Genomic DNA, 115343 nt, shown 5'->3' on the forward strand with positions numbered 1-115343 from the left:
ACGCATTTGGACGCCGGCATGGACACTTTTCAGCGGTGGCTGCGCATTTTTGCTACTTGCCGCATTCTATTTTGTGGTGGATGTAAAAGAAAACAAATCCTGGTTCTTCCCGCTGATCGTGATCGGGACCAATTCCATTGCGGCCTACATCATCGCCGACGGCTTTGGCAGCTTCATCCGTGGATCGTTTAAAATACATTTGGGGCAGCATTACGACACCGTTTTCGGGGATGGTTACGCATCGCTGATCAGTGGTGCGCTGATCCTCCTGGTCGAATGGCTGATCCTGCGGTGGATGTACAAAAAGAAGATTTTTATCAAGATATGACTTGTGCCCCTATCTTTGGGCATATTCTCAACTATTCTCACATGCTGAAACTGCAAGCTGTACATCATATCGCAATCATTTGCTCCGACTACCCGAAGTCGAAACAATTTTATACAGAGATTCTTGGATTTAATATTGACAGGGAAGTTTTCCGGGATGCGCGGGATTCGTACAAGCTCGACCTTTCGCTGAATGGTCAATACATCATCGAATTATTCTCGTTTCCGTCCCCGCCCGCACGCGTATCGCGCCCGGAAGCTTGCGGGCTCAGGCATATTGCATTCCAGGTAGATAATGTAGAAGAAGCGATCGCCGATTTAAATGCAAAGGACATTTATCCCGAACCGGTTCGGATCGACGAATTTACAGGCAAAAAGTTCACCTTCTTCGCAGATCCCGACGACCTGCCGATTGAATTATATGAGATTTAAGAAAAAAGTTGAAGGTCAGGCTGCCGCCGTAAGACCGTAGCTGCGGTGGGTACCCGATTCGAGCTTACAAAGCATTTCGTAAAACTCCGACGTACGCGTAAGGTGCTCATCCATGAGGCGTTGCGCCTCGGGTTCCCGATCGAGATAATGGCGAAGCGATTTGTAAAGTTGTAGCGTGGCCGCTTCAATTTTTTTGAGGCACGAAGCGACTTCTTCCTTGCCATTCGCATTTTCAAGCAATTGCAAGGAAGCATGCGAAGCGATCTGATTTTGATCTGCCAGCTCCTTGTCGTTGAGAAAACATTTGAAATAATCGTATACAGCACGGATTTCCTTCTGAAATAGGACTGCGCTTACATGTCCCTGGCTGAGCACACGCCTGAACGGTCCCATACCATCTTTTTTCAATGCTTCCAGATACAGAACTTCCCGTTTCTTCTGCTCATTCCATAACGCCCTGATCATCAGAATGAACTCATTTCCTTTGCTCTCCTCCATATGCCGTAAAAGTTAAAGCGTTGTAGAAAAACTTCTCAAAAAATTGTACCCGAATTGGGGTCAAAGCCTCCTTTTAATGGTATTTAAACACTAATTCTTTTTTAAATCACAGAAATGATTTATTAAACTTTTTTCAAAATATCAGGCACAATTTCGAACGCATTTTGTGGGCAAATTTCGCCATAGCTGTGTGCGGCGAGATGGGGAAATGGGGACTGACCAAACCACATACCTGCGGGCATTTTTTTGTCCTGACAAGAAAGCGGCTAACTTTGCTGGCTTTACAATATTTGAGCGCTATCGCGGTTTTTTACTTAGCATCAGCGAAAGCCTAATACAAATTCTGAATATGTCCAAAATACAGTTCCATATTGGCCTCATTACGATTTCACTTGTCAGCGCGTGTAAAACCGCGGCCCCGCCCAAGCAAACGGTAGCCGAAACACAGCCGCTGCTCGAAATTGGAAAGGAGCAATTTTCAATCGATGATTATCAGGATTCCTACAATAAAAACAAGTTTGCATCCGATTCGACCAAAGCGCTAAGCCCTGAAGAATACCTCCCACTTTATACCGACCTGAAAATCAAGGTACTTCAAGCCAAATCAGAGGGAAAAGATACCACGCTGGATTACCGTGAAGAAATTGCTTCTTACCGCGATCAGCTGGCGAAAAACCATTTGGTAGATAAAGATTTAGTAGAAAAACTGACCAACGAGGCCTATAATCGTCTGAAACAGGAAGTTAGAGCATCGCATATCCTGGTTGGCGTCTCGGAAGACGCCTCGCCTGCAGACACGCTCGAAGCTTACCGGGCAGCGATTGCCCTCCGTGGGCGCCTTGAAGAAGGTACTGATTTTGCCGATATGGCCGCACGTTTCTCGAAAGATCCGGCTGCAAAGACTACAAAGGGCGATTTGGGTTACTTTACTGCATTCCAGACGCTCTATCCCATCGAAACAGCTGCTTACGCACTGCCTGTGGGCAAAGTATCGCAGCCCGTCAGAACAAAAGCGGGCTACCACCTCATCAAAGTCAACGACCGCCGCACCAACAGGGGCATGGTCCGCGTGGCGCATATCATGGTGAAAGTGGATACCGCCGGTACGCCGGCTCAGAAGGAATCGGCCAGGGCGCGAATCGAAGCGGCTTATACGCAATTACAGAACGGCACGGAGTGGAATATGGTGGTTGAAAAATATTCCGACGACCGCGAATCGAGAAAGAATGGGGGATTGCTGCCGATGTTCGGTACAGGCCAGATGGTGCCTGAGATCGAGGAAGCAGCATTTGCGTTGACCCGTCCTCAATCCTATTCCCAGCCGATACTGACCATGTACGGATGGCACATTATCCGCCTGGTCGAAAAACGTCCGATCGAAACGCTGGCGAATATGGCCCCGTCGCTCCGCAAAAAGGTAGTGACCGATTCACGCGGCAAAGTCATCGAGCAAGCTAACGCAAAGCGGCTACGGGCAAAATATGCCGTGCAGGAAGCCGCCGACCAATGGCAGCAAGTAGCCGCACTGGCGGATAGCACACTCCGGACAGGGAAATGGGACTACCAACGGGCCGTTTCAGCTGATTGGTCGACAATTACGCTGTTCCGGATCGAGCAGCAGCCTTACGACGCTTTGTCATTTCTGAATTACGTCAAACGCAAACAGCAGCCCCGCCCGAAAGACGCGTCGCCAGCCGTTGTTTTCAACCGTTTTTACAGCGATTACGTCACCGAGTCGCTGGTGGAATATGAAAAAGAGCATTTAGAAGAGACCAATCCGGAGTTCCGCGGCCTGATGAACGAAATCCGCGAAGGCGTACTCCTTTCACAGATTATGGAGGAGCAGGTTTGGCAGCGTTCACTTTCCGACTCCACCGGGCAGCGTGCCTTTTACGAGCGAAACAAGGAGCGTTACAACTACCCCGAGCGTGCATTCGCCACCGTCGTAGCGGCAAAAGACACGCAAACTTTGAACAGCGTAAAAAAAACGCTGGCAAGCAGCCCCTATAAATTGGAAAGAAAATCGAAGGAGTTGCTGTTCCAGGTAAATTCCGCAGAAATAGGCAACCAGCAGCTGGAAGCGCTGAATGACCTTTATATTATCATGGAAAAAAACGCAGATTATGTCGTTGAAATAGCCGGGTACCGCTCCGCCGACGAGCCGGAAATCATCTCGTCAACCCGCGCCCGCAATGTTGTGAAATATTTAAATGCACGAAACATCCCAATTCTGCGTATCATAGAAAAAGACTACGGTTCTTTCAGGCAATCGGCCGAGCCGGAGCGCAACCGCAGGGTAGCCTTCCAGTTTTACAGCCAGTCGAAAAGCGATGTGGAAAAGGTTTATAATACCGATGCTCCCGGGACAGTCACGATCCGCGAAGGCTATTTCCCGAAAACCGATGCGTTGTTCGCCGGTTTTAAATGGCAGGCTGGCGAGCAGACGGCGAATGGCAACGGAAGTTTCCTATGGGCGAATGTGGCGAGAATAGACCCGCCCCGCCCGAAAACTTTCCCGGAAGCGCGGGGAACGGTGATTAACGATTACCAGAAAGAGCTGGAAAAGCAGTGGCTCGCCAGGTTACAGGGAAAATTCCCGGTCAAAGTCAATGCACAGGAATTAGAAAAAATTAAGCGTTAGCCGTATTTTAGCATTTGTAAATCGAATCTGTTTCATTTTTAGGAGTTTAATTCAATAAAACCCGCAATAATCCAAATCAGCATACAAGGAAAATATGAAAGTAAATAAATGGATCGGGGCTCATTTGATAGCCGCTTTCATGCTCTTGATCAGCGTGATAAGCTACGGACAAGGTCAGCAGGGAGTGAGCCTGGACAAAATCATCGCGAGGGTCGATAATCACTACATCCTGAATTCGGAGCTGGAAGACATGTACAACCAGTATAAGGCCGAGGGAAGGACGGCGCCTGAAAAATGCCAGTTGCTTGAATCCCTGATCATCAACAAAATGCTGCTCGCGAAAGCGGAAATCGACTCCGTGTCCGTGGAGGACAAGGAAGTCGACGGAGAGCTGAATGGGAAGATGAACTACATGATCCAGCGCTTCGGTTCGGAAAAGAACATTGTTGAAGCCTATGGAAAAAGCATTGAAAACCTGAAAAACGAGCTTCGTCAGCAGGTTAAGGAGCAAAAAATCGTTGAGAAAATGCAGCGCACGATCTCGGGGAATGTAAAGATTACACCGGCGGAGGTCCGTAAATTCTTTAATGGCATCCCCAAAGACAGCTTACCTTACATTCCTTCGGAAGTGGAGGTTGGCCATATCGTCAAAAAAGGAACGGTTACGCGCGAGCAAAAAGAAAAACTGAGGCAGCAATTGCTGGAACTTAAAGCGCGGGCTGAAAAAGGGGAAGATTTCGCCATGCTGGCGCAGATTTATTCGGAGGATTTGGGTTCGGCCAAAATTGGCGGTGACCTGGGTTTTGCGAAACGCGGTGCGATGGTACCCGAGTTCGAAGGTGCTGCACTGGCACTGAAACCCGGGGAAATGTCTGGGATCGTAGAATCGCAATTCGGCTTTCACCTTATTAAACTTATCGAAACAAGAGGTGCGGAATACCACGCCAGGCACATCCTCCTTCGCCCCGATTACAATAAGGGCACAGACATGACCCAGGCAACGCGCGCGCTCGACAGTCTCCGTACGCTTATTAAGAGTGATACATTGAAATTTGCCAAAGCAGCCCTGAATAACTCCGACGACAAAGAAACGGCCGAATCCGGAGGCCTTATCCAGGACAGAAGCACAGGACAGTCGAAACTGACACTCGACGCCTCCATGGACCCGGCGTTATATTTTGCGATCGATACCATGAAAGTAGGCGATTTGAGTATGCCCGTTTCGTACCGTCTGGAAGACGGCAGCAGCGCAATGCGTATCCTTTGGTACAAGAGCAAATCGGAACCGCATACCGCTAACCTCCGCGACGACTACGAGAAATTGTCCCAAATCGTACTAAGCAACAAACGGAACAATGCGCTGGAAGAGTGGTTCAAAAAAGCGCAGGGCGACGTTTATATCAGCATCGAACCCGAATACAGAAATTGTAAAGTACTTGGGCTGACCGCCAACGCCGACGATTTATAGCGGTAAAACTGCGGTAATCATTGCTTTTAACGAGTAGGAATCTAACCAAACATAACGTGAAGTATTCATCGGACGTAGAAGCTGCCGAAGCTATGAAAGTAGCTTATGATAAAATCCGGAGTGAGATCGGGAAAGTGATTATCGGACAAGATGAAGTTGTTAAAAGACTGCTCACCGCCATTTTCTGCCAGGGACACTGCTTGCTGGTAGGGGTTCCGGGGCTCGCGAAAACACTTCTGATCCAAACCATTGCTTCTTCTCTCGACCTGAATTTCAACCGGATCCAGTTCACGCCCGATTTGATGCCTTCCGATATTCTTGGCTCGGAAACGCTCGATCAGAACCGCAATTTCAAATTCATCAAAGGCCCGATTTTCGCTAATATCATCCTTGCCGATGAAATCAACCGGACACCGCCCAAGACGCAATCGGCGTTGCTGGAAGCGATGCAGGAGTATTCGGTGACCATTGCCGGTGCGAAACACCCGCTCGACAGGCCTTTTTTCGTGCTCGCCACCCAAAACCCGATCGAACAGGAAGGCACTTATCCCCTGCCGGAAGCACAACTCGACCGTTTCATGTTCATGATCCAGCTCGATTATCCTTCGTACGCAGAGGAGGTCAATATTGTAAAGAGTACCACCACGGATGTTCGCTACGAGGTCACAAAAGTGATCAGCTCCGAAGAGATCACGGATTTCCAGCACCTCGTGCGACGCGTGCCCGTAACCGACCATGTGATCGAATATGCGGTAAAACTGGTGCATAAAACCCGCCCGAACGGCAGTCTCGCAATTAAGGATACCAACGACTACCTCGAATGGGGTGCTGGTCCGCGGGCTTCTCAGGCATTAATCCTCTCTGCAAAATGCAATGCATTGCTTTCGGGGAAATATTCGCCGGATATCGAAGACGTGAAAGCAGTTGCCTCGCCGGTTTTACGCCACCGCATCATCCGCAACTTCAAGGCCGAGGCCGAAGGTATTTCGGTGGACGACATTATCGGGAGACTGCTTTAAAGCATCTTTCCGGTCAGTAAGAATTTACGATTTTAATATGATGGGTTTGTGTCGTTCGCGGATGGCACAAACTTTTGTTTTATAGGCAAATCAATTATTCACATCATCATCATGGCGACGATTCTAGGCAAAAACTTCATAGGCTACGCTTTATCGGCTGAAAGCGAAAGGCAATTCAAGGCTTATGTCCCGGCAACAGACAGTTACCTTCCTGAAACTTTCCAATGCGCGACCGTTGAGGAAGTAAATAAAACAATGGAACTTGCTGAAAAAGCATTCGACAACTATTCACAAGTGCCGCCAGCGGAACGCGCCGCATTCCTCATCGCCATTACCGAAGAAATACTCGGATTAGGCGACCAGCTGCTCGAACGAGCCAGCCAGGAAACGGGCCTACCCATTACCCGGCTGCAAGGCGAACGCGCCCGCACCGTCAACCAGCTGACGCAATTTGCGGAACTTTTGCGGGAAGGTTCGTGGGTGGAAGCTTCCATCGACACCGCCCTACCCGACCGCTCGCCGGTTCCAAAACCGGATATCCGCAAAATGCTGGTCCCGATCGGGCCGGTGATCGTATTTGGTTCAAGCAATTTCCCATTTGCCTATTCGGTGGCCGGGGTGGATCCCGGGCCTGCATTAGCCGCCGGTAACCCGGTCATCGTAAAGGCCCACCCCGCACACCCGGGCGTGAGCGATCTGACCGCACAGGCGATCGTACGCGCGGCCCAACGCACAGGCATGCCCGACGGCACGTTTTCCATGCTTTATGACGATGGATTCGAAGTCGGCACCGCATTAGTGAAGCATCCGGCCAGCAAGGCTGTCGGGTTTACCGGCTCATACCGGGGCGGGATGGCACTGTACCGGCTTGCGCAGGAGCGTGAAGAGCCTATCCCGGTATTTGCCGAAATGGGCAGCGTAAACCCGATCGTGGTTTTGCCCGAATATCTGAAAAACAATGCCGTTCAACTCGGTAAAACGCTGGCCAGCTCAGTGAGCCTCGGCGCCGGACAGTTCTGCACAAATCCGGGGTTGGTATTTACTGCAAAAACAGAAGGACTGGAAGCATTTCAGGATTCCTATAAAAACGAAATCCTGCGCACGCCTTCGGCCACCATGCTGACGGCGGGGATTTGTAAAACCTATTCCAAATTGCGCGGAGAAGCGTTGGAGCAACCGGAAGTTTCGGCATTGGCTATTTCGGAAATCCATTCGGAAGCCCAAAACCAGGCAGAGGCGTCCATCGCGTTGGTTTCGGGTAAAAACTTCATTGCCAATCCAAAATTGCATGAAGAAGTTTTCGGGCCGTTCTCGCTGCTGATTGTCTGTGATAATACCGATGAATTATACGACGCTGTGGCGCATTTAAAAGGCCAGCTCACAGCCACATTGATCGCGGAAGAAGCGGAAGTAGCACAATACCCAAAAATCGTGCGGCAATTGGCCAAAATATCCGGCCGTTTTATCATGAACGGCGTGCCTACCGGCGTCGAAGTTTGCCCGTCCATTCACCACGGCGGGCCGTTCCCGGCTACGGCGGATTCCAAATTCACATCGGTGGGAAGACATTCAATTCTGCGGTTCGTACGGCCGCAATCCTTTCAGAACTGGCCGGATTCGCTCCTACCCGACGAATTGAAGAACAGCAACCCGCTGGGTATATTCAGACTGGTCGACAACGTCCAGACCAGGGAAGCTATTCACTAAACAGTGATTCGGGATAACCTACTTCCACAAGAAACAAACCTTCCGCCGGGGCCTGGGCTCCGGCGTTTTTTCTGTTACGCGAAAGGATTACCTGTTCAAAATCATCGACCGTGATTTTATGACGACCTACTTCCAGCATCGTTCCGACCAAAGCTCGTACCATTCCGCGCAAAAAGCGATTCGCCTTGACATGGAACACGAGCATGTTACCCGATTCCACCCAGCGCGACTCGGTGATCGTACAGCGGAAGTTATTTACGTTCGTGTGAATCTTACTGAAACTTTCAAAATCGTTATGGATCAGCAGCAACGCCGCCGCTTCATTCATACGGGCTACATCCAGGTTTCGCCGCATTTGAGTGGCCAAATCGAACAGGAAGGGATTTTTTTGATAGGTAATGCGGTATTCATATTTTCGGTGAGTGGCCACAAACCTTGAATGCACCTCATCACCTACCCGGATAATCCGTTGAATCGCTACATCTTTGGGAACCAGGGCATTCAGTTTATAAACCAGCAGTTCGGCATCCGCAATTGCTTCCGGCAAATCAAAATGGGCAAATTGTTGTTCTGCATGAACACCCGCGTCGGTGCGGCTGCTACCCGTGAGCTCGACGGGCATTCTCAGGATTTTAGCAAGGGCTTCTTCCAGCACCTGCTGGACGCCCAAGGCATTGTTCTGCTTTTGCCAGCCGTTATAGGCCGTACCGCGATAATTGAATTCTAGGAAATAGCGCATTTTGCAAAATTAAGCCAAACCTCGGGATTTACGATTTCGCACAGCCGATTGCGGAATTTGCGGGAAGAAGGTTAACTTTGAAAATTGGAAAATTTCATTTTAGTATGATTACGGAAGAGAAAAAAGAAGAGAAAAGCCTGAATTTTATCGAGGAGATTATTGACGCTGACCTGCAATCAGGAAAATATACCCAGATTATTACACGCTTTCCACCCGAACCTAATGGCTACCTGCACATTGGGCATGCTACAAGCATTTGCCTGAATTTCGGGCTAACCAAGCGGTTTCCGGGTTACACCAATCTGCGATTTGACGATACCAATCCGGTGACGGAAGACACCGAATACGTTGAAAATATAAAGAATGACATCCGCTGGCTGGGTTACGAATGGGAAAACGAGAACTATGCTTCCGACTATTTCGATACCCTCTACGGTTACGCGGTCACGCTGATCAACGAAGGACTGGCTTATGTGGACGACTCTAGTTCGGAGGAAATTGCGGCACTAAAAGGAACGCCTACCGAGCCGGGTAAGGACAGCCCTTACCGCAACCGCACCGTTGAGGAAAATCTTGCACTTTTCGAACAAATGAAAAGCGGAGCATTTCCAGATGGCAGCCGTACCTTACGTGCGAAAATCGACATGGCGCACATCAATATGCTCATGCGCGATCCGATCTTGTACCGCATTAAACATGCGCATCACCACCGCACCGGCAATAAGTGGTGCATTTACCCGATGTACGACTTCGCGCACGGGCAAAGCGACGCCATCGAAACTGTTTCACATTCGATTTGTACGCTGGAATTCGCACCGCACCGTGAACTGTACGACTGGCTGATCGCGAAATTGGGTATTTACCCATCGCATCAATACGAATTCGCACGCCGGAACCTCAACTATACTGTTACCAGCAAGCGTAAATTGCTCCAACTGGTTCAAGAAAATCACGTTAGCGGCTGGGACGACCCACGCATGCCGACGATCAGCGGGATGCGCAGAAGAGGTTACACGGCATTCAGCATCCGTGATTTCTGCGACCGCATCGGCATTGCCAAACGGGAGAATATGGTAGATGTAGGTCTGCTTGAATTCTGCGTTCGTGAGGACCTCAATAAAAAAGCATTACGCCGAATGGTCGTGCTCGATCCGCTGAAAGTGGTCATTACCAACTTCCCGGATGGCGTTACGGAAATGTGCCACAGTGAAAACAACCCTGAAGATATTTCGACCGGGAACCGCGATATTCCTTTCTCCCGTGAGATTTTTATTGAAAAAGAAGATTTCATGGAGGTACCTTCGAAGAAGTACTTCCGCCTCGCTCCCGGTAAAATGGTCCGTCTGAAAGGCGCATACATTATCCAATGCGATGATATAGTGAAAGATGCAAACGGCGAAATCACCGAAGTGCACTGTACTTACATTGAAAACAGCAAAAGCGGGCAGGACACGACGGGCATTAATGTGAAAGGGACATTGCACTGGGTTTCCGCACAACACGCTGTGGAAATCGAAGTGCGGCTTTATGACCGCCTCTTCTCTGTCGAGGACCCATCGTCCGAAGAAGGTGATTTCAAAGACTACCTCAATGCGGATTCATTGCACGTCATAACCGGCTATGCAGAACCTGCATTGCTGGAAGCGCAAGAAGGCGAATCGTTCCAGTTCCTGAGAAAAGGCTATTTTGCCAAAGACCCGGATAGTACCGGGGAAAAGCTGGTCTTCAACCGGACATCGACTCTCCGGGATAACTGGACAAAAACAGCCAATTAATCAATTGCAGCATTCTGCATTTCCACCTGCCAAAAAAGATTTTCCTAGTACCAATCTTCAAAAATTTGATCTTTTTGCCGTCGACTAAGTCGACGGCAATTGATTGGCTTTGGAGCAAAAAATCTATTTAATTAGATTGCTTACAAATAAACTTGCTTGGCAAAAAGTTTGAATCTATCTTTGTGTAACAATTTCCACGATTCAAATTCCTTGCCGTCAGTGAATACCCAGAATGAATTGTTCAGTACCGCCAAAGGTTACAGCGTACAGTGTGATTTAACTTCCCGTATTGTCCTTCACTTTGGCGAAATCAAAGCTCCTTTTAAGATCCTCGATTTCCTGAATTTCCGCCGGTTTATCAACAGCATCGATATCCACAGCAAAATCTTCGATCTGTCGGATGAGTCTGACTATGAATTCGTTGAGGCTCCTCAACTCAATATCGGCCACAAGATGACGCTCTGTGAAGTAATCCAGCTGCGTGAACTTGTCAACGGAACGCACTTCGCGATTGAGCTCAATTCTATGCTACACCAGGTCCTCTATACAGAACAAGAATTAGTCTAAATTACTCATTCAGACTATATTAGACCGTTTCCAAATTTCTAAAACGATTTGGAATCATGAACTTTCGCATGATATTTGCACTTGTTAATACACGAATAAACAAGCAAAATCATGAAAGACTTACTAAGAGCACGTACTTCCCTCAAAGAGGAGATAGAAATACTTTTGAACAACCAGGTGAAGATGGAAGCAGAAGCTTCTGCCAAATATCTCGCTATGGCTTCATGGTGTGACCGCAACGGTTTCAAAAACAGCGCTAAGTACTTCCTTCATCAGTCCGACGAAGAACGCGGCCACATGCTGAAAATCTTCAATTACCTGATGACAGTGGGCGGCACGGCGATTTCTCCTGAGGTCTCAGGCGTAAAACAGGAATATCCTACGTTCAAAAGCGTATTTGAAACAGCGCTTCAAAGCGAGATCGCGGTAACGCAGTCGATCAACCGCATTGTTACTGCAGCGCGCAGAGAAGAAGATTACGCGACTGAAAACTTCCTGCAATGGTTCGTGAGCGAGCAAATCGAAGAAGAAGACAATGCACGCCGTGCGATCGAGCTTTTCGATGTAATTGGCGAAGATGGAACAGGTTTGTACGTGATCGACAAAGCGATCGGCAAAATCGGTTCTGAAGAATAATACAAGGCCTTACCTTAAAAAAAGCTGCCCGAAAGAGCGGCTTTTTTTGTTTTTAAACCCTGGTGAAATACCTCCGTTCCCACACCTTGTACCAGTTTTTGTTGGCAGGATACTTGCGGTGCGCCGCAAAACGGTTCACCATGACGGCCACAAAAAGCAGGATCAGCACGCCACTGAGTACGGGGCTTATTACATACATATAGCCAAGGGCTTTGATCTTTTCGGAGCCAATGTTGGCGATCAGCGCGGTAGCACCGCCCGGAGGATGCAATGTTTTGGTTACCTGCATCAGCACAATGGATACCGAAACTGCAAAAGCGGACGACAGCCAGACCTGGTCGGGCAGAAACTTATGGACCGTCACGCCTACGAGCGCGCATACGACGTGCCCGCCTATGAGGTTACGCGGCTGTGCCAGCGGGCTGTTCACGATGCCGTAAATGAGTACCGAGGAGGCGCCGAAGGAACCAATAAGGAATAGTGAGTCGGAATCCGTGAATTGTTTGTCGTTGAGCAGGCCAATGAGGCCGATACCGAGGAATGAACCGAGAAAAGTCCAGAAATGGTCTTTGAAATCAATCAGTGTCTCTTTGTAGACGACGTAACGGACCAATCTTGCGTTACGCTTAATCCTTTTTCTCAAAATATGGAAACTTTTGGTGGAAGTTGCATTGAAAATAGAACTATAACGGGATAGCGATGGTTCGTAAGTCAGGGGAACAATCCAAATTTTCTGTGGTTCCCCTATCCTAATCCCTTCCAAATATACAAAAAACAGCCCAGCCCGAACGGATAAGCGCCCCGGGGCAGGCAATAAATTTTGGTACGCCTTTTGTTGGGTTGCGAAATTTAAAATAGTAGTATTGCAATAGCACACCGTGATTTCATTCCATGAATTACCTCGACGAGTTCAAAAAGTTTATTTCCAGCCATTACCTGTCGACTGGTGTGCGTCTAACCCTAGGGACGATCATCCCTAGCCTCATTTTTCATCATTATGGCATATTAAGCGATTGGATCGCGTTCCCGCTCGGTACGCTGCTGATCGGCGGCACAGATAATCCGGGGCCTTATCACCGGCGGCGCAATGCATTGCTTGTCGCCATTGCCACTTGCTTTCTCGTCGCCTGCATAACCGGTTATCTGCGGCATTTTCATTTTATTATTTTTCTTGAAATCATCGTATTCGGAATGTTTTTCTCGCTGGTTGGCGTATATGGTAACCGCGTGAACAGCATCGGCCTCATTTCATTGCTCGTTTTTGTATTTAACATTGATGACCATCTCAGCGGAGACATGGTTTTCCGTACCGCGGCGATATTCTCTGCCGGCGGGATCTGGTATTTCATATTATTTATGGTTTTGCAAAAACTCCTGCCCTACAAACTCATCCAGCAGCTTTTGGGAGAGAACTTTGTGGAATTGGGCAAACTGCTTTCGATCAAAGCCGACTATTACTTTGCCAAACCCGATTACGACGAGCTTTTCAACCGGATGGTACACCAGCAGGTGATTCTCCGCGAAAACCATGAAAACCTGCGCGAAATCCTTTTTAAAACGCGGGAAATCGTCACCGAATCGACTACGAAAAGCCGGATATTAATGCTGATGTTCCTCGACAGCATCGACCTTTTCGAACGAATACTGAATTCACAGCAGAACTACGCCAACTTGCACCGTGCTTTCGACCACACGAAGGTGCTGCGGCTATTCGGCACTTACATTACCTGGCTGGCCGCCGAAATACAGCAGATTGGCCTGGCCGTGCAAAGCGGCTACGCCTCGCACCCACGCCATGACCTCGACGAGGCGTTCAACAAATGTCAGCGCGCGTTCGAACGCATGCGGGAACATAAGATGAACCACGATAATATGGAGGACTTCATCATGCTCCGACAGATCCTCAACAGCTTGCAGGACGTCACCGAGCGCGTTAAGAAGCTTCACAGAGCGACCAAATACGAAGCCGACGTCAGCAAGGATTACAAACTGACCGTGGAAGCGGAAGATTTCACTCCCAAACAGGACTATCATCCGCGCATCCTGCTCGACAACCTTTCCTTAAAATCGAGCCACTTCCGGCATGCGGTACGGGTAACGCTCGGGTTGCTGGCGGGATACATTGCCTCGCTGTTTTTCGCCGTCGGGCATGGTTACTGGATATTGCTGACGATCGCCGTGATCCTGAAACCGGCATTCAGTATTACCAAGCAACGGAATATTCACAGGATTGGCGGGACAATCCTGGGTGTGACCGTCGGGTTTCTCTTCTTATATCTCATTGATGAAAGCACGCCTTTGTTCATCCTGATGATGGTCTCGATGATCCTGGCATACAGCTTTCTGAAAATCAACTATTTCGTGGCGTCCACCAGTATCACGCTGTATGTGATCCTCTCGTTCCATTTCCTTAATCCCCAGCATGTTACAGCCGTTTTGCAGGACCGGGTGGTGGATACGGTGATCGGTTCGCTGATCGCTTACATCATTTCTTCCTACGTTTTGCCGGTGTGGGAGCATTCGCAAATCAAACAATATATGAAAGAGGCGCTGGATGCAAACCGGAAGTATTTTGATATTGTCGCCGCTAAATTCACCGGAAAACAGCTGGATATCAACGAATTGAAGCTATTGAGAAAAAATGCGATCATCGCGATGGCTAACCTTTCGGATAACTTTCAAAAGATGCTTTCCGAGCCGAAGCGCCAGCAGATGAATATGGAGGAATACCATCAATTCGTCGCGACGAGTCACATGCTTACCTCCTATATTGCCTCGCTCTCGACGTACGCGCAGACTTTGGAATACGTGGAATTTTCAGTTGAATTTGAAATGATGATTCGGCAGATCGACCGGCAATTGCAGGCGGCCACGGACATTATTGATGGAAAAACCGGCAACAGCCTGGAAATCGTTCGGGAGTCGCTGCCGCAAAACCAGCGACTCGTCGAATTGCTCGCCGATCGCAAGAAACAGATCAAAGAGCTGGGCATTGAAAAGGCTGATCAATCTCCGGTACGCAAAATGCTGTCGGATCTGAAAACCATCAATGGACTGTTTGAATTGATCAGCACCATTTCAATCGACGAAATCAAAATCCTTCAAAAAATTAAAACCGCCAAAGCAGCTTAGCATGTCTTCATTATCAGGAACAGAAAGAAAAAATATCACTCCCGGGCTCGCCGTCTCGATCGTGCTGAAAAAGGACCAGCGCAGTGGAAAACTGACTGAGGGTATTGTAAAAGACATTTTGACGAAGGCCCCTGTGCACACGCATGGCATTAAAGTTCGGCTGGAATCCGGCGATATCGGCCGCGTGAAGGTTATCGAAGCCGAAGATTAGCCCTGGCTTTTTCCAGTATTTCGTGAATGGTTTCGAGCGGCAGGTCTTCGGCCGGGTTTATGAGCAGGATTTTCATGCGCGAACGTTTTTCGGCGAGCAACAACGGATGTTCCAGCAGGTAGCCATCCACAATGCCGAGGTACGGCGTGCCTGTTTTTTTCTCCTCCCACAAATAGCAAAGCCGTTTCGGGCCGAGTTTGTAAAAAGGCATCTTATATTGCCAATCTTCCCGTATTTGTGGATCAAAAGAAAGTACCAGATGCCGTAATGCCAGCAGGCAGCTCCGGGCCGGCTCGGGCTTTTCCATGAAATAACGATCGATCTCGCGCAATGCCCCGTCGGGTTTAAGTGATTCCTTATCTTTGCCCTCAATTTATCCGATTTATGTCAAATCCCCGCATTAACCTGATTATCGGGATCATCAGCATCAGTATTTTCCCCGTGCTTGTTAAATGGGCACCGGTATCGGGCATTACTTCCGCATTTTACCGCATGCTCCTGGGATTGCTATTTTTGTTCCCTTATGTGTTGTTTCGTAGGAAATTCACATTCCCCACCGGCGCACTTTGGCTTCCTATTGTGCTTTGCGGCATCATTTTCGCGACCGATATTGCCGTATGGAACCTCTCCATACATTACTCGAATGCAACACAAGCCACCCTGCTGACAAACCTATCACCTGTATGGGTGGGCGTAGGAACCTTTTTGTTTTTGCCTGACAAACCCGGCCCCCGTTTCTGGCTTGGCACGTTGGTCGCGCTTACCGGGATGGTGATTCTGATAGGTCTGGACACATTTACGTCCATGCGGCTCGACCTCGGTTTCGGACTGGCAATGCTTTCCGGTATTCTTTACGCCTCCTACATGCTGATCAGTAAGACGGTTTTAGACAAGATCGATATTGTCAGTTTTATGACGGTCAGCATGGCGGTATCAAGCATTTACCTGTTTGCAATATGCCTCATTTTCGACCAGCCTATCTGGCATTTCGAACCGGTGATCTGGGGTGTTTTTGTGATTCAGGGATTGGTCTGCCAGCTGGTTGGTTGGTTGACGATCAGTTCGGCGGTGAAACAAATGGATGCTAAAAGCGTTTCACTCAGCCTTTTGAGCCAGGCGGTTGTAACGGGGCTTTTCGCATGGATGTTTATTGGAGAAAAAATAACTGCTCAAATGATCGGCGGAGGTGTCGTTATCCTGATCGGCATTGCCATTACTTACACGGGCCGAAAAAAAGCGTCGGCCACTACAAGCTAGCTTTCTGCCGCAAAAGGCAGATAAATAATGAACGTCGATCCAATTCCCGGCCTTCCGACAGCGTCGATCAGCCCTTTATGGTTCTCCACGATTTTTTTGCAGATCGCCAGCCCGATCCCGGTGCCTTCATAAGAAGAGCGGTTGTGCAGCCTTTGGAATACCTGAAAAATACGGTCCTTAAATTGCGGGTCGAACCCTATTCCATTGTCGGTAAATGAAATATATTGATAATGCCGGGCCGCATTGGCGCCGGCAAGCGGTATGGCCGCACCGTGCACTTCTCCCGAACGGATTTCGATGACCGGCGCTCTGTCCGGGCCTGTAAATTTCAGGGCATTGGCGATGAGATTCATAAAAAGCTGCTCGAATTGGTAGACAATAACGTCCCGAACAGGCAGTAAATCGCTTGTAATGATAGCATTTTCCGCCTGAATCGTATCGCTCAGTTGTTCTTTTACATTTTGCAGTACCTGGTTCAGATCGGTACTTTCGAAGTGCTTTTCGGCAACATTGGCCCGCGAAAAAGCCAGTAAGTCCACGATCAGCTGTTGCATGCGCGTAGACGACGCCTGCATACGGTTGAAATAATCCTTCCCCCGTTCCGAGAGATTGGCATTCTCCGTTTCGAGAATGCGCGTAGCGAACGTCTGGATCTTCCTTAACGGCTCCTGCAAATCATGGCTGGCCACATACGCGAATTGTGCAAGCTCCATATTCGTACGGATCAGCTCATTATTAGCGACTATCAATTGCTGCGTCCTTTCCTGCACTTTCGTTTCCAGCTGATCGATAAACAGCCGGTTGTCGTGAATATCAAGGCTCGTCCCTACCCACATTTCGATCGCGCCATTCGCGTTGTACTGCGGAATGGCCCGGCATTGGTACCACCGGTATTCACCATCGAAGCGTTTCAAACGGTGTTCAAACATGAAGTCGGTGCCTTCCTTAATTGCCTCGTTCCAGAGAAGCTGGCTTTCTTCCTGGTCGTCGGGGTGCACGAGTTGCAGCCAGCCGCTCCGTTCTATCTCTTCGCCCGTATGCCCGGAGTAGTTGGTCATCGACCGGTTGAAATAATTGAGGTTACCATTCGCATCGGCCGTCCACACAAACTGCGGCAGGGAATCGGCCAGCGTCCGGAATTTATCTTCAATGGTTTTCAGCGCGAGTTCCGACTCCTTACGGTCGGTAATGTCCATCATTGTCCCGAGCATCCGCTGCGGCACGTGCGCTTCGTCGAAAAGCACCTTTCCTTGCGTCCGAATCCAGTGTACCGATTGGTCGCGGTGGATAATCCGCGCTTCGTAAACATAAACACCTGTTTGGAGCGCGGCCTGAAATGCCCTTTCCACAATGGCCTGGCGGTCCTCGGGATGTACCTGATCCCGCATTTCGCGATGGCTCAGCACTGCGGTTTCATCATAACCGAAAATCACTGCCAGCCTACCCGAATGAATGATTTGTCCTGTTTTTATATTCAAATCCCAGGTTGCCAGGCGTGTTCCTTCCGTTGCTAACGAAAGCCGGTCGGCCGCCTCGGCAAACTGCTGTCGTAATGTAACCTTGTCCGTAACATCGCTCGCTGACACCATAATGCCGGAAACACTGCCGTCTACCTCGAAAATAGGCGCATATTGAAAGTCGAGATAATGCCTTTTCAAACCGCCAGGGCCGTCGACGTAGGTAACAGCCTCATTTCCGCGGTGGATCCTGGCAGTTTGGTAAACTTCATTCAAAAGTCCGATGAACTTCTGCTCTTCCAGTTCGGGAAAAATGTCGATAAGCCTTCTTCCGACCACCTCGTCGAGGCTGCGCCGCCAGATATTGAGCATGCTTTCATTTGCGATGCTGATCACCAGTTCCGGACCTTTGAGAATGGCCTTTGCAAACTGCGATTGCGTGACAAGGTTTCGAAAATGGTTCTCGCTCCGTTGGAGTGCCTGTTTGGACAAAACCTGCTGAGTGACCTCGGTAGCCACCACAATAATGCCCGATGCATTGCCGGGATTATCGTCAAAAAGCGGTTGATAAACGAAGTTGAAATAGCAAATCTGAGGCCGCCCGAATCGCCGCAGCGTTACTTCGAACTCGTTGCCATGATAGGCAATGCCCGTATGGAAAACGTTGAGAAGTATCGGTTCGACATGTTCCCGCACCTCGGGAAGGCTTGCAAAAAGCGATTTCCCCACGAGTTGTTCCTCGGTGCGATCGACAATGTGCAGGTAGGCATCATTGGCCATCTCCACCACAAAATCTTCTCCGCGCAGGATGATCATCCCCACGGGCGCCTGTTTTACGGTATTTCTGAATTTACTTTCACCATCGGGCGCCGAGCCGTCGGGCGCCGAACCGTCGGGTGCCAAGTTGTTGGCAGCCGTGCGTGCGGGCGCTGGATTCACCTCATTGGAGTGAATGGCACCATTTTCAGAAGTCTGCTGATAGGATTGCTTCGACTTGTCCACCTGTTTTCAAGAAGATACTTTCAAAAATAAGCGGGCAAGTCGTGAGAAGTCAATATTGATAATGAAAGTTTTCCCGGGCTGGCGTCCAGCTATGCTTGGTCCAGTCAATATCAAGGATTTGCTTGATAGCCTGCTTCAATTTGGGAAACGACCCCGGTTTACGGATGAAAAAGTTGGCACCTTTTTCATGCACTTTTCTAACCATTTCCTCCTGGCCGGTCGTGGAGAAAATCACGATCGGAATATGCTCCCAAGCCTTGGTTTTTCGGATATAGTCCAGGCATTCGAAACCATTTTTCCGGGGCATATTCAAATCCAGGAAAATAACGTCCGGCGGAGGTGGCACTGTTTTTTCCATCAGGTCAATCAACTCGACGCCGTCGCTCGCTGTCAAGAGCTCCGCCGAAGTGCTTACTTCCCTGAGCGCGTCCTCAAACAACAGGCAATCATCCTCATCGTCGTCGGCCAGGAAAATAGATTTATTTGGTTTTGTGCTCATAGCCCGAATTTTAGTAGTCATGAAATAACATAAAGGTTGGTCAATACTTTCAACCTGTTCGAGGTACGGTAGCAATCAATCCCTTGGTAGGAGTATACAAGTTAGGCAATAAAAGCCGTAAACTAAATTTAATTCACATTAAAATTCACCCTCCAAGCTCTCCTTCGGTTTCTTTTTGGCCTGATGCAGACGATAGTTCAAAGTAAGGTTAATCTGCCTTAAACGCCCCTGAGAGCTGTTACGGGCGTAAAAATTAGCTCCTTCGGTGATCGACCTGAACTTCCTTGAATTGAATACGTCTACTACCGTGAGCGTCAGCGTGCCATTTCCCTTCAGAATGTCCCTTGTTGCGGCCAGATCGAGCGTCGACAGTGCTTTTCTGCGGCCTTGCGGGGTCTGCTGAGGCGCTTCATAATTGCCTCTCAGCTGCACATCGGTATTTTTCCAAAGGGTAAACCGCGACATCGCACGCACAAACCAGCTGTAAGTATCGCTCTGGAACTCTTCATCCACTCCGGTCCCATCCGTGATCGCGCGGAAGAAGTTGGCGCTGCCGTCGAGCTTCCACCAGGGATACGGGTTGAACGAGCCGGCAAATTCGGCTCCGTAGGCATCCTCCGTTCCAAGGTTTTCCGGCCGGGTGTAAGAGCTGCCGTCGTCCTGTACCGAACGAATGCTGATGATCTTGCCGTTGGTGTGGCGATAGTAAATGGAAGAAGTCAGCGAGCCTTTGTTCAGGTATTTGATGTGCCCGAGCTCAAATGCATTGGTAAACTCCGGGTTCAGATCGGGGTTACCGCTCCAATAATTGCGGTTATCGCTGTAAGTAGCAAACGGGGTCAGGTCGTTATACTGCGGCCTGCGGACGCGGCGGCTGTAACTCAGCTGGAATGCATTCTGTTTGGCAAAATCATAGGTAATATGCACGCTCGGGAAGAGGTTGGCGTACTTGCGGGCATTTACTTCATTAGTAGTCCTCAATGTAGTGGTAACACCCGTCCATTCAGCGCGAACGCCGCCCTGATAGGAAAACCTGCCGGTTTTGTTGCCGATCATTCCGTACAAGGCATTGATGTTTTCCTCGTAAAGAAAATCGTTGGTAAGCCCGGGCAAGGTCGTCCAGCCGCCGTCGCTGGTTTGCTGGGTCACGGTGTAATCGTTGGTCATATCCCGCGAGCTGCTCCGCCCGCCGGCCTCAATCTTACCGTCTTTCCCGAACGGATGCACGTAATCGGCCTGGAAAAGCAGCTGTTTCTCCGTTTCATAGTTTACGGCACGCTGCAACAGCGGCGGGATGCCCGACGGGCTGCCGTCCGGTTTGTAAACATTCTCGTGGTAATACTGGTCCGAATCTTCCCAGTTATCGAGGTAGCGCACATCGGCGGTAAACTCCTGCCCCTTTCGGTTGAATGTTTTTTTGTAGGTCAATGCATATTCCGAGTTCGGCTCCGTTTCGGTTTCATCCTGGGTCCGGCGGGTGTAGCTCGTCATGTTGTTGAGGTTCGACAGATAGTCGCGGTAATTCAGTGTCGAAAACCGCTTGCCTTTGCTCGTGCGCCAGGTATACGCGCCCGTGAGGACGTTTTTGGCATTGAAATAATAATCGATACCGCCCCTCGCGCTGTTGGCCATCCCTTTCAGGTTACTTTTCATATCGCGCTCCATGATGAAGGTCGAATCGTTGCGGTACAGCTCCTGGTACACAAAATTCCTACCCGGCGTATTCCGGTACGACATCGTATAGTTGATGAAGAAATTGAGGTTTTTCTTCCGGTAGTTCACATTCGCTGCGCCGCCGAAATTGGTAGGATGACCGGTAATAATGTCGAAAGAGCCGTTAATACCCTCTTTTCGCTCCTTTTTTAACACAATATTGATTACGCCGCCCATCCCCTCGGCCTCATACCGCGCCGATGGATTGGTGATGATCTCCACCCGCTCAATCATGCTGCCCTGCAACTGCGCCAGTCCGCTGGCGCCTTTGATACTGACCAACCCGGAAGGCTTACCGTCGATGAGAATGCGTACATTGCCGCTACCTCTCAAACTGACATTCCCCTCCACATCTACGGCGACCGAAGGCACATTGGTAAGAATATCAACCGCGCTGCCGCCCGCATTCGCGAGATCTTTGCCGACATTAAATATCTTTTTATCCAACGACAATTCCATCGAGCTTTTCTCCGCCTGGACAGTCACCTCGTCGAGCGTTTTGGCCGAAGCCGCCACTTTTATAGAGCCTAAATCCAGCGGTGAATTGGCAGCACTCACTTTTATGTTAGTAGTGTAATTTGGTTTATAACCTATGAATTCGGACAGTGCATAATAGGTACCGGCCGAGATGTCCACAATGAAACCGCCCGTCTCGTCTGTGATCGCTCCCGAGACAAACGAGCTGTCGACCGTTTTGAAAAGCCGGATGCTCGCATAACCCAGCGGCGCGTTGCTCGCACCGTCGACAATCTTGCCTGTAACCTTCAATTTCCCACTATTCTGTGCCTGGACCGGCACCATTGCCAACATCCCGAGAACCCATACCAACCCCACAAAACCACGCGACTTCCCCTGACGAAAGCCCTTCTTCAAACTGCTTCTGATAGCCATTATGCTGTTGTAATATTTTCTCAAATCCTTTAAAAGTTGCTACCCATACAAACCCTTTTACCCCGCTATTTTACTCTACCATAATGATATATTAATCTGTCATCATACAAGGTTAAAATGAACTTTCCGGCGGCAGAAGGTCCAGGGCTCCGGCGGTTTTTTGTACCTTTGCAGTCTTTTTGCATATCCACACAAGCCATGAAAAGCGAAGCATCACAAACTTTAAGATTAGCATTTCCCATTATCATCGGAGAACTGGCCCAAATGGCCCTCCACCTCATCGACAGCGCGATGGTCGGTGCGATCAGTTACAAACAACTGGCCGCCGCCGCATTGGTTATCAATGCGATGAACATCCCGTTCGTGATCGGGATCGGCATGACCATCTCGGTTTCCCAAATGGTATCCCTGGCCAACGGCCGCCGCGACGCGCAGCAGGTTTCACATTACCTGTTCAACGGATTCTGCCTTTGCACACTTACGGCGCTGGCTATTTCCATTACATTGCTTTTTGGTAAAGATTATCTGCGTAACCTCGGCCAGGATCCCGAGGTAGTGGAGCTGGCTATCCCGTTCATGTGGCTTATGGGTCTTTCCATTATCCCCATGCTGCTTTTCATGACCTTGAAGCAATTCGCCGACGGGCTGGAACATACACGCACAGCGATGATCTTCTCATTGGCCGGTATGCCTGTCAATATTTTGCTCAACTGGCTGCTCATTTACGGCAACTGGGGCTTCCCGCGCCTGGAACTCGAAGGTGCCGGCTGGGCGACACTCATTACCCGCAGCATGATGTTCCTTGCACTGCTTTTTGTGATTTTAAGACACAAAACTTTTGAAAAATACATCGCCGTAGGTCGCAACCAATGGTATTTCAGATGGCAAACCTGGCGCGAACTGTTGCATATCGGTGTCCCCAGCAGCTTGCAGATCGGTATGGAAGCGGGTGCATTTGCGGTATCGGGCATTATCATCGGAACCCTGGGCGCGGTGGCGCAGGCGGCGCACCAGATCGCGTTGAGCAGCGCGTCCTTCACCTTCATGGTATCGATGGGCCTCGCGCAGGCGGGTTCCATACGCGTGAGCAACGCGCTCGGGCGCAGCGACTGGGCGAAGATTTTTGTGATCGGCAAAAGTACATTGGTCACCGCATTGATCTACGGCACGATCTGCGCGATCACATTCGGTCTTTTGCGTAACCACTTACCTATCGCATTCAACGACAACACCGAAGTGGTCTCATTGGCCGCTTTGCTGCTCCTTTTCGCCGCCGTCTTCCAGATTTCGGATAGTACGCAGGCGATCGGCGCGGGGTTGTTAAGGGGTATTAAAGATGTAAAAACGCCTACGATCCTGATCGGCATCGCCTATTGGGTAATCGGTATCCCGGTGGGGTACACGCTCGCATTCCATTTCGGAATGGGAGCGTCGGGCATGTGGCTGGGATTAATCCTGGGATTAACGATGGCTTCGATCTTCCTGATGACGCGTTTCTTCAAAATGACAAGAAGAAATCAGGTTTAGATAAAACTTCGTCAAAATCCGACTTGTTGATAAGGATATAATTGCGAAACTTCGTCATTATCCAAGTGCGCGTTTTTTATAATCAATTCTTATCCACAAAAATCTGATTCAATGGATTTCAATTCCACGTTAAGGAGCATCTTTGTTGAAGAAAAAGACATTCCTGCGGAGTTCAGCCTGCCATCCCTGATCCACCAGCGCGAGTACCTTTGCAATGGCGAAATGAAGACCTGGGACGGGCCGTTCCATGAAGTTTTCTCGCCGATTGCCGTGCAAACAGCCAACGGCCTCGAACGCAAGCTCATCGGAAGCTACCCCTTATGCACGGCTACCGAGGCATCGGAAGCGCTGGATGCAGCCGTAGCTGCCTACAACAGCGGCCGCGGCGAATGGCCTACGATGGGTGTTGCCGAGCGCATCCACTGCGTCGAGCAATTCACAGGCCGGATGATCGAGAAAAAGGACATTATCGTTAAGCTCATCATGTGGGAAATCGGTAAATCATTTGCCGACTCCGTTAAAGAATTCGATCGTACCGTTGAATACATTTACGCCACCATCGACTCACTCAAAAACCTCGATCGCGATTCGTCCGGTTTCGACATTGTCGACGGCATTGCAGCGCAGGTAAGACGCTCTCCGCTGGGCGTGGTATTGTGCATGGGACCGTTCAACTATCCCCTCAACGAAACTTTCACGACCCTGATCCCCGCACTGATCATGGGCAACACATTGCTTTTCAAACCGCCGAAATTCGGTACGCTGCTGCATTACCCGTTGCAGGAAGCCTTCCGCGACTGTTTCCCGAAAGGCGTCGTGAACGTGATTTACGGCCGCGGTAATGCCATCGTTCCTGGATTGATGCAATCGGGCAAAATCAATGTGTTGACGCTCATCGGTTCCAGCAAAGTGGCTAATGAATTGAAAAAATCCCACCCCAAAGTGAACCGTCTGCGTGCGGTACTCGGTCTGGATGCTAAGAATGCGGCCATCGTTACGCCTGAGGCTGATCTCGACCTTGCTGTCAAAGAGATCATCACCGGATCATTGTCGTTTAATGGTCAGCGTTGTACGGCTTTGAAAATCATCTGGGTACACCGCACCGTGGCCGATGCATTCCTGGAAAAATTTAGCGCGGCTGTTGCCGAACTGAAATTTGGAATGCCGTGGGAGAAAGGCGTAGCGCTTACCCCGCTGCCTGAAACCAATAAAATCGAATACCTCAACGACTGCATCGCCGACGCGGAAGCGCACGGTGCGAAGGTGGTCAACGAAAACGGGGGCAAATCGGAAGGCTCGTTCTTCTACCCGGCCGTCGTCTACCCGGTCAACAGCAAAATGAAGCTGTACCATGAAGAGCAGTTCGGGCCAATCGTGCCGGTCGTACCGTTCGACGATCTCGAAGAAACCATCGAATTCCTCATCGACTCGACCCATGGCCAGCAGGTCAGCATTTTCAGTAATAATGCCGAAGAAGTCGCCTCGCTGATAGACCCGTTGGTAAACCAGGTAAGCCGTGTGAACATTAATACCCAATGCCAGCGTGGCCCGGACGTATTCCCTTTCACCGGCCGCAAGGACAGCGCCGAAGGCACCCTTTCCGTCCCCGACGCCATCCGCGCCTTCTCAATCCGCTCCCTGGTAGCCTTCAAAATGAACGCCGCCAACAAGCAGCTGATCAACGAGATCGTGCATGAGGACACCTCGAATTTTTTGAGTACGAAGTTTATATTCTAAGTTTTTGCATTCGTTTTAATGCATTTCGCCCATTCGGTATTCCGGATGGGCGTTTTTTGTGCCGGAGGATCACCGGTGTTTAAATTTGGAATAGACAATTTGTAGAAGTGTGCTTTGGGTTGTATTTAAGCACGCTAATTGCATGAACAAAGACATTTACCAATTCCGCTGCTCTTTGTCTTTCCAGGGATATGTTGATCGAAAATCAGTTCTGTAATAGTATGCGGCTGATTTACCCGCAATATCACAAATTCGCCTCCGCCAGCACCCTTTCAATCTCCCCTTTCGGCGTAACGCCGCTTTTCTTCCAAACTACCTGGTTGCCGCGATAAAGAATCAGCGTCGGCAATGCAGTCACGCCCAGCTCTTTGGTAAGCGCTTTATTTTCGTAAGCTTCGATATTGATTACTTTCACCGAGCTGGCTTGCTCGTGTTTGATAGAATCCACAATGGGTGCCAGCCGCTTGCACGAGCCGCAATAGCGTGAGCCGAAATCAACCAGCACAAGTTTGTCGGATTTCAAAGAAGCCTGGTAGTCGCCCAGCGAAAGGCCCGGGCCGACGGTGGACACCACGGGTTTACCCAAACCGATCCATTTGCTCAATCCACCCGGCAGTTCGGTGACGTCCTTGAAACCATTGTCGCGCAGGTCTTTGGCAAGTTTGCCGCTGCGACCATTGGCGATGGAATAGATGAAAGTCGGCTTGCTTTTGTCGAGCCTGGCGATGGCTTTAGAGAAGTCGGCTTCGTTGGCGACGCTAAAACTGGTTGCGCCTTCTAGATGGTTCTGCGCATACTCTTCCGGTAAGCGTGCATCCAAAATCTGAGCATTCTTGCCCGCTTTGGCCAGCCGGGCTTCAAATTCCTCGAAAGAAACGAGGTCACGTTTTGCGGTGTTCTGGGCATTTGGTCCGGTTTGTGCAACCAGGGCGGTATGTGCGGCAAGCAACCATACCAATGCGAAAAAACGTTTAAAAGTTTTCATTGAAACTGGGTTTAAAGTGATTACTGCTTTCGGTGGTTGGCCTCGGCTATCGACTTTTTATTTTGCGTTCTTGTAGTTTTGGAGCAGCACCTTCGCTGCACGAATGTCATAATCGAACATTTCCGGTTTCTGTCCTGCAATCCGCTCCGCATCAGGAACGGCCGGTGCAGCATCTTTGCCCGTCAGATCGAGGATATTCAGGGCTTGCAGGCGGGCATACGGATTGTCGCTTTTCAAGGCATCCGTCAGCGCGACGACGGCCCCGGGCTTGTCGTCGCCTGTCACATACAATGCTTCGGCGGCAGCAATTCGCACGGCGACTTCCGGGTCCTTCAATGCTTTTTGCAATGCATCCTTACCCGACGCGGCTTTTAGTACCGTGAGGCCCGTGGCCGCCCAGTAGCGCACCGACGGGTCTCCGTCTCCCAGCGCTTTGATCAACGCCTGCATGTGGCCGGGATTTCGGGAGGAAGCAATGTCTGCGGTAGCGGCAATTTTCTCGAAATTATACTTGCCACCTCTGGCATAATCATACAAAGGTGTCATTTTGGCAATTTCATAAATGATCGCTTCGGGGATAAAACCGACATCTTTATAGCTTCTAATCCATTGGTTGTTCGCCTTACGCAACCGTTCCAGTTCCTTCCTGTATTTCGGGTCCCCGGCCAGATTATGAATGTTGTGCGGATCGGCATCGACGTCGAAAAGCTCTTCTGCTGGCTTCTGCTCCCAGAATTTGGATTGCACCGCATTCAGTTTCCCCGCTTTGTAAAGATCTTCCCAGGATTTCACCGATGGTGCCCGCCAGAGGTATTCGAGGTACTGGCCATAGATTTTATTTGGCAGATAATTCCGGATGTATCGAAACTTCTTGTCCCGTACCGAACGCGACATATCGATCCGTTCATCCATTCTTCCCCTGAATCCGAACGCATATTGCGGCTCCGGCTTCTGTTGTTTGCCCAAAAACGCGCCTCCCTGCATATAATCAGGCACTTTAATATCGACCAGACTCAAAACAGTAGGCGCGAAATCCAGGAAAGTCACCAACCTATCCGACACACTACCCTGTTTTTGATTTGCCAGATGCGCATACTTTGGCGGCAAATGCACGATCAGCGACACATGCAGGCCCGATTCATACATAAACCGCTTGCTTCGCGCTAGCACGCCGCCGTTGTCGGCATAGTAAAATACAATAGTGTTGTCAGCAAGTCCTTCGTCTTTCAACTCCTGCAACAGTTTTCCGAACTGCCGGTCCATTTCTTCCAGCTTGTCGTAATACTGCGCCCAATCGTGTTTCAGCTCGGGCGTCGCAGGATGGTAAGGCGGCAACGGCACTTTCTCCGGATCGTGTTTTAATGCGGGCACTGGCTCGTGCAGTGAGCTTTCATGCGATACATTCAGATTAAATACTGCGAAAAAAGGCTGCCCCGGCTTGCGGTTTTTATAAGTCGCTTTGTTACTCGATTCGTCCCAGGCGTCGAGCTGGTCCGTCGTATTGTAATCCTTTTTAGCATTATTGGTCGTGTAGTACCCGGCCTCACGCAGGTATTTTGGGAAAAACTTCACGAAAGCGGGTGATGGGTACGTGCTGCGCATATGCTCGGTGCCGAGGGAGGGCGGGTACATGCCTGTAATGAGCGTATTACGCGAGGGCGCGCACACGGGAGCGGTCGAGAAGGCATTTTTGTACCGGATACTCCCGGTGGCGAACTGGTCCAGGTTGGGCGTCGTCGCGAACTTGTCGCCATAGCTGCCGAGCAGAATGGTGTTGTCCTCGCTTACGATCCAGAGGATGTTCGGGCGGTCCTGTGCGATGACCGGATGTAATGCGATAGTCCATATCGCCCAAAGGATTTTGCGGGTCAGTTGTATCATTACCGTGATAATTACTTCATTACTATTTCGCGCCTAAAACCGCCTGCTGTGTCGGTGCGAGATCAATAGTGACCTTGTTGATTTTGCCTGTGAATGCAAAAGGCACTTTGTAAGTATCGCCTACCGGCGTCAGGTCGTCGAAGCCGACATTCACGCCCTCGTGCAGGTATAATGCATCCGAAGTTCTGGTGAGCGTTCCTTCCCCTACCTTCGCATTATTAACATACAAACTCACCACACCGCCTCCGTTCTGGTCATATTGCACGCTGGCTTTCAGTTCGACTTTCCCGTCCGGCAAAGTAGCACTGGAAGAGCTCACTACATATTTGTTGCCATCGCCGACGGCATACACAAATTGCAGTTTCTGGTTTTGGATAAAAAAGCTCAAACCACCGGCCGCACCGCCTCTCGACAATAACACACCTTCCGTTTCAACACCCGACAATACCGCATCGGCGACAATCGAGAATGAGCGTTTCAACGCAAACGGGCTGGCCACGTCAATGATCGTCGATTGACCGGGGTAAAGAACAACTTTATCCACATTGTTGTAGGCAGTAGGCAATGTAAACGGCTCGGTGCCATCCTTCAACGGGTACACATTGTATTTCAAAGCCTCGCTATCAAACAATGCTTTCAGCTCCTTCAACTTGGCCGGATTGGCAGTAGCGAGGTCATTGGTTTCGTTGAAATCGTCGGTCAGGTTATAGAGCTCCCATTTGTCTTTCTCAAAATCCTGTCCCTTCACGTGCAGGGAACCCGCTTTCCAGCCATCCTTATAAATCGAGCGGGAGCCGCGGATTTCGTAGTATTGAACCGTGTGACGGCTTTTAGCACCCGCGTCGTTAAGGCTGTAAGCAAGGCTCGTCCCTTCGATGGCGTCCTGTTTAATGCCGTTCAGCACCACCGGTGCCTTGATATTCAACAGTTCCAAAGTAGTAGGCAAAATGTCCGAAACGTGGCCATATTGGTTACGGATGCCGCCTTTTTCCTTGATTCCTTTTGGATAAAAGACAATCAACGGGTTATGCGTACCGCCTTCCGAATTTGCATCCTGCTTCCAATGGCGAAACGGTACGTTGGTAGCCGCAGCCCAGCCAAGTGGGTAATTCACTTTCGAAAACTCGGTGCCGATCAGGTCGATCTGCTCGATGTTCTTTTTCAAACGCTCCTCCTCCGAAACGCCGGCGCCGAAATTGTTTACAGTTCCAACAAAGGTACCTTCCTTGCTGGCCCCGTTGTCTCCTACCGACACGATTACGACCGTATTATCCAGCTCTCCCGACTCGCGGATATGATTGATAACCCTTCCGATTTCATAGTCGGTGTATTCCAAAAAGCCCGCGTAGGTTTCCATAAACCTTGCGTACAGCTTTTTCTCCTCGGCGCCCAGCGAGTTCCAGTCTTTCACACCCGGGTTACGCGGCGGCACTTTCGCCGTCTTCGGAACAACACCCAACCTGATCTGATTGGCCAGAACCTGCTCCCGGTAAGCGTCCCATCCCGCATCGAATTTCCCTTTATACTTATCCGACCATTTTTTAGCTACCTGATGCGGCGCATGCCCTGCACCGGTTGCTACATACAAGAAAAACGGTTTATCCGGATTACCCGATTTCTGGCTTGCCAAATAGCTGATAGCCCTGTCGGCGATCAGTTCGTTGAAATGCTTACCATCCTGGCGGTCCGGTTCGCGGTGCGTGCCTTCCCAAAGCTCGGGATGCCATTGATCGATGCTGCCTCTCGATGGAAAACCATAGAATTGCTCAAATCCGCGACCAGTAGGCCAGCGGTTGAATGGTCCTGCGGGCGTGAGATCGGCCAGCGGCGTGATATGCCATTTGCCCAACGCAAACGTGTTGTAGCCGTTATCTTTCAGGATTTCGGCAATGGTGCCTTTCTCAAAAGGAATGAGCGCGTCGTAACCGGGTGTACCAATAGCGGTTTCCGGAAAAAGTCCCATATGCGCCGAATGCTGATTACGGCCTGTAAGCAATGCTGCACGCGTAGGCGCGCAGATGGCCGTGGTGTGGAAATTGGTGTACCGCAACCCATTGTTGGCGAGGCTGTCGAGCGTAGGAGTGTTGATCAGCCCGCCAAAAGTACTGATCGCTCCGTAACCGATGTCGTCCAGCAGGATCCAGACGACGTTCGGCGAGCCTTTCGCTGCCTTTTTCTTCTCCGGCCACGATTGCTGCGTCTCAGCCACCGTTTTCCCGATCTTGCCCTGGTAAGCGGGTGTCGGCGCATACTGTGCGTTCACACCGCTGGCAGCGAGCACAGCCAATGCACCCAGCGATAATTTATTCCACGGACGATATATTTTTCCCATGATAAACTGTTTTTGAATGTGTCTTAATCAATATCAAATTCCTATTTGATCGTATTCCAATCCACTACACCCACTTTCGCTGCCCATTCGAGGTATTCTTTTTCCAATTCCTTTACTTTCGCCGGATAACGGTTGGCGAGGTTATGATTTTCGCTGCGATCGGTTTTGAGATCGTACAACTCCCACGGCTGCCCGATCTCGGCGACGAGCTTCCAGTCCGACTTTCGCACGGCACGGCTGCCTTCGTGTTCCCAGAAAAGGGTTTTGGATTGTGTAGCCTGCGGGTTTTGAAATAATGGTGATAATGAACTGCCGGCCAGCGGCGTAAGCTTTTCATTTGCAAATGTTTCAGGATAGCGAACGCCCGCCAAGTCGAGCATTGTCGGCATGATGTCGGTAATGTGGCCAACCTGCGTGCTTAATGTGTTTGCCCTTATTTTTCCGGGAAACCAGGCGATGAATGGCGAGGCAATGCCGCCTTCATGGGTATTCTTTTTGAAAAGCTTAAAGGGCGTATTGCTCGCATTACCCCAGGGCGGGTCGTAGCTGTCTATAGAATGTGCTGAGCCGGGTTCTCCTGTTTTTTGCGTAACATAATCCCATTCGCGGACGGTATCACCGCTTCCGCCGTTGTCCGAAACGAATATAACGAGCGTGTTCCGGTCGCGGCCGATGGCTTTCACTTTGTCGAGTACCTGCCCGATGCATTGGTCCATCCGGTCGATCATCGCGGCGTAAATGGCCATACGGGCATCCCATTTGTCCTTTTCCGCCTCTGGTAATGCATTCCATTCAGGTGCCTTTTCGTAGCGCGGCGAGAGTTTCCATTCTTTTTGAATAATACCCAAAGAAACCAGCTTCCGGTATCGCGCTTCGCGCAATGCGTCCCAGCCTTGCAGGTACTTACCTTTGTAACGGGCAATGTCTTCCGGCAACGCCTGGATTGGCCAATGCGGAGCGTTGTAGGCCAGGTATAAAAAGAAAGGATTTGGCTGGCCCTTAATGCGATCGATCGACTGGACCGCAAAATCGGTAATGGCTTGTGTGAGATAGCGTGAAGTATCGTACCGCTGTATTTCGCGGCCATTCAATTGAAAGGTTACTTTCCGACCGTCGTTGTAAAGTGCCTCGGAGTTGAAGTAACCGCTTCCATTGTTTTGCAGGGTAAACGACTGGTCGAAACCACGGTTCACAGCCCAGGCCGACGGTACCAGCCCCACGTGCCATTTACCTGAGGCAATGGTGTTATATCCCGCGGTTTTGAGCAACTGGGCAATGGTAACGCTGTTTTTACTCAAATAACCCTGATACGCGGGCGTGCCCTTGTCCTGCACCATGTCGCCCACGCCTGCCTCGTGCGGGTAAAGGCCCGTGAGTAAGGCCGCGCGCGAGGGGCAGCAGCGGCCGCTGTTGTAGAATTGGGTAATGCGCAGGCCTTCCTGTGCCAGCCTGTCGAGATGCGGAGTGTGTATTTCGGAGCCAAAGCTCCCAAGATCCGAAAAACCCATATCGTCGGCCAGTATCAGCACGATATTGGGCTTTTCGGACGCTTTTTGCGCAAGCGCAAGCGCCGGCGCAAAAACCGCCAGCGCCCCTGCAATGCCTATCCAAAAGGAAGCTTTTTTATTCATTCAATTTTCAATACCAACAGATTACAAATTCGGTGTTATTGCCAAAGCGGGTTTTGTTTCAGCAATGAATTGTTGTCGATCTCCGATTGCGGGATCGGGAAATAGACGTGCTTCGGAGCCGCATTGGTTTTGCCCACTTTCTGCTGATTGGCCACGAAAGTGCTGTTATATGCCGCGTCGCGCTGACGGATCAGGTCAAACCAGCGCTGGTACTCGTAGGTGAGTTCCAAACGGCGATCGAGGTATACGGAGTCGCGGAACTGGTCTTTGCTCAGGCCCGCAGTCAAATCAGGCAATCCTGCGCGTTTACGGACTTTGTTCAGTGATTTGTATGCCTTTTGTGTCGGGCCGTTCGCCTCGTTTTCTGCCTCTGCGTGGATCAAAAGCAACTCTGCATAGCGGATAATGGGTACATTGGCAGCCGACTGGTTGGTAACCGCCGTCGACGCGGGATCGGCCCATTTGTTCCAGAATGGCGTCGAATCGTTCGGTACCGCGGTATTCGCGATCGGCAATGCATATTTACGGCCGTTGGAAGGGCTGGTGAAGCTTCTAACGAACGTCACATCACGACGTTTATCGCCCGGTTTGAACAATTTGTAAATACTGAAAAACTTGTCTGTCCCCTGCGTGTAATAGCGCACCATGTGCGCGTAGTTGCCATTCAGACCCGGCACACCCGACAGAATCGCCCGGGGCCATTCGTTGTTGCCCTGCGCCAACGAGTTTGATTTGAACTGCGCCGAGAAAATATGCTCCTTGTTGTTCTTGAATGCAGGCAGAAAAACCTCGGCATAGTTAGCGACCAGATCGTAACCGTAATTACCGGTGCCACCATCCGCAGCCGATAATGCTTCTTCCGCCTTGTTCACCGCCGACTGGTATTTCGCACTCACTTTCAGCGGCAAAGAGGCTTGTGTGAGGTACACTTTCGCCAGCAGCGCCTTGGCCGCTCCCGCTGTCGCGCGCCCCACATTGGGCGACGCATACGTGGCAGGGAGCACCGCTGCGGCTTCGGTGAGGTCTTTCTCGATCTGCGCGTAAACGTCTGCCGAAGGAGATTTGGCAATGGCATAGTCAGCCGCATTGACATACTTCTGATATTCGAGGATCAGCGGAATGTCACCATAGAGGCGCACGAGGTTGAAATAATACAATGCACGCAGGAACTTGGTTTCTCCGAGCAAGCGGGTCTTCAATGCCTCGTCAAACTGGATAGCAGGTATTTTTTCCAACACCACATTCGCTTTTTTGATCGCCGCATAATGCTGTTGCCAGAGCTCATAAATACGCAGGTTGGTCGACGAATGCGCCAGTACCGACAACGAGCGCACGTCGGGGTTGGTAGCGCCTGGTCCCGGGTCCTCGTCATCACCAGCCATGTTCATACCAGTGTTGAAAAGTGTATTATAAGGTGTCTGGATCGACGATCCGCCTGAATTCAGGAAGAAATACACCGCATTGACCGCGTTAACCGCATCAGCCTGCGTTTTGTAATACTGGTCTTCCGACAAAAATGCTTCGGGTTCCTCTTTCAGGAATTCCTCGCACGAGAGCGAAGCAAATGCCGTGAAACCCAACAGAATATATTTAAATGCTTTCATTTCAATCGATTTTGGAATGGTGGTTATCAGAATGTGAGGGACAGACCCACCTGGTAAGATTTGTTATTCGGATACACGCCCTGGTCAACACCCTTGTTGATCAGCGACTGGCCGTTCAGGCTGACCTCGGGATCGAAGCCGGTGTATTTCGTCCAGGTTTTTGGGTTTTGCGCCGATACGTACAGACGGAGGTTCTCAATGCGCAGTTTCGAAAGCAGCTCTTTCGGGAATGTGTAGCCGAATGAGAGGTTTTTCAGACGATAGTAAGTCGCATCTTCGATAAAACGGTCCGAAATCGTGATCGCGGGATCCTGGTAGGCCGCTTTCACGTCGGTATTGGTGTTGGTTGGCGTCCAGCGGTTGAGCAACACATCCGAGCCATTCACATAGCCGGTACCCAATTCGAGGTTAGCGCGGTTGGCATTGTACAATTTACCGCCGAGCGAAGCCTGGAAGAAAATGGTCAGGTCAAAACCTTTGTAATTGAATGTGTTGGTGATACCGCCTGTCAACGCGGGCTGGTTTTTAATCACCACGCGGTCGCCCGCCTGTGTGATCACGCCATCACCGTTGATATCCTTATACTTCTGCCCGCCCGGACTTTTGTTTTGCTGCGGGGTCAATGGCGCGTCGCCTTCCTGGATAATGCCGTCGGTTTTGTATACGATGAACGAGCCGAGCGGATAACCTACTTTGGCAATAGACGGGTTGGAAATCACCGGAATGATCTGGTCCACACCGTCGCCGAGGCTTAGGATTTTGTTCGTGTTTTTGGAAACAATAAAGATGGTGTTCCATTTGAATGCACCTTCTGTGTTTCTTGAATTGATATACAACTCAATACCCTGGTTGGAAACGGCACCGATGTTCTGGTAAACTACGGAAGCTTGGCCGTTATAAAAATCCGACAGACCGGAAGTACCGGGTACAGTGCGGGTCAGGAGCAAGTCAGTGGTTTTCTTGTAGTAGTAATCAGCGATAATGTTAATGCGGTTTTTGAACAAACCGAGATCCACCCCAAAATCTGTCTGGAATGTTTTTTCCCAGCCAAGATTCGGGTTAGGAACGGTATTCGGTGCGAAACCGGAAACGGTCGTGTTCGAGAAGTTGTAGCGGAAATAGGCCAGCTGCGACAGCGATTGGTACGCAGGAATGTTCTGATTACCAGTTTGCCCGGCGCTTAATCTGAGTTTCAAAAGGCTGATCTTTTTGAAACGCTGGAAGAATTTCTCTTCATTCACATTCCAGCCGATAGCTGCCGACGGGAAATAACCCCATTTGTTGCCGCTACCGAATTTGGAGGAACCATCCGCACGCAATGTGAGTGTGAACAGGTAACGCTCGTCGAAAATATAGTTGACACGGCCGAGGTACGAAGCCAGCGACCATTTGTTGGCCAGTGAGCGCGGCGCTATGCTGGTGATACCAGTCGCGAGGTTGTTATACTCAAATGCATCCGTTGCGAAACCCGCGGCTTCGGCAATAGCACCTTTGGTTTGGGAAACCTGCGCGGTAAAACCTGCCACTGCATTGATTTTGTTCTTTTCGTTAAACTCCTTGTCGTAGCTAATCGTGTTCTCGTTCAGCCAGTTGGCCGTAAAAACGGAACCTACGATAGCGTCCCCGCTCAATGCCTGCCCCTCCGAAGTCGTACTTGGCAGATAGCGGTTCTGCTTGTTACCCACCACGTCGGCTCCGATGAGCACTTTGGCTTTCAAGCCATCCGCAATGGTGTATTCCCCCGAGACATTTCCAAGGAAACGGTTGGTAATGGTTTCGTTCAGCTGGTTGTACAATGAGTTGATCGGGTTTTGCAATGCCGACTCAAACGGACTGTTCACCACAAAAGTGCCATTGTCCTGATAAATAGGCAACGAAGGCGGCGTTTGCAGGAGGTTTCCTACAATGGCACTCGGTGCTACATTAGCTTTGGTATTACTCGCATTCAGACTGGTAAAAATGCGGAGTCGGTCGCTGTATTGATGATCCAGGTTAATGCGGGCCGAGAAGCGGCGGAAGTCGGTATTTTGCAGGATACCATTCTGTTTGAAATAGTTACCTGAGATCGCAAGCTTGGTTTTATCTGATCCCGAAAGAATGGAAAGGTTGTGGCTCTGGATGGAAGCGCTGCGGAATGCGGCGTCCTGCCAGTCGGTACCCACGCCGGTAGTATCCAGCGAATAGCCCGAAATCGTGGGAATCGAAGCCGTTTTACCGGAATTGGCTGCCGCATCTTTCCGCAGTTGCCACCATTGCGCTGCATTCAGCAAAGGTATAGTCCGGAGCACTTTCTGCGACCCGTAGTAGGCGTCATAGTTAATGGATGACTTGTTTTTCGAACCGCTTTTGGTGGTGATAATGACTACCCCATTCGCGCCGCGTGAGCCGTAAATCGCTGTTGCCGAAGCATCCTTCAAAACGTCGATATTCTCGATATCAGCCGTGTTAATGGAAGAAAGCGGATTGATTTTCGAACCATCGGTTACACCCGCGTCGGTAAGGCCGTAGTCGTTATTGACAGGGAAACCATCGATTACATACAATGGGTCGCTACCCGCGGTAATGGAGTTGTTCCCGCGAATCTGCACGCTTACGCCCCCACCCGGCTGCCCGGATGTCTGCGTTACCACTGCGCCTGCGACGGAACCTTGTAAAAGGCGCTCCACAGACGCTACGGGCTGGCTTTTGATCTCGATAGGCACCGAAGCGACGGAACCCGTAATGTCTTTCCGTTTCTGCTCGCCGTAACCAACCACGACCACCTCGTCGAGCAGGTTAGCGGTTTTCAAAACGATTTCTACGGCTTCGGAAGGTTGTTCGTAAATCTCGATTTCCTGCTGCTGGAAACCTGTAATGCTGATTTGCAATGTAAAAGGGAACTCTTTGGCCGGCGGAATGCTGAACTTCCCGTCGATATCCGTCAAAGCGTATTTGGTGGAACCTTTCTCGACTACCGTCGCGCCGGGCAATCCCTGCCCCGATTCGTCTTTTACCACGCCCGTAATGGCGTCCTGTGCCACAGCACGGTAAAAACCTGTGAATACCAAGCCCGTCAGCAAGAACAGGCGGAATAGATGTTTGATCATTATTTGTGGTAAATAAAATGGATAATCTAGGCACAAGAGGGCTTACCTTCATGCATATACGTAACAGCAAGCAGACGGTGCTTGGCCATACGGATGCGCGGGAAGTTTCTGATCTGCATACGCCTAATATGCCGATCAGCAGGGTTACTGAATATTCAGGATATCGTCAGGGGGTCAACAACAGGAACAGCACAGAACTGTGAAACGAGGACAATTAGAAACCACCATGCTCTCGGGCATCCCCGAAAATTGGATTAGAAGTACATCTTTCGCTTTCATAGGTACGATACGAATTTTGGACAAATGCTTTTTGCCGGACTGGTGGTTAATCAGGCAAAGTCATTTTATATAGTCTATAAATATGATAGACAAAGTAAACTTATTGAAAATTAAAACGCAAGGGTTTTGAAAGAGAAACTTTCAGGGCGGCAGTATTTAATGCCAGATTATCAGATTATTACAATCCCAACATCGACATATCCAACTTTTTGGACTATTTCAATACTGCGCAAGGGTTGTCGGGATATAAACATGGAAGACGGAGCCTACACCGGGCTTACCTTCGGCCAGAATGTAGCCATGGTGGTTCTGTGCTATTTTCTTGCAAATAGCGAGACCAATGCCGGTACCTTCATATTCATTTTTGCCATGAAGCCTTTGAAAAAGGTCGAATATGCGGTTTTCATAACGCTGGTCGAACCCTATCCCGTTGTCGATAACGCTGAGCCGGCAAAAAGGCCCCTGCCCATTCTCATCTTGAACGATTTCGTGTGTTACACGCACAACGGGCCTCCTGTCGGGACTGCTGTATTTAATGCCGTTGCCGATGAGGTTCTGCAATAGCTGGTGAAACTGAACGGGAATCACCGGCAAAACCGGCAGTTGTTCTACCTCCACCGTTGCGTCTTTCTCTGTAATGAGCTCTTCCAGATCGCTTCTTACTTCATCCACAATGCTGGTAATATCAACCTCCACGAATTTGAAATTAACCCCGCTCGTCCCCGAATAGCTCAGCAACGCCTCTATCAACTTTTGCATCCGTACAGACGCGGCGATAATGCGTGCGAAATAGTCCTTAGTACTTTCGGAAAAATGCTGTGCTTCCTTTTCCATGATCCTGCTGCTGAACGCACGGATCTTCCGGAGCGGCTCCTGCAAATCGTGCGAGGCTACGTAGCTGAACGAAGCCAGTTCTTCGTTGTTCCGGCGCAGCTCCATGTTCTTTTTATGCAGGGCATCGCTGAGTTCACCATCTTTGGTCACGTCCTGCAATGCCCCGATCATCAAGTGATTCTCCCCCTCCTGGATGAAATTTCCGCTGAGCCTGAAATGTCGAACGTCGCCATTTCTGGCAATAACCCGGTAGGTGTTCTGAACGATCACCTTCGTTTCATAAGCCCGGATACCGTCGCGGATCGCCTGGTGCCGGTCATCCGGATGAAGAAATGACAGAAACTGCTCAAAAGACGGGTTGAATTCCTGGGGTTGGTAGCCGATCAGCCTGTAAAGATTATCGGAGCATTCGAGCTCGTTCGTCGTCACATTCCACGCATAGCTGCCTATATTGGCATTTTCCTCGGAATGTTTGAAAATCGAATTCTGTATTTTGAGCTGCCGGTTCAGGTCTTTGAGTTTCAGATCGGATTTGAGCTCTTCGGAGATATTCCTGGTCGTAACCGTCACGCTGTCTTCCAGCTTTTCGATGGAGGCGTCGAACCAATAGATATCCCCATTCCGTCTGACATCGACCTGATAGTTGTCCGGGCATCCCGTTGTCACACATTTTACTAACTTTTCAAACACACCATTCCTGAAAATACCCGGATACACCTCGCGGCAGGTTTTTCCGGCAATGCCCGTCCCATGTGTGGTACGGCCGCCCGATGCGTCCTCATTAGAATACACAATACGGAAGTCCATAATTTTTCCCGCCGGGTTTCGTATGGGTTTGTAGGACGCGATGCTGTTCCCGGCCGTGTTAAGGATCGATTGCAGAAATTGCTCCGAATGTTTCAACTGCCGTGTCCGCTCCTCTACCTGCGTCTCCAACTGTTCGGAAAACATAATCTGGTCGTGAATATCCATGCAGCCTCCCACATAACCGATGAAAGTACCGGTTGTCGTGTAACGCGGTACGCCTTTGTCGGAGATCCATCGGTATTGGCCGTCGTGCCTGCGCAAGCGGTAATCCATGCTGAACTCCTTGCGTGCGTCGAAATGTGAAACATAAATGGCAAGGCATCTGTCGAAGTCATCAGGATGGACCCCTTCGGCCCAGCCGTTACCGACCTCCTGCTCCATGCTGCGGCCTGTAAAATCGAGCCAGCCTTTATTGAAGAAATAGCAGAGCTTGTCGGGGCCGGAAAGCCAGATCAGCACGGGGGCCGTATCGGCAATGGCGCGGAAACGCCCTTCCATCTCCTCTATGTATGCGAGTGTGTCGCCCCCGCCGGTGTGCCCCAGCCGGGCCTTGTCCAATTCCGCTTCAAGTTCTTCAATGCGCTGTCGCAACGCATCCGTTTCTGCGTTCATATAAAGGTTTTCGCCATTTCAATACCCACCAATTTACGCGGGAGACGGCAAAATACCAACACATCCAGCACCACCGCTAAAAAAGTTTTCGGAATAATCGATTTCTGAAAAGAGTTGGCAAAATTGTTTTATCGTTTTTGAGATTCGGAAATTGTTTTAATTTTATACGAATTAATTCTATACTTCCAACATGCAATCCAAGTTCTCCGCCAAATCGCTCGATATGGTCATCGCCGGTATCAATGCCGGGCTATGGGACTGGGAATTCAAAACGGACAAACAAGTTTGGTCGGACCGCTTTTTCGAGCTTTTGGGATACGAGCCAGACGAAATACCTGCTGGATATAAACCATTTACCGAAATACTGGTTCATCCCGACGACAAACAGATTGTAGCTGACGCCATCCGCGAGCAGTTTGAAAACAATGTCCCCTACCTTGTTCATGTAAGGCTCAAAACCAAAAACAATGGCTACCGTTACTTCGAATGCCGCGGAAATGTGCGATTTGAGAACGGCAAGCCCGAACGAATGGTAGGCTCTGTGAGCGACATTCATGACGATATCATGCAACAAGAGCAGCCGGGCAGACTAGACGGCGTTTTACAAGACCTTACACAACGAAAAATTGTCGAAGAAAAGCTCAGTGTGATATTCCAGTATTCCACCGACGCCCATTTACTGCTGGATGAAACCGGCATTGTGGACTGCAACGAGGCGGCCGTAAAAATGCTGTTATGCAAGAATAAAAGTGAGTTGCTCTCCATCCACCCGGCCCGCTTTTCACCGGAATTCCAGCCCGACGGTCGGCGTTCGTCGGAAAAATCGGTGGAAATGGACCGGCTCGCCTATGAAAACGGCTACAACCGCTTCGAATGGATCCATCGGCGAATGGATGGCGAAGAGTTCCCTGTGGAAGTCACGCTCAATCCGGTGATGATCAGCAACAAGAAGGTGCTGCTTGTGGTGTGGCATGATATTACCCATCGGAAACGGGCCGAAGAACTGATCCGCCGCAACGAGGCCATGCTCGCCGAATCGCAGCAGCTCACGCACAGCGGGAGTTGGGAAGCCGACCTGGTGACTGGCCAGAACTATTGGTCCGACGAAGCATTCCGCATTTTTGGCCTCGAACCCGGCTGCCCCGGGCCGCAGACCGAGCTCTTTTCGAGCATGATCCACCCCGAAGACCTGCCGCTGTACAAAGCGCACATCCGCGACGCGATTAACCACCTTGAACCCGCCAGTTTCGACCTCCGTATCGTGCTCCCCGACGGTCGGGTGAAATTCATTCATGCCATTGGAAAACCATTTACCGACGCCAGCGGCAGGGTAACCAAACTCTACGGGGCGATCATGGACATCGACGAGCAGAAGAAAACGGAACAGGAACTTATCAAGGCCAAGGAGCAGGCCGAAATGGCGGGCATTGCCAAGACGCAGTTCCTTTCCACGATGAGTCACGAGATACGGACACCTATGAACGCAGTGATCGGGTTCACCCATTTGCTGCTGCAACAGGACCCGAAGCCGGAACAGATGGAGTATCTCAATATCCTTAAATTTTCTGCCGAAAACCTGTTGGCGCTGATCAACGACATCCTTGATTTCAGCAAGATTGAAGCCGGAAAGATCGAATTTGAGGAAGTGGACTTCAACGTCCTCTCCCTGCTTGAAAACATTCGCTCCGGTGTCCTGCAAAAAGCCAATGAAAAGGGCATTATGCTGAAACTGAACGTGGGAAGCGACGTCAATATCACGGTTGTTGGCGATCCCACCCGGCTGGGCCAGATCCTGACCAACCTCGTCAGCAATGCCGTAAAATTCACTGAAAGCGGCAAAGTGACCATTTCGGCTTCTGTTTCAAAGCAGTTGGACGAACACATCACGATCGATTTCCGGGTAGAGGATACCGGTATTGGTATCCCGCCTGACAAACTCGAAAATATCTTCGATAGCTTTACCCAGGCCACTTCAGATACCACCCGCAAATACGGGGGTTCGGGCCTCGGCCTGACGATCACGAAACGGCTGCTCGAACTGCAACAAAGCAAAATTCAGGTCGAGAGCGAACCCGGCAAAGGGTCGGCCTTCTATTTCAGCCTGTCGTTTCCCGTCAGCAAAAAGCACCTCGCCGAACAAGGCAACGGCACACCTGCCAACCAGTTCAACCTGAGAGGGATGAAGCTGCTGATCGTGGAAGACAACAATATCAATGTCCTGCTGATGAAGAACTTTATGAAACAGTGGGAGATAGAATACGACCTTGCCGAAAACGGTCTGGTAGCGCTCGAGAAAGTGCAGGCCCATGATTATGACCTCGTGCTCATGGACCTCCAGATGCCCGAAATGGACGGCTACGAAGCCACGCGGCACATCCGCCAGCTACCCGGGAAGAAGTATCAGCATCTGCCCATTATCGCGCTTACCGCTTCGGCTATGATGGATATTAAGGATATTGCATTTACAGTGGGCATGAACGATTATATCAGTAAGCCGTTTTCGCCGGCGGAGTTATACGCGAAGATTGCCTCCTACCGGAAGAAGTGAGATTTCCGGATACAGAATCCGCTACCCCGGCTTTCGCCTCAGCCGGCAGTTTTACAATTATCTTCCGCTTCCCCGCGCCCCCCTGCCGCGAAGTGTGCTTTCGCGGGAAGTTTTTCTGCATGCTTCCTTCACCGAACAGCAAGGAATCACAGAGCCGTAAAACCAAACAAATCAACAGTAATACAATAGCCCAGACGGGTGATTTCACACGTTGTGTCATAAAAGCGGGTTTGGGGTTGATAGACTAAGCAAGACTCGTCCCCAAATTTTAGACGCCGGCCCTGACACGCGGAAATATATTTAGCCGGCGGCTGGAAACGATTACTTACCGATTTCGACACCTACTGCCGCCTTGGGATTTGCGGCTCCGGGAAAACCGGAATTTCACCGCAGGCTATTTATCCGAATGCCGATAATTCATTGTAGTCCACATTCTATTTGAAACCCAGCGATATTCCGGCCGGATTAACAAAGTCGAACCCAAAACATTTACACACATGGAAAACTTGTCCGCTCGCGCATCGGGACAAATTGAAGCCGTCCCGATTACCTCGAACTCAAAAATCAGGAAAGCATTTTCCCGTAAACCCCGTCACATATTAGTCACTCTGCTGTCGGTCAGCCTGCTGCTTATCTCCCAGTTCACTAAGGCACAGGCGCCGCAGCAGTTTAGTTTTCAAGGGGTGGCGCGGGATGCTACGGGGAAGATTGTAAAAGACACTCCGGTGAGTGTGAGAATAAAAATTCACAAAGACAGTCCAATCGGAGCCGTGGTATTTTCGGAAACACAAATTGTCACGACAAACTCATCTGGAATATTCGATCTAGTGATTGGGGGGTTGGCAGGAGGCTTGGGAAATGTTAACTGGGCATCCGATAACTGTTTTATTCAAACGGAGATAGATGTGGCGGGAGGAGCCAATTTTATCAATTTAGGAACAACTCAATTGAAGAGTGTTCCTTATGCTCTCGTATCCAGGCAATGGGTTAATAATGCGCCAATTATTCAAACAGGTACTCTAGACTCAGGGCCTATATTGCCCAATCCTAGCGTAGGGGCAAACTTGATATGGTACCCTAAAAAGGCAGCTTTTCGAGTTGGGGCACTTAATATTTCGTCGTTTTGGGAGGATGTAAATGTCGGAAAATACTCGTTCTCCGCCGGCTTCAACACAACTGCCTCTGCTGAAAGTACAATTTCAATTGGCAATTACACAAGTGCCTCTAAATTAGGCGCTATTGCGTTAGGTGTGCAATCGTTTTCCACTGGAAATTTTTCAATGTCAATTGGATTAAATAACTCCTCTAGCGGGGAAGGTTCCACAGCAATTGGCGTGGGGTCAACAGCCAAGTCAAATGGATCCATTTCTATCGGTTCATACAATAGCGATTCGGACTTGGAGGGTGCTACATCTTCGTCGGATCGTGTTTTTCAACTCGGTAATGGAGCCTCAAACGTAGCCAGATCTAATGCCATTACCGTCCTCAGAAACGGCAACATTGGCATTGGCAATAACGTACTAAATCCAGCCTTTGTATTAGATGTCGGTGCAAGAGCCAGAATCCGACACAACTCGGGCGGCTTTACAGCTGGAATATATTTCGATGATTCGCAAAATAGTGCCCAAGGATTTGTGGGCATGGTCAATGATGATGAGGTGGGATTATTTGTCGGTAGTGCCTGGCGACTAGTTGTTAATAAAAGTGGCACCGTTTATGCTCAAAAGTTCCAACAGTTTTCAGATAGAAGATTAAAAACCAATATCAAGCCGGTACAAAATAGCATGGCAAACTTACGGGCAATACGGGGCTATAATTATCACTGGAAGAATCCCAAAGACGACCAAGGCTTACAAACCGGCGTCATTGCCCAGGAGCTTGAAGAAAAATTTCCTGAATTAGTTACCACCAACAAAGACGGTTATAAATCCGTCAACTACATCGGCCTAATCCCCCACCTCATCGAAGCCGTCAAAGAACTCGATAAAAGAACAGACGAAATTACTCGATTGAAGAAAGAACTGGCGGAGGTGAGGGAGATCAACAAAAGGATGACAACACTGGAAGCCGAGTTGAAAAGTCTTTTGACGGGGAACACATCAGCCATCGGTAAATCGCACGCAAAATGAAAAAACTGCTTCTAACCATCGTAACTGGAACGCTGTCATGTCCTTTATTCGCCCAAAGCATTTCCCCAGGCGCCCTTTACGCCGCCAGTGGCTCCGGGTCGGCCAATGGCGTGAGCGTCAACTGGATATTGGGCAGCCTCAACTCGTTTTCAGATTTATCCGTTCTGCCGGTAAGGCTCATCAGTTTCGAGGGACGGCTGAACGCTGCCGGCCTTGCCGAGCTGCATTGGAAAACGGCCGGTGAAACGAACAACCTGGGTTTTGAAATACAGAAGTCACTGGACGGCAAGAGCTGGGAATTACTTGGCTGGGTGGATGGTGCCGTTGATTCCAAAACGGAGAAAAGCTACCAGTTCGTCGATCAGGAATTTGTGACGACAAGCTACTATCGTCTTCGCCAGATAGACACCGATGATTCCTACACTTACAGCAAAATCGTCTGCGTCATTCCAGATAAAGAAAGTCTCGACCGGTTTTACGTTTATCCTAATCCGTCACACGAGAACAAAGTGCGGGTACAAATGCCCGAGCGGACAACCCGGCTTCTGTTGTTCGACCAGCTCGGGACCAGGCTTGGCCAATTCGACACTCCGGGCACAGAACATACGATCATATTACCGCATACCGGCTCATATCTATTACAAATCGATACACCAGTCGGCAGCAAAACGACAAAGCTGGTTTTTTACTGAGGGTTAACTGGGGTTTATTCAGAGGCCGCCATTTTGGAGGTCTCTGTTTTGTTTTCCATAAAAAATTTCATCCAAGCCGGTAGTTCATCGCATTCGTTCCAGAATCCGCACGCGGCGATTTTTGTGGAATTATGTCAACTATTAACCTGCCTTTACAATGCTAAAAAGATTTCCGCTGTTTTTCCTCCTCTGCCTCGGTTTAAGCTTAAATCCTGCCCGCGCGCAAGCTCCTTACAAATTCAGTTTTCAAGGGCTGGCCGTGGACGACAACCTCCAACCCGTACAAAACTCATCCGTTACCGTCCGGATCAGCATTATCCAGACCCAGGTGCTGGGTCCTGAAGTTTTTCAGGAAATACATTCAACGCAGACCGATTTCAACGGATTTTTCACGGTTATCGTCGGCTCCGCCGGTGGAGATCTTTCCAAGATTGCATGGCCGTACGACATTTTCTTTTTAAAGGCGGAGATCGATGACGAAAATGACGGCAAGTTTCACTTCATCGGAATGAGCCAGTTGCTCAGCATTCCCTACTCGCTTTATGCCAATGAATCCGGAAAACTCCGGGAAAATTTTCCTATTCTGCAAAAAGATCAAGGACAACTAAGCGCAGACCTGCCAATCGTTGGAAATGGCGCACGACTGATCTGGCACCCTAAAAAAGCAGCATTTCGGGCAGGTTTGACCAACGGCACCTGGGAAGACAGCAACATAGGCCAGGGTTCGGTCGCTGTTGGGTGGGATGCGGAGGCTAGTGGATTTGGCGCAGCGTCGGTGGGGAATTACTCGGTTTCTTCCGGCCATCAAGCATTCACGATTGGTAACCATGCAAATGCGGTACAAGCCAATTCGTTTAGTATCGGAAACTTTTGTTACGCCTATAACCCTAATTCGTTCGCAATAGGCAATTCAGCGGCCGCGATGGGTGATTACAGCATTTCATTGGGCTACCATACTGTTGCCAAAGCGCCGCACAGCGTAGCCATCGGGCTTTTTAACAACTCATTCGAACAACCAAACGGCGGACCAGGCGACCGACTTTTCCAAATAGGCAATGGGGTTGACCTCAACAATCGAACCAATGCCATGACAGTTTTACGAAATGGAAATATTGGTCTTGGCGCGAAAGCCGTTGCGCCCGAATTTGTACTCGACGTTGCATCGAGAATGCGAATACGGAATGACGGCAACACCGCCGGTCTCTATCTGAACAACTCCCAAAATAAGCCGGAAGGCTTCATGGGAATGAAGACTGACAAACAAGTGGGATTTTATCTAAATGGTGCATGGCAATTCTGGGTTGATGACATGGGTAAAACATGGACGCCATTGGGACAGCTCGGCTTTGCCTCCTCCGACAAGCGTTTAAAGCAGCACATCACTCCCCTCGAAGGCAGCCTCAACGCCATCAGTCAGATGCGCGGTTACCATTACCACTGGATCGACGCAGGAAGAGGGAAGGAATTACAGACGGGCGTAATTGCTCAGGAAGTGGAAGCGCATTTCCCCGAGCTTGTTCAAGAAAATGAAGAAGGTTTCAAAACTGTCAATTACACCGGCCTCATCCCGCATCTGATCGAGTCCGTCCGGGATTTGAAAAATCAGATAGCGGAAATAACAGCATTGAAAAAGGAACTGCGCGAATTAAAAACGTTGATCGGGAGAAGTACAACGGGAAACACCACCGCAGGGAACGACGCCAAAGCAAAGTAACATTTTTTATGAGGGTTAAGGGTGATTCAAACAGAGGCCGCCGAATCGGCAGTCTCTGTTTTTTGTTCATGCAATGCCTCAATTGCATATTTCGGTTAGTTGCTGCCGTAACACCCGCTTCGTAAGTGAAGTGTAAGTAACAGCCGCGGTAACGCTGATCAACGACCACATGCCATAGTCTCTTACCATTCCGCCCGCGTCTTTCAGCCCGGCGAAGTAAGCCGCGATCCCGCAGGCAGCGCCTGCTATTCCGCCCAGCAGAAAGGACAGAATACATTTCCAGGCCCACTGCCGGGGTTTAGGCAGTAACGGGGCTATCACACGGGCATTAATAATACCGATCGCTACGTACATAAAAATGATATCGAAGGGAATGTACAATGTGTAATAACCAAGCCAGAAAGCGGCAGGCACAAACAACAGAAAGTAACTCAATCCTCTAAACGTGCCGAGGGAAAAACGTGATTGAAGCGCCCGATTTTGTAATACAACCAGTATTACCATAAAAGTTACGACAGAGACATTATGCATAATCAGTTGCGGCATGGTCAGCGCCTTGTCGTGCGTACCGGTAAAATAGTGCGCCAGGAACGGATGCAAAATGGCCAGTCCGAGGACGTTGGCACAAATGTGATTGAGGGTCCATGTTTTCAATAGCAAGGAGGTGTCATGGTCGCGAAGCGCCTGGCCGTCCACGGGAAGAGTCATTTCATTTTTCATTTTAAATGGCTGAATAGTTAATTGTAAACATCGCAGGAACTCCCATGCGATGGCACAAAGGTATCCCGCCTGTCTTCGGCAAATGCTTGACGATCGTCAAGAAAACACGGAGCTAGCCAGCCGTTTTCGTATACGGCTCAAACTTTCGGCACTGACGCCCAACATGTTTGCCAGGTACTTCAACGGAACACGTCTCGTCATATCTGGTTCATGTTCCAGCAAATGCAGGTACCGATCCTCCGGCCGGTCCCAGGTAAGTCTCGCTGCACGCTCGGCCGCTTGCTGCAAGGCCCGCTCGCCAACCATCCTCGAAAAACGCTCAAAAGCCGGGCATTCGACCAATAAAAGATCCCGGTCTGATTTGGAAAGAACAAACACAACAGAATCTTCCAGTGCCACAGAATTGTTCGTTGTAGGAGTCCCATGATAGAAACTGTCGAAATCTGTAAAGAACTGGTTTTCAAAGTTGACGTTACAAGTCTTCTCTACACCGTCGCGCCAGGTGAAATGGCGGATGGCACCTTTGCTCACGAAACCGATGAAGTCATACTGCCTTCCTTCCCTGATCAGAAATTGCTTCCGTTTCAATCTGACCGGTTTTAAATAGCGTTCAACAATAGCCAGCTCGCCGGCAGACATCCCGGCCATTTCACGGCAAAGATTTAGCAGAGGTTCTGTCATAGGAAAGTTCGGATATTTATAAAAGAGCTATTGACCTATCCATCAACACAATAACTTTAACACAAAAATACCCTAACCCGGTGGTAGCAGAATACCGTTCACTAACTGCGGGCTATCAAGAATGCAGTACTTCCGGCATATCTTTTCTGAAATCCTCCCCATAAATACGGTTGTACTCCCGGGCGAAGTTCTCAAAGGTAGTTTTCGCCAGCGAATGCTTGCCCAGGTGAGCTAATGCTTTGCATTTCAAGATCATCGCCTCTTCATTCACCGGATCGAAATAAAAAACATAATTGGCCAGTTTCACGAGGAATTCGGGATCGTCGGCGATCTTCACAGATGCGGCGTAACGCAGGTAAGCATCGACGATCTCATTCGAGATTTCCGATTTGAAGCTATCCAGCCACTCATATTCTACATTCGAGAGGAAATTGCCTCGCTTGGTAATGCTGGCAAGTTCAATAATGCTATGCTTGGTAAGCAGCTTCCGGTTTCCGAGCAGGGTGAGGTAATGCATGTAATCGACTTCGATTTTCCCGAAATCGATTTTGATCTTCCAGTAACCGGTCTCCTTAGATACCTGGCAATATTTCATCTTGTCGAGGATCGCTTTCAGCTTTGCGATATTTACCGACCGGTTGTTCCGCGCACTTTCCGAAGGTTTGTCGAACCACAAAAGCTCTTTCAACTTCTCCGAACTGATCCCATCCCAGCGGATTGAATAAAGTAATATGACCAGGAACAACTCCTTCACCAACGGGCTGAAATGTTTAGTGATCTCATTCCCGTCCTCATCATACAGCTGCAAATTCCCGAACAGTAGAATACAACTCTGGTAAGGCGCTGCCTTTTCAACGATTTCGTCGTCCACCAATGCCTGGTGCGCAGCGGGCGTATACTCCGATTCCGGTACCGGCCCTACCACCGGCGCCTTCGTCGCTTTTTGCTTGCCCAATTGCCCCGGCATGTAATGGTACAGCCAGTACACCAGCAATGCCGCAGCGAACAACCCGGCGATTATCCACAAACTACGCCCAGCAGAACTTTCCGTTGAAGCCGTTTGCGGCGCAACGGTTTCGAGCGGCGGAGCATAAAGCGAATAAATGGCGACCTTCGTCTGCAAATTGGCATCGCGGTAGAGCGTTACCGCCACGAAGCGGCCGTTTGCTTTATCATAAAATAGGTCGGCAAAAGACTCGATATCGATGAATTGGTACGGCACTTTCGAACCGACGAGCTTGAATTCCGGACGGGTAAGCGACCCTTTGATCAATTGCAGCTCGGAACTGAACTGATGTTTAGGGAATATCAATGCGTAGTAGGAGCTGTCTTTTTCATTGATAATCATTGAGTTACCAAAAACAAAATCCTCCTTCGGTACTTTCAGCTCGTAGATTTTCCTGAACTTCCGTTGGGCACGGTCGAAATACAACAAGTCGTACCAGTTACGCGGGCTGAGCATTTGCTGGCCTGTGGAACTGCCATACCCGCCCATTACATACGCGCCGCCGGATGTAGCCCCCAGCGCGGCAAGGTACCGGGGTGTAAAGACGGAGTCTTTCAGCGCGATCTGCTGCCATGTTCCCGACGGCAGGTGGTAGCGCTGCACTTCCTTTTTATAAGCCAGATGCCCGTAGCCGCCCAGCATGTAAATAGAAGAATCGGCCGGAGAAAGGAATTTGTTCGCCTGCAGGTAATAGGTCTTGGCCTGGGCGGCGATATCGCTTTTATCCCAGCTGCGGGTGAGTGTGTCAAATGCCGTGACCTGCTTTTCGTTTAGAAAGATATTATACAAACGGTTCCTGCCGGGATCAAAAAGCACCTGATTATCAACATACACCGGTTGCTTTCCGCTTTGGTAGGGCATGGTTACCAGCCGGTTACCAGCCAGACTGAACCGCACAAGGGAATCCTGCCCTATTACAAACACATTGCTGCTTTTCTCGTCAAACCCCACTCTGACGTAGCCTTTCAGCGTCACGGTTTGTAAAAGTTTCCATTCATAATGCAGCTTTTTGATCCAGATTGGGTTGGTCGCCAACGCTGCTTTTCGCCCGATTTCCTCGGTTGCCTTCGAACCGTCCGTTTCATTCAATGGCCAATTGTAGGCAATGCGGCCTTCCGAACGCAATTCCACGTGCCGGATCTTCATGGGCGGCAAGTCCGTCGTACGGAATTCCTTGTACTGGTTTGCGCCGAAAAGGATCTTGTAGCATCCTTTCGTTATATATTTTACAGGTTGTGAGAAATTGCGGTTACCGTACACGACGGTGATCTGTTGTTTTTGCTTCTGAAAACGGAGCGTAATGCGGTTCCATTTGGCGAAAAGATCGTCGCCCTGGAAATCGAAAGCAATGGGAGAGAACTGTTCGCCGATGATGAGCTTGAAATGGTCGTGTTTGACGGAGCTGTTGTCGTAAATCAGGTCGATATTCTGCTGGTCGTCGCCGATAACGCGGACGATATAGCCGAAATAGGTCTTCTTATTCCTGAGAAAAGACAGTTCAAATGAGAGTTCGAAATCGCCGTCCAGGCAAATCGGGCCATCCGGGCTCAGGTCGAGGCCCGTCCGTTTATCCTGCACCGCTTCAAAGCTCTCGAAACCAAGCCCGTACGACTGGCCCCGCACCTCGGAAAGGACGCATGACAACGCAATTGACCAAATACAAAAAAGAATAAACCTGAATTTCATAAGAGCGGGTTGAAAAGAAAACCGCGAAAAGTTTTCTCCTGGCAATGCATTTAAGGGTTCTGTTAATCGATTGTTAAGCTTTTCTTAATGAGCCCGTGTTTAATTCGCTTTTCACTTGCCCAAAGCAACACTTGCACGATATCAATTTAAAGTTAAACAATAACCAGGGTTTTTAATAACCCGCCCAACACCCGCCTGCTTTTTCAGGAAAGCCCGGAACAAACTGTTATCTATACTTTGTAAAACAAAAATCAATCAGAATATAAGCGCCGAAACCGTAATTAAAATTTGATTAAGCATGATCCTAACTTTTAAAAAACTCACAACCTCCTCGTTCATACTTGCCTTTTGCTTGCATTCACTGACCAGTCCGGCGCAAAAAAATCCCGAAAAAGACAACCTGCAATATGTCGACCTTCGCGTTGGAAACGTAGGACAGCTTCTCGAACCAACCCGGCCGACGGTGCAGCTGCCCAACCAGATGATGCGGATGTTTCCGGTCCGCCAGGACTACCTCGACGACCAGATTTCCAGTTTCCCGGCCATTATCGTATCGCACCGGCTTGGTCAGGCATTTGCCCTACGCCCTAGCATCCTGCCGGTTAGCGCGGCCTCGTGGAAGCACAAAATGGCCTACGACCACGACCTGGAAGTGCTCCGGCCCCATTATTATTCAACTTATCTGATTGACGATGAAGTAAAAGTAGAATTTGTCCCCGGTAAAAAAGCAGGGATTTACCGTTTTGAATTTCCTAAAAACGGCCACAAAAGTATCCTTTTCGACCAATACAACAACGGAGAGGCAAGCTGGAAGTTTGACGGCGGAAAAGAAATCATCGCCCGTGAAATTTATCACGATGACATTCCCGTTTACCTCTACGGAACGTTCAGCCAGACAGGTAAAACCGGTTTGCTGAATGGTGAAAATAAAGTATCAAAAGCCTACATTACATTTCCCGACAATACCTCCACCATTGAATTCCGCTATGCTATTTCGTTTGTGAGCGCAGCACAAGCGAAGAAAAATTTTGAAAACGAAGTAAAAAATACAGGGTTTGAAGACCTGAAAAAGGCTGGTGAAAAAATCTGGTCGGAAACAATCGGACAAATCCGCGTGGAAGGTGGTACCGAAGCGCAAAAACGCAGCTTTTATTCATCGCTCTATCGCACTTATGAGCGGATGGTGAATATTTCAGAAGACAATCAATATTACAGCGGTTATGATAAAAAGATTCACACCAGCAACCGGCCATTTTATGTAGATGACTGGACCTGGGACACTTACCTGGCGCACCACCCACTGCGCGTGATCCTAAACCCGGCGCAGGAAGAGGATATGCTGCAATCGTTTGTGAATATGTATGAGCAAAGCGGCTGGCTGCCCACTTTCCCCGTGCTTTTCGGCGATCACGCATGCATGAATGGCTTCCACTCGTCCATCACATTGCTCGACGGTTACCGCAAAGGCCTTAAAAACTTTGACATTGCCAAGGCGTACGAAGCCATGAAAAAGAACGCCGAGCAAGCCACCATGCTTCCATGGCGGAATGGACCGAAATGCGAGCTCGACGACATTTACCATTCCAAGGGCTTCTTTCCGGCACTGAAACCAGGGGAGAAAGAGACGGTCAAACTCGTGGATGGCTTTGAGAAGCGTCAGGCAGTAGCGGTTACCCTCGGCGGCGCCTATGACGACTGGGCGGTGGGCCAACTTGCCAAAGACCTGGGCAAAAACGCTGATTTTGAAAAATTCAATGCCCGGGCCAGGAATTACAAAAATCTTTGGAACGACGAAAAGCAGATGTTCATCCCCAAAGACAGCCACGGCAAATGGATTGCCATCGATCCGAAATTTGATGGCGGAATGGGAGGCCGCGATTTTTATGACGAAAACAACGGCTGGACTTACAAATGGCAGGTGCAGCACGACGTGAACGGCCTTGTGAGCCTGATGGGCGGCAAAAAGAATTTCGAAACCAGCCTCGATCAGCTTTACCGTGAGGGACTGGGCCGCAGCAAATACGAGTTCTGGGGCAAATTCCCGGATGCGACGGGGTTGGTAGGACAATATTCGATGGGGAACGAGCCAAGCTTTCACATTCCATACCTTTATAACTTCACCGATTCTCCCTGGAAAACGCAGAAACGCGTGCGCTTCCTGCTCGACGTCTGGTTCAAAGACAATATATTCGGGATACCGGGCGACGAAGACGGCGGCGGTATGACGGCATTTGTGGTCTTCTCATCCATGGGCTTTTACCCGATCACGCCAGGCCTTCCGCTTTACACCATCGGCAGCCCTGTTTTCGAAAAAGTGACGATCGACCTGCCCGGCGGCAGGGAGTTCAAAGTAATTGCAAAAAATTGCTCGGTGGTTAACAAATACATCCAAAACGCCAAAATGAACGGCAAAGAGCTAAACACTCCCACATTCACGCACGAAGAGCTGATAAATGGCGGAACGCTGGAACTGGAAATGGGCCCGCTGCCGAATAAGAGTTGGGGGCGTGAATGATGAGTTTTGAATGACTGGATGATTGAATGAGGAATATTCGGTCATTCAATCATTCAAAATTCCCCTATACCCCGCCGGTGTCGTTCCGGTCCAGCGCTTGAATGCCCGGGAGAACGCGCTTAGCTCGTTGTATCCCAGCATGTAGGAAATTTCCTTGGCGTAATACCCTCCGGTTTGGAGATAGTGGAGTGCGAGCGATTTGCGTACATCGTCGGCTAATTCCTGATATGTAACTTGCTCGTCCTTCAACTTTCGTTGCAGGCTGCGCGGGCTAACGTTGAAATTGGCTGCCATTTCTTCGAGCGGAACTATGCCTAGATAAGCGTTTTTCCACAAATATTGCTGCACTTTATCCTGCCACGAATTGCTCGCTGATTTGGCGGGCGATCCGGCATTTATCTTTTGGAGGAGGCTTTCCTGTAATGCGTAGTTCGCAGTGAGGATGGGCATGTCCCAATATTTTCGATCGAAAGTAATCGCGTAGCTGTTCTCCGAATGGGTCGGCGTGCAACGCAGGATGCGTTCGAGCTCCCGGGCAGTCTGCTCAGCAAAAGGCATTGCTACGCGCTGGGGTCGTATATGTGCGAGAATGAGGCCGTCGAGCTCGTGAACGGTAAAAACAAAGAAAAAATTGATCATTTGCCCGAATGCAAAAGGCGACGCAGCACGATGTTGGTCGTCGGGAATGAAACGAAGTGTGAATGTGTCGATGTCGCGCTCCACAACCACGCTAAACAAATCGGTGATCAGCGGCGTGAGGGCAACCGCCTGCTCTACGCCCTGACCAACTGTTGTGCTGCTCTTGACAATATCTCCGACTATTCCTAATGCCGCCAATTGAAGCGACTCGCCCAAATGCAGCCCAAATAGCGGGTCGCTGCTCAGATGACAGGCATTCAGCCAGAGATCATTGAACTGCTTACGGCTTATTTCGACCGGCCCGCCGGAAGTAAGCATTTCCAGGTCGATCCCCGAAATACGGCAAAGCTTTTCTAACGGAAGGTCGCGCTGGGCGGCATATGCCATAAAAGCCAGAATAAATTGTCGCTGCTGATCGTTCATGGCCTAAATTTAACGATTAAAAAAATATCCCTCCAACAGGCGCCGGAGGGATATCGATGATACTCAACGTTAATTAATGCACAAATTTAACAGGTATACAAGAGTGCGTTTATAGAGTTAAAACGTTTCAAGCGTAGATACATTTCTACAAGTCGAGGCTTCAAGAAATTTCTAGATTTGCGTATTACCCACGAATCCAATACCTCTTGACCGACAGTTTATGAAGATATTGATCGTCGAAGATCACCCGCTTATCCGGATGGGCCTGAAACTCCTGATTTCTGAATCCGAATCCAAGGCCACAGTGACCCAATGTGATACATTTCCAGAAGGTCTGATCTTGCTAGATCAGGAAAAGTTTGACCTTTTGATCCTGGATATTGATATTCCTGGCGGCGAGAACATCAAAATGATGAATATGATCCGGAGTAAACAGCCAGATATCATCATCCTTATCCACTCCGGGTACGATGAACAAGTATATGCATTACCCTATATCAAGGCAGGTGCAAACGGCTTTCTTTCCAAACAGGCGTCGCAAGACGAGTTCAAAACTGCCTTGAAAGCGGTTATGAGCAAAGGTAAATACGTAAGCTACCAGGTGCAGCAAATCCTGCTCAATACCATCAAGGACAACAATTTTGGCAAAGTAATGAATCCTATTACCAGTCTTTCCCCCAATGAAATGCGGGTTATGCAACTGCTGACCGAAGGCAAATGGACGAAAGAGATTGCCGCCATCATGAATGTGAAGGAAAACACCGTGAGTACCTACAAGCGCCGGATTTTCAACAAGCTGGATGTCGTGGATTCGATCGAACTTTCCAAAAAGGTTTCGCTGCTTAAACAGTTCTAGCCGGGTTGAATTGCAGGGTAAAGCATGTTTGCTCCGCATCACTGCTAACATGCAACCTGACGTCAATCAGCTCCGCCACCTCCTTGACGATCAACAACCCGAGACCTGTTTTTCGCCCAAATGGCCTTACAACATCATCGGTTTCCTCGCGGTCGGGCGTGTTGATGATTTCGATGACATGAAGCGGAATCGCCGCTCCTGAATTGGAAATATGCATGACTACGCCGGAGCCTGTGTTTTCGGTCGCAGTGACGCTGATAATGCCGCCATGCGTAAACTTTACAGCGTTATCAAGCAGGTTATGGACCATGATCGCCAGCATCTGGGTGTCGGAAGGCACTGTCAGGTTAGCGGGCACTTCGTTCCGGAAAATGTTGCCTTTTTGTTCGCTGGCAGTTTTAAACAGCTCATATTTGCTTTCAACGAGCTGGCTCAAAGCTACATTCTCGAACTGAATGCTGTTTCCGTACACATGCACTTTGATATAATCCAGCAGCCCGCGCAACAGATCGCTCATTCGCCGCGTTGAATTGGAAATCACCTGCCCTATTTCTGAAACCACCGCCAGTTCACCTTTATCGATCATCGCCGGGATCGAACCGGATGTGAGCATGATGTAGTTCAGCGGCGACTGTATATCGTGCGTCATCGAGGCAAGCAACCGCGACAGCATATGCAACTGCCGGCTCATCTCGTTCTTCGATTCCTCCACGTCGTGCAATGCGAGGTTAAGGCTTTCCGTACGTTTTGCGACAATCTCTTCCAGCCGTGCTTTCTCCCGGGATATATTGCGCAGGCGGAAGCTGTTGTACAGGTAAAAACCTCCCGCAACGGAGAGAATGAGCAATATTTTTGCCCACCAGGTCTGATACCAAAGCGGCGGCACGATCACACAAATCTTTCTTATCGTCTGGTTTCCCCTACCAAAACCATTCACTTTACGCACCAGGAGCGTATGTATGCCGTGGCCCAGGTTGGAGAATACAATGCTGAAATCATTACTCTGGATCGGTATCCAGTCCGAAGCCTGTATCTGCTCACCGGCATCCGCCAGTGCATAGGAAAGGTTCAGGTTGTAGGCATCGCCGTAATAAGGTGTCGAAAAGAAGAACCTTGCCTGCACGGGATTTGCCGGCAACACCAGCGTATCGCCCAACGCATTTATCCATTGTCTGTTCACCAAAATCCTGTCCAGCATAATGCTGGCGGACGGCACTTTTTTGATCACCTCCCCCGGCCGGAACCAGATTAGCCCATTGAGCGAAGGCAGCGAAATAGTACCATCTTTCAGCGTGGAGGCGCAGGGCTGGCATCCGCCATTGAATTCATTCGTCAGAAAGCCCTCTTCCTTGGCGTGATACAGGTAAAATATATCAAACGGAGCCTGCGTATAGTCAATAAGGTCTTTGACCGCGATCTGGAAAAGTCCTTTGTCGGTTGGAATCCAAAAATATCCATGTCCATCGTCAACAATGCAATGCGGACTTCCGAGATAACGGTTCCGGTCGAGCGGGAAGCGAATCAGTTTGTTCTTTTCGTAAAGCAGCAATCCTTCCCCGTTGGCAGTCATCCAGATTCGCCCGGCCTTGTCTACATACAAACTTTTAATGTAAATCCCGTCCGTGCTCTTGATGAGGTGAGCTTCTCCTGAATGCCGGTCGAATACATAGAGCCCGGTGGTGGTCGCCACCAGCATCTGCTCACCGAATGTATGCAGGTAGGTTCCCTTGATCGCATCCCTTATCAGCTTCGGCTGCGGGTCTTTTTCTGAAAGGTCCAGCCCGAAAATCCCCCGGGTGCCTGTGGCAATCCAGACTTTTCCGTCCTGGTCCGGATAAATGTGCTTGATTTCCGTATGAAGGTTCCATTTACGCAGCATGCGGTTGGCCTGCACATCCACCTGGTACAGCAGATCTCCCGTTTTCATCCACAGCAGCCCACCCTTATCATAAAACAAGCTTCGTTTATCACCGGTGTTTAACGCTTGCAAAATCGGTACCTTTTCTGTCACGATCACACCGGTAACCGGGTCTTTCCTGAAAACAACTCCCATCGGCGTCAGTATGCCCCGGTCTCCCTTCGGCACCGTGGCATAATAAACGTTTGCGACATCGGCTTCCGGGGACGTCAATGCCTCGAATGTCTGCCTCGTCAATACAAACAAACCCTTGGACGGGCTTCCAAGAAAGATCGTTTCCGTCGCCGGATCGCGGTATATCGACTGTATCACATGCTCGTCGAGATCGTACCCGTCGATCACCAGCCGGGTCGTCAACCCGCGCTTCCTGTCCTCCGTTACCATGTACAATTTCTTGTGATGGTAAAAAAAGAGCTGATCGGAAGTAATATTCCAGTAAACCTTCATGCCTTCAAACCGGTTGTCGTAACGGTTATCGCGTAAGAGGTCGCCATACACGCTCACCGGACGTACGCCCTCGGCAGTAATACCGAGCACGGCACCGGTTTCATTGCTGTAATACAGCTTGTCGCCGAGCATAAAATAATTCCACCACTGCAACAACTTATCCGGTGCGAAAGCTGTGTGCGCCAACTTGCGGTTTCCGTGGTACAACTGCACTGAGACACTGTCTATCACGTAAAATCTCCCTTCACCGTAACTGTCGGGAATAATATAGTGTACCGGGCCTGCCACTTCTTTCAGGTACGTAGGAATGCCTACCGAAATAAGCGTTTGGGGATTCCCGTCATCGAAATGCGGGAGTGTCATGATCTTGCTTTTATAGTAAAGCGAGTCGACTTTCGCACCGCCATTCTCGATCTTTACAAACTGGTTATAATCCGCTGCCGCATAGATCTCCTGTCCGGGCTTCTGCTGCCCCGGCCGGCCGGCGCCCGTCTGGTTCATCGACGGCGACAGCATATAAAAACGGTTGCTTGTTGTGCCGACGAACGATTTATCAAAAATATTGAACCGGAGACCGTCGAAGCGCGCCAGACCGTTTTCGGTTGCGATCCAGACAAAACCCTCGGCATCCGCAGCGAGACCCCTGACGCTATTTTGCGGCATACCATTATCATCCGTAAAGTGCTTTACGGTATATCCTTTCTGGGAAAAGGTCTTTTCCAAAAAGGAGAGCATGCAAATTAATGTCAGAGCAACTACTAGCCTATTCACAGAAAACAAAAAAAGGAGCCTTTCTTCATAGTCCGGCACATCGGCGCAATTCCACTCCCGAACTATTTCGTATATCTTAAACAAATATAGAAGCCTAAACGGTGTTATCAAACGTAACCGAAGAACTACTACACATGTAACTTAAATAAATTAAACAGTTACGGTCAGTGCTCTAAATAATTCTATTTTTAAATACAATTATTTGATTAACAGATGATTACGTGTAGCTTTTCTTGAATACCAATAGAAATCTTTCTATGCAATATTTGTTCCAGCGCTACAAAAATAAAGGGACCGGCAACCTAAATTTATCGCCCGGGAACGGCTATCGGTTCCCGTTTGGGAAACATATTCTGACCCGCTTCGTTAATGAAACACATACTACTCGTTGAAAATCACTCCGTCGTAAGATTGGCAACCCTTTTCATTATACGCGATGTGCTGCCGGTGCTCACATCATGGGAAGCCGACAACTTTCCGGATGCCCTGCAGGTCGTGTCAGCTCAAAAACTTGATCTCATTCTCCTCGACATCAATATACCCGACGGCGAAGGTTTTCAGATGATCGGAAAATTCCGGCGGCTGCAACCAGATGTACCAATTATGGTGTTTTCCGCGATCGATGAGGAAATATATGCGCTGCATTATCTCAAAGCGGGAGCTAACGGTTTTCTTTCTAAAAGTTCATCCACTCAAGAAATCCGCACCGCCATTGCTGCCGTTCTCATCAACGGTCGCTATATGAGCGAAATCGTGCAACATGCCCTCCTCAGCAGCAATATACCGGGAGCGCGCCAGGGCAATCCGCTCACTGCGCTTTCACAACGGGAGCTGGAAGTGATGGACCTGCTCCTGCAAGGTAAATGGACGAAAGAGATAGCCACGTTTCTAAATATCACAGGCAGTTCGGTAAGTACCTACAAAGCAAGAATCTTCGAAAAACTCGGAGTTACCACCGTAATAGAGCTCTACCAGCGGGTTGCTGCGCTGAGGGAGTGAGGCGGTGGCGTTTCCGCCGTCAGCGGCCCGCAGTCAACTCCTCCCGTATCCTTCGCGCCACAATCTTGTCTTCGCCAGGCTGTAACATCCAGGCTGTTACCCGGATAAGATTCGCCCCTTTAAGAGTTTCTTCCATAGCGGGATCAATCGAATCGGAGCCTGCCTGGTAATAATATAGCGGCAATCCGGAAAACCCTGCCTCTATCGACGGACTACCAAACCGCAGCTTGTCGCGCAGCTCGCGCCCGGTCAGTTTTACGATACTTTCGTCCCAGCTGATCGTCAGAGTCGGTGTGATATTTCCCAATTCTGGGATTGTGACTTTGGTCGTTATGCCGGGCAGATCTTTGACGGCACCTTCAATACGTGCGATCTGTGCCTCCCAGTCCTTCCATTCGCGGTCGTGGTCGCCGGAAACAAACTTTTCGAGCGCCACATACATGCCCAGTATTTCTTCCTTGTTGACCTTATGCCCCCGTGCGACCGTATATCCACGCGGAGGCGCATTCAGGCGTGCGGCAGCCACAATGTCCTTCCGGCCCATGAGTATTCCCGCGCTTTGCGGCCCGCGCATCGCCTTCCCGCCCGATATGAAAACGAGGTCGAAGCCCATGTCGTTGAATTTCCAGAGATTGGATACAGGCGGTACATCGGCAGCAATGTCGATTGACGTCGGTATATTGTATTTTTTCCCTATTGCCACCCATTCCTCGTGCTTGATCTGCCCTGCATTGGCCGTAATATTCAGGAAGTGAAGCAATGCCGTTCTTTCACTGATTGCCCTCTCTACATCCGCGAGGGTCTCTACTTCTACCACAGTACAACCCGTATTGAGAAAAGCGTGGTTATAACGCTCGTTATGCGATTTCTGGCAAATCACCTCCGACTTCATACCTGTTCCTGCCAAATGCGGTAATTGCTCTACCTTACGCACATCCAGGCCAGTGAGCACGCCCGCCAGGCCGAGCGTCATCGCTGAAAAAGCTCCACAGGTCACCATCGCCGCCTCCGAATGCACAAGTTTCGCGATCTTCTCCCCTACCTTGTCCTGCACCTCATCGATCATACAAAAATGCCGGGACGTGTTTTCAATGGTTTCCACAACTTCGTCGTGCATAATGCACCCCGACATGTAGGTAAGTGTTCCGGCTGCATTGATGAACGAGCGAATGCCCAGCTCGGCAATTATATCCCGCTTTTTCTTCCGGGAAATCTGCCCACCCGTCACTTTGGCCACGGATAGTGAACTGATTAATGGCAATGTGGAGAGGCTTTGAATAACTTTTCTGCGTTTCATAGGTTTAGGATTTTGTAGAAACGCAAGATACGAATGAGTGAATCATTCAATCATTACCTTCCGACAACGCATCGAGCATTTCCTAAATTATCTGCGCTCTGCGGGCCAGCTTTTCTACCCGTGGTCATGCACAGTCGGATGTTTTTATTTGTTGTACGGCAGAGGTTGGAACTCGGAGATATATCCTATAAACCTGATAAATATTATTTTACAGCGATTCCGAGAAAAGGAAAGATATAGTTGTAGAAATCCTGGGGGATGAAAGGTTTGATAAAATACCCGGAGAAGCCGCTCGCCATGGCCCGCTCTTTCTCGTTTTCGAAGGCGGAGGCCGTAAGCGCGATGATAGGTACTTTCGGGTCAAGTTCGCGGATGAGCGCCGTGCTTTCAAAACCATCCATAACCGGCATGCGGAGGTCCATCAGCACAAGGTCGTAACGGTGCCGACTGAACATTTCGTAGGCTTCCAGGCCATTCGAAGCCGTGTCGTGGAGAATATTCCTGCGTTTCAGAAGCTGCGTGGCCAGCACCAGGTTGGTTTTATTATCGTCGGCCACGAGCACCCTTACATCCGGCATCTCCCTTGCAACCGTGGCTAGTACCGGCTGGTGCGGCACCAGGGGTTGTTCCGAATAGGGCAGCGACAACCGGAACGAGAACCTCGCTCCCATCCCTTCCTCACTTTCCAGGTGTATTTCGCTGTTGAACAGGCGCATCAGCTCCCTCGAAATAGCCAGCCCGAGCCCCGTACCGCTCACGCCGTCAGAATGCGTCCTGGCCCTTACCTGTGTAAAAATCTCAAAGATACCACCCTGCTCCGACTTCGGGATGCCTATTCCGGTGTCGGTTACGGCAAAATCGAGCGTTATGGCCTCGGGGGTTCGGGCTGCTTCTCTGACATCGAGCGTGACAGAACCCTTTGCAGTGAATTTGATAGCATTGTGGACCAGGTTGGTCAGTACCTGACTCAGCCGCATGCGATCAGCGACAAGTTGCGCCGGCAGCCCGGGATCAATCGAAAATGCAAGTGCAATCCCTTTCTCGTTGGCCTTTGGATCAAAGGTTTTTTTGAGTATATCAAAGAATTCGAACGGGGCGAACGCTTGTGGATCGAGCACCACGTGGTTGGAGTTGATCTTGTTGAAATCCAGCACGTCGTTGACGACCGCCATAAGATGATCGGCAGAAAATTTCAGAGTTTTCAGCAGATCGTTGGGCTTTTCGGCGTGCTCTTCTTCCTGCATCATTAAATGTACCATCCCTACGATCCCATTCAGCGGTGTCCGGATCTCGTGGCTCATCATTGAAAGAAAATCAGTTTTGGCACGGGTAGCCTGTTCGGCAATGGTTTTTTGCCGTTCCAAAGCATCGTTTTGCTGCTGCAGCGTGTAGCGGAAATAGAACTCGCGTTTATCTTTATTGTAGTTCAGTTTTATTACAAAAGGGAACACAAAATGCGCGACCATCACAAAAACCCCGCCTTGTTCGAAAAATACCGACAAGGATGTCTGGCTAAAAAAATAGATCGATGCCGGGTATAGCGTCATGCTCAGCCCTGAAACTAGCAGTGCATAACGCAAAGGCCAGCGCACGACCAGCCCGGCGAATATGATCGCGAGCGTGAGGTTGAGGCAAGATTGTACGTAGGAAAGGTGAGGTCTCGACAGCAGGAATGCATAAATACAGATCAGCGTCAAAAATGTATAAAAGCTCATTTGCTGCCCCGAGATTACCTTCCTGTAATTCAGGAGCATATAGCCCAGAATTACAAAACCCGATAGCACGTGTGCCGGCAACAGCGTGTAAAAAAACGGGTCGCCCGAGAGGAAAAAAGCGATCGACGACAACGGATTGCAAACCAGGAACGTAATGCAGAACAGCCAGTTTTGCACCCGGGTCTTTATTTCCGCCTCCTCTTGCCAAAGCTGCTCAAAAGATCCGGAATAGTAAATATCTTTCAAATAGGAGCTTTTTAGAACGTTAATTCGAAACTGTCCCTAAAAATAGTAAAGACAGTGCATTTTGGTACAAGATCCAGATTTAATTACTGTTGTGGGTGAGAGGTTTATTCCGGTATCACGTTGTCGAAAAATTCACGCAGTTGTTCCGACCCGATGATCCGGCGGCAGGTTTCAACAGTGAGCGGTTTTTGCTGATAGTCGATAACCTGTCCGAAAGTGAGTGCACGGGCTTTCTCGCTCTCTTCGGTGGCTGAACTTACCATGACAATGAGGACTTTGGGCAGATAAGGTTTATCGCGGATCGCTCCCAAAAACTCCCAGCCGTTCATGATGGGCATATTAATATCCAGCAGTACCAGAAATGTGGTTTCCATTGCCTGGTTGGTGTCCAGGTAATCCAATGCTTCCTTCCCGTTGTAGCAAAGCACGGTATCGCACAATACCCCGCTTCTTTTGAGAAAAGTATCGTGGAGAAACAACATGATCTTGTCGTCGTCTACCAAAAGGATTTTAAGCCCGTCATTCGTCATCATTCTGAACTTTATCTGCTCCCGATTTTAAAAACAGTGCCAGACTGCCTCATGGCAGTCGGAGTGAATCCAATCGAATGCATTTTTGCCGATAAAATCCGGGCATGGGTGCCGAGGATGGGATAAGTCAGACAAAATATTCGATTTTAAATTGAAGCTGCTGGTGATCAGCGGGCCGTCATCCTTCCGTATGTTCACCAAACCGTTGAGAATTTCACCATTGAGGAAGTTCTTCCATACCAAATTAAGGGCGTTTTTCTTTGCTCAATCGATTCCGGCTTCCACGGAAAAAGGTGCATTGTTCTGCTCGATATTATAAATCTTTTTTTCGTTGGCATAATAATTATCCGCGTTGTTCCCAAACAAACAAGAAGTTTATGCGCGGATACATATTTTTATTGCTAATGCCCCTGCTCTTCACCCTGACAGGTTGCGAGAACGACGACAATACCAATCCGGCTGTGATCGGCGAGCTTGATAAGCAGTTCATTCTAGCCGCTGCCGACGATGCCCTGTTCCAGGTGAATGCAGGGCAGGTAGCCGCTTCGGGTACGACCCAGAAGGATATTCAGGATTATGGTGAAGAAATGACGACCGACAACACGCAGACCGGGCGGGAGTTGCAGAAAATCGCCGGTACAAAAGGAGTGCAGCTCCCCACCACCCTTTCGGACGAGCGGCAACAGCAACTCGACAGCCTTGCTATGCAAACCGGAACGGGCCTCGACACGCTTTATCTTAACCAGATGGTGGCACTACAGGAGCGGGCAGTAAATATGTTAGAGATTGAAGGCACCTCCGGCAATGACCTTGAACTAAAACAATGGGCGTCTGATCGCCTGCCGACAGCGCGCCGGCTTGAAGAACGTGCCAAGGCCCTGCGTGATTCGTTGTATTAGTGGTCGGCCTAAAACCAAAACCCAAGCTGCACCGAAATCCGGGGCTTTTCCTCGTTTTTCTCCTTAGGTATAAATGCGCCGACAGCGATGGTCAAAGCGTCGACCGGGGCAAGCCAGATGCCGCCGCCGTAATTGTAATGCCATTTTTCGGACGATTGCCCGTCGAGCCACACGCGGCCATAGTCGAACCCTCCGAAAATACCGTAGGTAAGCGGCAAGGTCGGATTGTAGCTGCTGCCAAGGCGCAGACGCAGGTCGGTATCATGCCAAAGGGAGCTTTTACCGTAGAAGCGCTCGGTGCGGTAGCCTCTCAGTCCCAGTTTACCACCTATATTCGGCATTTGGAAAAACTGGAACCCGCTTCCGAAATTGACCCCGGTGCCTACTTGCGTTGCCAGGATGAGGTTCTCTTTCTGGTCGAGCGCGGTGTACCACGCAAATTGCGCACGAAGACCGGTGAAGTTCCGGTCGCTTTTCAGGTCGGTCGTCCAGTTCACCGCCGCGTTGAAACGAATGCCTGTATGCGGTGAAAACAGATTGTCGACGCTGCTGAAATTGAAAGTAAACTTAGCCCCGCTATAATATTTTGTTCTGAAAATGTCGTCCGGTAAACCGTTCTCTGTGCTGGTAATATACCTGTTTCCGGTTGCCTGAATGTCGTTCACTTCAAACACCGGTCCTAATGTAACGAAGCCATTATGACCTGCGAAACGTTTTTTAAGCGCCGGATAAACGTAGAATGCGCTCTGCCGTACACGGTAAAAATTGGCGTCGTCCACAGGCCGCTCGGTTTCGTTGCCAAGTCCTGCGTAATTGAATGCATACCGGGGGCCACGGTAGTAACTGTCGAGGTAAAAATCGAATTTTTTGAATGCGTTGATAAAATCACCGGTATAATTGACCTTAAAGCCCTGCGTTCTGACTGCAAAACTTCCTCCTATGCTTTGTACCGACGCGTACGGCTCTTTCTTGAACCCGTATTTGGTGATATTCACCGCCCCGCCGAGGAAGAAACCGTCGTCGGGGTTCGCTCCAAGCAGTGGCAGCGGCAACGTAATGTCATAGTTACTGTCGGCGCTGCGGCGGTCGTACACGTTGAAGCGGTAAAGGCTCGTGCGTTTGTCCTTCGTATCGGGCCCGGGGATAATGGTATTGTTTTTCAAATCGTCATAAACGAATGTCTTCTTCCCGCCGCCGCTCACCCGTGCGCTATCCGCGAAGACGTCCTTGCCCAGCCCGCCAATCAGCCTTAGCTTAATGCCCTTGCGGACATCGCCTCTGACGATAAACTCGTCGTCGTCGCCATTTCCGTAGATATTAATGGCATGTGTGACGGCATTTTCAAAAACACGCTGGTAATTCTGGTGCTTGATGCGGCCTTCCTTACCAGTCTCGTACACGGTCACACGTGTGTGCGCGTCGTCTATGCGCTCGATCACAAACCGCTCCTCCTCCTCGGTACCGATCACATTCACTTCCTTACTCACAAACTCATAATGCGTCCGTGCGATCTCCATCAGGTGCGCCCGTCGCGCTTTGAGCCCTTCGATCATTTTGGGTGATGCCATTTCACGCGCTTTGGCCGGCCAGTCTTTGAAAGAAGCCTCAATAGCCTCATCGGTGAGATTCTTCTGAATATATTTCACCTGCTCCTCCCATTGCTCCCAGCTCAGCTCGTTCAGGAAAGTGCGGTCGAAAAGGCGTGCGCTCCACGTCGTCCATTTCATGCTCTGGATCTCCGGGCCGTAGGTTTGCAGTTGCCGTAGGAAAGGCAGCGTCTGCCGTGCGATATTTGTCAGGAAACCGTCGTAACGCGAGAATGCCTGGTCGCGGTCGCGGGGGATAGGGCGGTATAATACGGTTCCGTCCTTCTGTTTTGTAGAAGCCCAGGCCCATTGGTCGTCGTGGCGGTCCCAGTCGCCGATGATGAAATCCAGCAACCGGGTACGAATGGCCCATTGCTCATCAACCCTGGCCTTACTGCTTTCCAGCAATTCCTCCACAAGTTCGGGCGTGCTCACGATCTTGTCAGGGTTACCGAAGAAATCGGCATCCTTCCATTTTTTCCCGTCAGCGCGCTCCTCTACCAGGTTCATCGTACCCCCAAAAAGACTGTTGAACGTTCCCAGGCCTGGCTGGGCTGGTACATAATACATTTTCGGATTGGTATGGTACACATTGATTGCACCCGCCAGCGCAGGCAGGTTCAGCGGCGCAAACGGGTTGGTCGACAAGAAGTTATCTTCCACAAGGTACTGTGCGGCAATCATTTGGTTGAACGGAAACGGCAGGAAGCGGCTTACGTCTTTGGTAAGCCCCCGCATGGCATATTCCTTGCCCTCACCGTCGCGTAGGCGCAGCGAGTTGGTCTGATTTCCCCCTCCCTGCTTAATGGGTATCACGCCGCCTTTGTAAGCGGCCAGATCCAGCACCGGAAAGCGGTATTGTTGCAGGTACAGCGGCCGGTAATGCTCGCCGAGCATGGCCTTATGCACTTTGCCGATCGGCTTGACCTCGTTGCTGACGATGAATTTCGTTGTCGAATCGGCATGCTGGTTGTATTCCGTAAATGCGATGGTAGAATCCGGTATTTCAATCTGCTGCTTGTCTTTGACCTTATGCTGAAAAACCAGTCTGGCATCTTTACCGTCGGGGGTAACTTCCCAGAATTTGGCCCAGGTTTCACCACCCGCGTAGAAGCTTAATGTCGAGAACCCGAGTCTGGGAGATGCAAACATAGAACCTTTCCCGAGGCTTACCGGACTGTTTTTAGAACCGCTGCCACTTACGATAAATTCCTGTCCATCATTCTCGATAAACTGCAATGCATGTTCATGTCCGCTGGCGAATATGAATTTGCCGTTTTTTTTCGCCCCCGCGAGCACCGCTGTGCGAAGATCCTTGTAATGCTTGTTGGCCACATCCTGCCGCGAGCCGATCGTTGCCCGGAACAATGCGCTGAGGCTACCCAATACAGGTAGCGGAATGTAGAGATTCGGGTTCAGCTCCGTCAGCGGGAAAATATGCTGCTTGATGGTGAACCTGCCCCCGTGTGGCCCGTATGTGTAGGGCGGATGGTGCATGGCGATCACGACGTTCTTGTTGCGGTATTTACGTACCACATTCTCCCACACAAACCGGAACTGCTCACGGTTCCTGATCTCGCAGCCGTCGTTGATCTTCTGGTCGCGGTCCCAGTCGGTAAGCCACCATTGCGAATCGGCGATGATGACGACCACATTGTCGTTCAATTCCACCACTTCCGGGCCCGAGCAGCCATTCAATGGGAGGAAGTAATCTTCGTATTCCTCCTTATCCTTTTTGCCGCGGCGCTCGTTGATGTATTTTTGAATGTATTTCTCCTGACGCTTCAATCCTTTCACGCCCCAGCCCCGCCAGTCGTGGTTACCGGGCAGGAAAATCGGATGCCCTTTGAAATTGTCGAGCGTTTCGAGTTGTGAGTTAATGCGAAATTCGGCCACCTTGCGCGCGGCGGAGTCTTCCGACGGCGGCATGCCCGATTCGTAGATATTATCCCCTAAAAACAATACAGAACTGTTTTTCGATTCGACACCGAGTTTGGTTTTGAGGTATTCCAAAACCGGGGCGCGGTTTTCGGGCGAATCGTTGCCCGCGTCGCCTACCAGGTACATGGTATGTCTCAGCTCCAATGCAGGATCGGGTGAAGCCGATTGCCATTGCGCACCTTCTTTTGAAAAACGGGTTTTGTAGCTCGCGCAGGAAGATATGCCTGCCAGAACTGTTCCCAACACGAGTAAACGGAGTAAATATCGATTCATAGGATGTCGGCTAAGGCCCTATTGGCCCGATTTTCTGAATTTGAGCACATTTCCACTGAAAAGGTCGTCGCCCTCATTGGAAATATAAAGATTGCCCGCATTATCGAATGCAATGCCTTCCGGCTGGATAAACATGTTGCTGTTCAGGTGGTGTGCGCCCTTCACTTTCCATTGGCGGTCGGTTACCACCACCAGCTTGTTCACCGCCGAGATAATGTACCATTCCTTCGTGATCGGATTCCGCGCAATGCCCGACGGCCGGAAACCACGCGCTACCTTCCCGGTAATGGCCTTGATTTCGTCGACATTGATCGCAAACTTGCCGGATTCCGCGATCACCGAATCCGGTCCGGTTTTCAAAATGTAGCCCGAAACGCTGTTCTTGGAATCGTCACCCGCGCAGTTCTTACAAATGACAAACAGCTCGCCGGTACCTTCATCACCGTACATTCCTTCATATTCACCTTTGGGTAAAATACCTTTCACCTCTGCTACGCCCTCCGGCTCCTCGAAAACCGCCTCCGCCATCGGGAATGTGTAGATGGTACCATTGCTTTTCAGGATGTAGGCGCGGTCGTTGATGATCGAAACATCCTCATAATCTCCTTTTTTGCTGAATTTTGAATGCTGTTGCTTCGGCACCTCCCACGCAAGCCTGAACAGCTTGCCGTCCTCGTCCTGAATGGCGTAGACCGTATCGCTTTGCCCCTTGTCGAATGCGATACCCGATACTTCGAACAGGCTTTCGGGCAGGTTGAACTTCTCCGGCTTGTTTAAATCGTACTCGCGGAAAATTTCCGTTTCCTTCTGCGCGGAGTTGCAACCGGCTGCCAGCAAGCCCAGCAACAAAACGGCCAGCAGTATAGATCTATATTGGTTTTTCATCAGAATGTCTTTTTTAAGTTCTCGACCGTTCCCGTCAGGTATTGGTAAATCGCCTCCTGCGACCGCACGCCCCCTGGGAGTGTGGTAACGGGCGCATTACGCAGCTTGTCGTCGATCCAGACGGCCTGCACGGTGTCGTCCCATTGCAGCCCGAGGATGTCGATGAGTTGTTTTTTCAAATCTTCGTGGTAGATCGGGAAACAGACCTCGATCCGGCGGTAAATATTACGGTTCATCCAATCGGCGGAGCCCATGACTACCTCCGGCCGGCCATTATTATGGAAAACAAAAACGCGCCCGTGTTCGAGGTAGCGATCTACAATGCGCTTGATACGGATGTTTTCACTCTGTCCCGGAATGCCTGGCACGAGCCTGCAAATGCTCCGTACGATCAGGTTCACGGTAATGCCGGCGTTCGAAGCCTCGTACAGTTTGTTGATCAGTACTTCTTCTTCCAGGTTGTTCAGCTTAATGGTAATGCCCGCGGGTAGGCCGTTTTTAGCATGATCAATCTCTCGGTCGATCAGCTCAATAAAGCGATTTTGAAGATTAAATTGTGCTACCAGCAAATGCTCGAAGCGCAGCACATCTATCTTCTCCGGTTTTTTCTTTTTACTCAAAAAACCGAACAACTGCTCGGTTTCTTTCAACATGCCCGGGTGCGCGGTCAGCAGAATGTGGTCGGTATAAAAACGGGCGGTGCCTTCGTTGAGATTACCGGTCGCGAGCAAGCCCAGGTAAGAATGCGTTTCGTGTCTACGCTTCACAAGCGCAAGCTTCGCATGGACTTTCAATGCATTCACACTGTGGATGATCTTCACCCCCGCCGACTTCATTTTCTTCGCCCAGCGAATATTGTTCGCCTCATCGAACCGCGCTTTCAGCTCCACGAGTACTGTCACCTTCTTGCCATTTTGGGAGGCGGTAATCAGCGCGTGAGCGATCTTCGAGTCGTGCGCAACGCGGTACATCGTCGTATAAATCTCCTGCACGGAGCGGTCGATGGCTGCTTCGTTGAAAAAGCGGAGAATGGTATCGTAGGTCTGGTACGGCGCGTGGACCATCAGATCGCGGCGGGTCAATGCCTCGAATAATGTTTCCGGTTCTTCAAAACCTTCCAGATGCTGCGCGGCCGGCCAGGCGGGATAGGAGATCGCCGGAGAGGCTACCGGTAGCGATGAAAGGTCTTTCAGATTATGATAGCGCCCGCCTTCTACAAGCGACGCCTTTTTCAGATCAAAAACATTCACAATGTATTGCAAATGCCGCAACGACAAGCCGGGCTCATAAAGGAACCGGGTAGCGAAGCCGAAATCGCGTTTGCTCAACTGCTTTTCGACCTGTTCGGCCATATTTTCGCCTTCTTCGTCGAGCAAATCCAGCTCGGCATCACGCGTTACTTTAATATTGAATGCTTTAATATCGGTCGCATCCGGGAAAAGGACTGCCAGATTGCAGCGGATCAGGTCTTCCAGGAAAATAATGTACTCGCCGTCGGGCTGCCTGATTTTTACAAACCTGTCGAGCTGCGGCACGGGGATATTTACCAGGGCAATTTTCTCCTTGTCGCCGGGCAGTTGCAGCACCACGACAATGTAAATCTGGTTGTTTTCAGGAAAAAAGGAAGTCTTGTCGTTCAGATAAACCGGATGCAAAAAACCTGCTATTTGCGTATAAAAATAGCGGCGGGCAAATGCGGCAATCTGTTCGGAAATAGCTTCTTTATACAAAAAATGAAAACCCAGCCGGGCCAATGCCGGAATGACGGACTTACCCAGAATGCGGCCGAATTCTTCCTGCTGCCGGTTCACCGTCGCCTCCGCTTCCAGAAAAGCGCTGCTGGTGGCGTCCTGCATGGCATTCTTTTGCAGGTATGGCATCCGCACCCGGTAAAACTCATCAAGATTGGAGGAATAGATCGATAGAAACCGGATCCGTTCCATCAGCGGGACGGCTTCGTTCGCGGCTTCCGTCAACACTCTTTCGTTGAAGGAAAGCCAGCTGATATCCCGGTTAAAATAGCGGAACGCTCCCATAAAGACGGCGGATCAGTGTTCGAAGAGAATGGAGGCGATCACAAACGCGATCACAGAAATGACAATTCCAAACATGAATACATTATACCCCACACGCAGCAGGCGGTACTTCCTCCCGAGCACAACTCCCTGTGAATAAACATCTTTCGTAAGACTTCCATACAGAAACTCGCGGTCGTTCATCATCGTCTGCATGCCTTTGGAATACTCATCGAACGACATCCGGTAGAAATTCCCGAAAAACAGCAGGTTCACGCTTTTTGCATCGATATCATGCTGTGTGAATGTGCCGCGGGGGATCGTCGGGCGAGTAGAAAGGATCGAGAATACCATGGTCACCATGCAAACGGTGAGCAGCATCATAGTCGGGAGGATGAGGTACGCGTTGTCTTCGAGTTTGCGCACAAGCACGCTCAGTAGCACCGAAATGATGATCGACGTGGTGGTGATCATAATGTGCGCCTTGTTGTCGGCCATGTCGCTCAGGCGCTGGTGGTTGTTGGAACTGATCCGGAACATGGTTTCGATACCCTTGTCCGGCCGGTCGTCCTTTTTCTTTTTGCCTTCGGCTATTTCGGGAATGAATGGTTTTTCGTCCCTGTGCTTGTTTTCTTCTTTATGCTTGATGGCTGGCAAGAGGGGCGCTTCGCTGGCTGCTGGTCCGGCATCCTCCACTACGGCACTTTCCTCCGACGCTTCAAGGGAGTCTTCAACGAGCTTTTGTTTGAGCTTTTCAAGATTCTTTTTCTTCTGCTTATCGAGCAGGTCGCGGCAGTAGTCGGTCTGGTACTCGTGGTTTTCAAGGAGTCTGATCGTGCTTCTGCGCCAATCCGTCTTGTCGATCTTCCTGCCAAGACGCTGCTCGGCTTCTTTTCTGACGAGCTTGTTCCAATCCCCGAATTCCGGTGTACCTAAATGGAACAGATCGGCGTCGCAAACTACCTGTTCGAGGAAATTAGCCGGATTTTGCGGCCAGACGGTCGCCAGAATGCAGCCCTGTACCTCGGAAATCACTTCCTCGTCCACCTCCTCAGCGCGCAGAAATTCAGCGGCCATTTCGGCGCCCCGCTTCTCGTGCCCTTCCGCCTCACCGGTACTGTAACCCGTATCATGAAACCACGCGGCCGTCACGACAATGAAAGTCTCTTTGTCCTCCAACCGGTAATGATTGGCGATCTTGACGGCATTCGCCACCACAGACTCGGTGTGAACGAGGTTGTGGTAACTGAGTTGCGCGAGCGCCTTCGTGCCGAAAAAATGGTGGACATGATGCTTAACCTTGTCGAGCCGATGGTTATAGTTCATAGAACATTCAGTTATAATGCTTCGTTAATTCCAGTCCGATTCCAGGTTCACGCCCACACGGAGCGCTTTGAGGCCCGTAACTCCCTGCAAGTCTTCCAGATCGAAGAATTCCAAGTCATCCAATAAAGTATTTTTTTCTTGTAAATACCGGACATAGCCTACATATTCTTCGGCGGATTTACTGTTGAAATACACCAATGCAATCTTACCCGGCTGGGTAAGCCGTTCGCCGGTACCTTTCACATGTACCTTGTCGATCCGTTTCTTGATCACCTGGTACCGGATGTTATAGGCGCCTTCTACATCGAACCGCCGCTCGTCGTCGCGGAAACTGATATCGATGCTACCCGAGTTGATGAAAATCAGTTGGGTGGTTTCAAGCGGCTTTTCAAGTTGCGGGATCAGCGAATGCGTGATCCGCGCGATGGCAGCCATGGTCGTCAGCTGCCACAGACGAATGTTTTTCAGGTAAAGTTCGCTGAAACGCTTTTCCGGTTCAATGGACTGGCCAATGTAAATATCGTATTCTATACCGTCCGTGCGGAATTTTTCGAAATAGCACGGATACGATTGCTGTATTTCGTTCCTGAAAAGATCGAGGTAGAGGTTAACCGACGAGTTGATCGCCTGCATCGACGCTTCAAGCTCACGGCGGTTGGCAAATGCCGAGCCATGATCCTCATCGATCATCTCGAAATACTGGTCGATGCGGTTCCTCAGAACCAGCTCTCCGGGATCCATTACTCCTGAGCCGAACATTTTCAGACTTTCTTCTTTGAAATGTTCCAAAAACGGGTGCGCCTCGTTTTCGAGGAAGTCCCGGATCTTCATTTCGTCGTTATCGGTGCTTTCGTCGGTGATGTCCGCAATCCATTTCCGGCATTTGAAGATCATCTCGTCGGCCAGCCCGAACCCGAGTTTTTGTTTAAGGACAGTAAAGGTTTCTATCAATACATTGAATTGAAGACGGAGATCTTCCCTGAGTGCTGCATTTCTTTCAAGTGTGGAGTTCCGGATGTCGATCGCGCCGTAAAGCGGAAATACGTTCCTGAACTGGATTCCTTCGATTTCAGCACTTTGCGGGTTAAGGGCCTTGTCGCGGAGGTAGTGCCAGGCCGTTTCGCGGAACCGCCATTGTACGGCAGGCTGCAAGGAGGTAAATTTGTCGCGGATCACATTATCGATCTGCAAATTGAACTCATCGATGTAGTTCGTCATCATCTGCGCGATCCACGGCAGCGCGATATCCAGCTTTGCTAGCAGGCGTTCATCGATCGATTTCTGCTCTTTGGAATACACTTCCAGGACCCCTACCACTTGCTTATCATGGTAAACAGGAAGCAGTGCATACGCCTCCACACCGTCGTTCCGGAGAATGCGGATGAAGTCCTGCTTTTTCGGGTCTTCCATACCCAGGTTGCGCAATAGCAGCGTTTTCGGTGCCTCGAAGTACTGCGTTGCCATATCCAGGTAGGTTTGCTCGGCGACGTCATTCTCGGTCGCAGCGCTCATCAGCTTGCTGAAAAGGATAGAGCTCCGGTCGAACACCAGTTTGTTATTGACCCGCAGAACTGCCATCAGGCCAAAGTCGATACCGGGGTTTTCGACCAACATTTTCAATGCGCCTGCTACGTGGTTGAAATACGTTTTGGGATCATAGGACGCACGGTCGAGGATCGTATTTTTGATACTTTCGACGGCGTGCTCGGCCGTAACGTCGGTGAGCGTGATTACCGAAAAGCCTTCGAAATGAAACAGGCTATGCGGCAGCAGGGTTGAAAACACATTGACATCAAAATTCTCCTGCAAATCGAAGCGCAAGGTGTCCAGATCAAGCTCGGGGAGACTGCCTTTGGCATATACTTCACAAAAACGATTGTCGATGTGCGCCCGGTAATACTTTTGCAGGCCCGAGGCGTCGTCCATCAAAGTAATGATCATGTCGGGGTGGTGCAACGGGGGAAAATGGTAGAGCTTTTCCAGAATGAAGGAATAAAGCATCTGCAATTTCTGCTTGTAGTTGACGCCCCGGTCCTCGATGAGGTCGCACCTGATATTGCCATCCTGCTGAAAGAGCAGGCTGTAAAAGCCCGAAGTGCCGTAGAAAACCACGGGACTGACGGGAACACTCAACGCCCAGAAAACTTCCTTTTCGTTGGCGATAGGTGGCATAAGCATGCCATAGATCAAACTCAGTTCTTCCTTATAGTTGTTGACTTCTGACAGCGGAATATCCTTGCTGAAAGCCGGATTGGCTTTCAGCTTGTCGAGAACCAGCGAGAAAAATGTCTTTTTGACCGTTTCTTCCTGATCGCTTTTACTTTCCAGAAAGCTGATAAAGCTCCTGAAAGAAATGGATGAGTCAAGTTTCTGGAGACCGTATGGTGCGTTTTGAGTTACATCAATAGTGATCGGTTCCATTATTTGGTTTTTTGCACACTGAATGAATGCGCTGATGGCTTTCAGTTACTAAAATTCAGTGTTTTTTGTCAAACTGCCAACGATAAACGTCGAATTACGGTTCCATTAAACCGATTCGACCTTTTCCTGCGTTACCGAGGGCTTGATGATCATTCGCAGGGACTGATCTTTGGTGAAATAGGCAACCATCCAGTTGTACAGCGTTTTGATACGGTTACGATGGTTGATAAGCGCAATAAGGTGTATGAAAAGCCACGCCAGCCATGCGATCACGCCCTTGAAATGCCATTTGGGCGAGGGCAGGTCCACTACTGCTTTGGCACGGCCGATAATGGCCATCGAGCCTTTGTCATTGTATTTAAATGCATGCAATGGCCGGTGCTCGGCGATCCGTTCGAAGTTGCGGGCCAGGTTCTTGCCCTGCTGGATCGCCACCTGCGCTACCTGCGGATGCCCGGTTGGGAAGCCTTCGTCGGTACTTTGCAGGCAGCAGTCGCCGATTGCATAAATATTGTAGGTACTGTTTACTTTGTTGTACGCATCTACCAGCAGCCTGCGCCCGCGCCCGTAAGCTTCCGGCGGTATGCCTTCGAACACCCGGCCGGTAACTCCCGCTGCCCAGATGAGCGTTTTCGCCTCAATGCTGTCGCCTTCCGAAAAGTAAACCTTGTCGTCGACGAAATCGGACACGTGAGTATTGAGGCGGATTTTCACGCCGAGTTTACTGAGGTCTTTATAGGTATCCTCCTGCGATGCCTTGCTCATGGGCGAGAGCAACGCCTCGCTGCCGTCGACCAAGTATATTTCACTGCCTTTTCCGGCCAGTTCCGGGTATTCCCTGCGGAGAATGCCGTTTCGCATTTCGGCAAACATACCGGAAATCTCCACGCCCGTTGGCCCGCCGCCCGCGATTACCACCGTGAGCAGCTTTTTGATCTCCGCAGGATCGGTACTTAACGTGGCTTGTTCCATTTGCATCAGCAGCTTGTTCCGCATACTGATCGCATCCTCAACGGTCTTCATCGGTGTCGCGTTCCGCTTCACATTTTCCATCCCGAAGAAATTCGTTTCCGCGCCGGTTGCGAAGACCAGGAAATCGTACGATAGCTCGCCGTTGTGGAGGATGATTTTATTCTCCCCCGGAACCACCTTTTGCAACTCCCCCATCCGGAAGTGAATATTTTCTTTTCCTGAAAAAAGTTTTCTGAACGGGTAACTAATACTCGATGGTTCCAGGAAGGCCGTAGCGACCTGGTATATCAGCGGCGGGAAGAAGTTGTAATTGTTCTTGTCGACCAGCGTTACCTCAAATTTCTTGCTTTTTGCAAGGTCCAGCGCCAGGTTCACCCCGGCAAATCCTCCTCCTACGATTACAATATTCATGGTGCTTAAATTATTAGGGGGTTGTCAATAAGTGCAATTCATCGGGCGGTTCAGGAGGGCGCGACCAATAGTGTGCCAGGCGGGTATTTTCGGATAGCGTTTTTCAGGCCATGCTGTCGGTCATCTTTCCCGACTTCTTCAAATGCCGGACGTAAGCGTACAATGCGCCGAGTACCAACACGATTCCCGCGAAAACAACAATCCGGTTATCAGCATTCCGAATAATCTCCGGGTACTTAAAAATCAATATGGAGACGATACCGATCAGCCACACGAGCAATGTATTGTATTCTTTTAAAAGCCAGCGCTTGTAATTGAAGCGCATGTCTTTGAACGTTTCCGAAATACCACTGAAATTGATCAGCCAGCGGTTCACCCGACTGCAATAGGCATCAAACTGCGTGCCGAATTTGTTCCTCAGAAAGTTCTCTTCGGCCAACACAATGGCCTGGTATATAAACAAAAACAGCGGCATTACGATTCCTACGTAGATCAGCGAATTGGCCAGAATGCCTACGCCGAGCAACATCAGAATATTACCTACATACAGCGGATTCCGGCAATGTCTGAAAATACCCTCGGTTACAAGGGTTTCCGCATACACCTTTTTATCACGCCCGCCACGTATAATGTATGCGAGGCCAATGGTGACGCCCCTTATGATTTCCCCCGAAAATGTTACCAGCAAGCCCAGTATCACCGGGTATAAATAATAGGCAGGGCCGAATTGCCCTGGCGAAAAAAGCTGCGGCGACGGCAAAAACAGCAGCAGGTACAGAATGATAAACAGGTTATTTCTGTACTTGAAAAAGAAGTTACCGATCGCGATCATGATTTTTTGTGTGCTATCATTCCTGAAAAATTGTACCACTTGAAGAAAATTTCGCAGTCCGCGAAACCGGCCTCTTTCAGCAGAAGCATGTTTTCAGACAACTTGTACGGGATCAGTACATTTTCCAGCGCTTCGCGTTTCTGCGAAATTTCAAGCTCGCTGTAATGATTCCGTCGCTTGTAGTTGTAATAGTATTTAATAAAATCACGATTGAATATGCTGCTTTCCGCCAGCACTTTCTCCACCAGCAGCAGCACGCCGCCGGGGTTCAATCCGTCGTAAATGTTTTTCAGAAGCCTTTCGCGATACAAGGGCCTTACGAATTGCAGCGTAAGGCAAAGGATCACTACAGAGCCATTAGTAATAGGAAGCTGCTGGTGCAGATCGCCCGATACAAGGTCGTAAGGCCTTACGAAACCTGCCTCTTTAAGCTTCAAATCGCACTTATCGAGCATCTCCTGCGACTCGTCGATCCCGATGAACCGGATGTCCGAGGGAATGAGTTCGTCCAGACCAATCAGCGTAGTGCCGGTTGAACAACCCAGGTCGTACACAAATGTCCCTTCCTTCACATGGTCGGCAGCGATTTCGGCGAGCATCCGCTGCATCTCGTTGTAATAAGGTACTGACCTGCTGACCATATCATCAAAGACATTGACCACCGTGGTCCCGAACTTGAAGTCCGAAACTTTTGTGATTTCTTCTTTGAAGACCTGGTCTGAATTCTCACTTCCAAGGTTCTTCATAAGTTAACGTTACAGTTATATTGAGTTAGATTTCTGGGGCCGTCTTTCGTTCGAGTCGAACACTCTATCCCAAATATCTGAACTTACACCGTAACCTTTACTTGCATCCGAATAATGATGTTGCATGTGATGCTTCTTTAATTTCTTCCAGAACGCGGATTTGAAATTGGCATGATGCAACGCATAATGGCTCATATCATAAAACAGATACCCTGCCATAAACCCCGAATAAAAGGCCGCTACATAATATTCACTGAGAAAAACGGTGAATAGAAAGTAGAAACCCGTTGCCAGCGGAATGCTCACCGACGGTGGCATTACCAGCCTTTTGGCATCATTGGGATAGTCATGATGCACGCCATGGAAAATGAAATGGATTCGCTCCATAAACTTGCCATGGGGTGTAAAATGAAATACAAACCGGTGCATAAAGTATTCGGTGAATGTCCAGAAGAACAAGCCTCCGAGTACTGTACCTACAAAATTGTACCAGAGCATATTCCCCGGGCCTAGCGCTTTCCAGGAAAAGTAGCTGATCACCGGGACGAAAATGAAAAGCGGCACGCTGTAATGTACCTTCGAGAATGCCTCAAGAAAGTTGCTTTTAAACATCCTTGAAGATTCCGTTGCGTTGGATACATAGTTTTTAGGCATGTCAGGATGGTTTTATTCGCTGAATAATGGTTTTACCGGTAGCAATCTCGGTGCCTTTCAGCTCGATGTAGAGCACGTTTGGCGACCAGAAAGTACCGCCGTCGATCCGGATGAATACCCTGCTGAGAATGCATTCCTTCTTATCGATGCTGGTATAAACATGGTATTCGTTCCGCGTATCCCTCCGCAGGTAGAGCGGCAATTTGGAATAGGCTACCGAACGGAGCTCGTAGGCAGCATTGCCAATCGCTTTCGAATTGATACCATATGCAAATTTACGCTGCAAATAATTGAGCTCCTTGCGTATCCCGCCTTCCGGGTAACGGATCCAGAATGTGTTAACGGGGTTTCGTTCGCTGATTTTTCCCTGTTTGTCGACGTTGAGCTGGTAACAGATTGTATTCGTATTCGGATCGCGTTGAATGTAAAAAAGTAATCCGGGGACGTTGTTCGGGATCGGAAATTCATCCGGTTCCGCGGCGGCCGTGCCGGCTTTCTTGTCTGATAATCCTCCCGCATACGAAACAAGCGTCAGGCTGAGCGCCATCAGAATGTTGAGTACGTATTTCATGACTTTATTAATAAACTACTTTCAAAAAATGGCTTGTGCGATCATTTCACGGTCGCATTCGCCGTACTGTAATACTTCCTGAACCATCTCCGCATCCCCGGAGAACGGTCCCGACGACTGGATTTTCAGCGTCGCCATCGCCGCACCGAACTCGCCCGCTTCCTGTACGCCAGCGCCCTTCACGCGCTGGCTCAGGTAGCCTGCCATGTAGGTATCGCCGCAGCCGGTCGCGTCTACCACGTCGGTCGGTTTATATGCCGGGATCTGGTAAAAATGATCGTTTTTGTAAATCAACGACCCTTTGCTGCCGAGCGTAATGATGACTTCTTTTACTCCCAGATTGGCGAGATATTTCGCACCTTCGATCACGTCGCTGGTACCAGCCACCACTTCCATTTCAAACTCATTGGCTTTGAGAACATGGATATAGGGCAATGCTTCCTTTTTATCTTCCCAATCTTTGTACAAAACCTTCTGGTCTTTCACGTAGCGCAGGTAACCCTGGATATCGAGAGAAACCTTGCCTTTACCGGCCAGCATTTTGATCAGGTCCACAGTAATGTCGTCCGAAAGCAATGGGCCGAGGTGGAAATATTTCGCTTCGATGGCCGGCATTTGCGCTACGGTGAACGGTGCGGCTTTGTGCAGCACATTTTGTTCGCGGTGGTCCTGGTTGGCGCTGTAAATGTTTTCGAAATAGACTGTGAAGGGGCTGTTCTGGGAGAATACCTCGATATTCTCTTCCCGCAAACCGGCAACGATATGGCTTTCTTTCTCGGCCAATGCAGTCACCAGCATATAGCGGACGTCGAACTGCCGGAGCGCCTTCGAAAAATAGAACGAAGTGCCCCCGGGCATATACTTGACAGACTGGGCAGTAACTACTTTATCCAAAGTGATGTGCCCGATGGTACATATGTCGTACATGGTACTGATGTCTCAACCCAAGCCTTAAGGCCTGGGTTATAGGTGATAACTAGCCCAGGCTCTTAATGGTGTCAGCCACCTGGGCAAAATCTTTAATTTCGGCATCGGCAACCGATGCCTTCGTTTCGGTATTGTCTTCGAATCCCGCTACATTCAGCCATACAGCCTTCGCACCTGTTGCTTTGGCGGCAAGAATGTCTTTGGAATACGAATCGCCTACCGCTACGCATTCGTGCGGAAGAAAGCCCTGCGCCTCCACGCCCAGCTGCCATATCGCGGGATCGGGCTTCCGGACGCCGACCACTGCCGATTCGACGACAGCCTGGAAATAATGCGCAATGCCGAATTCCTTTAAAACGCTATTCAGGTTTCCGTAAAAGTTGGAAACCATTACGAGGGGGTATTCGGCGGCCAGTTTTTCGAGAACGGGCGCTGCCTTTTCAACACTAGTGCGTGCGACGCGGTCGCATTCACGGGCGATGGCCTCGATGGCCTGACTGTCCAACTCATATCCGTTTTCTTTCAGATAGCCAAACTGCTGCTCTACTTTCAGGAACAGCACATCATAAAACACATGATGCGGCTGGATGATCGGATGGATAGCCAATGCCCTCTCGCCAAACTTGTATGCACTCGCAAATGCTTCTTTGTCAACCTTTACATGATTATGCTGATAAGCCTCCCACAAAACATTGGCCCAATGCAAGCCATTTGTGTCAATTGTGCCACCATAATCAAATAAAATTCCTTTAATCATTATCCTATCTCTTTATCAGTTCTCTAAAGAGGACTGCAATTGATTTTGTCTGTGCTTTGCCCCCCAAAAGCCATCCCCTTGCCCCGGACTTTAGCCCGGGGATCACTAGTTAACAGGCACTGCTAGTTCTGTGTTGCTAGTCTGGCTGTTTTTAGTTTTTCTATTAATGAGGGCCAATCCGATGATAATCCAAACTATCTCTCTTATTCTCAAAACAACCCCAATAAAAATCCCTTGCGCTGCGGGCAAACCTACACTTCTTAATGCGAGTGCCAATCCTCCCTCTCTGGTCCCCAGCTGCATCGGGAAGAAGAAGATCAGGTTCGCGAACAGCGATGAGCCGGAGCTTACGATCAGCGACTGCGCCAATGTCATTTCCATTCCGATCGCGTGCGCCGTGAAATAGATTTCCAGACAGCCGATTACCCTTCCCGCAAACTCATAAAACAATGACGCGTAGAATGCGTTCCGTCTATCCGAGTACAGAACGCGAATCTGCTCGTCTACTTCGTAAAGTGTTTCCGCATTCTTCGTCGCGAATTCGCGGGCTTTGTGTTTAACAAAAGGTACCTTTTCCAGCAAACGGAACGTGCTTACAGTAAAGCCTTTTTGATAAACATTAATAAACCAATATCCCAAAACCAGCCCTACCACCAGCAATATCCCGCAACCTACCAGCATTACATCGCTCAAAGGAACCACCGCCACGATGAGTACAATCGAAGCCAGCCAGAATATGACATGCGAAAACATGTGCATCAGACTGTACAACAACACCGACGAAGTCGCTTTCTGAATGCCGAGCGTCGGTTTCAGTTCCAGGATACGGTAAGGCTCCCCGCCCAATGCGACGAACGGCGTAATGTAGTTGATCGCATAGCCCGAGATCGTCAGCCGCAGTACGGCCCAGAACGACATGTTCGTCTCCGGCAGTTGCGGCTCGCGGATGATCGCGCGGAATGCGAGGGCATTCAGGATGTAAATCACCAGCCAGCTGCCGATCACCGGTAGGAACCAGATGCCCGTCCTGTTGATGTTCTCCCAAATCACGAGCAACCCTGTGCCATAGATCATATAGCCCAGCGAAAAAATTCCGATTGCCATGAAAAGGGCTTTGTACACCTTGCTACCCATTGTATTTGCCGGCAGTTATCTCCTTGTAAAAATGGTTACTCACCTGCTCCTGCTTCACGACCATGTAAATCAGGATCGGGTTGAGGATGAATATGTCAAAAAAGAAATAGATCCATGATTGGTCAAGAAACAGCCACAGAAACAGGAATATCACCCGGGTGTTGAATTGAACGATATTGGTATATTTCATCAATGGCTTGTTCTGCGCACGGAAATCGGTAATGAGTTTCGCAGGTAGTCCGTTTTGATACTTTTCCTTCACGACCGCCAGCAGCTTCTGCAATTTGGGAGAGAAAAACTCCTGCTCTTTGGTATAGTTCAAATACAGCCTCGCCACGATTTTCATACCAAACTGCCGCGTCCAGCTCATTTCATCATATTCTCTTTGCAAATCGCGGCTATTGTCGAGCTCGCTGCCGTTGGTGCCTTTGATGAAAAACAAATGGACGTTGCGGTAGTAATCCGCCATGGCCGACTGGATCATATGCGACGCACCCGCTACCACGCCCGGCACCCATATCCACGCGCTCCACCCCTCTTCCATACTCCGCAAACAGATCGCGATATGAATGGCGATAAACCAGAAGTCGCCGGCAACACCATCCAGAATGCGGCCGAAACGGCTCTTGTCGTTCGTCATCCGCGCGAGCTGGCCGTCGGCACTGTCGAGCGAGTTGGCAAACATGAGCGAGAGCATCCCGATCACATTGATCCAAAGATTCTGCGGATAGAACAATATCCCCGCCGCCACGCCGAAAAAAATACTGATGATCGTCACCGGGTTCGGACGAATACCCACCTTCGCGCAAAACAATGCGATCTGGTAACCGATCGGCCTGTAAAACCAGATATCGATCTGCTCCTCGGTATCGTTCGATTTCAACGAATGCTCGAATGCCGAGGTCTTTTCAGGTTCTTCTGCCAATGGGCGGGGTGTGGTGGTTGTCTCCATTAGTTGTTATTCAAAAAACGTTGGTAAAGCCGACCGGCAATATGCCCCGCGGCCTGATCCCGGCACGGTGCGAAACTGGGCCAGTCGTTGAGGTCGATGATGCGGAAATCGCCGTCCTTCCCAATAATGGCATCGCCCCCGTAAATATCGATCCCCACTACCCCTGCCGCTTCGTTCGCGGTATTCTGCAAACCTTCGGCGCTGAACGGGTAATACACCGAATTACCGTTGATCTGCTGGTACTCCGCATATTTGTGGTGATTGGCGTCGTACGGGTAGAACCAGAAAAAGAAATCCGTGCCCCTAACCCCGTAAAACTTCACCAAGTCGCCGATCAAATGCTGGGAGATCACCGCGTCGGGAATTTCGCGCAATGCGTATTCCCTTAGTATCTCTTTGGCTTCCTCGCGCGATGCGGCAAACGACACATCTTCCTTATGGATGGCGTGGAAATCGCCTCTTTTGATCCAGTAACCTTTTCCTTTGATCTGATCAAAAACCTCATCTCCCTGATAGTCGGTCGGTACGATGTAGCTGTCCGCTACGGGGATATGAGCATTATTCAATGCATTGGTCAGGTTGGTACGGAAGCAGTTCTCAATGCCGAATGCGGAGTTCAAAACCTGCGTGCCGTTCCTTTCCAGTTCCTGCAATCTGGCCACGACCTGCTTTTGGCGCGCCATGGTAAAAATCTTGCTGTAATTCACTGTTTCCATCGCCAGAAACTCATCTTCACAACAGATGGTAATGCGGCATCCCAGTTTTTCAAGCTCTTTGGCCGTCTGGGAAAAAATCGCATCGTCGTTCCCGATATGGTTGGGCGAAAACTTCTTGTTACGGTGCACGCCCAGAATTTCTAATTCGTTCATGTATGGTGTTGACCGGCAAAACGCCCCGGTCTGTTAGTAATAAATTGGTGTCAGTCGAGTGTGTGTCAATGTTTTATATTAAAAAGCCATTTCACCGCTCAGGAACAGCTCCGCCGTCTGGATGTCGCTCACGTGGTCCACGTCCACGATTTTGGTAAAGGGATAGGCTTTCAAATGCAAGCCATCCGCTACGAGCTGCCGTTGGAAGTTCCGCATCCGGCTCACGCCGTTTTCTACGGCCACATTCACGGTTTCGATCGCTTTCCGCCTGAGACAATAAATCCCGCCTGAAACAAACGGGGTATCGGTACTATTGTCGTCGGTGAAGGCGGTAATGCGGTCGTCGTCGTCAACTGCCACATAGAGAGGACTTTCGTCGTCGATGAATGCAGTCACGGCCATTTGGCCTTCCAGATCCTTATTGTCAGCAAACTCGGTGATGAATGCGCTGAATTCTTCTTCGCGGAAAACGGTATCGGTCGTTGTCAGGCAAACTTCGTTCAACTCCGGGTCGCTTTTGAACAACTCGTAAACACTATGCAGCGAACTCGGTGTCGTTTTCTTCACGATTTGAACAGGCAGGTTTTCGCTCATGCCCATCAGATGCATTTCCAGCAGCGGCGATTCCTCGTTGACGATCACCATAATTTTCTCTGCATTATTCCGCATGAAAATCCCGATCAGCCGGTCGATCAGCATTTCGCCGTGCAGGCTCACCATCGGCTTCGGCAAAGTAAAACCTTCCTTCGCCAGACGTGATCCCTCTCCTGCTGCTATGATTGCGTAATTCATAATTAGTGTCCCTTTTAAATCAATGCCTTAAAAATCAAGCCTGAAACGCGCCCGGATACCCCATTCCGAAACATTCGGGTTGTCGAGATAGGTAAAACGTTTTACCAGATCCACTCGCAAGAGCTTGAAAATATTGGCAATACCTACGCTACCCTCGATGTAAGGCTCGCGTGACAATGTGTAAGTAACCGGTTTACCGTCCTGATCGGTTGCAAAGCGGTAGAGCGACGGGTTGAATGCCGGATTGTTCTCGTCTCGCAAGCCGCCCATCAAGCCTTTGAAACTCACCACCTCGCGCAGTTTCAACCTTTTCAGCAATGGTATTTTGTTGAACAGAAAGCCGTTCAGGTAGTATTGCACGTCCAGGCTGGCATAGTGGTCGCTCGCGAATTCCAGGAAGTTCATCAGGTTATATGAATTCAGCTGGTATGCGTAAGTCTGGTTGGCTCGGTGGATCGTCAACAGCGGGAATTGTATTTGTTTCCCAAAAATATAACCGCCCTCGGCTGTAATATCCGCGAAACCGAACTGCGACAGATAGAACCGTTTCTGGATATTCAAGGCCACATTATGGTAATTGTTTTCTCCTTCAAAAACCCCCTTCAAACCCGCATTGTAGCGCAATGTAAAAATCGGGTATTTGTTGATGATCGGCGTTCGGTACAACTTGCCCTGGTAGTACTGCTCGTGCGGCGCATAACGAAACTCCACGTTTGCTTCGGTATTATTTAAAGTAAACGCGTTTTCGAGCTCGCCGCCTTCGTTCAGGCGCTCATAACGCAGCACGCCCGCGGGAGTTTGCCTCCATTGGGTAAAACCGATTTTATAGGAGAACCGGCTCTCAAACTCACGCACGTATTCCAGTTTATAAATATCATTGTACAACCAGCGGTTGTTATCCCCGCGTTTGAACGACAACAGGAAGTTGTCCTCCTGCACAAACTGCAACTCCTGGCCCGGGATCTTGGTATCGCGCTGGAAGCTCGCACGGATGTAATGCAGCGGGAAGTGGTATACGGATTTATTATTGAATGAATAGGTACCACTCAAAAAGTACTTCCATTTACGGTCTTTGAAACCGTAAGCCGCATAAGTTTCGAAATACACCCGCTTGCTCAGGTCGGTAGTGGTACGGCCACCGAAGCGGAGACGGAAACCTTCCACCGGGTTGAAGCTGTAAAATGTATTCACCGGCCCTATCTCCACTGCACCGAACGACTTGTAGCCCGACAGGAACAGCGTCGCAATGTCCATCGTCCGTTTAAAAGAAGGGATGGTCTGGAGCGTATCAATATTCTTGTAAATGTCCAGCTCGGTGCGTTCCAGCGGAATGTGCCGTTTGCTGGCCCAGAATGATTCGTTCGTTTTGATCTCCGGATTATACACGATCTCCTCGCCCGGGCCTCGGTAAATGCTATCGGGCCGCGGCTGGTTGATGGTATAATCCTTGAAATTCACCGTCCGCTGACCATACAAGCCGCCGTTCTTCTCGCCCAGCGCAAATTCCATCGCGAGCGTCGACTTATTCATGAAATAGCGGCCATCGACACCTTTCTCGAATTCCAGGCGCGCTTCGAGGTCGCGCATGAAGTTCAGGTTAATGTCCTTGTTGACGGTCAGGTAAGCGTTCTGCACGCCATATTTGCCGTCGAGGGTAACGTACAGTTTCCCTTCAAAAAGCATATCCGTCTTGTTCCGTGGAACGAAACCCAGCTCGATCAGCCACGGATCGGCGGTTTTGATCGTATCGCGGATAAAGAATTTATAGAATGTCGGTGCGGAGTTCGCGATCGGGCTCAGCAACAGGTTCGTGGCGATGGAGATATCGTTGTCGTAAATATTGATATCCTCATACAAACGGTTGAAATAGGCGCTCAAACCGTCGTTATCCACAAACTTCGCATCGAATTCGGCCCGGCGGTTGGCCAGCACGTATTGTTTCTTGTTGTAGGGGTTTTTGCGGAAGTAAACTTTGGAAAGCTTCTCCTGAATGTAGGCCGGAAGCATATTCTTGCCGCCCATTGCCGTGGAATCCTGGCTTTTGAACAAAAACTGGTAATTCCTAAAAATGCGTTTATCCTTGAAATCGTCGGAAAGGTTGCTCAATGCGAGCGAAATCTTTTCGTACTGTTCGTATTCCAAAAAATTGTTGCCCGAAGGCTTGTTCTCATCCTTGTGCGCGATTACCTCGCGGATGAGCTGTACCGCCGGATTGTCCTTGTTCCGGTAGCGGGCTTTTGTTTTAACGGTCACCTCTTTCAGCATGGAAGCGTCCACAGCCATCTTCACGTCGATCGTCTGGCTCACACCCGGTTTGATCGGCTTTTCAACGGCCATATAACCTACATAAGTGAATTTGATCGTCGCATGGTCTTCACGCAATGTCAATGCGTAACGGCCTTCGGCATCGGAGGCTGTCCCCATGGTTGTTCCCGGGATCAGGATCGACACGAACGGCAGGGTTTCACCTGTCTTCGCGTCTGTAACGGTACCTTTTATAGTTGTCGTCGACTGTGCGCTGGCCACGCCCGCGCCGATCTGCACAATGCTGATCACCACGAGTATATATAGCCATATCGACTTACTGATTGCTTTCATGTTGGAACGTTCGTCACGTGTTTTGGCTGCCCTGCTTGTTTTGAAATCATGTACGCTTCAACCACACCGACAGATTTGCCGGCCGTAGCGCATGATCAAGCGGGTACGCTAGTTAGAGCCACTTATTCTCCTTATACCAGGTCAATGTCTCTGCGAGGCCTCGGTGCAGATTATATTGCGGTTGGTAATGCAGGCGAGTTCGGGCTGCATCTATGCTGCAGATCCAGTTAGGGGCTGTGAGTTCTTTTAGTTTTTCCTGGTTCAAAACCGGTGTTGTTGATGAATTTGCATAAACAAGATCCAGGAGCCTGGCGATCGTTTCGACGAGCAGCAGCGGCAGGTGCGTGCGGAAAATCTGCTTTCCGCTGAGGGCCCTGAACTGGTCTGCCAATGCGTAACGGTCGTATGCCTGTCCGTCCGAGATATTGTAAACCGTTATTTCTTTCTCCGTTTCCCTCAATGCGGCCATAGTAGCCGTCACGAGGTCTGTTACATACACGAAACTCAACCTTTGCGGGCCTTTGCCAATGTAGGCATCGAGCCCTTTGCTGAGTGTTTTAAAAAGGACGAACAAGTCCTTTTCGCCGGGGCCATACACTGCTGTCGGGCGGATAATGCTCAGCGGCAGGCCATTTACTGTTTTCAGGTATTGCTCAGCCAAAAGCTTGCTTCGTCCGTAATCCGTCACCGGAACAGGCAAGGTTTCTTCTGTGATCGGCTGGGCCGCATTGTAAGCCGCGGGGCCTAATGCCGCGAGGCTGCTCAAAAACACAAACCGCTTCAACGGAATATCCGCAGACACGGCAGCCTGCGCCAGATTCAGCGAATATTCCGCATTGACCCGGTTATAGGCAGCAGCGGTTTTGGCTTTGGTCACTCCCGCCGCGTGGATGATGTAGGCATATCCTCCATCTTCCAGCAGCTTCGTCAATTTATCTTTGGAACTGAAATCAGCATTCACATACACGAGGTCTGGCGCATCGGCATTAAGCTTTTTGAGGAAACTCAGGTCGCTGCTCGGCCTCACCGCCGCATGGACTTCCATGCCCGCTTCGAGTGCCGCCGCTACCAGGTGGTAACCTATAAATCCGCTGGCCCCTGTTATGAATAGCTTTTCCTTCATATCGGTTTCTCAAACAATCTGTACCGTTTGTACAGCTTCCCGTTGATCTGCTCGATGGCGTGGTTCATCAGGTAATTCTCTTCCAGCATCCATGAGCATTCTCCGCCCGTCACTTTGGTGCCGTAGGTGTTCTTGATAATGCGGCCATACAAACAGGCTTCGATACCCATTTTGCGGTAACCGTCGATCACCCCGAGCGTAAGCACGCGGATGCGCGTGATGTTCTTTTTACCAAACAGTAACTTAAAAATCCCGGTCGGCAACAAACGTCCGCGCTTGATTTTGATCAGAATCTGGTTGATATCGGGAATACCCAGTATAAATCCTACCAGTTCATTGTCTTTTTCAGCGACCAGACAATACCTCGGGTCAAGGATCATTTTCAGGTCCTTGGCCAGGTAATCAAATTCCGCCTCGGTAGTCGGTACAAAACCCAGGTTTTTGTCCCAGGCCTTGTTGTACACTTCCCGGATCTTTACGACTTCATTTTTGAAATCTTTCAGATTCACCTGCCGGATCGTGATACCGCTTCTTTTGAGCCTTTCCTCCAATGCGTCGATCATCCGCACCGACTTGTCATTGGAATCCGCCACATTGATTTCGTAGGCCAGCAAATCGGTCTTCTTCGTCAAACCGGCCTTTTCCAGCAATGGCAGATAATAAGGCGCATTGTAAGGCATCATCGCCATTGGCGGCCGGTCGTAACCCTCGATCAGCAGACCGCAGGTTTCATTGGTTGACAAATTAACCGGCCCGACAAGCGTGTCAGCCCCTTTTTGCTTCACCCAGGCCGTGGCTTCTTTTAAAAGCGCATCCACCACCTTCTGGTCATTTACCGTATCGAAAAAGCCAAAAAAGCCGTCCTTCCGATTGGTAAACGCATTGTGGTTCGTGTTATAAATCGCCGCTATCCTTCCGTTCACCTTGTCTCCGTCGTAGGAGAGAAATAGTTTCACCTCCGAATGCTCATGGAACGGGTGCTTACCCGGTGTGAGCATGTCTTTTTGAGCAATGAACAATTCCGGTACATAATTCGGATCGTGCTGATACAGATCATGCGGAAAATCAATGAACTTGCCTAATTCCTTCGGAGTGCTTACGGGGGCTATGCGGGTCATAGTCTTTGTCTTTCGATAATTGCGTCAGGACAAACCTCACGGTAAATGCGGGACATTTTGTCGACTGCTTCCTCGATCTGGCTGAATGTATGTGTAGCCATCAGCGAGAAACGGATCAGCGACTGTTCCGGGCGTACCCCTGGTGAAACCACCGGGTTTACGAAAATCCCCTCGTCCTGCAATCTACGTGTCATGATGAAAGTCTTCTCGTTGTCGCGGATATACAGCGGCAGGATCGGGCTTTCGGTTGCACCCAGGTCGAAACCATTCACGAGCAGCAACTCTTTCGCGTATCTTGTATTGGCCCAAAGGCGCTCCATGTGGTGCGGCTCTGTTTCGATAATGTCCAAAGCAGCCAATGTGCTTCCCACGGATGCGGGCGTCATGCTCGCGCTGAACATGAGCGAGCGCGCGCGGTGTTTCAGGTAATCGATCGTAGCAGCGTCACCGGCGATAAACCCGCCCAGGGAAGCCAGCGATTTGCTGAATGTTCCCATAATAAGGTCGGTCGTTTCGGTAAGGCCAAAATAAGAGGCTGTTCCCGCTCCTTTATCACCGATCACCCCGAGGCTGTGCGCGTCGTCAACGAGCACCGTCGCATCGAACTCCTGAGCGATGGCATTCAGTTCGGGCAATTTTACGATATCGCCTTCCATACTGAAAATCCCGTCGGTCGCGATCAGCTTCACTGCCTCTTCCGGCAGCAGGCTTAGCTTTTTGCGCAGGTCGTTCATATCGTTGTGCGCATACTTGATCACTTTCGAAAACGACAGGCGGCTTCCATCGATAATGGACGCGTGGTCGCTTTCGTCGAGGATGAGGTAATCGTTCCGGCCGGTGAGACATGATAATGCGCCCAAATTGGCCTGGTAACCGGTGCTGAACAATACTGCACCTTCTTTTCCCACATATTTAGCCAGGCGACGTTCCAGCTCCTCGTGGATATCGAGGGTTCCGTTGAGGAAGCGCGAACCCGCGCAGCCTGTTCCGTACTTCTGGGCCGCTTTTTGCGAGGCTTCGATGATGTAGGGATGGGATGTAAGTCCCAGGTAGGAGTTGGACCCGAACATCAGGACCGGCTTCCCGTTAATAATAACCTCGGTGTCCTGTCCGGACTCGATCGGTCTGAAAAAAGGATATACACCTTTTGCTCTTGCAATCGCCGGGTCTTTGAATTCGGCAATGCGATTATTTAAGATTTTACCCATAGTAATTTGTGTCAGAATCAACAGCTTGTTTTAGTGGGGTGCCTACCGGCATCAGGCTGCGGCCTGATAAAAGACATCAGGCAAGTCAGTTGGTATTGTAGCTTTTAATTCCCATGTTAGTACAATTAGATCGTGAGTCTGGATATTTGGATTTTTTGGCTTGTTGACCCGTCATCGATTGCCTTTAAATAATAAATTTCTGCCATTGAGAAACTCATATTTTGATTCGGCAACATTTCGGGTTAAGAGGTAAACCCAATCCCGGGCCGACTAGTTCATTAAAATACCCGTTCATTTTGTATTTTTCGGGTAAAAAGAAAAAAAATGTTTTGCCCCGTTTCCGTGCCCGGACCTGTAACCGTCAAGCTCTGACCGACTTTGCGTTTGCAGGAAGAAGTTAAAGTTACCGGACAAAACATTAATTTTTTCATGTTACCAGACTCAGTTTCTTTAAAATTCTTCCACTACAACGCTTTCCTGTACCCTCCCCGGCTTCGCACGCCACGCGTTCCATTTTTCTCCCAGCCTGTCAACCAGATAATATGCCATCGGCACCAGGTAGATTGTAAGGAGCATCGAGCTGGTCAAACCGCCGATCAGTACCCATGCGAGCGAGTTCTTCCATTCGGCCCCGGCACCTGTTGCGGTGGCTATCGGCACCATCCCGATCACCATCGCGATCGTGGTCATCAGGATCGGCCGGAGGCGTTCTTCGCCGGCAATGAGAATGGCCTGGCGGAATGGCACACCCAATGCCTTTTGCTGATTGGCAAAATCGACGATCAGGATCGCATTCTTCACTACGAGGCCGATCAGCATCAGCATACCAAGCATCGCGAATATTCCGATGTTCGACGACGATAATGCCAGCGCCAGCAGCGCGCCGATCACCGCTACCGGGATCGAAAACAGCACGACAAACGGGTACACAAAACTGTCGTAGAGCAACACCATGATGAAATACACGAGCATGAGCCCCGCCAACATCGCCAGCCCCAATGAACCAAAGCCTTCGCTCTGATTCTTAGCGTCACCGCCCCAGGTAAGTATAATGTCGTCCGGGAGCGGATTTTCCTTTAAACCGGCCTGAATATTACTCACCAAAGTTCCCGATCCAATCCCTAATGTATTGGCGGTGACTGTGACGGATGAGCGACGGTTTTTGCGCTCAACAATACTCGGACCGGTACTCAGGGTTACATCCGCAAACTGTGCAAGCTGCACGGATTGCTTAGCCACCGGACTGTAAAATGTAATCGCCTTCACATCCTCGGGGTTCTTGCGGTCGAATGCGTCGAGCATAATGCGGATATCGTAGTCTTCTCCCCCATCGCGAAATTTAGAATCGTCGTTACCGGCGAATGCATTTTGCATGGTTGCACCCACGGTTTGAATGTCCAGACCCAATTTTGCCATCTTTTCTCGGTCGATATCCACGCGCACCTCAGGGTTACCAGCCTCTACCGAGACGTTGACGTCGTTTGCTCCCGGGGTTTTCCGGAGGCGATTGGCGAGGTCATTTGCCGCGGCCAGGATTTTATCGAGGTTGTCGCCGCTGAGGAATACTTCAATAGGCGCAGTTCCTGAATTTACCATCCCGATAGCTGCCGAATTGAATTCCACTCCCGCGAATTTCTGTTCCAGTTCCTTACGTACCGAGAGCATATAATCCTCTGTCGGCTGTGCATTCTTGCGTTCTTTTACTGGTATAAGCTCCACTGTAAGCTCTGTACGGTTGGTCTCGCCACGTCCTGAACTGTTCAGACCGGTACTTGCACCACCGACGTTCGCGAAAATCGTTTTTACTTCCGGTTTTTTGCGTAGGTAGTCTTCAATGCTTCGCGCCGTGAGGTTATTCTGTTGCAACGAGGCACTTTTATCGAGTTTCATCGTGAGCAGGAACTTACCCTGATCACCTTCCGCCACAAATTCCGAACCGATAATACCCAGGCCCATTACCCAGCCGGTCATGACCACGATCGCCACCAATATACCCGAGAAAGCCAGTTTGTGCCCTAGCACCCATTCCAGGGAGCCGTGGTACCATTTTGTGATTGCTGTCAAACCTTTTTCAAACCAGATCAGGAAAGCTTGCGCCGGATTTTTTGGGTTAAGACGTTCGACTTTCGCCATATTGGACGTCATCCAGGGAGTTAATGTAAAACTCACGAGCAAACTGACCATTGTAGCAAAGGCAACCGTCAATGAAAACTGCCTCAAAAGATCTGCAATCACCGAATTCACAAAGGTAATCGGCACAAAAACGACCACGATCACGAGCGTAATGGCTAATGCAGCAAAACCGATCTCGGTAACGCCGTCGATGGTAGCATCCCAGGCATTTTTACCCATTTCCAAATGCCGCTGGATGTTTTCCAGGATCACAATCGAGTCGTCGACCAGGATACCGATCACGAGCGAAAGCGCAAGGAGCGTCATCAGATTGAGCGAATAGCCCATTACGTACATAAAAAGGAATGCGGCGATGAGCGAAGCAGGTACCGAAACCATGACGATGAATGCATTCCGGAAGCTGTGCAGGAACAGCAGCATTACCACGGCGACGAGGATTACCGCGATCACCAAATCATGCGTTACCGCTTCCACCGATTCCAGCGTAAATATCGAACTGTCGTAAGCGATCGCGAATTTAATTTTGTCTTTGGCATTGGCCTTCTCAATGGAAGCCAGCTTCGCCTGTACCGATTTGCTGATCTCGACGGCATTTGCATCGGATTGTTTCTTGATAAACAAACCAATACCGTTTCCGCCATTGTACCGGCTGATGCTCTCGGCGTCGGTCAGGCCGTCGGTGATCTCGGCCACGTCGCCTACCCGGATCGGGCTGTTGTTTACCGGCGATGTGATGACAAGGTTGCGGATATCGTCGAGTGAGGCGAATTTACCGGCTAGCCGCAAGGTCATGTTCTCCGACGTACTTTTCACTTTCCCGGTCGGGAAATCAAGGTTGGCCTGGTTAATGGCCTGTGTTACCTGCAAAAGCGATAGTCCGTAGAAACGCAGTTTATCATTATTTACATTAACACGGATCTCCCGCTGGTCGCCGCCGGTCATCGTAATCTCGGCCACGCCTTCGATCTGCTGCAACATCGGCAGGTATTTGTCTTCTACCTGTTGATAAAAAACTTCATTGGGCAGGCTCGAAGTCGCAAGCAGCTGCATAATGGGCTGGTCGCTCGGCGAGATTTTGGATAATGAAGGAGTCTCGGCGTCGTCGGGCAGGTCGCTGAGCATATTGTTCACATCGCGCTGGGCATCCTCCAATGCCTTATCGATGTCGGTACCCGCCTTAAACTGCACGATCACGAGCGACGCACTTTCCATCGATTTGGAAGTCACGTCTTCGATATTATCCAGGCCGGACACCGCGTCTTCTATCTTCTTGCTGACCTCGGCCTCTACCTCCGTCGGCGCCGCGCCTGGATATAATGTTGTAATGGTGATGGTCGGAACGGAGAATTCCGGCAGCAGCACGTAGCTAAGCTGGTTATAGGAAACCAGACCGCCAATGAACAGGATCGCGAAAAGCACGATGATCATCGACGGGCGCTTCAATATGGTTTCAATGAATTTCATGAGCTTATTGATGAAGTGTTTACTGTGCGATAACCGATGTCCCGTTTTGCAGGTTGATCTGCCCGCTGGTCACGACCTGGTCCCCGGCTTTCAGGCCTTTGGTAATTTCATAGTATTCGTTCGTGGTTGCACCTACCGCTACGTCGCGCAATGCGGCTTTGCCGTTTTCAACCACATACAATTGCGGCTGCTTCGCCGAGCCCATGATCGCTTGCCGAGGTACCGCCAATGCCTCGCCCTTCACGCGCGCCGCGCTTGCGATCGAGCCATACATGCCCGCTTTCAATGGATTGGTTGATGAATTCTGCACAGTAATTTCCACAGGATAGTTATGTGCCTCGTCGCCCTGAGCGGCAACCATCGTCACCCGGCCATTGAAGTTCGCATGCGGGTATACATCCGTGTGTACGGAAATGCTTTTACCTGTCCTAAATTCATTCACCGATTTCTCAGGAATATTCACAACCAATTTCAGTGAAGAAATATCAGTAATCTCGGCGATCGGTGTTCCCTGACTCACTACCGAGCCTTTCTCCACCATTTTAGCAGTGATAATTCCGCCAAACGGCGCAATAATGCTGGTGTTTTTGATCTGCTTGTTCAACTGCTTGATTTGCGCCTGCGTGCTGCGGATGCTCAACTCCGTCCTTTCGACATTCACCGCAGGAACCGCGTCGCCTTTCACCAACGCTTCGTAGCGTTTCAAGTCATTCTGATAACCTTCCAATGTCACTTGCAAAGCCTCCACCTGGTAATGCAGCTGCTCGTCGTCGATCTTAGCGATCAATTGCCCGGCGGCCACGTGCTGCCCTACTTCTACATTGAGTTTCACGATCTCGCCACCTGCCTGGGGACGGATTTCAGCCTTCCGGTTTGGGTCAAACGATCCCAAAAACCCCGATTCCTGTGAAAGATCGCGTAGTTCAGCCACTGCTACCTTCACCCCTACCTTGGGGTCAGGGTCTGGTACATATACCTTTTGCTCTGTTTTTTCCTTGTTGCTCAGCAACTTCGCCGCAGTAAGCCCTAGTACGGCAATAATTCCCAGGAAGATGAATAGACGTTTCATGAGTGTTGAATGAGTGAATTGTGAATGAGTGAATACTTTGGAGTGAAAATCCGAGCGAAGGCGACGAGAGAACAAGCAACATTCACTCATTCGCACATTCACTCATTAATTTTTAGCTGTTGATGAAGTGCCTGTCTGTTGATGAAGATGGCATTATTGATGAAGTATCTTTATTTCTGAACCAGTTGCCCCGTGGCCTTTTTCCATTCCAACTCGGCTTTCAGGATTTGTACGAGCGAGGTCAGGTAATTGCTTTGGGCATCGAGAAGGCTGTTTTCGGCCTGTATTACGTCAGTGAGCGATACGGTACCTTCTTTAAATTGAAGCTGGATTTGCTTGTAAACCCGCTCCGCAAGCGCTACCTGCTCTTTTTTGGCATGGATGTTCTTTTGCTCCACGCCGAACTTGTTCCGCGCATTGTTTTCTTCCATTTGAATGGCCTCGCGCACCTGCCTCAACTGAACGTCGAGTTTCTCGCGGTCGATCTGGTTTTGACTGCGTTTCGCTTTCCTAGCCAGCCCGTCGAATACATTCCAGTTGAGTTGCAAACCCGCCCAGTAACCGGGCACGTCCTGGAAGGTCGAGTTTTCTCCGCCCTGTGCGTAGAACGCCATATTCGCCACGCCGTAGGCATTCACAGTGGGGATCAGCCCGGAGCGTATATTCTTGTCCTGCAACTCGTTAAGATCCTTTTGCTTTTGAAGCAAAGCCACATCCGTACGCCTCGTCTTATCCCATTCGGCATAATCCGGCAGCGTCACATTACGAACGCCAATTAGTATACGCACTGTATCATTTTGGGGGATTCCGGTGTAGTATTTCAAAAGGTTGACCAGCTGATTGTAATTATCTCTCAGCGTCGCCTGCTGTGTTTCGGTGGAAGTTTTGTTAATCAATATCCTGTCCACATCCACGCGCTGGCCAAGTTTATTCTGGTAAAGCAGGGCGGAAACCTTGTAAAGTCTATCCAGCGAAATAAGGTTACTATCCAGAAACGCCATCTGTTGAGCCACGGTAACCAGGTTGTAATAGGCATCCGTCACATTGTAGGCAACATCCTCTTTTGTCCGCGTGGTACTCAGGGAAGTCAGCTCGCGATTCAGGTTAGCCGCTTTCAATGCATATTTCACCGACGGATTATACAGTGCCTGAGTCACTTGCGCGGTTGTCGAAAGATTATAGGGTAATCCGAATGCGAGCGTACTGAACTGCCCTTCCGGTCCGCCGAATGCGCTGGCTGGCACTACTTGTCCCGGAATTTTGAAATACCGCTTGTAGTCCCCCGACACGTTCAGGCTGGGCAACAGTCCAGCGCGCACCTCGTCGATCTTCGCATTCGTTTTGGCTTCATCGAGCCGCGCGGCCTGAACACTGAAATCGTTTTTCATGGCCAGGTCCAGCAATTGGTTGAGGTCGTACTGTTGCGCCTGGGTCTGCTGAAAAAGCATCAGGCATAACATCCCCGTGACATGGAACAGGTGTTTCATGGCTAGAACAAATGTTTATTTTAAATGTTTGTTTAATGAAGTGGCAAAAAAAATGGCTACCCGATCACCAGATAGTTGCACACCATCGCCTTAATGTGCTCCTTTTGTTCTTCCGCGTATTTCTCGAAATCCGGGTCGGTCATCACGAAAAGCTCCTTATGGATTTCTTTCCCCATAAAAATAAACTCGACGCCGCATTTGATCAGTGGAAGGATATTTTCGAGCTGCATGGGCCGCAATGTCCCGTTGGCCGCCCCTTCCTCCAACTGCTTTTTGAAATAAGTCTCCCTGACCTGCCTGAAAATCGACATATCCGGAAAAAGTCTTTGCGGTGATTTGTGGATCTCGTTCATGATGAAAATTATCAGGTCGGGTTCCTTTTTCATCATTTCGAAGTCATTGTCGATAATCTCCGAGATCTTGGTTTTTATATCAATGTCCTTGTTCAGGATCGCGAGCATGTTCTGAAAGTATTCTTCCAGCACATCCTTGAAAATTTCAAGAAACAACTTCTCCTTGCTTCTGAAATAGTAGTTCGTCAATGCAATATTCATATCGGCTTCCTTCGCGATATCACGCGAGGTAGTGCCGTCAAAACCTTTCTTCAGAAAAACACGCTTTGCCGCCTCCCTTATCTTATCCTCACTTTTTTCTGTAACGCACTTCACGATTCTGGTGTGTTAGGTTTTTGTTAATGATTGCAGCTGCTTAATTGAATCAACGGATCAAAGTTGTGCAATAGAAATAACAATGCCAAATGTTTTAAATGAAAAGTTTAAACAACCATTTAAAATATACATTTGAAACTAATATTTACCAGTTTTATCCAATTCTTATCACTTGCTATTCAAGCATATTCCACTCGGCCGTGCGCTCGCCTTGCTTTTCGACGAGCCACACCCTGCTGCCTTTGAAGTGTTTGAGGTATTTTTTGCTCCTTTTAATGCCCGCCACGCTGAATGCTGTCGCCAGCGCGTCTGCCACCGTTCCGTCGGGGGAGATGACCGTCGTGCGAACGTGAAAAAGCAGGCCGATACCTGTTTTAGGATCAACGATATGCGAGTAGCGAACACCTTTGTATTCCATAAAGCGATAAGTAGGGCCGGAAGTGGCGAGCGCCACATTGGACAGTTGCATGGCTTTCAGCGAATCGCTGCCGTTGGACACATTGATATTCCAGCCCTTCGAACCCGGAGGCGGATCGGTAAGGACGATTTTCCCGCCCGCATCCATCATGGCCGACGTGATGCCCAGTTTTTTGAGCTCCTTAATGGCTTCTTCGGCAGCATACCCTTTGCCGAGACCACCGATATCAAGCCGCATGCCTTTCTGCGTCAGCATAATACTCCGCGACCTGGCGTCCATTTTCAGTTTTGAATAGCCTGTACGCGCCAGCGCATCGCGGATCTCCTCGTCGGGCGGGAAAATTCCTTTACGGGTCGCGTGGCGCCACATCTGCACCACCGGCCCAAGCGTAGCGTCGAAAACACCGCCCGTTTTGGCACTGATGTCCTGTGAAACGGCCAATATTTCAAAAAGATCCTTGCTTACCGGCACCCATCTCCCGCTCCCGGACGTTGCCGACAGCCGGTTAATCTCGCTGCCGTCGCGGTAATCGCTCATAATCTCGTTCAATTCCTCCACCCTCTTGAACGCATTACCCGCCGCGACCTTCGCAATCGAATCATTAGGTGCGTAAAAAACGAGTTTGAAAGGGGAGCCCATCAACCCCTTTTCAAAAGTGTAGCGCATCTGCTGCGCATGTAGCGGGCATAAAGCGGCGGCCAGGCAGAAAAGAAACAGAGGGACTGAAAGCTTTGGAAATGAAGACATTGGAGTAAATACAAATAATTGCATGGCAAATTACTCCATTTCGCGCAATTCACGGGCCGTGCTGCGGCGATAATTTGTGCCAGGGGCTATAACGACGAAAGGGGGTACGGACCTCCCGTCCATACCCCCTTCGCTTCCGGTACTTATATATTAGTAATCGCTATACTCGTCAATCCAATTGCTCTCCTCAGGTTGATGATGTGCATTAATAGCATCTTTAATCAGTCCTGCACCTATGAATGGCAGGGAAACAACAGTCGAAATAATCATCGCGAAAAACATAATAGTTGCAAAAAATAACTTCCCGGAATACCCAACAACGCTTGATAAGAAGTTCATACTAATGCAATTATTTATACTAAAATTCATATATCAAAGTTAAAAAAAATAACCGTGCCAATCCAATAAATATGCTTATTTTAGGATATAATTTAATGTTTTACAGGCATTTTATTACAAACCTGAAAAGACTAGTAGCAAGGGTTCTACAAAGCCAAGAATCATTTCCCACTAAATGTAACCGAATATGAAATTAATTTTACACCAACATGCTTGCCCTGATTCATGAGTAAATTTTTTGTGGCTTTACTAAGAGTTATTTTTGCCGCCATTCTCGGTACCGCCGCGCTGCTTACTACCATTATTATATCGCCTCTTCTCCTGATTATGTGGATCTGGAAAATTCTCACGGGGACGCCTCCCCGTCGGTAAAACAGGACTTCCTATATTGCAGGTAAACAGAACCTGTCCAATCACGTTCATGAAAAGAAGAAACTTTATCCGGCTTGGCTCGGCAGCGGGGGTGTTTGCCGTCATGCCCGCATTTGCCTGGCAGCCCGCTCCCTCCGTATATGCGGAAATGACCGTAGCCGAAATGACCAAACGCATGCAATCGGGCAGGCTTACTTCGTTAGCATTGACGCATCACTACCTCGACGAAATTGCCCGCACCGACAAGGCAGGGCCAAAACTTGCTTCGGTGATCGAGCTTAACCCTGACGCGCTGCGCATTGCGGCATCGCTTGACAAGGAGCGTAAATCGGGTAAAATCCGCGGGCCGCTGCACGGCATCCCGGTTCTCATTAAAGACAATATCGACACCGCCGACCAAATGAAAACAACTGCCGGCTCGCTGGCGCTGCTTGATAATGTGGCTTCGAAAGACGCCTTTCTCGTAACGCGGCTCAGGGAAGCCGGAGCGGTGATTCTGGGCAAAACCAATCTCAGCGAATGGGCCAATTTCAGGTCGACACGGTCGTCGAGCGGGTGGAGCAGCCGGGGCGGGCAGACAAGAAACCCCTATGTACTGGACCGATCCCCGTGCGGATCAAGTTCCGGCTCGGCGGTGGCGGTGGCCGCCAATCTTTGTGCCGTGGCGGTAGGCACCGAAACAAACGGCTCCATCGCCTGCCCGGCGTCGATGAACGGCGTCGTCGGCATTAAACCGACCGTCGGGTTGGTGAGTCGGAGCGGCGTCATCCCCATTTCGAAAACGCAGGATACTGCCGGCCCATTCGGACGGACTGTCGCCGATGCGGCCGCACTACTCGGGGCCATAGCCGGCCGGGACCCCGCCGATCTTACCCAACATACAGCCTCACAGCAGCTACCCACGGATTATGCCGCGTTCCTGGATGCCGATGGCCTCAAAGGCAAGCGTATTGGAGTCGAAAAGACGATGCTGAAAAAGCATGAGGGAATAGACGACCTATTGGCTAAGGCTTTGGAACAAATGAAAGCTGCCGGCGCCGAAATTGTGGAAATCGAGTACATGAAGGTGCAGCAGCTGCCGGGGGCGGAATCGCTGGTGTTGCAGTATGAGTTCAAGGATGGGATCAACCGCTATTTGTCCAAGTCCAATGCGAAAATCAAGTCGCTGGAAGGCCTTATTGCGTATAACAAGGCCAACAAGGCAAAAGTGATGCCGTATTTCGGTCAGGAGCTTTTCGAAACGTCCCAGGCGAAAGGCGATTTAAATACCAAAGAATACAAAGAGGCACTGGAAAAAATCAACAGCGTGGCCGGCACATTGAGCGACCTGCTCGATAAACACCGGCTCGACGCATTATGCGGCCCATCCACCGGTGCAGCCTGGTGCATCGACCTCGTCAATGGCGATTTCTGGACCGGTTACGGTTCCTACGGTCCGGCAGCGCTATCCGGCTTCCCGTCGATTACATTACCGATGGGCATGCTGAGCGGCCTGCCGGTAGGCATTTCCTTCCTCGGCAAGGCTTACCAGGAACCGGAGCTGATCCGCATCGCGTATGCGTACGAACAGGCGTCGCGGAACCGCGTGGTGCCGGAGTATGTGCGGAGTGTGGGGAGGTTGTGACGCCCCTCACCGCGCCAGATACCTTTCATAAAAGGACCCTTTCTGCCCCAGAAACTGATTGGCTTCCTGCTCCGAATAAACGGCTTTGCCCAGCTGGTAGAAATCCTCGTATTGATTATAAGGATAAGGCGTGAATTTCACCTTATCGGGGAAAAGTGATTGCATGATAACATTTTCCGTCAGCGCCCGCTTGATGTGCGATAAGGGAACGACCAAGCCCAGCACGAGGAAAATAATGATCGGGTAAGCGACGCGCATTTTATACCAGCCGGGGTGCTCTTGCGCCCATTCGGCAAAGCGGTGCAGTATAAAAAGTGACAACAGCGTGAGTACGGGCGTGCTTCCGCGCAGGAACCAGTCGTTCCATTTACCCATCCGGAAAAGGGATATCATGATCAAGAGCAGAAAAAGGCCGTGGATCACCGGAGCGTACTGGCTTTTGTGCAGCTTCAAAATGAGTACAATGCCGTAAAGTACCGCAAGGTCGATCACCACGCCAAAGAAATAGTGGAATGCAATTTCATTCAGCGGATTGAACTGCCAGATAAAACCGGACACAACGGAGTTTTTGCCTTGTAAAAAGAAAAAGAAGGTCGGTATAAAAAGCAAACCTGGCAGGAAAAGGTCGAGCATCGGCCTTGGGTTGAGAAAATACCGGGGCTCCTTGTAGTAGCGCAGGACGATCAACATCCCGAAGATGATCACGAAAACGATTGACGGGAAAATGCCCCAGATAAATATGGAGATGACGGCCAAAAAGCTCTTTTCAGGCTTTTTGAGATATACATAGTCATTGAAAAGAATGCATGAGACGATGATGATCGGTATGAGCTGGTTGGGAGCCCATTGCGTCTGGTAAAGAACCGGCCATATTTCGGTGAAAAACGGCGGTACGTGGTAATTGAGACCGATCGCACGCAGGAAAAGCACTTTGGTAACATGCCCCACCCCACCCAGCGAAAGGAAGAAAACCAGCGAAAGGTAGCTTTTACGCGTAAAAATAAAGATCCAGCAGATGCCTATAAAAAGGCCAACCGACGCCCACAGATATAAGGCAATGCCCGAAAGTTCGCCCAAACCTTTCGAAATCAGCGCTGGAACCAGAAAAAAGCCGAAGTAATGGCAGGCATAACGGCCATTCTCCTTAAAAGTAACCGGCCAAGACTGATTGTAAAGGGTGTAATATTTCGAATTGTGTGCCCAGAAATCAAATGCCTGGAAACAAAAGCCCCCTATCCCCGAAAACGCAATAATCGCCAGTGAAATGAATGCAATCTCGACCATATGACGGGGAGCGAGGTCGGTTTTCAGCGTCTTTTCCCGCTGGTAGCTGATGAAGTACATAACCGCAAGCCCCACGACCAGACATACCGAAATGGGCATCCTGAACCAGCCGATTGAAAAAATCAGGTTGGGAAGCAGCAGATAACCCAGACTTAAATTGCGCAGTACAGTTGTTTTCATTCAGTTCCCTATATTCAACGGGCAGTTCCAAAAAGTGTTTTCAACGAAATCCGACAAAACTACTAGAAATATCTTGTCATCAGATACTGACAACCCCTTACTTGTAACCGTTGCAACGTTAATATCATTTTAGTATTAAATATACCAAAAATCGAACGTAGGGAAGCAGGATAGTTCGCAAACGGCCTACCATTTATCCCGCGGGATCGTCACAAATTGCAAGTAACCCGCGGTGTTCTGAGCCTTTTCTGCCCAAATACCTAATCCGACCTTCATGGACAGAAGACAATTCGTAAGGAACAGTACACTGGCACTCTGCACATTACCTGTTATGCGGGCACCCGGCGACCGGCCGGCCCATCACATTCAGGCGGACTCCATGCCCGATTGGCTTCAGACGCTGGTGAAACAGGCCGACAAAAGCATTGAATCCTTGCTGACTTTTCAAACAAAAGACTCCAAAAGCCCGGACCTCGGTGGTTTGCGCGATGGTTTCGACCTGCTGAATCCACATAGTACGGCCGCATTGATCCAATATGGCGCGAGCGGCTTGTTTTCGCCGGGCTCTAAATTCTACCGATCCAAAGAACTGCTCGCCAGCATGGACCTGGCCGCATTGTACCTGATCAAAACCCAACATAGCGACGGCACCATTGACCTGCTTTCGACCAACTTTCATTCGACGCCCGACACCGGTTTCCTTGTGAAGCGACTGACGATGGCGTATAGGCTCATCGAACAATCGGGGACGGAAGGTGCCGACAAAATGCTGCTCAACCTGAAAACGTTCCTCGTACGCGGGGGCGACGCGTTGAGCGTGGGCGGCATTCATACGCCCAACCACCGCTGGGTAGTGTCGGCCGCACTGACCAAACTGAACGAGCTCTGGCCCAATCCCAAATATGTCGCGAGAGCAGAGCAATGGCTGGCGGAGCACATCGATATCGACCGCGACGGGCAGTATAATGAGAAGAGCACATTCATTTACTCCTCTCTTAGCGACCGGCTGCTTATTACCATCGGCAAAGGCCTTAAAAAACCGGAGCTCTTCGACGCCGTCCGGAAGAACCTCGACATGACGATGTATTACGTGCATCCTAACGGCGAAATTGTAACAGACGCTTCCGGGAGGCAGGACAAGGCCATTGTGGGCACGCTTGAAAACTACTATTATCCTTACCGTTACTTTGCCATCAAGGACAGAAACGGCGAGTATGCTGCTATGTGCCGCTTAATCGAAAAGACCGCCGCCATGAAAACGGCGGGTTTTCTGGATTACTTCCTGACCGATCCTTCGCTTTGGGCCGAATTGCCCGCCGATAAACCGGTGCCCGTCGATTATGTCAAAACTTTCCCGAACTCAGGCCTCGTGCGCATACGCAGGGACCGCTGGGACAGCACGCTCATCGCGAATAACCCAGTCTGGTTTACATTCATGAAGGGCAATGCAGTGTTGCAAGGTGTACGGTTTGCATCTTCTTTTTTCGGGAAAGGCCAGTTCCAATCTGAGAAAATCATTGAAAATGGGAAAGAATGGGTCCTGACGCAGAAACTCGACGGCCCTTATTTTCAGCCTTACCCGAAAGAATCCATTGTCGCGGATGGCGACTGGGAGAAAATGCCGCGGAATTTTCGGCCCCAAAGCGAGGTACAGATCCTCGAAACAAAGGTAATGATCTGGGAAACTCCGGGAGGAATGGAAATCGAAGTAGCAACGAACGGTACCGAGCGTGTTCCGGCTGCATTGGAACTGATTTTCAGGCCTGGCGGAACGCTCAAAGGTGTTTCCAAAATTGAAAACACCAAGGATTCGTGGCTGCTAAAAGAGGCAGCCGGCTCTTATGAATTGGGGGGTGACACCATTTCTTTCGGTCCGGGGCTGGCGCTGCACAAGAACATCGCACTACGGGGAGCCTTGCCAGCCATGGAAGCGCCTACTGTTTTTCTCACCGGCTTTACGCCCTTCAAGCATGTGATCCGCTTTTCGTGAGGCTCATTCTAAAACTGTTTCCAACCCTGGCGGCGGCCGCTACGCCTGGGCGTCGAATCAGTTCTTAATGTTTGCTGATCCAGTCGAGGATGTAATCGGCATCTTCTTTCCAGGTAGGCTGACCTAAAACGAAGTGGTTACGGCCAGGGAACTCTTTGTAATCCAGCACCGAGCCGTTGTTTTTGTAGGCTTTGAAGTTGCGGAGATTCAGTGAGGCAGGGATAATATTGTCGAATTCACCCGAGGTAATCAGCAATGGGGCGTGTGCTTTTTTGAAATCCACTTTGGCTGCGGAAGTAATACCGCCGCGGGCTACGGTTTTGGATTCGGGGATGACGTTCTCTTCCCAGGTTTTCATTTGTTCTTCGAGCGTCATTCCGTTGGTGAAAGCATATTGCCAGTCGGCGAGCGACATCAGATAAGTTTTTTTCAATGAGGTAAACAACCCGAATACTTTATAACCCGCTTTCAGGAAGGAGAATTCGTAAGGGATCACGCCTTGTGGGGGAACTGGGTGGATGGCGATACCTGCAACGCCTAAATCACGGTTAATCAGAATTTGTGTGATCAAACCGCCCAGAGAATGGCCGATGATGATCGGTTTTTCGGGTAATGCTTTGATGAAATCGGCATAATGGTCGACCAGCTCTTTGAATGTCAGACCGGCCAGTGCGGTATCGTTGGGTTGTCTGTCTCTCAGTTCAGCGGCGGGTGCATCTTTGTGGGGCCAGGCCGGTGCGTAAGTGGTGTAACCCTGGCCTTCAAAATACATTTTCCATTGGTCCCAGCCATTGTGGCTTACGAATGCACCTGTTACAAATACGACGGTTTTGGTGTTATTGGCTTTCATGATTTCTATCGGTTAAAAGTTGATTTTCTTTCTTGTTCAATCTTTGAACATGACAAAATTCAGCACAAAGCCAGACTATATTCTTAACCCAAGTTAAGATCGTCATTTACCCACCATTCTTTTTCTGATCCGGCTCAAAGAAGGTGCCTGAATGCCCAGATAAGAGGCTATATGGTACAACGGGACGTTGTTAAAAATGTCGGGATGGTTCTGGATCAGTTCGAGGTAACGCTGCTCGGGCGTACGGAACATGAATTCCTCGGCACGGTTCATGGCCAGGTTAAATGCAGTTTCCGCCACCAGCCGACCGAAACGCTCCCAATGATGTGACCTACCATATAATTCATTGAGATGATTTATATGAATGTACAGTACGGTCGACTCCGTCATCGATTCCGTATAATAGCTACACGGCGTTTGTGTTACGAAACTCTTATACGCTACCACCACTTGGTTCTTTGAAAAGAAAAAGACATTCTTCTCGTCCGCCGATTCGTCATCTATATAGTAAGTCCGGAACACACCGTCGAGGATAAACCCCAGGTACTTGCAAACATTTTTGTATTCATTATAAAACTCTCCTTTCCCGTAGGTCTTTCGTTGCCAGTACGGCGCCGACAATTCAAATGCTTCGGCATCGATCCCCGCGAACTGATTGAGGGCGTAGTTCAGGATTTGTGTTTCGGTCATGAGTTATGCAGGTGGTTGACGTATATTCCAAAAATAGCCAGCAAATGCATTATTTCCGAATCGAATCGGGCACTAGGCCACCGGGGCCGGGATATTCATACAAAAACCTCATTACCAGCCACCTAAAATGCCGATTATTCGTTAAATTTGATTACCTCCCCTGACGATGCAGCTTCGGACCTCAAACGTTTCTTAACTATGCTGAGAAAGATTCTACCGCTCGTGCTGGTTTTCCTGGCGCAGGTCTGTCTGGCAAACCAGATCCTGATACCGATGGACAATACGCAAACCAACCATTTGAAGGCATACGGACTGGCTTACATTCTGCTGAAAGGGGATATTGAAGTCGATTGGCTGCTTAATTACCGGGGTGGTAGTTTTAAAATCCAATACAGCAAATCGATTGAAAATGAGTGCAAACTGAGGGCGGTTTCCTATGAAGTGCTTTCGGAGGCGGCAAGTGCCCAGATCGTAAACGAGATCAGCAATCCGAATGTGAATATGGATGTGGTGAAACTGTTCAAGGCGGCGAAAATCGCGGTGTACTCGCCGATCAAGATCAGTCCGGCCGAATTTGAAAATACCGACGCGGTGTTACTTGTGCTCAAATATGCCGAAATCCCTTTTGAAGTCATTTACGACGAAGAAATACTCCGCGGCGATCTTCCCAAATACGATTGGCTGCATTTGCACCATGAGGACTTCACGGGGCAATTCGGGAAAAACCTGCGCCGTACCAGTGAGGCCGATATCAAAGCCCAGGAAGCCATTGCCAGTCGTTATGGTTTCTCCAAAGTACCCAAAATGAAACTTGCCGTCGCCAAGGCCATTAAAGAGTTTTGCGCCGGCGGGGGCTTTCTATTCGCCATGTGCTCCGGCGCCGAAACGTTCGATATTGCCCTTGCAGCCGAAGGCGTAGACATTGTGGATAACCTCGACGGCGACGGCATAGATCCGGACGCCCAGTCCAAGCTGGATTTCGACAAGACATTCGCATTCTACAATTTCAAATTGCAACTCGACGAGTACGACGGGATGAATTTCTCGGATATCAATTCCGCGGCCGGCCGCTACCGGGGCTGGGGCGAAAACGATGCCTATTTCTCCCTATTCGATTTTTCGGCTAAATGGGACGTGATACCCGCCATGCTCGTGCAAAACCACGAGCACCTGATCCGCGAGTTTTTCGGACAAACCACCGCATTCTCCAAATACACCGTCAAACCGAGCTCGCTCGTCATGGGCACCAGCAGCAACTCCGACCGCTACATCTACGGTGAACTTGGTCGCGGGCAATGGACCTTCTACGGCGGCCACGATCCCGAAGGCCGCGGCGGAGGTGGTCGCCGGATGCCAACCGACCTGAACCTCTATCCCAACTCGCCGGGTTACCGGCTGATATTGAACAACGTGCTGTTTCCTTCCGCTCGAAAAAAGAAACGGAAGACTTGATCATTCAGAATGGGCATCTGCTCATCCGTTGTTGACTTCCGGTGGTATTTTGGGTAGATTTACTTAAAAGAACGCGCTATGCCCACAATCGTAACAGATATCAACGAACTAGACCTGAGCGGAACTTATACTTACGCCGATTATTTGCTTTGGCATTTCAAGGAGCGCGTGGAACTGATTAAGGGGAAGATTTTTAAGATGTCACCCGCGCCGAGTACCCGGCATCAGCAAATCTCAGCGAAATTACATTTGAGGATAGGTGGTTATTTTGAAAACCATTACTGTCAGGCTTTTTTCGCTCCGTTCGATGTAAGATTGCCTAGAAAGGACCAAAATGTCGCGGATCAAAAAATCTACACCGTGGTACAACCGGACCTGTGTGTAATATGCGACGAGGCAAAATTAGACGAGCGTGGTTGTTTAGGAGCGCCGGATCTGATCGTTGAAGTACTTTCTCCCGGCAACTCGAATACAGAGATGCATAACAAGTTTGAATTGTACCAGGAATCCGGCGTCCGGGAATATTGGCTTGTTGAACCGTCTCAAAATGCGGTGTTGGTATACGTGCTCGATAAGACAGGAAAATATGTGGGATTGCAGCCAGCAGTTGAATCGGTGCAATCGTCCATTTTTCCCGAGCTAAAAATCGATTTGGAAAAGATATTCAACTAGGCATCAATCCCAGCTCCATCTTAATATCCGCCCGTTTGAAGTTATGCCCCGTAAGCGGCACTTCCTCAAAGCCCAGCTTTTTGTACAGATTAATACCTGCCGCCGAGCCTCTCCGGTTCGAATACAGGATCACTTTGCTCGCTCCCAGCTCCCGCGCCTTCTCAATCACTGCATTACCCAGCAAATCGCCGATCTTTTTCCCCCGCATGCTTTTTGAAACAGTCATTTTGCTCATTTCAACTACATCGCCGTTGCGCTTTAACGCGCAGGTACCAACAGGCTCATCGCCGTACAGCGCGATCAGGATCGCGCCGCCGTCTTTCAGATAATAGGTTTCGGGATTGGAAAGCGTCTTCTCATCTTCCGGCTCTACTTCATAGGTCTCGGAAATCCAGGCGTAGTTTAGGTCGTAGAAGGCTTGTGCATACTCCGGTGTGTAGTCTACAATTCGAATGGCTGCATTGGTCTCCTCGTTTTCCATTCTTTTGTAGCGCTCAAAAAATCCTTCTTTGTTGAGTTGATATTCTGTTTCGTCCATAGCTTGCAAAAGGTTATTTGCATTATCGATAATCTGTTCCGCAGTTTTCCGGATTTTCCCCCAAACAGGCTGCATTTGCTCCACCAGGGCCTTGGCTTTCCCGGAAAGTCGCACCATACGTTTCCGTTCGTCGCGCCCGTCCTTAAATGACTCCACGAGCCCTTCTTTTTCCAGCTCCTTTAAAAGACTAATCGTGGACGGATGCGCGTATCCGATTTCCTCCGAAAGCTCCATAATACCCAAAGCTTCCTTCGCATGAAGCGCATAAATGACCGGAAACCATTTCGGTTCGAAGTTGATCCCATTGTGCTGGTAAATGAGCACGCCGTCCTTCCGGAACTGATCGCTCAGCCGCTGCAAACGCGTTGAAATTGCCAGAGCGCCTACTTCATTGAAGATGTTCATTTCAAAATATTGTAATTTAAGTTCAAATATACGTAGACAGCTACGTAATTAACAAACAAAGATGCGTTTTGTGCTGCCTTTTTGTTTAAAATAATTAATGAAAGGAAAAAACGATGGACACAACGATGGTTACGGCAGACTTCCAGGTACTTCCTGAGGATTTGAAAGTTATTGGAGATATTTAACTATTAAACCGCCTGTCCGTTCAGAAGCTCCCGCACCTCCTACCAACTCCGCAAGGCGTTCATAATCCCGCATTTGCCCTACATTTTTATCGCCGCCAGGCACAATGCATTTCAGCTCCGCCACGAGATTTTCTTCATTCAACTCATCCTGGATCAATTCCCGCACAGCCTCTTTCTCCAATATCAGATTTACCAGAGAAATAAACGGAATGCGGATCAGCCGCTTGGCCAATGCATACGAAATAGTGCTCGTGCGGTAGCAAACCACCTCCGGTACTTTGAGAAGAGCCGTCTCCAATGTAGCCGTACCCGAAGTCACGAGTGCCGCGTCCGCGACTGACAGCAGATCATAAGTACTTTCGTATACAATCGAAGTCTTGCCGCCGGATAAATGTTGATCGTACAATGTAGAAGGCAAATTCTTCACACCTGCAATCACATATTGATACTCCGGGAAATGCTTTTGTGTCGTCAGCATGGTGTCGAGCATGCCGATGATCTCCTGCTTGCGACTGCCCGGAAGCAATGCAATGATGGGCCGGTCGTCGAGGTGGTGTTTCCGGCGAAAATCGGGATCGGGGCGAAATGCTGCAATAGCATCCATGAGCGGGTTGCCCACATAATCCACTTGGTAATCGTATTTTTTGTAAAAATCGATCTCGAACGGGAAAATCACGAACATGTGATCCACATTGGCCTTGATCTTCCAGGCGCGTTTCTGATTCCACGCCCAGACTTTCGGAGAAATGTAGTAGAACACTTTCAGCCCCTTCGACTTTGCAAATGAAGCAATGCGCAGGTTGAAGCCCGGATAGTCGATGAGGATCAATGCATCCGGCTCATAATCGAGGATATCAGCCTTACATTTTTTGAGAAAACCGGTAATCGTCCGCAGGTTCATGACCACTTCCAGGAAACCCATAAAGGCGGTGTCCTTATAATGAGTTACTAGGCTCATACCCTCCGCCTCCATCATATCGCCGCCCCAGCCCCTGAATTGCGCATCCGGATCACTGGCCCTGATACCCTTGATCAGGTTGGAACCATGCAGATCCCCAGAGCGCTCGCCCGCGATCAGGTAATATCTCATAAGCGACCGGCTGTCGATAGTCGGCCGGCGGCAGTCAACCTATTCCCCATAATACTCCACAAAGTTCTTAGGTGTCTCGATCAGCTTTATATAATGCAGTTTCGCATTCGGCGCGGCCTGCGCGATGGACGGTTCGAGGATATTCCAGATTTCCATCACGAATATTTCGCAGGAAGCCATCTTGCCTTGCATGAAATCCACGTCAAGGTTCAGGTTCTTGTGGTCAACCTTGTCGACGATCTGCTCTTTCATGATATCGCCCAGCACTTTCAGATCAATCACAAAACCCGTATCCGGATCCGGCTTCCCTTTTACGGTAACAATCAGCTCAAAATTATGCCCATGCCAGTTGTTGTTGGCGCAGGGGCCAAATACTTCCTGGTTTTTCTCATCAGTCCACGCCGGATTGTAAAGCCGGTGCGCCGCATTGAAATGCTCTTTTCTTGTTACGTAAATCATAAAACTTCCTGCCACTTGATAATTCTGGCGCAAAATTACACCTTGTATCCGTAGTTTTGTTTGTTAACAAGAGGATAACTAAAAAAAATCCTATTTCGATCTTAAAATTTAAGAGTAGATCGACGTGGTTCGCTACTCTTATCTGGCATTCTTTTTACCGTTTAACATATAATCTAGATGATTATCGTAACAGGAGCAGCCGGCTTTATTGGCAGCGGGCTTATCAGCCGCCTCAATCAGGACGGCTTTAAAAACATTATTGCAGTGGACGATTTTTCCAAAATCGAGAAAGCAGAGAACCTCGAAGGAAAGATTATCAAGGAAAAAGTAGAAAGGAATGCACTTTTCGAATGGCTGGATGCGAACAACCGCGACGTGGAATTCATTTTTCACATCGGCGCGCGTACCGATACCACGGAATTCGACAAGGAAATTTTTGATGAACTGAATGTAAATTATTCCAAAGGCATTTGGGAGAAATGCGTAGCATATCAGATCCCCCTCGTGTACGCGTCGTCCGCAGCTACTTACGGGTTGGGCGAGCACGGGTACGACGATAATGAATCGACGATCGGCCAGTTGAAACCACTAAACCCCTATGGCGATTCCAAAAACGAATTCGACAAATGGGCATTGGCGCAGGAGAAAAAGCCTTTTTTCTGGGCCGGCCTGAAATTCTTCAACGTTTACGGGCCTAATGAATACCACAAAGGCCGGATGGCCTCGGTGATATTCCATGCTTATAACCAGATCAATGCGACGGAGAAAATGAAGCTTTTCCGCTCTCATAACCCGGATTTTAAGGATGGTGAGCAAATGCGTGACTTCATTTATGTAAAAGACCTGATCGACGTCTGCATTTTCTTCATGCACCACCGCAAAAACTCGGGTATTTACAATCTCGGAAGCGGTAAGGCGCGGACTTTCAAAGACCTCGTTACCAACACATTCCTGGCAATGGGTAAGACGCCGGACATTTCGTTTATCGATACTCCGGCCGATATCCGCGACAAATACCAGTATTTCACCCAGGCCAATATGAGCAAGCTGCGCTCGGTAGGATATACCCGTCCGTTCAGCAGCCTGGAAGACGGTATCGACGATTATGTAAAGAACTACCTGTCGTCAAAAACCTATTTATAACGCTTTTCGCCTACCAAAAAACAAAAGACGCGTCTGGCCAGGCGCGTCTTTTGTTTTAATCGGTCGAAAACCTATTTCCACCTTCAGCTACCGTAATCTCCACAATTTTCCGTATTTTTGACCTTCTGATTAAACTCAATCCCACTTCTCTGTGTTAGCATGATACCAACCAGAGTGTGACATTATTACGACTATGAGCAAAGAAGAAGAATTGTTGGAGGAAATCACCAGTTCGGAATACAAATACGGCTTTGTAACTGACATTGAGGCAGATGAGGCCCCTCCGGGTCTTAATGACGATATTGTCCGGTTTATCTCTGCCAAAAAGAATGAACCCGAATGGATGCTGCAATGGCGCCTGAAAGCATATCATTTGTGGCTGACTATGGACGAGCCGAAATGGCCGAATGTGCATTATCCGGCTATCGATTTCCAGGCTATCAAATATTACTCTGCGCCAAAGAAAAAGAAGGCGGTGGAGAGTATCGACGACATCGATCCCGAGTTGCGCAATACTTTCGAAAGGCTGGGAATTTCTTTGAATGAACAAAAAAGGATTTCCGGCATTGCCGTTGACGCGGTAATGGACTCCGAGTCGGTCTTCACGACTTTCAAGGATACGCTCAAAGAAAAAGGCATCATTTTCTGCTCCATCAGCGAGGCGATTCGTGAGCATCCGGAGCTTGTGAAGAAATACCTGGGCTCGGTTGTACCTCCGAAAGATAACTACTATGCAGCGTTGAACTCGGCGGTTTTCTCCGATGGATCATTTGTATATATCCCCAAAGGCGTTCGCTGCCCGATGGAGCTTTCGACTTATTTCCGTATTAATGCGGCCGGAACAGGGCAATTCGAACGAACGCTGATCATCGGCGACCAGGACAGCCACGTGAGCTACCTCGAAGGTTGCACAGCGCCAATGCGTGATGAAAACCAGCTGCACGCTGCGGTGGTTGAAATCTTCGCACACGACAATGCAAATGTTAAATATTCGACCGTACAGAACTGGTATCCAGGCGATAAAGAAGGGAAAGGCGGTATTTACAACTTCGTGACAAAACGCGGCCTTTGCGACGGCCCCAATTCGAAAATTTCCTGGACACAGGTTGAAACCGGTTCTGCGATTACCTGGAAATATCCTTCGGTGATCCTGAAAGGCGACAATTCGATCGGTGAGTTCTACTCGGTAGCTGTAACCAACAATATGCAGCAAGCCGATACGGGCACGAAAATGATCCACATCGGTAAAAACACAAAAAGCCGGATCGTTTCCAAAGGTATATCTGCCGGAAAGAGCCAGAACTCTTACCGCGGTTTGGTTCAGGTATTTAAAAAGGCGGAAAAGGCACGCAACTTCTCGCAATGCGACTCCCTGTTGCTTGGCGATAAATGCGGCGCGCATACCTTCCCTTACATTGAGGTAAACAACCCGTCGGCCACCGTAGAACACGAAGCGACCACTTCGAAGATCGGTGAAGACATTCTTTTCTATTGCAACCAGCGCGGTATTCCTACCGAACAAGCCGTTGCATTGATCGTGAATGGCTATGCTAAAGAAGTATTAAACCAGCTTCCGATGGAATTTGCCGTCGAAGCGCAAAAACTACTGGAAATCAGCCTGGAAGGAAGTGTAGGTTAAAATTTCCGATAAGATAAAACACAGAAAGCCTTTGATTCGTCGAAGGCTTTTTGTATTTTATTCATCTCAGTAAATTTTCCATCAACGATCCACCCCTTCATGACGCACGTTCCACAACTAATCATTGACCTATCTTTAATACTCACGATGGCGGGTATCATTACCCTGATCTTCAAGAAATTGAAGCAGCCTGTCGTGCTGGGTTACATTTTGGCCGGGTTACTTGTTGGTCCCAATTTCCATTTGTTCCCCACCATTACCGACATCAAAACCATCGAAATCTGGGCGGAGATCGGTGTGATATTCCTGCTCTTCAATTTGGGTTTGGAGTTCAGTTTCAAAAAACTGGTCAAAGTAGGCAACACGGCCGCCATTACCGGTTTGTTTGAAGTCTCGATGATGCTGGGAACCGGCTTCCTGACGGGCCAATTGCTCGGTTGGAGTAAAACCGACAGCCTTTTCCTGGGAGGTATCATTGCCATTTCATCCACAACCATTATTTTCCGGGCATTTGATGAACTGGGCCTGAAAACCCAAAAATTCACCCGTGTGGTAATGGGGATTCTGGTTATAGAGGACCTAACCGCCGTGTTACTCATGGTCTTGCTGTCGACATTGTCCCTCAGCCAGCAGTTTGCAGGATTTGAATTAATCCAATCGAGCTTAAAACTCTTCTTCTTCCTCACAATCTGGTTTCTGGGCGGCATTTTTGTGTTCCCTACCCTGCTGCGGCGCTACCGGCACCTGATGAACGACGAAAGCGTGCTGATCACCTCTGTCGCGCTTTGTTTCGGAATGGTATTCCTGGTAACCCAGGCCGGGTTCTCCGCTGCATTGGGTGCGTTTATCATGGGTTCTATTCTTGCAGAAACTACGCATGCGGAGAAAATCGAACATTTGCTGAAACCGGTGAAGGACCTTTTTGGGGCTGTGTTCTTTATCTCCGTGGGCATGTTGATCAACCCCGGCTTATTGCTTGACTATGCGGTTCCGACGGCCATTCTGGTGCTCGTTGTAATATTCGGGAAAACCATGTTCGTTACACTAGGGGCGGTAATTTCCGGTCAGCCGCTAAAAAAATCGCTGCAATCAGGTATGAGCTTGTCGCAAATCGGCGAATTCTCGTTCATTATAGCCAATCTGGGCCTATCACTGAAAGTCACGAGTGGGTTCCTTTACCCGATTGCCGTGGGGGTTTCCGTGATCACAACATTTGCAACACCCTACATGATGAAGGCCTCCGAACCACTGTATGAATGGCTGGACAGACGCTTGCCCGAAAAATGGCGGCTCTACCTGAACCGGTACAGCACCAGTACCGAAACCATCGTACACACCACACAATGGAACCAAATTCTTAAATCGTACGCCCAAACGGTGATATTAAATTCGGTTGTTGTAGTCGGGATCATCCTCGCGTCGTCGCGCCAGCTCGCGCACCAGTTGCATACACGTGTACCCGAAACTTTCCTTACCAACTCGGTGCTATTTGGCATTACATTCCTCTTGATATCTCCTTTTTTGTGGGCGCTGGTTTTCAAAAGGGGCAACAGAAAAGCCTATTCCGCCATCTGGCTGAGCCGCAAATACAGCCGCGGCCCGCTTTTGCTGCTTGAACTTTCGCGGGTGATAATCGCCATTCTGCTAATGGCCTTCCTGCTCAATTCATTCTTCTCGACAAAGACCGCATTCATTGTAGCGGGCGGCATTATGGTACTGGGGTTCGCCATTTTTTATCAAAGGCTTCAACAGTTTTACCACAAAATCGAAGACCGGTTCTTGCAAAATCTCAATGCAAGGCAGCTTGAAGGAAGTGGTAAATCTAAAAGGATCCTGCTCCCCTGGGACGCGCATTTCGCATTCCTCGAAGTAAGTGCCGACTCCACCATGATCGGTAAAAGTTTGCAGGAGCTCAAAATCCGGGAAAGATTCGGAATTAACGTAGTGCTGATCGAGCGGGGAAGCAAGACCATCCACTTGCCCCGGCCCACCGAGGTGCTCTATCCCTGCGATCGCATTGAAGTAATCGGCACGGACGATCAGCTCGATGTTTTCAGAAGCCACATTGAAGTCAGTACGAATGGCGATGTGTATATGGCGCACGAGGATAATATCGCACTCGAACGCGTTGAAGTGAAGACCCAGCACAATATCCGCGGCAAAACCATCCGCGCAAGTCAGATCCGGGAAATGACGCACGGCATGATCGTCGGCCTGGAAAGGAACGGCGAGCGTATTCTCAACCCGGATTCTTCGATGGTAATTGAGAACCAGGACGTGTTATGGATCGCAGGCGACAAGGAGCTTATCAAGGAATTTATTGCCAATAAACCGGCCAATAACGAGGAAGAAGTCGAGGTGGCTACGCCCTGATCAAACCTTGCAATCCGCCGGTATGCACCGCTACAATCGTTGTTCCGGCTTTGAAATAACCATTTTTAATGAGGTCGAAAAGGCCGTAAAACATCTTGGCGGTATACACCTGCTCTAACTGGATATCAAATTCGGCCCGGAAATCTTGCATGAATTTCAGCAATTCATCGTTCCATTTGGCATAACCGCCGAAGTGAAAGTCGGTGAGCAATGTAAGGTGCCCGGGCCGCTTGTATTCGTGCAG

The 115343-nt window shown here is 49.7% G+C and carries 85 protein-coding genes (2 of these 85 running past the window's edge); 29 read left to right on the forward strand and 56 right to left on the reverse strand.

What is annotated here, in order from left to right:
- Together IEY24_RS20765 and gloA2 are read left to right on the forward strand one after the other, a co-directional pair.
- Positions 1 to 328, forward strand: the end of a protein-coding gene (locus IEY24_RS20765) for an acyltransferase family protein (protein WP_369009294.1). The gene continues 878 nt to the left of window position 1, outside the view; 328 of the gene's 1206 nt are visible here — the last part of the coding sequence; the start codon falls outside the window, past its left edge; the stop codon is at positions 326 to 328.
- Positions 329 to 369: 41 nt separating this feature from the next.
- Positions 370 to 759, forward strand: a complete 390-nt coding sequence (gene gloA2 / locus IEY24_RS20770) for an SMU1112c/YaeR family gloxylase I-like metalloprotein (RefSeq protein WP_188935638.1) — start codon at positions 370 to 372, stop codon at positions 757 to 759.
- A gap of 15 nt (positions 760 to 774) precedes the next feature.
- Here the strand turns inward: gloA2 and IEY24_RS20775 are convergent, their stop codons facing one another.
- Entirely contained in the window at positions 775 to 1257 is a 483-nt protein-coding gene (locus IEY24_RS20775; RefSeq protein ID WP_188935640.1) for a hypothetical protein, read from the reverse strand.
- Positions 1258 to 1606: 349 nt separating this feature from the next.
- On the opposite strand from IEY24_RS20775, the gene IEY24_RS20780 reads away from it, so the two are divergent.
- From IEY24_RS20780 to IEY24_RS20795, 4 genes are all read left to right on the forward strand, one after another.
- Positions 1607 to 3898, forward strand: coding sequence for a peptidylprolyl isomerase (locus tag IEY24_RS20780; protein WP_188935642.1), 2292 nt, complete (start codon positions 1607 to 1609; stop codon positions 3896 to 3898).
- A gap of 94 nt (positions 3899 to 3992) precedes the next feature.
- The gene (locus IEY24_RS20785) at positions 3993 to 5366 is read left to right on the forward strand and encodes a peptidylprolyl isomerase (protein ID WP_188935643.1); all 1374 of its coding nucleotides are present in this window, start codon (positions 3993 to 3995) and stop codon (positions 5364 to 5366) included.
- A 56-nt stretch (positions 5367 to 5422) separates the two neighbouring features.
- On the forward strand, positions 5423 to 6385 hold the full coding sequence (locus IEY24_RS20790) for an AAA family ATPase (protein ID WP_188935645.1): 963 nt from the start codon (positions 5423 to 5425) through the stop codon (positions 6383 to 6385).
- Positions 6386 to 6496: 111 nt separating this feature from the next.
- On the forward strand, positions 6497 to 8092 hold the full coding sequence (locus IEY24_RS20795) for an aldehyde dehydrogenase (NADP(+)) (protein WP_188935647.1): 1596 nt from the start codon (positions 6497 to 6499) through the stop codon (positions 8090 to 8092).
- Here IEY24_RS20795 and truA read toward each other — a convergent pair.
- Entirely contained in the window at positions 8082 to 8831 is a 750-nt protein-coding gene (truA, locus tag IEY24_RS20800; RefSeq protein ID WP_188935649.1) for a tRNA pseudouridine(38-40) synthase TruA, read from the reverse strand. The genes IEY24_RS20795 and truA overlap by 11 nt on opposite strands.
- Before the next feature lie 104 nt (positions 8832 to 8935).
- Here truA and IEY24_RS20805 point away from each other — a divergent pair, with 104 nt between their 5' ends.
- Positions 8936 to 10606: a glutamine--tRNA ligase/YqeY domain fusion protein gene (locus tag IEY24_RS20805; RefSeq protein ID WP_188935651.1), complete on the forward strand. Its 1671-nt coding sequence runs from the start codon at positions 8936 to 8938 to the stop codon at positions 10604 to 10606.
- A 276-nt stretch (positions 10607 to 10882) separates the two neighbouring features.
- Here IEY24_RS20805 and IEY24_RS20810 read toward each other — a convergent pair whose 3' ends face one another.
- Entirely contained in the window at positions 10883 to 11110 is a 228-nt protein-coding gene (locus tag IEY24_RS20810) for a hypothetical protein (protein ID WP_188935653.1), read from the reverse strand.
- A gap of 174 nt (positions 11111 to 11284) precedes the next feature.
- On the opposite strand from IEY24_RS20810, the gene IEY24_RS20815 reads away from it, so the two are divergent.
- Positions 11285 to 11809 (forward strand): ferritin, encoded by a 525-nt coding sequence (locus IEY24_RS20815; RefSeq protein ID WP_188935655.1) that lies wholly within the window; start codon positions 11285 to 11287, stop codon positions 11807 to 11809.
- Positions 11810 to 11861: 52 nt separating this feature from the next.
- Here IEY24_RS20815 and IEY24_RS20820 read toward each other — a convergent pair whose 3' ends face one another.
- Positions 11862 to 12455, reverse strand: a complete 594-nt coding sequence (locus tag IEY24_RS20820) for an HPP family protein (RefSeq protein ID WP_229222995.1) — start codon at positions 12453 to 12455, stop codon at positions 11862 to 11864.
- A gap of 245 nt (positions 12456 to 12700) precedes the next feature.
- Here IEY24_RS20820 and IEY24_RS20825 point away from each other — a divergent pair, with 245 nt between their 5' ends.
- Both IEY24_RS20825 and IEY24_RS20830 read left to right on the forward strand, forming a co-directional pair.
- Positions 12701 to 14941 carry an FUSC family protein gene (locus IEY24_RS20825; RefSeq protein WP_188935656.1) on the forward strand — a complete coding sequence of 747 codons (2241 nt, stop codon included), beginning with the start codon at positions 12701 to 12703 and terminating at the stop codon, positions 14939 to 14941.
- 1 nt (position 14942) lies between these two features.
- Positions 14943 to 15152, forward strand: coding sequence for a YwbE family protein (locus IEY24_RS20830; protein WP_188935657.1), 210 nt, complete (start codon positions 14943 to 14945; stop codon positions 15150 to 15152).
- Here IEY24_RS20830 and IEY24_RS20835 read toward each other — a convergent pair.
- A complete protein-coding gene (locus IEY24_RS20835) occupies positions 15133 to 15483 on the reverse strand; it encodes a DUF1801 domain-containing protein (protein WP_229222795.1) in 351 nt (116 codons plus the stop codon). The two genes, IEY24_RS20830 and IEY24_RS20835, sit on opposite strands and share 20 nt — an antisense overlap.
- 53 nt (positions 15484 to 15536) lie before the next feature.
- Here IEY24_RS20835 and IEY24_RS20840 point away from each other — a divergent pair, with 53 nt between their 5' ends.
- Entirely contained in the window at positions 15537 to 16409 is an 873-nt protein-coding gene (locus IEY24_RS20840; RefSeq protein WP_188935658.1) for a DMT family transporter, read from the forward strand.
- On the opposite strand, the gene IEY24_RS20845 is transcribed toward IEY24_RS20840, so the two are convergent.
- From IEY24_RS20845 to IEY24_RS20855, 3 genes are all read right to left on the reverse strand, one after another.
- Positions 16406 to 18868: a PAS domain-containing sensor histidine kinase gene (locus tag IEY24_RS20845; RefSeq protein ID WP_188935662.1), complete on the reverse strand. Its 2463-nt coding sequence runs from the start codon at positions 18866 to 18868 to the stop codon at positions 16406 to 16408. The genes IEY24_RS20840 and IEY24_RS20845 overlap by 4 nt on opposite strands.
- A gap of 49 nt (positions 18869 to 18917) precedes the next feature.
- Complete coding sequence (locus IEY24_RS20850; protein WP_188935664.1) at positions 18918 to 19367, reverse strand: response regulator; 450 nt, start codon at positions 19365 to 19367, stop codon at positions 18918 to 18920.
- A 138-nt stretch (positions 19368 to 19505) separates the two neighbouring features.
- Positions 19506 to 21971: a TonB-dependent receptor gene (locus IEY24_RS20855; protein WP_229222797.1), complete on the reverse strand. Its 2466-nt coding sequence runs from the start codon at positions 21969 to 21971 to the stop codon at positions 19506 to 19508.
- Positions 21972 to 22169: 198 nt separating this feature from the next.
- Between IEY24_RS20855 and IEY24_RS20860 the strand changes: the two genes are divergently transcribed.
- The gene (locus IEY24_RS20860; protein ID WP_188935666.1) at positions 22170 to 23498 is read left to right on the forward strand and encodes an MATE family efflux transporter; all 1329 of its coding nucleotides are present in this window, start codon (positions 22170 to 22172) and stop codon (positions 23496 to 23498) included.
- 111 nt (positions 23499 to 23609) lie between these two features.
- The gene (locus IEY24_RS20865) at positions 23610 to 25235 is read left to right on the forward strand and encodes an NADP-dependent glyceraldehyde-3-phosphate dehydrogenase (RefSeq protein WP_188935668.1); all 1626 of its coding nucleotides are present in this window, start codon (positions 23610 to 23612) and stop codon (positions 25233 to 25235) included.
- A 244-nt stretch (positions 25236 to 25479) separates the two neighbouring features.
- Here IEY24_RS20865 and IEY24_RS20870 read toward each other — a convergent pair whose 3' ends face one another.
- From IEY24_RS20870 to IEY24_RS20895, 6 genes are read right to left on the reverse strand one after another with little or no spacing between them, the layout of a single operon-like run.
- Positions 25480 to 26220 (reverse strand): thioredoxin domain-containing protein, encoded by a 741-nt coding sequence (locus IEY24_RS20870; RefSeq protein ID WP_188935670.1) that lies wholly within the window; start codon positions 26218 to 26220, stop codon positions 25480 to 25482.
- Positions 26221 to 26277: 57 nt separating this feature from the next.
- The gene (locus IEY24_RS20875; protein ID WP_188935672.1) at positions 26278 to 28101 is read right to left on the reverse strand and encodes a sulfatase-like hydrolase/transferase; all 1824 of its coding nucleotides are present in this window, start codon (positions 28099 to 28101) and stop codon (positions 26278 to 26280) included.
- Positions 28102 to 28123: 22 nt separating this feature from the next.
- Positions 28124 to 30433, reverse strand: coding sequence for an arylsulfatase (locus IEY24_RS20880; protein WP_188935674.1), 2310 nt, complete (start codon positions 30431 to 30433; stop codon positions 28124 to 28126).
- Between the two features lie 41 nt (positions 30434 to 30474).
- On the reverse strand, positions 30475 to 32064 hold the full coding sequence (locus IEY24_RS20885; protein ID WP_188935676.1) for an arylsulfatase: 1590 nt from the start codon (positions 32062 to 32064) through the stop codon (positions 30475 to 30477).
- A gap of 35 nt (positions 32065 to 32099) precedes the next feature.
- Complete coding sequence (locus tag IEY24_RS20890; protein ID WP_188935678.1) at positions 32100 to 33668, reverse strand: RagB/SusD family nutrient uptake outer membrane protein; 1569 nt, start codon at positions 33666 to 33668, stop codon at positions 32100 to 32102.
- Positions 33669 to 33694: 26 nt separating this feature from the next.
- The gene (locus tag IEY24_RS20895; RefSeq protein ID WP_188935680.1) at positions 33695 to 36754 is read right to left on the reverse strand and encodes a SusC/RagA family TonB-linked outer membrane protein; all 3060 of its coding nucleotides are present in this window, start codon (positions 36752 to 36754) and stop codon (positions 33695 to 33697) included.
- Positions 36755 to 36771: 17 nt separating this feature from the next.
- On the opposite strand from IEY24_RS20895, the gene IEY24_RS20900 reads away from it, so the two are divergent.
- The gene (locus IEY24_RS20900; protein ID WP_188935682.1) at positions 36772 to 36957 is read left to right on the forward strand and encodes a hypothetical protein; all 186 of its coding nucleotides are present in this window, start codon (positions 36772 to 36774) and stop codon (positions 36955 to 36957) included.
- A gap of 295 nt (positions 36958 to 37252) precedes the next feature.
- Here IEY24_RS20900 and IEY24_RS20905 read toward each other — a convergent pair whose 3' ends face one another.
- Positions 37253 to 39286 carry a PAS domain-containing sensor histidine kinase gene (locus tag IEY24_RS20905; protein ID WP_188935688.1) on the reverse strand — a complete coding sequence of 678 codons (2034 nt, stop codon included), beginning with the start codon at positions 39284 to 39286 and terminating at the stop codon, positions 37253 to 37255.
- Between the two features lie 190 nt (positions 39287 to 39476).
- On the opposite strand from IEY24_RS20905, the gene IEY24_RS20910 reads away from it, so the two are divergent.
- The 4 genes from IEY24_RS20910 (at position 39477) to IEY24_RS20925 (ending at position 46369) form a co-directional block, all read left to right on the forward strand.
- On the forward strand, positions 39477 to 41834 hold the full coding sequence (locus IEY24_RS20910) for a PAS domain-containing protein (protein ID WP_188935693.1): 2358 nt from the start codon (positions 39477 to 39479) through the stop codon (positions 41832 to 41834).
- Between the two features lie 497 nt (positions 41835 to 42331).
- Positions 42332 to 43963, forward strand: coding sequence for a tail fiber domain-containing protein (locus IEY24_RS20915; RefSeq protein ID WP_188935695.1), 1632 nt, complete (start codon positions 42332 to 42334; stop codon positions 43961 to 43963).
- Complete coding sequence (locus IEY24_RS20920; RefSeq protein WP_188935697.1) at positions 43960 to 44655, forward strand: T9SS type A sorting domain-containing protein; 696 nt, start codon at positions 43960 to 43962, stop codon at positions 44653 to 44655. The genes IEY24_RS20915 and IEY24_RS20920 overlap by 4 nt, the downstream gene beginning before the upstream one ends.
- 157 nt (positions 44656 to 44812) lie before the next feature.
- Positions 44813 to 46369, forward strand: coding sequence for a tail fiber domain-containing protein (locus tag IEY24_RS20925; RefSeq protein WP_188935699.1), 1557 nt, complete (start codon positions 44813 to 44815; stop codon positions 46367 to 46369).
- Positions 46370 to 46447: 78 nt separating this feature from the next.
- Here IEY24_RS20925 and IEY24_RS20930 read toward each other — a convergent pair whose 3' ends face one another.
- From IEY24_RS20930 to IEY24_RS20940, 3 genes are all read right to left on the reverse strand, one after another.
- Complete coding sequence (locus IEY24_RS20930) at positions 46448 to 47077, reverse strand: hypothetical protein (RefSeq protein ID WP_188935701.1); 630 nt, start codon at positions 47075 to 47077, stop codon at positions 46448 to 46450.
- Between the two features lie 108 nt (positions 47078 to 47185).
- Positions 47186 to 47770, reverse strand: coding sequence for a Crp/Fnr family transcriptional regulator (locus IEY24_RS20935; protein ID WP_188935703.1), 585 nt, complete (start codon positions 47768 to 47770; stop codon positions 47186 to 47188).
- A 115-nt stretch (positions 47771 to 47885) separates the two neighbouring features.
- Positions 47886 to 50462 carry a Kelch repeat-containing protein gene (locus IEY24_RS20940; RefSeq protein ID WP_188935705.1) on the reverse strand — a complete coding sequence of 859 codons (2577 nt, stop codon included), beginning with the start codon at positions 50460 to 50462 and terminating at the stop codon, positions 47886 to 47888.
- A gap of 298 nt (positions 50463 to 50760) precedes the next feature.
- Between IEY24_RS20940 and IEY24_RS20945 the strand changes: the two genes are divergently transcribed.
- Positions 50761 to 52977, forward strand: a complete 2217-nt coding sequence (locus IEY24_RS20945) for a GH92 family glycosyl hydrolase (protein ID WP_188935707.1) — start codon at positions 50761 to 50763, stop codon at positions 52975 to 52977.
- Positions 52978 to 53022: 45 nt separating this feature from the next.
- On the opposite strand, the gene IEY24_RS20950 is transcribed toward IEY24_RS20945, so the two are convergent.
- Positions 53023 to 54039, reverse strand: coding sequence for an AraC family transcriptional regulator (locus IEY24_RS20950; protein ID WP_188935709.1), 1017 nt, complete (start codon positions 54037 to 54039; stop codon positions 53023 to 53025).
- 220 nt (positions 54040 to 54259) lie between these two features.
- On the opposite strand from IEY24_RS20950, the gene IEY24_RS20955 reads away from it, so the two are divergent.
- Positions 54260 to 54895 carry a response regulator transcription factor gene (locus IEY24_RS20955; RefSeq protein ID WP_188935711.1) on the forward strand — a complete coding sequence of 212 codons (636 nt, stop codon included), beginning with the start codon at positions 54260 to 54262 and terminating at the stop codon, positions 54893 to 54895.
- Here IEY24_RS20955 and IEY24_RS20960 read toward each other — a convergent pair.
- A complete protein-coding gene (locus IEY24_RS20960; RefSeq protein ID WP_188935713.1) occupies positions 54882 to 57995 on the reverse strand; it encodes a sensor histidine kinase in 3114 nt (1037 codons plus the stop codon). The genes IEY24_RS20955 and IEY24_RS20960 overlap by 14 nt on opposite strands.
- Positions 57996 to 58400: 405 nt before the next feature.
- Here IEY24_RS20960 and IEY24_RS20965 point away from each other — a divergent pair, with 405 nt between their 5' ends.
- Complete coding sequence (locus tag IEY24_RS20965; protein ID WP_188935715.1) at positions 58401 to 59030, forward strand: response regulator; 630 nt, start codon at positions 58401 to 58403, stop codon at positions 59028 to 59030.
- 19 nt (positions 59031 to 59049) lie between these two features.
- Here the strand turns inward: IEY24_RS20965 and IEY24_RS20970 are convergent, their stop codons facing one another.
- The 3 genes from IEY24_RS20970 to IEY24_RS20980 form a co-directional block, all read right to left on the reverse strand.
- The gene (locus tag IEY24_RS20970) at positions 59050 to 60327 is read right to left on the reverse strand and encodes an aminotransferase class V-fold PLP-dependent enzyme (RefSeq protein WP_188935717.1); all 1278 of its coding nucleotides are present in this window, start codon (positions 60325 to 60327) and stop codon (positions 59050 to 59052) included.
- Between the two features lie 203 nt (positions 60328 to 60530).
- Positions 60531 to 62288 (reverse strand): response regulator, encoded by a 1758-nt coding sequence (locus IEY24_RS20975; protein ID WP_188935719.1) that lies wholly within the window; start codon positions 62286 to 62288, stop codon positions 60531 to 60533.
- 104 nt (positions 62289 to 62392) lie between these two features.
- Positions 62393 to 62821, reverse strand: a complete 429-nt coding sequence (locus tag IEY24_RS20980; protein WP_229222806.1) for a response regulator — start codon at positions 62819 to 62821, stop codon at positions 62393 to 62395.
- A gap of 374 nt (positions 62822 to 63195) precedes the next feature.
- Between IEY24_RS20980 and IEY24_RS20985 the strand changes: the two genes are divergently transcribed.
- Entirely contained in the window at positions 63196 to 63717 is a 522-nt protein-coding gene (locus tag IEY24_RS20985) for a DUF4142 domain-containing protein (protein WP_188935721.1), read from the forward strand.
- Positions 63718 to 63725: 8 nt separating this feature from the next.
- On the opposite strand, the gene IEY24_RS20990 is transcribed toward IEY24_RS20985, so the two are convergent.
- From IEY24_RS20990 to IEY24_RS21115, 26 genes are all read right to left on the reverse strand, one after another.
- The gene (locus IEY24_RS20990) at positions 63726 to 67517 is read right to left on the reverse strand and encodes a metallophosphoesterase (RefSeq protein WP_188935723.1); all 3792 of its coding nucleotides are present in this window, start codon (positions 67515 to 67517) and stop codon (positions 63726 to 63728) included.
- An 18-nt stretch (positions 67518 to 67535) separates the two neighbouring features.
- Complete coding sequence (locus IEY24_RS20995; protein ID WP_188935725.1) at positions 67536 to 68402, reverse strand: SdiA-regulated domain-containing protein; 867 nt, start codon at positions 68400 to 68402, stop codon at positions 67536 to 67538.
- Positions 68402 to 70438: a polyphosphate kinase 1 gene (ppk1, locus tag IEY24_RS21000; protein WP_188935728.1), complete on the reverse strand. Its 2037-nt coding sequence runs from the start codon at positions 70436 to 70438 to the stop codon at positions 68402 to 68404. The genes IEY24_RS20995 and ppk1 overlap by 1 nt, the downstream gene beginning before the upstream one ends.
- A 12-nt stretch (positions 70439 to 70450) precedes the next feature.
- Positions 70451 to 71743: a Pycsar system effector family protein gene (locus tag IEY24_RS21005; RefSeq protein ID WP_188935730.1), complete on the reverse strand. Its 1293-nt coding sequence runs from the start codon at positions 71741 to 71743 to the stop codon at positions 70451 to 70453.
- A 24-nt stretch (positions 71744 to 71767) separates the two neighbouring features.
- The gene (locus IEY24_RS21010) at positions 71768 to 74164 is read right to left on the reverse strand and encodes a GAF domain-containing protein (protein WP_188935731.1); all 2397 of its coding nucleotides are present in this window, start codon (positions 74162 to 74164) and stop codon (positions 71768 to 71770) included.
- 105 nt (positions 74165 to 74269) lie between these two features.
- The gene (locus tag IEY24_RS21015) at positions 74270 to 75547 is read right to left on the reverse strand and encodes an NAD(P)/FAD-dependent oxidoreductase (RefSeq protein WP_188935733.1); all 1278 of its coding nucleotides are present in this window, start codon (positions 75545 to 75547) and stop codon (positions 74270 to 74272) included.
- A 103-nt stretch (positions 75548 to 75650) separates the two neighbouring features.
- Positions 75651 to 76379, reverse strand: coding sequence for a methyltransferase family protein (locus tag IEY24_RS21020; protein WP_188935735.1), 729 nt, complete (start codon positions 76377 to 76379; stop codon positions 75651 to 75653).
- Positions 76376 to 77125: a carboxy-S-adenosyl-L-methionine synthase CmoA gene (cmoA, locus tag IEY24_RS21025; protein ID WP_188935738.1), complete on the reverse strand. Its 750-nt coding sequence runs from the start codon at positions 77123 to 77125 to the stop codon at positions 76376 to 76378. The genes IEY24_RS21020 and cmoA overlap by 4 nt, the downstream gene beginning before the upstream one ends.
- A gap of 15 nt (positions 77126 to 77140) precedes the next feature.
- On the reverse strand, positions 77141 to 77779 hold the full coding sequence (locus IEY24_RS21030; RefSeq protein WP_188935740.1) for a sterol desaturase family protein: 639 nt from the start codon (positions 77777 to 77779) through the stop codon (positions 77141 to 77143).
- 1 nt (position 77780) lies between these two features.
- Positions 77781 to 78350, reverse strand: a complete 570-nt coding sequence (locus tag IEY24_RS21035; RefSeq protein ID WP_188935742.1) for a DUF4833 domain-containing protein — start codon at positions 78348 to 78350, stop codon at positions 77781 to 77783.
- Positions 78351 to 78371: 21 nt separating this feature from the next.
- Positions 78372 to 79277: a PfkB family carbohydrate kinase gene (locus IEY24_RS21040; protein WP_188935744.1), complete on the reverse strand. Its 906-nt coding sequence runs from the start codon at positions 79275 to 79277 to the stop codon at positions 78372 to 78374.
- A gap of 49 nt (positions 79278 to 79326) precedes the next feature.
- Positions 79327 to 80034, reverse strand: coding sequence for an HAD family hydrolase (locus IEY24_RS21045; protein WP_188935746.1), 708 nt, complete (start codon positions 80032 to 80034; stop codon positions 79327 to 79329).
- Positions 80035 to 80139: 105 nt separating this feature from the next.
- Positions 80140 to 81138 carry a lysylphosphatidylglycerol synthase transmembrane domain-containing protein gene (locus IEY24_RS21050; protein ID WP_229222808.1) on the reverse strand — a complete coding sequence of 333 codons (999 nt, stop codon included), beginning with the start codon at positions 81136 to 81138 and terminating at the stop codon, positions 80140 to 80142.
- A gap of 22 nt (positions 81139 to 81160) precedes the next feature.
- A complete protein-coding gene (locus IEY24_RS21055) occupies positions 81161 to 82120 on the reverse strand; it encodes a CDP-alcohol phosphatidyltransferase family protein (protein ID WP_188935750.1) in 960 nt (319 codons plus the stop codon).
- On the reverse strand, positions 82120 to 82989 hold the full coding sequence (locus IEY24_RS21060) for an ATP-grasp domain-containing protein (RefSeq protein ID WP_188935752.1): 870 nt from the start codon (positions 82987 to 82989) through the stop codon (positions 82120 to 82122). Before IEY24_RS21060 ends, IEY24_RS21055 begins: the two co-directional genes overlap by 1 nt.
- Before the next feature lie 78 nt (positions 82990 to 83067).
- Positions 83068 to 83781 (reverse strand): nucleotidyltransferase family protein, encoded by a 714-nt coding sequence (locus tag IEY24_RS21065; protein WP_188935754.1) that lies wholly within the window; start codon positions 83779 to 83781, stop codon positions 83068 to 83070.
- 27 nt (positions 83782 to 83808) lie between these two features.
- On the reverse strand, positions 83809 to 86379 hold the full coding sequence (locus tag IEY24_RS21070) for a DUF5686 and carboxypeptidase-like regulatory domain-containing protein (RefSeq protein ID WP_188935756.1): 2571 nt from the start codon (positions 86377 to 86379) through the stop codon (positions 83809 to 83811).
- 112 nt (positions 86380 to 86491) lie between these two features.
- Entirely contained in the window at positions 86492 to 87502 is a 1011-nt protein-coding gene (locus IEY24_RS21075; protein ID WP_188935758.1) for an NAD-dependent epimerase/dehydratase family protein, read from the reverse strand.
- Positions 87499 to 88620, reverse strand: coding sequence for a GNAT family N-acetyltransferase (locus tag IEY24_RS21080; protein ID WP_188935760.1), 1122 nt, complete (start codon positions 88618 to 88620; stop codon positions 87499 to 87501). Before IEY24_RS21080 ends, IEY24_RS21075 begins: the two co-directional genes overlap by 4 nt.
- On the reverse strand, positions 88617 to 89828 hold the full coding sequence (gene spt / locus IEY24_RS21085; RefSeq protein WP_188935762.1) for a serine palmitoyltransferase: 1212 nt from the start codon (positions 89826 to 89828) through the stop codon (positions 88617 to 88619). Before spt ends, IEY24_RS21080 begins: the two co-directional genes overlap by 4 nt.
- A gap of 450 nt (positions 89829 to 90278) precedes the next feature.
- On the reverse strand, positions 90279 to 93425 hold the full coding sequence (locus IEY24_RS21090; RefSeq protein ID WP_188935764.1) for an efflux RND transporter permease subunit: 3147 nt from the start codon (positions 93423 to 93425) through the stop codon (positions 90279 to 90281).
- A gap of 19 nt (positions 93426 to 93444) precedes the next feature.
- Positions 93445 to 94494, reverse strand: a complete 1050-nt coding sequence (locus tag IEY24_RS21095; RefSeq protein WP_188935766.1) for an efflux RND transporter periplasmic adaptor subunit — start codon at positions 94492 to 94494, stop codon at positions 93445 to 93447.
- A 170-nt stretch (positions 94495 to 94664) separates the two neighbouring features.
- Positions 94665 to 95981, reverse strand: coding sequence for a TolC family protein (locus IEY24_RS21100; protein ID WP_188935768.1), 1317 nt, complete (start codon positions 95979 to 95981; stop codon positions 94665 to 94667).
- A gap of 56 nt (positions 95982 to 96037) precedes the next feature.
- Positions 96038 to 96649 (reverse strand): TetR/AcrR family transcriptional regulator, encoded by a 612-nt coding sequence (locus IEY24_RS21105; RefSeq protein WP_188935770.1) that lies wholly within the window; start codon positions 96647 to 96649, stop codon positions 96038 to 96040.
- A gap of 175 nt (positions 96650 to 96824) precedes the next feature.
- A complete protein-coding gene (locus IEY24_RS21110; RefSeq protein ID WP_188935771.1) occupies positions 96825 to 97814 on the reverse strand; it encodes an FAD:protein FMN transferase in 990 nt (329 codons plus the stop codon).
- Between the two features lie 150 nt (positions 97815 to 97964).
- Complete coding sequence (locus IEY24_RS21115) at positions 97965 to 98153, reverse strand: hypothetical protein (RefSeq protein ID WP_188935772.1); 189 nt, start codon at positions 98151 to 98153, stop codon at positions 97965 to 97967.
- Positions 98154 to 98574: 421 nt separating this feature from the next.
- Here IEY24_RS21115 and IEY24_RS21120 point away from each other — a divergent pair, with 421 nt between their 5' ends.
- Positions 98575 to 100149: an amidase gene (locus IEY24_RS21120; RefSeq protein WP_188935773.1), complete on the forward strand. Its 1575-nt coding sequence runs from the start codon at positions 98575 to 98577 to the stop codon at positions 100147 to 100149.
- A gap of 6 nt (positions 100150 to 100155) precedes the next feature.
- Here IEY24_RS21120 and IEY24_RS21125 read toward each other — a convergent pair whose 3' ends face one another.
- Complete coding sequence (locus IEY24_RS21125) at positions 100156 to 101613, reverse strand: hypothetical protein (RefSeq protein ID WP_188935775.1); 1458 nt, start codon at positions 101611 to 101613, stop codon at positions 100156 to 100158.
- Positions 101614 to 101887: 274 nt separating this feature from the next.
- Here IEY24_RS21125 and IEY24_RS21130 point away from each other — a divergent pair, with 274 nt between their 5' ends.
- Positions 101888 to 103603, forward strand: coding sequence for a hypothetical protein (locus tag IEY24_RS21130; RefSeq protein WP_188935777.1), 1716 nt, complete (start codon positions 101888 to 101890; stop codon positions 103601 to 103603).
- A gap of 64 nt (positions 103604 to 103667) precedes the next feature.
- Here the strand turns inward: IEY24_RS21130 and IEY24_RS21135 are convergent, their stop codons facing one another.
- Both IEY24_RS21135 and IEY24_RS21140 read right to left on the reverse strand, forming a co-directional pair.
- On the reverse strand, positions 103668 to 104453 hold the full coding sequence (locus IEY24_RS21135; RefSeq protein ID WP_188935779.1) for an alpha/beta hydrolase: 786 nt from the start codon (positions 104451 to 104453) through the stop codon (positions 103668 to 103670).
- Between the two features lie 102 nt (positions 104454 to 104555).
- Positions 104556 to 105143: a Crp/Fnr family transcriptional regulator gene (locus IEY24_RS21140; protein WP_188935781.1), complete on the reverse strand. Its 588-nt coding sequence runs from the start codon at positions 105141 to 105143 to the stop codon at positions 104556 to 104558.
- Between the two features lie 198 nt (positions 105144 to 105341).
- Between IEY24_RS21140 and IEY24_RS21145 the strand changes: the two genes are divergently transcribed.
- The gene (locus tag IEY24_RS21145) at positions 105342 to 106595 is read left to right on the forward strand and encodes an asparagine synthetase B (RefSeq protein WP_188935783.1); all 1254 of its coding nucleotides are present in this window, start codon (positions 105342 to 105344) and stop codon (positions 106593 to 106595) included.
- Positions 106596 to 106673: 78 nt separating this feature from the next.
- Positions 106674 to 107267 carry a Uma2 family endonuclease gene (locus IEY24_RS21150; protein WP_188935785.1) on the forward strand — a complete coding sequence of 198 codons (594 nt, stop codon included), beginning with the start codon at positions 106674 to 106676 and terminating at the stop codon, positions 107265 to 107267.
- Here IEY24_RS21150 and IEY24_RS21155 read toward each other — a convergent pair.
- The 3 genes from IEY24_RS21155 to IEY24_RS21165 all read right to left on the reverse strand — a co-directional run bounded on the left by IEY24_RS21155 (position 107260) and on the right by IEY24_RS21165 (position 109944).
- Complete coding sequence (locus tag IEY24_RS21155) at positions 107260 to 108210, reverse strand: bifunctional helix-turn-helix transcriptional regulator/GNAT family N-acetyltransferase (RefSeq protein ID WP_188935787.1); 951 nt, start codon at positions 108208 to 108210, stop codon at positions 107260 to 107262. The two genes, IEY24_RS21150 and IEY24_RS21155, sit on opposite strands and share 8 nt — an antisense overlap.
- Positions 108211 to 108378: 168 nt before the next feature.
- Positions 108379 to 109485, reverse strand: coding sequence for a lipid-A-disaccharide synthase (gene lpxB, locus IEY24_RS21160; RefSeq protein ID WP_188935789.1), 1107 nt, complete (start codon positions 109483 to 109485; stop codon positions 108379 to 108381).
- Positions 109486 to 109524: 39 nt separating this feature from the next.
- Complete coding sequence (locus tag IEY24_RS21165; protein WP_188935791.1) at positions 109525 to 109944, reverse strand: 6-pyruvoyl trahydropterin synthase family protein; 420 nt, start codon at positions 109942 to 109944, stop codon at positions 109525 to 109527.
- A gap of 177 nt (positions 109945 to 110121) precedes the next feature.
- On the opposite strand from IEY24_RS21165, the gene rfaD reads away from it, so the two are divergent.
- From rfaD to IEY24_RS21180, 3 genes are all read left to right on the forward strand, one after another.
- Positions 110122 to 111087 (forward strand): ADP-glyceromanno-heptose 6-epimerase, encoded by a 966-nt coding sequence (rfaD, locus tag IEY24_RS21170; protein WP_188935793.1) that lies wholly within the window; start codon positions 110122 to 110124, stop codon positions 111085 to 111087.
- Positions 111088 to 111280: 193 nt separating this feature from the next.
- Positions 111281 to 112726, forward strand: coding sequence for a Fe-S cluster assembly protein SufB (sufB, locus tag IEY24_RS21175; protein WP_188935795.1), 1446 nt, complete (start codon positions 111281 to 111283; stop codon positions 112724 to 112726).
- Between the two features lie 99 nt (positions 112727 to 112825).
- Entirely contained in the window at positions 112826 to 115099 is a 2274-nt protein-coding gene (locus tag IEY24_RS21180; RefSeq protein ID WP_188935797.1) for a monovalent cation:proton antiporter family protein, read from the forward strand.
- On the opposite strand, the gene IEY24_RS21185 is transcribed toward IEY24_RS21180, so the two are convergent.
- Positions 115089 to 115343 carry the final stretch of a 1-aminocyclopropane-1-carboxylate deaminase/D-cysteine desulfhydrase gene (locus tag IEY24_RS21185; RefSeq protein ID WP_229222810.1) on the reverse strand. It continues 642 nt past the right edge of the window, so only the last 255 of its 897 coding nucleotides appear in the window; its start codon lies off the right edge, out of view; the stop codon is at positions 115089 to 115091. The genes IEY24_RS21180 and IEY24_RS21185 overlap by 11 nt on opposite strands.

Source organism: Dyadobacter endophyticus (genome assembly GCF_014641595.1).
GTDB lineage: Bacteria > Bacteroidota > Bacteroidia > Cytophagales > Spirosomataceae > Dyadobacter > Dyadobacter endophyticus.

What these genes read in the sequence shown, in the direction of transcription:
- IEY24_RS20780 (WP_188935642.1), top strand. Translation starts at nt 1,607, where the DNA reads ATGTCCAAAATACAGTTCCATATTGGCCTCATTACGATTTCACTTGTC.
- IEY24_RS21140 (WP_188935781.1), bottom strand. Translation starts at nt 105,143, where the DNA reads ATGACCGAAACACAAATCCTGAACTACGCCCTCAATCAGTTCGCGGGG.
- IEY24_RS20860 (WP_188935666.1), top strand. Translation starts at nt 22,170, where the DNA reads ATGAAAAGCGAAGCATCACAAACTTTAAGATTAGCATTTCCCATTATC.
- IEY24_RS21015 (WP_188935733.1), bottom strand. Translation starts at nt 75,547, where the DNA reads ATGAATATTGTAATCGTAGGAGGAGGATTTGCCGGGGTGAACCTGGCG.
- IEY24_RS20945 (WP_188935707.1), top strand. Translation starts at nt 50,761, where the DNA reads ATGATCCTAACTTTTAAAAAACTCACAACCTCCTCGTTCATACTTGCC.
- IEY24_RS21130 (WP_188935777.1), top strand. Translation starts at nt 101,888, where the DNA reads ATGGACAGAAGACAATTCGTAAGGAACAGTACACTGGCACTCTGCACA.
- IEY24_RS21020 (WP_188935735.1), bottom strand. Translation starts at nt 76,379, where the DNA reads ATGATCGCGATCGGTAACTTCTTTTTCAAGTACAGAAATAACCTGTTT.
- IEY24_RS21150 (WP_188935785.1), top strand. Translation starts at nt 106,674, where the DNA reads ATGCCCACAATCGTAACAGATATCAACGAACTAGACCTGAGCGGAACT.
- IEY24_RS20795 (WP_188935647.1), top strand. Translation starts at nt 6,497, where the DNA reads ATGGCGACGATTCTAGGCAAAAACTTCATAGGCTACGCTTTATCGGCT.
- IEY24_RS21180 (WP_188935797.1), top strand. Translation starts at nt 112,826, where the DNA reads ATGACGCACGTTCCACAACTAATCATTGACCTATCTTTAATACTCACG.
- IEY24_RS20850 (WP_188935664.1), bottom strand. Translation starts at nt 19,367, where the DNA reads ATGAGCACAAAACCAAATAAATCTATTTTCCTGGCCGACGACGATGAG.
- IEY24_RS21035 (WP_188935742.1), bottom strand. Translation starts at nt 78,350, where the DNA reads ATGAAATACGTACTCAACATTCTGATGGCGCTCAGCCTGACGCTTGTT.
- IEY24_RS20960 (WP_188935713.1), bottom strand. Translation starts at nt 57,995, where the DNA reads ATGCTCTCCTTTTTGGAAAAGACCTTTTCCCAGAAAGGATATACCGTA.
- IEY24_RS20775 (WP_188935640.1), bottom strand. Translation starts at nt 1,257, where the DNA reads ATGGAGGAGAGCAAAGGAAATGAGTTCATTCTGATGATCAGGGCGTTA.
- IEY24_RS21075 (WP_188935758.1), bottom strand. Translation starts at nt 87,502, where the DNA reads ATGAAGGAAAAGCTATTCATAACAGGGGCCAGCGGATTTATAGGTTAC.
- IEY24_RS21030 (WP_188935740.1), bottom strand. Translation starts at nt 77,779, where the DNA reads ATGCCTAAAAACTATGTATCCAACGCAACGGAATCTTCAAGGATGTTT.
- IEY24_RS20895 (WP_188935680.1), bottom strand. Translation starts at nt 36,754, where the DNA reads ATGATCAAACATCTATTCCGCCTGTTCTTGCTGACGGGCTTGGTATTC.
- IEY24_RS21110 (WP_188935771.1), bottom strand. Translation starts at nt 97,814, where the DNA reads ATGTCTTCATTTCCAAAGCTTTCAGTCCCTCTGTTTCTTTTCTGCCTG.
- IEY24_RS21095 (WP_188935766.1), bottom strand. Translation starts at nt 94,494, where the DNA reads ATGAAACGTCTATTCATCTTCCTGGGAATTATTGCCGTACTAGGGCTT.
- IEY24_RS20805 (WP_188935651.1), top strand. Translation starts at nt 8,936, where the DNA reads ATGATTACGGAAGAGAAAAAAGAAGAGAAAAGCCTGAATTTTATCGAG.
- IEY24_RS21090 (WP_188935764.1), bottom strand. Translation starts at nt 93,425, where the DNA reads ATGAAATTCATTGAAACCATATTGAAGCGCCCGTCGATGATCATCGTG.
- IEY24_RS20840 (WP_188935658.1), top strand. Translation starts at nt 15,537, where the DNA reads ATGTCAAATCCCCGCATTAACCTGATTATCGGGATCATCAGCATCAGT.
- IEY24_RS21005 (WP_188935730.1), bottom strand. Translation starts at nt 71,743, where the DNA reads ATGAACTATAACCATCGGCTCGACAAGGTTAAGCATCATGTCCACCAT.
- IEY24_RS21125 (WP_188935775.1), bottom strand. Translation starts at nt 101,613, where the DNA reads ATGAAAACAACTGTACTGCGCAATTTAAGTCTGGGTTATCTGCTGCTT.
- IEY24_RS21065 (WP_188935754.1), bottom strand. Translation starts at nt 83,781, where the DNA reads ATGAATTACGCAATCATAGCAGCAGGAGAGGGATCACGTCTGGCGAAG.
- IEY24_RS20930 (WP_188935701.1), bottom strand. Translation starts at nt 47,077, where the DNA reads ATGACTCTTCCCGTGGACGGCCAGGCGCTTCGCGACCATGACACCTCC.
- IEY24_RS20855 (WP_229222797.1), bottom strand. Translation starts at nt 21,971, where the DNA reads ATGGCTATCAGAAGCAGTTTGAAGAAGGGCTTTCGTCAGGGGAAGTCG.
- IEY24_RS20950 (WP_188935709.1), bottom strand. Translation starts at nt 54,039, where the DNA reads ATGAACGATCAGCAGCGACAATTTATTCTGGCTTTTATGGCATATGCC.
- IEY24_RS20830 (WP_188935657.1), top strand. Translation starts at nt 14,943, where the DNA reads ATGTCTTCATTATCAGGAACAGAAAGAAAAAATATCACTCCCGGGCTC.
- IEY24_RS21060 (WP_188935752.1), bottom strand. Translation starts at nt 82,989, where the DNA reads ATGAACGAATTAGAAATTCTGGGCGTGCACCGTAACAAGAAGTTTTCG.
- spt (WP_188935762.1), bottom strand. Translation starts at nt 89,828, where the DNA reads ATGGGTAAAATCTTAAATAATCGCATTGCCGAATTCAAAGACCCGGCG.
- ppk1 (WP_188935728.1), bottom strand. Translation starts at nt 70,438, where the DNA reads ATGGGAGCGTTCCGCTATTTTAACCGGGATATCAGCTGGCTTTCCTTC.
- IEY24_RS20935 (WP_188935703.1), bottom strand. Translation starts at nt 47,770, where the DNA reads ATGACAGAACCTCTGCTAAATCTTTGCCGTGAAATGGCCGGGATGTCT.
- truA (WP_188935649.1), bottom strand. Translation starts at nt 8,831, where the DNA reads ATGCGCTATTTCCTAGAATTCAATTATCGCGGTACGGCCTATAACGGC.
- IEY24_RS21100 (WP_188935768.1), bottom strand. Translation starts at nt 95,981, where the DNA reads ATGAAACACCTGTTCCATGTCACGGGGATGTTATGCCTGATGCTTTTT.
- IEY24_RS21050 (WP_229222808.1), bottom strand. Translation starts at nt 81,138, where the DNA reads ATGGCAATCGGAATTTTTTCGCTGGGCTATATGATCTATGGCACAGGG.
- IEY24_RS20870 (WP_188935670.1), bottom strand. Translation starts at nt 26,220, where the DNA reads ATGAAAACTTTTAAACGTTTTTTCGCATTGGTATGGTTGCTTGCCGCA.
- IEY24_RS21165 (WP_188935791.1), bottom strand. Translation starts at nt 109,944, where the DNA reads ATGATTTACGTAACAAGAAAAGAGCATTTCAATGCGGCGCACCGGCTT.
- IEY24_RS21135 (WP_188935779.1), bottom strand. Translation starts at nt 104,453, where the DNA reads ATGAAAGCCAATAACACCAAAACCGTCGTATTTGTAACAGGTGCATTC.
- IEY24_RS21045 (WP_188935746.1), bottom strand. Translation starts at nt 80,034, where the DNA reads ATGATTAAAGGAATTTTATTTGATTATGGTGGCACAATTGACACAAAT.
- rfaD (WP_188935793.1), top strand. Translation starts at nt 110,122, where the DNA reads ATGATTATCGTAACAGGAGCAGCCGGCTTTATTGGCAGCGGGCTTATC.
- IEY24_RS21055 (WP_188935750.1), bottom strand. Translation starts at nt 82,120, where the DNA reads ATGGAGACAACCACCACACCCCGCCCATTGGCAGAAGAACCTGAAAAG.
- gloA2 (WP_188935638.1), top strand. Translation starts at nt 370, where the DNA reads ATGCTGAAACTGCAAGCTGTACATCATATCGCAATCATTTGCTCCGAC.
- IEY24_RS21070 (WP_188935756.1), bottom strand. Translation starts at nt 86,379, where the DNA reads ATGAAAGCAATCAGTAAGTCGATATGGCTATATATACTCGTGGTGATC.
- IEY24_RS20815 (WP_188935655.1), top strand. Translation starts at nt 11,285, where the DNA reads ATGAAAGACTTACTAAGAGCACGTACTTCCCTCAAAGAGGAGATAGAA.
- IEY24_RS21115 (WP_188935772.1), bottom strand. Translation starts at nt 98,153, where the DNA reads ATGAACTTCTTATCAAGCGTTGTTGGGTATTCCGGGAAGTTATTTTTT.
- IEY24_RS20925 (WP_188935699.1), top strand. Translation starts at nt 44,813, where the DNA reads ATGCTAAAAAGATTTCCGCTGTTTTTCCTCCTCTGCCTCGGTTTAAGC.
- IEY24_RS20985 (WP_188935721.1), top strand. Translation starts at nt 63,196, where the DNA reads ATGCGCGGATACATATTTTTATTGCTAATGCCCCTGCTCTTCACCCTG.
- IEY24_RS20825 (WP_188935656.1), top strand. Translation starts at nt 12,701, where the DNA reads ATGAATTACCTCGACGAGTTCAAAAAGTTTATTTCCAGCCATTACCTG.
- IEY24_RS21040 (WP_188935744.1), bottom strand. Translation starts at nt 79,277, where the DNA reads ATGTACGACATATGTACCATCGGGCACATCACTTTGGATAAAGTAGTT.
- IEY24_RS21010 (WP_188935731.1), bottom strand. Translation starts at nt 74,164, where the DNA reads ATGGAACCGATCACTATTGATGTAACTCAAAACGCACCATACGGTCTC.
- IEY24_RS20785 (WP_188935643.1), top strand. Translation starts at nt 3,993, where the DNA reads ATGAAAGTAAATAAATGGATCGGGGCTCATTTGATAGCCGCTTTCATG.
- IEY24_RS20955 (WP_188935711.1), top strand. Translation starts at nt 54,260, where the DNA reads ATGAAGATATTGATCGTCGAAGATCACCCGCTTATCCGGATGGGCCTG.
- IEY24_RS20865 (WP_188935668.1), top strand. Translation starts at nt 23,610, where the DNA reads ATGGATTTCAATTCCACGTTAAGGAGCATCTTTGTTGAAGAAAAAGAC.
- IEY24_RS20915 (WP_188935695.1), top strand. Translation starts at nt 42,332, where the DNA reads ATGGAAAACTTGTCCGCTCGCGCATCGGGACAAATTGAAGCCGTCCCG.
- IEY24_RS20880 (WP_188935674.1), bottom strand. Translation starts at nt 30,433, where the DNA reads ATGGGAAAAATATATCGTCCGTGGAATAAATTATCGCTGGGTGCATTG.
- IEY24_RS20980 (WP_229222806.1), bottom strand. Translation starts at nt 62,821, where the DNA reads ATGATGACGAATGACGGGCTTAAAATCCTTTTGGTAGACGACGACAAG.
- IEY24_RS20885 (WP_188935676.1), bottom strand. Translation starts at nt 32,064, where the DNA reads ATGAATAAAAAAGCTTCCTTTTGGATAGGCATTGCAGGGGCGCTGGCG.
- IEY24_RS20875 (WP_188935672.1), bottom strand. Translation starts at nt 28,101, where the DNA reads ATGATACAACTGACCCGCAAAATCCTTTGGGCGATATGGACTATCGCA.
- IEY24_RS20940 (WP_188935705.1), bottom strand. Translation starts at nt 50,462, where the DNA reads ATGAAATTCAGGTTTATTCTTTTTTGTATTTGGTCAATTGCGTTGTCA.
- IEY24_RS20970 (WP_188935717.1), bottom strand. Translation starts at nt 60,327, where the DNA reads ATGAAACGCAGAAAAGTTATTCAAAGCCTCTCCACATTGCCATTAATC.
- cmoA (WP_188935738.1), bottom strand. Translation starts at nt 77,125, where the DNA reads ATGAAGAACCTTGGAAGTGAGAATTCAGACCAGGTCTTCAAAGAAGAA.
- IEY24_RS20920 (WP_188935697.1), top strand. Translation starts at nt 43,960, where the DNA reads ATGAAAAAACTGCTTCTAACCATCGTAACTGGAACGCTGTCATGTCCT.
- IEY24_RS21080 (WP_188935760.1), bottom strand. Translation starts at nt 88,620, where the DNA reads ATGACCCGCATAGCCCCCGTAAGCACTCCGAAGGAATTAGGCAAGTTC.
- sufB (WP_188935795.1), top strand. Translation starts at nt 111,281, where the DNA reads ATGAGCAAAGAAGAAGAATTGTTGGAGGAAATCACCAGTTCGGAATAC.
- IEY24_RS21145 (WP_188935783.1), top strand. Translation starts at nt 105,342, where the DNA reads ATGCTGAGAAAGATTCTACCGCTCGTGCTGGTTTTCCTGGCGCAGGTC.
- IEY24_RS21155 (WP_188935787.1), bottom strand. Translation starts at nt 108,210, where the DNA reads ATGAACATCTTCAATGAAGTAGGCGCTCTGGCAATTTCAACGCGTTTG.
- IEY24_RS20965 (WP_188935715.1), top strand. Translation starts at nt 58,401, where the DNA reads ATGAAACACATACTACTCGTTGAAAATCACTCCGTCGTAAGATTGGCA.
- IEY24_RS20910 (WP_188935693.1), top strand. Translation starts at nt 39,477, where the DNA reads ATGCAATCCAAGTTCTCCGCCAAATCGCTCGATATGGTCATCGCCGGT.
- IEY24_RS20890 (WP_188935678.1), bottom strand. Translation starts at nt 33,668, where the DNA reads ATGAAAGCATTTAAATATATTCTGTTGGGTTTCACGGCATTTGCTTCG.
- lpxB (WP_188935789.1), bottom strand. Translation starts at nt 109,485, where the DNA reads ATGAGATATTACCTGATCGCGGGCGAGCGCTCTGGGGATCTGCATGGT.
- IEY24_RS20995 (WP_188935725.1), bottom strand. Translation starts at nt 68,402, where the DNA reads ATGAAAAACCAATATAGATCTATACTGCTGGCCGTTTTGTTGCTGGGC.
- IEY24_RS20900 (WP_188935682.1), top strand. Translation starts at nt 36,772, where the DNA reads ATGGATAATCTAGGCACAAGAGGGCTTACCTTCATGCATATACGTAAC.
- IEY24_RS20905 (WP_188935688.1), bottom strand. Translation starts at nt 39,286, where the DNA reads ATGAACGCAGAAACGGATGCGTTGCGACAGCGCATTGAAGAACTTGAA.
- IEY24_RS21120 (WP_188935773.1), top strand. Translation starts at nt 98,575, where the DNA reads ATGAAAAGAAGAAACTTTATCCGGCTTGGCTCGGCAGCGGGGGTGTTT.
- IEY24_RS20990 (WP_188935723.1), bottom strand. Translation starts at nt 67,517, where the DNA reads ATGAATCGATATTTACTCCGTTTACTCGTGTTGGGAACAGTTCTGGCA.